This is a genomic window from Hydrogenophaga intermedia (assembly GCF_000723405.1).
GTDB lineage: Bacteria > Pseudomonadota > Gammaproteobacteria > Burkholderiales > Burkholderiaceae_C > Hydrogenophaga > Hydrogenophaga intermedia.
Genome location: NZ_CCAE010000009.1, coordinates 1 through 110,734, shown reverse-complemented (window position 1 = coordinate 110,734; position 110,734 = coordinate 1). Strand labels below are relative to the sequence as shown.

At 69.7% G+C, this 110,734-nt stretch carries 112 protein-coding genes and 1 pseudogene (1 of these 113 cut by a window edge); 50 read left to right on the top strand and 63 right to left on the bottom strand.

Translation table 11 applies throughout. From position 1 onward, the window contains the following. A protein-coding gene (locus tag BN948_RS08270; protein ID WP_009517054.1) for a hypothetical protein crosses the window boundary here: on the top strand, positions 1 to 361 show its 3' portion. Its footprint begins 428 nt before the window's first position; 361 of the gene's 789 nt are visible here — the last part of the coding sequence; its start codon lies beyond the left edge, outside the window; its stop codon occupies positions 359 to 361. Positions 362 to 364: 3 nt separating this feature from the next. Here BN948_RS08270 and BN948_RS08265 read toward each other — a convergent pair whose 3' ends face one another. From BN948_RS08265 to BN948_RS08255, 3 genes are all read right to left on the bottom strand, one after another. Beyond that, positions 365 to 1,489, bottom strand: coding sequence for a YbdK family carboxylate-amine ligase (locus BN948_RS08265; RefSeq protein ID WP_009517053.1), 1,125 nt, complete (start codon positions 1,487 to 1,489; stop codon positions 365 to 367). Positions 1,490 to 1,500: 11 nt separating this feature from the next. Then, a complete protein-coding gene (locus tag BN948_RS08260) occupies positions 1,501 to 2,691 on the bottom strand; it encodes a cation:proton antiporter (protein WP_009517052.1) in 1,191 nt (396 codons plus the stop codon). Between the two features lie 132 nt (positions 2,692 to 2,823). Continuing rightward, entirely contained in the window at positions 2,824 to 3,708 is an 885-nt protein-coding gene (locus tag BN948_RS08255; RefSeq protein WP_009517051.1) for a class I SAM-dependent methyltransferase, read from the bottom strand. A gap of 47 nt (positions 3,709 to 3,755) precedes the next feature. Between BN948_RS08255 and BN948_RS08250 the strand changes: the two genes are divergently transcribed. The 3 genes from BN948_RS08250 (at position 3,756) to BN948_RS08240 (ending at position 5,876) form a co-directional block, all read left to right on the top strand. Beyond that, positions 3,756 to 4,790 (top strand): serine/threonine protein kinase, encoded by a 1,035-nt coding sequence (locus tag BN948_RS08250; RefSeq protein ID WP_009517050.1) that lies wholly within the window; start codon positions 3,756 to 3,758, stop codon positions 4,788 to 4,790. A gap of 148 nt (positions 4,791 to 4,938) precedes the next feature. Continuing rightward, positions 4,939 to 5,391, top strand: a complete 453-nt coding sequence (locus tag BN948_RS08245) for a MarR family winged helix-turn-helix transcriptional regulator (RefSeq protein WP_009517049.1) — start codon at positions 4,939 to 4,941, stop codon at positions 5,389 to 5,391. A gap of 56 nt (positions 5,392 to 5,447) precedes the next feature. Next, entirely contained in the window at positions 5,448 to 5,876 is a 429-nt protein-coding gene (locus BN948_RS08240; RefSeq protein ID WP_009517048.1) for an organic hydroperoxide resistance protein, read from the top strand. A 78-nt stretch (positions 5,877 to 5,954) separates the two neighbouring features. Here BN948_RS08240 and BN948_RS08235 read toward each other — a convergent pair. The 6 genes and pseudogenes from BN948_RS08235 to BN948_RS08210 all read right to left on the bottom strand — a co-directional run. Continuing rightward, positions 5,955 to 6,266, bottom strand: a pseudogene (locus BN948_RS08235) (hypothetical protein); the annotation flags it as partial. Positions 6,267 to 6,343: 77 nt separating this feature from the next. Continuing rightward, positions 6,344 to 8,206, bottom strand: coding sequence for a molecular chaperone HtpG (gene htpG / locus BN948_RS08230; protein ID WP_009517001.1), 1,863 nt, complete (start codon positions 8,204 to 8,206; stop codon positions 6,344 to 6,346). A gap of 106 nt (positions 8,207 to 8,312) precedes the next feature. Continuing rightward, positions 8,313 to 9,554 (bottom strand): esterase/lipase family protein, encoded by a 1,242-nt coding sequence (locus tag BN948_RS08225; protein ID WP_009517000.1) that lies wholly within the window; start codon positions 9,552 to 9,554, stop codon positions 8,313 to 8,315. Positions 9,555 to 9,614: 60 nt separating this feature from the next. Next, on the bottom strand, positions 9,615 to 10,403 hold the full coding sequence (locus tag BN948_RS26100) for a pseudouridine synthase (RefSeq protein ID WP_236953872.1): 789 nt from the start codon (positions 10,401 to 10,403) through the stop codon (positions 9,615 to 9,617). A gap of 505 nt (positions 10,404 to 10,908) precedes the next feature. Next, positions 10,909 to 11,307, bottom strand: coding sequence for a hypothetical protein (locus tag BN948_RS08215; RefSeq protein ID WP_138819837.1), 399 nt, complete (start codon positions 11,305 to 11,307; stop codon positions 10,909 to 10,911). A 111-nt stretch (positions 11,308 to 11,418) separates the two neighbouring features. After that, positions 11,419 to 12,135, bottom strand: coding sequence for a Crp/Fnr family transcriptional regulator (locus BN948_RS08210; protein WP_009516997.1), 717 nt, complete (start codon positions 12,133 to 12,135; stop codon positions 11,419 to 11,421). A gap of 138 nt (positions 12,136 to 12,273) precedes the next feature. On the opposite strand from BN948_RS08210, the gene BN948_RS08205 reads away from it, so the two are divergent. The 9 genes from BN948_RS08205 (at position 12,274) to BN948_RS08165 (ending at position 22,964) form a co-directional block, all read left to right on the top strand. After that, positions 12,274 to 14,220, top strand: a complete 1,947-nt coding sequence (locus tag BN948_RS08205; protein ID WP_009516996.1) for an AMP-dependent synthetase/ligase — start codon at positions 12,274 to 12,276, stop codon at positions 14,218 to 14,220. Further along, positions 14,217 to 15,014: an ABC transporter ATP-binding protein gene (locus BN948_RS08200; RefSeq protein WP_009516994.1), complete on the top strand. Its 798-nt coding sequence runs from the start codon at positions 14,217 to 14,219 to the stop codon at positions 15,012 to 15,014. Before BN948_RS08205 ends, BN948_RS08200 begins: the two co-directional genes overlap by 4 nt. Before the next feature lie 9 nt (positions 15,015 to 15,023). After that, positions 15,024 to 15,953 carry a branched-chain amino acid ABC transporter permease gene (locus BN948_RS08195; protein WP_009516993.1) on the top strand — a complete coding sequence of 310 codons (930 nt, stop codon included), beginning with the start codon at positions 15,024 to 15,026 and terminating at the stop codon, positions 15,951 to 15,953. 11 nt (positions 15,954 to 15,964) lie between these two features. Beyond that, on the top strand, positions 15,965 to 17,041 hold the full coding sequence (locus BN948_RS08190; protein WP_009516992.1) for a branched-chain amino acid ABC transporter permease: 1,077 nt from the start codon (positions 15,965 to 15,967) through the stop codon (positions 17,039 to 17,041). Between the two features lie 55 nt (positions 17,042 to 17,096). Further along, positions 17,097 to 18,428, top strand: a complete 1,332-nt coding sequence (locus BN948_RS08185) for an ABC transporter substrate-binding protein (RefSeq protein ID WP_009516991.1) — start codon at positions 17,097 to 17,099, stop codon at positions 18,426 to 18,428. 83 nt (positions 18,429 to 18,511) lie between these two features. Further along, positions 18,512 to 19,324: an ABC transporter ATP-binding protein gene (locus tag BN948_RS08180; protein WP_009516990.1), complete on the top strand. Its 813-nt coding sequence runs from the start codon at positions 18,512 to 18,514 to the stop codon at positions 19,322 to 19,324. Beyond that, positions 19,324 to 20,580, top strand: a complete 1,257-nt coding sequence (locus BN948_RS08175) for a phenylacetate--CoA ligase family protein (protein ID WP_009516989.1) — start codon at positions 19,324 to 19,326, stop codon at positions 20,578 to 20,580. The genes BN948_RS08180 and BN948_RS08175 overlap by 1 nt, the downstream gene beginning before the upstream one ends. Before the next feature lie 177 nt (positions 20,581 to 20,757). Beyond that, positions 20,758 to 21,744, top strand: a complete 987-nt coding sequence (locus BN948_RS08170) for a tripartite tricarboxylate transporter substrate-binding protein (RefSeq protein ID WP_009516988.1) — start codon at positions 20,758 to 20,760, stop codon at positions 21,742 to 21,744. Between the two features lie 227 nt (positions 21,745 to 21,971). Beyond that, positions 21,972 to 22,964 (top strand): Bug family tripartite tricarboxylate transporter substrate binding protein, encoded by a 993-nt coding sequence (locus tag BN948_RS08165; protein WP_009516987.1) that lies wholly within the window; start codon positions 21,972 to 21,974, stop codon positions 22,962 to 22,964. 111 nt (positions 22,965 to 23,075) lie between these two features. On the opposite strand, the gene BN948_RS08160 is transcribed toward BN948_RS08165, so the two are convergent. Beyond that, positions 23,076 to 23,402 carry a DUF1840 domain-containing protein gene (locus BN948_RS08160; protein WP_009516986.1) on the bottom strand — a complete coding sequence of 109 codons (327 nt, stop codon included), beginning with the start codon at positions 23,400 to 23,402 and terminating at the stop codon, positions 23,076 to 23,078. Positions 23,403 to 23,538: 136 nt separating this feature from the next. Between BN948_RS08160 and BN948_RS08155 the strand changes: the two genes are divergently transcribed. From BN948_RS08155 to BN948_RS08130, 6 genes are read left to right on the top strand one after another with little or no spacing between them, the layout of a single operon-like run. Then, positions 23,539 to 25,902 (top strand): bifunctional salicylyl-CoA 5-hydroxylase/oxidoreductase, encoded by a 2,364-nt coding sequence (locus BN948_RS08155; protein ID WP_009516985.1) that lies wholly within the window; start codon positions 23,539 to 23,541, stop codon positions 25,900 to 25,902. A 14-nt stretch (positions 25,903 to 25,916) separates the two neighbouring features. After that, the gene (locus BN948_RS08150) at positions 25,917 to 26,405 is read left to right on the top strand and encodes a MarR family winged helix-turn-helix transcriptional regulator (protein ID WP_035621143.1); all 489 of its coding nucleotides are present in this window, start codon (positions 25,917 to 25,919) and stop codon (positions 26,403 to 26,405) included. Next, the gene (locus tag BN948_RS08145; RefSeq protein ID WP_009516983.1) at positions 26,402 to 27,253 is read left to right on the top strand and encodes an enoyl-CoA hydratase family protein; all 852 of its coding nucleotides are present in this window, start codon (positions 26,402 to 26,404) and stop codon (positions 27,251 to 27,253) included. Before BN948_RS08150 ends, BN948_RS08145 begins: the two co-directional genes overlap by 4 nt. Before the next feature lie 31 nt (positions 27,254 to 27,284). Further along, positions 27,285 to 28,457, top strand: coding sequence for an acyl-CoA dehydrogenase family protein (locus tag BN948_RS08140; RefSeq protein WP_035621141.1), 1,173 nt, complete (start codon positions 27,285 to 27,287; stop codon positions 28,455 to 28,457). Further along, positions 28,454 to 30,073 (top strand): AMP-binding protein, encoded by a 1,620-nt coding sequence (locus BN948_RS08135; protein ID WP_035621096.1) that lies wholly within the window; start codon positions 28,454 to 28,456, stop codon positions 30,071 to 30,073. The genes BN948_RS08140 and BN948_RS08135 overlap by 4 nt, the downstream gene beginning before the upstream one ends. 4 nt (positions 30,074 to 30,077) lie before the next feature. Continuing rightward, positions 30,078 to 30,491 (top strand): RidA family protein, encoded by a 414-nt coding sequence (locus BN948_RS08130; protein ID WP_009516980.1) that lies wholly within the window; start codon positions 30,078 to 30,080, stop codon positions 30,489 to 30,491. A gap of 15 nt (positions 30,492 to 30,506) precedes the next feature. On the opposite strand, the gene BN948_RS25560 is transcribed toward BN948_RS08130, so the two are convergent. The 3 genes from BN948_RS25560 to BN948_RS08115 all read right to left on the bottom strand — a co-directional run bounded on the left by BN948_RS25560 (position 30,507) and on the right by BN948_RS08115 (position 35,808). Beyond that, the gene (locus BN948_RS25560; protein WP_009516979.1) at positions 30,507 to 31,679 is read right to left on the bottom strand and encodes a sensor histidine kinase; all 1,173 of its coding nucleotides are present in this window, start codon (positions 31,677 to 31,679) and stop codon (positions 30,507 to 30,509) included. Positions 31,680 to 31,800: 121 nt separating this feature from the next. Continuing rightward, positions 31,801 to 32,964, bottom strand: a complete 1,164-nt coding sequence (locus tag BN948_RS08120) for an ABC transporter substrate-binding protein (protein WP_009516978.1) — start codon at positions 32,962 to 32,964, stop codon at positions 31,801 to 31,803. Between the two features lie 708 nt (positions 32,965 to 33,672). Then, complete coding sequence (locus BN948_RS08115; protein ID WP_009518062.1) at positions 33,673 to 35,808, bottom strand: TonB-dependent receptor family protein; 2,136 nt, start codon at positions 35,806 to 35,808, stop codon at positions 33,673 to 33,675. Between the two features lie 125 nt (positions 35,809 to 35,933). Between BN948_RS08115 and BN948_RS08110 the strand changes: the two genes are divergently transcribed. Beyond that, a complete protein-coding gene (locus BN948_RS08110) occupies positions 35,934 to 36,866 on the top strand; it encodes an aldo/keto reductase (RefSeq protein ID WP_236953873.1) in 933 nt (310 codons plus the stop codon). A 45-nt stretch (positions 36,867 to 36,911) separates the two neighbouring features. Continuing rightward, positions 36,912 to 37,571 (top strand): hypothetical protein, encoded by a 660-nt coding sequence (locus BN948_RS08105; protein ID WP_009518064.1) that lies wholly within the window; start codon positions 36,912 to 36,914, stop codon positions 37,569 to 37,571. Here the strand turns inward: BN948_RS08105 and BN948_RS27240 are convergent. Together BN948_RS27240 and BN948_RS27235 are read right to left on the bottom strand one after the other, a co-directional pair. Next, positions 37,555 to 38,238, bottom strand: coding sequence for a lamin tail domain-containing protein (locus tag BN948_RS27240; RefSeq protein ID WP_009518065.1), 684 nt, complete (start codon positions 38,236 to 38,238; stop codon positions 37,555 to 37,557). The two genes, BN948_RS08105 and BN948_RS27240, sit on opposite strands and share 17 nt — an antisense overlap. Before the next feature lie 39 nt (positions 38,239 to 38,277). Next, on the bottom strand, positions 38,278 to 39,174 hold the full coding sequence (locus BN948_RS27235) for an SdiA-regulated domain-containing protein (protein ID WP_035621093.1): 897 nt from the start codon (positions 39,172 to 39,174) through the stop codon (positions 38,278 to 38,280). Between the two features lie 125 nt (positions 39,175 to 39,299). Here BN948_RS27235 and thiD point away from each other — a divergent pair, with 125 nt between their 5' ends. Together thiD and BN948_RS08085 are read left to right on the top strand one after the other, a co-directional pair. Further along, positions 39,300 to 40,106, top strand: coding sequence for a bifunctional hydroxymethylpyrimidine kinase/phosphomethylpyrimidine kinase (thiD, locus tag BN948_RS08090; protein WP_009518067.1), 807 nt, complete (start codon positions 39,300 to 39,302; stop codon positions 40,104 to 40,106). Positions 40,107 to 40,190: 84 nt separating this feature from the next. Then, the gene (locus BN948_RS08085; protein WP_009518069.1) at positions 40,191 to 40,691 is read left to right on the top strand and encodes a Dps family protein; all 501 of its coding nucleotides are present in this window, start codon (positions 40,191 to 40,193) and stop codon (positions 40,689 to 40,691) included. Positions 40,692 to 40,727: 36 nt separating this feature from the next. Here the strand turns inward: BN948_RS08085 and BN948_RS08080 are convergent, their stop codons facing one another. Beyond that, the gene (locus BN948_RS08080; RefSeq protein WP_009518070.1) at positions 40,728 to 41,420 is read right to left on the bottom strand and encodes a DMT family transporter; all 693 of its coding nucleotides are present in this window, start codon (positions 41,418 to 41,420) and stop codon (positions 40,728 to 40,730) included. A gap of 21 nt (positions 41,421 to 41,441) precedes the next feature. Further along, complete coding sequence (locus tag BN948_RS26095) at positions 41,442 to 41,633, bottom strand: hypothetical protein (RefSeq protein ID WP_009518071.1); 192 nt, start codon at positions 41,631 to 41,633, stop codon at positions 41,442 to 41,444. A 78-nt stretch (positions 41,634 to 41,711) separates the two neighbouring features. Between BN948_RS26095 and BN948_RS08075 the strand changes: the two genes are divergently transcribed. From BN948_RS08075 to BN948_RS27465, 15 genes are all read left to right on the top strand, one after another. Next, the gene (locus BN948_RS08075) at positions 41,712 to 42,575 is read left to right on the top strand and encodes a LysR family transcriptional regulator (RefSeq protein WP_009518072.1); all 864 of its coding nucleotides are present in this window, start codon (positions 41,712 to 41,714) and stop codon (positions 42,573 to 42,575) included. Positions 42,576 to 42,615: 40 nt separating this feature from the next. Then, positions 42,616 to 44,589, top strand: coding sequence for a metallophosphoesterase family protein (locus BN948_RS08070; RefSeq protein WP_009518073.1), 1,974 nt, complete (start codon positions 42,616 to 42,618; stop codon positions 44,587 to 44,589). 94 nt (positions 44,590 to 44,683) lie between these two features. Next, on the top strand, positions 44,684 to 45,040 hold the full coding sequence (locus BN948_RS08065) for a hypothetical protein (protein WP_009518074.1): 357 nt from the start codon (positions 44,684 to 44,686) through the stop codon (positions 45,038 to 45,040). Between the two features lie 114 nt (positions 45,041 to 45,154). Continuing rightward, entirely contained in the window at positions 45,155 to 45,907 is a 753-nt protein-coding gene (locus tag BN948_RS08060) for a hypothetical protein (protein ID WP_009518075.1), read from the top strand. A gap of 137 nt (positions 45,908 to 46,044) precedes the next feature. After that, positions 46,045 to 46,722 carry a hypothetical protein gene (locus BN948_RS08055; RefSeq protein ID WP_009518076.1) on the top strand — a complete coding sequence of 226 codons (678 nt, stop codon included), beginning with the start codon at positions 46,045 to 46,047 and terminating at the stop codon, positions 46,720 to 46,722. 26 nt (positions 46,723 to 46,748) lie between these two features. Next, complete coding sequence (locus BN948_RS08050) at positions 46,749 to 47,378, top strand: hypothetical protein (protein ID WP_009518077.1); 630 nt, start codon at positions 46,749 to 46,751, stop codon at positions 47,376 to 47,378. 299 nt (positions 47,379 to 47,677) lie between these two features. Next, positions 47,678 to 47,986 carry a flagellar hook-basal body complex protein FliE gene (gene fliE, locus BN948_RS08045; protein WP_009518078.1) on the top strand — a complete coding sequence of 103 codons (309 nt, stop codon included), beginning with the start codon at positions 47,678 to 47,680 and terminating at the stop codon, positions 47,984 to 47,986. Between the two features lie 7 nt (positions 47,987 to 47,993). Continuing rightward, entirely contained in the window at positions 47,994 to 48,872 is an 879-nt protein-coding gene (locus BN948_RS08040; RefSeq protein WP_009518079.1) for a FliM/FliN family flagellar motor switch protein, read from the top strand. 2 nt (positions 48,873 to 48,874) lie between these two features. Further along, a complete protein-coding gene (locus BN948_RS08035) occupies positions 48,875 to 49,273 on the top strand; it encodes a FliM/FliN family flagellar motor switch protein (protein ID WP_009518080.1) in 399 nt (132 codons plus the stop codon). Beyond that, on the top strand, positions 49,270 to 50,094 hold the full coding sequence (gene fliP / locus BN948_RS08030; RefSeq protein ID WP_009518081.1) for a flagellar type III secretion system pore protein FliP: 825 nt from the start codon (positions 49,270 to 49,272) through the stop codon (positions 50,092 to 50,094). The genes BN948_RS08035 and fliP overlap by 4 nt, the downstream gene beginning before the upstream one ends. A 12-nt stretch (positions 50,095 to 50,106) precedes the next feature. After that, complete coding sequence (gene fliQ, locus BN948_RS08025; RefSeq protein ID WP_009518082.1) at positions 50,107 to 50,376, top strand: flagellar biosynthesis protein FliQ; 270 nt, start codon at positions 50,107 to 50,109, stop codon at positions 50,374 to 50,376. Between the two features lie 10 nt (positions 50,377 to 50,386). Further along, a complete protein-coding gene (gene fliR / locus BN948_RS08020) occupies positions 50,387 to 51,157 on the top strand; it encodes a flagellar biosynthetic protein FliR (protein ID WP_009518083.1) in 771 nt (256 codons plus the stop codon). 4 nt (positions 51,158 to 51,161) lie between these two features. Continuing rightward, complete coding sequence (gene flhB, locus BN948_RS08015; protein ID WP_009518084.1) at positions 51,162 to 52,301, top strand: flagellar type III secretion system protein FlhB; 1,140 nt, start codon at positions 51,162 to 51,164, stop codon at positions 52,299 to 52,301. Then, positions 52,298 to 54,385, top strand: coding sequence for a flagellar biosynthesis protein FlhA (locus BN948_RS08010; protein WP_009518085.1), 2,088 nt, complete (start codon positions 52,298 to 52,300; stop codon positions 54,383 to 54,385). The genes flhB and BN948_RS08010 overlap by 4 nt, the downstream gene beginning before the upstream one ends. A 43-nt stretch (positions 54,386 to 54,428) precedes the next feature. Then, entirely contained in the window at positions 54,429 to 55,973 is a 1,545-nt protein-coding gene (locus BN948_RS27465) for a methyl-accepting chemotaxis protein (RefSeq protein ID WP_035621087.1), read from the top strand. 331 nt (positions 55,974 to 56,304) lie between these two features. On the opposite strand, the gene BN948_RS08000 is transcribed toward BN948_RS27465, so the two are convergent. The 14 genes from BN948_RS08000 to flgB form a co-directional block, all read right to left on the bottom strand. After that, entirely contained in the window at positions 56,305 to 57,306 is a 1,002-nt protein-coding gene (locus BN948_RS08000) for a hypothetical protein (RefSeq protein ID WP_009518087.1), read from the bottom strand. 119 nt (positions 57,307 to 57,425) lie between these two features. Then, entirely contained in the window at positions 57,426 to 58,319 is an 894-nt protein-coding gene (locus BN948_RS07995) for a flagellin N-terminal helical domain-containing protein (protein WP_009518088.1), read from the bottom strand. A 124-nt stretch (positions 58,320 to 58,443) separates the two neighbouring features. Further along, entirely contained in the window at positions 58,444 to 59,517 is a 1,074-nt protein-coding gene (locus BN948_RS07990) for a hypothetical protein (protein WP_009518089.1), read from the bottom strand. Between the two features lie 31 nt (positions 59,518 to 59,548). Continuing rightward, on the bottom strand, positions 59,549 to 60,460 hold the full coding sequence (gene flgL, locus BN948_RS07985) for a flagellar hook-associated protein FlgL (protein WP_009518090.1): 912 nt from the start codon (positions 60,458 to 60,460) through the stop codon (positions 59,549 to 59,551). 22 nt (positions 60,461 to 60,482) lie between these two features. Continuing rightward, positions 60,483 to 61,856, bottom strand: coding sequence for a flagellar hook-associated protein FlgK (gene flgK / locus BN948_RS07980; RefSeq protein ID WP_009518091.1), 1,374 nt, complete (start codon positions 61,854 to 61,856; stop codon positions 60,483 to 60,485). Next, entirely contained in the window at positions 61,853 to 62,257 is a 405-nt protein-coding gene (locus tag BN948_RS07975; protein WP_009518092.1) for a rod-binding protein, read from the bottom strand. The genes flgK and BN948_RS07975 overlap by 4 nt, the downstream gene beginning before the upstream one ends. Positions 62,258 to 62,260: 3 nt before the next feature. Further along, complete coding sequence (locus BN948_RS07970; protein WP_009518093.1) at positions 62,261 to 63,409, bottom strand: flagellar basal body P-ring protein FlgI; 1,149 nt, start codon at positions 63,407 to 63,409, stop codon at positions 62,261 to 62,263. Positions 63,410 to 63,422: 13 nt separating this feature from the next. After that, positions 63,423 to 64,088 (bottom strand): flagellar basal body L-ring protein FlgH, encoded by a 666-nt coding sequence (gene flgH / locus BN948_RS07965; RefSeq protein ID WP_009518094.1) that lies wholly within the window; start codon positions 64,086 to 64,088, stop codon positions 63,423 to 63,425. After that, positions 64,088 to 64,876 carry a flagellar basal-body rod protein FlgG gene (gene flgG, locus BN948_RS07960; RefSeq protein ID WP_009518095.1) on the bottom strand — a complete coding sequence of 263 codons (789 nt, stop codon included), beginning with the start codon at positions 64,874 to 64,876 and terminating at the stop codon, positions 64,088 to 64,090. The genes flgH and flgG overlap by 1 nt, the downstream gene beginning before the upstream one ends. A 43-nt stretch (positions 64,877 to 64,919) precedes the next feature. Further along, complete coding sequence (gene flgF / locus BN948_RS07955; protein WP_009518097.1) at positions 64,920 to 65,651, bottom strand: flagellar basal-body rod protein FlgF; 732 nt, start codon at positions 65,649 to 65,651, stop codon at positions 64,920 to 64,922. A gap of 115 nt (positions 65,652 to 65,766) precedes the next feature. After that, positions 65,767 to 66,960, bottom strand: a complete 1,194-nt coding sequence (locus BN948_RS07950) for a flagellar hook protein FlgE (RefSeq protein WP_009518099.1) — start codon at positions 66,958 to 66,960, stop codon at positions 65,767 to 65,769. 21 nt (positions 66,961 to 66,981) lie between these two features. Beyond that, entirely contained in the window at positions 66,982 to 67,659 is a 678-nt protein-coding gene (locus BN948_RS07945) for a flagellar hook capping FlgD N-terminal domain-containing protein (protein ID WP_009518100.1), read from the bottom strand. A 2-nt stretch (positions 67,660 to 67,661) separates the two neighbouring features. Then, positions 67,662 to 68,072, bottom strand: coding sequence for a flagellar basal body rod protein FlgC (gene flgC, locus BN948_RS07940; RefSeq protein WP_009518101.1), 411 nt, complete (start codon positions 68,070 to 68,072; stop codon positions 67,662 to 67,664). Positions 68,073 to 68,074: 2 nt separating this feature from the next. After that, positions 68,075 to 68,440: a flagellar basal body rod protein FlgB gene (gene flgB, locus BN948_RS07935; RefSeq protein WP_009518102.1), complete on the bottom strand. Its 366-nt coding sequence runs from the start codon at positions 68,438 to 68,440 to the stop codon at positions 68,075 to 68,077. On the opposite strand from flgB, the gene flgA reads away from it, so the two are divergent. Further along, a complete protein-coding gene (flgA, locus tag BN948_RS07930; RefSeq protein WP_158515847.1) occupies positions 68,439 to 69,128 on the top strand; it encodes a flagellar basal body P-ring formation chaperone FlgA in 690 nt (229 codons plus the stop codon). The two genes, flgB and flgA, sit on opposite strands and share 2 nt — an antisense overlap. A 4-nt stretch (positions 69,129 to 69,132) precedes the next feature. Here flgA and flgJ read toward each other — a convergent pair whose 3' ends face one another. The 16 genes from flgJ to fliF form a co-directional block, all read right to left on the bottom strand. Then, positions 69,133 to 69,879 carry a flagellar assembly peptidoglycan hydrolase FlgJ gene (gene flgJ / locus BN948_RS07925; RefSeq protein ID WP_009518105.1) on the bottom strand — a complete coding sequence of 249 codons (747 nt, stop codon included), beginning with the start codon at positions 69,877 to 69,879 and terminating at the stop codon, positions 69,133 to 69,135. Continuing rightward, entirely contained in the window at positions 69,866 to 70,294 is a 429-nt protein-coding gene (gene flgN / locus BN948_RS07920) for a flagellar export chaperone FlgN (RefSeq protein ID WP_009518106.1), read from the bottom strand. Before flgN ends, flgJ begins: the two co-directional genes overlap by 14 nt. After that, complete coding sequence (locus tag BN948_RS07915; protein WP_009518107.1) at positions 70,291 to 70,560, bottom strand: flagellar biosynthesis anti-sigma factor FlgM; 270 nt, start codon at positions 70,558 to 70,560, stop codon at positions 70,291 to 70,293. The genes flgN and BN948_RS07915 overlap by 4 nt, the downstream gene beginning before the upstream one ends. A 44-nt stretch (positions 70,561 to 70,604) precedes the next feature. Continuing rightward, on the bottom strand, positions 70,605 to 71,621 hold the full coding sequence (locus BN948_RS07910; protein WP_009518108.1) for a flagellar motor protein MotB: 1,017 nt from the start codon (positions 71,619 to 71,621) through the stop codon (positions 70,605 to 70,607). Beyond that, positions 71,614 to 72,486: a flagellar motor stator protein MotA gene (motA, locus tag BN948_RS07905; protein WP_009518109.1), complete on the bottom strand. Its 873-nt coding sequence runs from the start codon at positions 72,484 to 72,486 to the stop codon at positions 71,614 to 71,616. Before motA ends, BN948_RS07910 begins: the two co-directional genes overlap by 8 nt. A gap of 19 nt (positions 72,487 to 72,505) precedes the next feature. Further along, on the bottom strand, positions 72,506 to 73,219 hold the full coding sequence (locus BN948_RS07900) for a FliA/WhiG family RNA polymerase sigma factor (protein WP_009518110.1): 714 nt from the start codon (positions 73,217 to 73,219) through the stop codon (positions 72,506 to 72,508). A 4-nt stretch (positions 73,220 to 73,223) separates the two neighbouring features. Continuing rightward, positions 73,224 to 73,676 carry a flagellar basal body-associated FliL family protein gene (locus BN948_RS07895; protein WP_009518111.1) on the bottom strand — a complete coding sequence of 151 codons (453 nt, stop codon included), beginning with the start codon at positions 73,674 to 73,676 and terminating at the stop codon, positions 73,224 to 73,226. 26 nt (positions 73,677 to 73,702) lie between these two features. Beyond that, positions 73,703 to 74,773 (bottom strand): flagellar hook-length control protein FliK, encoded by a 1,071-nt coding sequence (locus BN948_RS25555; RefSeq protein ID WP_009518112.1) that lies wholly within the window; start codon positions 74,771 to 74,773, stop codon positions 73,703 to 73,705. Continuing rightward, positions 74,770 to 75,084 (bottom strand): hypothetical protein, encoded by a 315-nt coding sequence (locus BN948_RS07885; protein WP_009518113.1) that lies wholly within the window; start codon positions 75,082 to 75,084, stop codon positions 74,770 to 74,772. The genes BN948_RS25555 and BN948_RS07885 overlap by 4 nt, the downstream gene beginning before the upstream one ends. Next, positions 75,071 to 75,457 (bottom strand): flagellar export chaperone FliS, encoded by a 387-nt coding sequence (gene fliS, locus BN948_RS07880; RefSeq protein WP_009518114.1) that lies wholly within the window; start codon positions 75,455 to 75,457, stop codon positions 75,071 to 75,073. The genes BN948_RS07885 and fliS overlap by 14 nt, the downstream gene beginning before the upstream one ends. A gap of 19 nt (positions 75,458 to 75,476) precedes the next feature. After that, the gene (fliD, locus tag BN948_RS07875) at positions 75,477 to 76,829 is read right to left on the bottom strand and encodes a flagellar filament capping protein FliD (protein WP_009518115.1); all 1,353 of its coding nucleotides are present in this window, start codon (positions 76,827 to 76,829) and stop codon (positions 75,477 to 75,479) included. Positions 76,830 to 76,925: 96 nt separating this feature from the next. Further along, positions 76,926 to 77,360: a flagellar export protein FliJ gene (gene fliJ / locus BN948_RS07870; RefSeq protein WP_009518116.1), complete on the bottom strand. Its 435-nt coding sequence runs from the start codon at positions 77,358 to 77,360 to the stop codon at positions 76,926 to 76,928. Continuing rightward, positions 77,357 to 78,664 carry a flagellar protein export ATPase FliI gene (fliI, locus tag BN948_RS07865; protein ID WP_035621082.1) on the bottom strand — a complete coding sequence of 436 codons (1,308 nt, stop codon included), beginning with the start codon at positions 78,662 to 78,664 and terminating at the stop codon, positions 77,357 to 77,359. Before fliI ends, fliJ begins: the two co-directional genes overlap by 4 nt. Beyond that, the gene (gene fliH / locus BN948_RS07860; RefSeq protein WP_009518118.1) at positions 78,661 to 79,428 is read right to left on the bottom strand and encodes a flagellar assembly protein FliH; all 768 of its coding nucleotides are present in this window, start codon (positions 79,426 to 79,428) and stop codon (positions 78,661 to 78,663) included. Before fliH ends, fliI begins: the two co-directional genes overlap by 4 nt. Further along, the gene (locus BN948_RS07855) at positions 79,425 to 80,450 is read right to left on the bottom strand and encodes a FliG C-terminal domain-containing protein (protein WP_009518119.1); all 1,026 of its coding nucleotides are present in this window, start codon (positions 80,448 to 80,450) and stop codon (positions 79,425 to 79,427) included. Before BN948_RS07855 ends, fliH begins: the two co-directional genes overlap by 4 nt. Next, positions 80,431 to 82,119 carry a flagellar basal-body MS-ring/collar protein FliF gene (fliF, locus tag BN948_RS07850; RefSeq protein WP_009518120.1) on the bottom strand — a complete coding sequence of 563 codons (1,689 nt, stop codon included), beginning with the start codon at positions 82,117 to 82,119 and terminating at the stop codon, positions 80,431 to 80,433. Before fliF ends, BN948_RS07855 begins: the two co-directional genes overlap by 20 nt. 321 nt (positions 82,120 to 82,440) lie before the next feature. Between fliF and BN948_RS07845 the strand changes: the two genes are divergently transcribed. Beyond that, positions 82,441 to 82,767, top strand: a complete 327-nt coding sequence (locus tag BN948_RS07845) for a hypothetical protein (RefSeq protein WP_009518121.1) — start codon at positions 82,441 to 82,443, stop codon at positions 82,765 to 82,767. A gap of 31 nt (positions 82,768 to 82,798) precedes the next feature. On the opposite strand, the gene BN948_RS25550 is transcribed toward BN948_RS07845, so the two are convergent. From BN948_RS25550 to BN948_RS07825, 4 genes are all read right to left on the bottom strand, one after another. Next, positions 82,799 to 83,371, bottom strand: coding sequence for a Fic family protein (locus tag BN948_RS25550; RefSeq protein ID WP_158515848.1), 573 nt, complete (start codon positions 83,369 to 83,371; stop codon positions 82,799 to 82,801). A 75-nt stretch (positions 83,372 to 83,446) separates the two neighbouring features. Next, complete coding sequence (locus tag BN948_RS07835; RefSeq protein ID WP_035621078.1) at positions 83,447 to 83,842, bottom strand: type II toxin-antitoxin system HicB family antitoxin; 396 nt, start codon at positions 83,840 to 83,842, stop codon at positions 83,447 to 83,449. A 91-nt stretch (positions 83,843 to 83,933) separates the two neighbouring features. Then, complete coding sequence (locus BN948_RS07830) at positions 83,934 to 84,599, bottom strand: helix-turn-helix transcriptional regulator (protein WP_009518125.1); 666 nt, start codon at positions 84,597 to 84,599, stop codon at positions 83,934 to 83,936. Positions 84,600 to 84,660: 61 nt separating this feature from the next. Continuing rightward, positions 84,661 to 85,581, bottom strand: a complete 921-nt coding sequence (locus BN948_RS07825; protein WP_138819845.1) for a response regulator — start codon at positions 85,579 to 85,581, stop codon at positions 84,661 to 84,663. Positions 85,582 to 85,747: 166 nt separating this feature from the next. Here BN948_RS07825 and BN948_RS07820 point away from each other — a divergent pair, with 166 nt between their 5' ends. From BN948_RS07820 to BN948_RS27460, 3 genes are all read left to right on the top strand, one after another. Further along, positions 85,748 to 86,989, top strand: coding sequence for a sensor histidine kinase (locus tag BN948_RS07820; RefSeq protein WP_158515849.1), 1,242 nt, complete (start codon positions 85,748 to 85,750; stop codon positions 86,987 to 86,989). A gap of 110 nt (positions 86,990 to 87,099) precedes the next feature. Beyond that, positions 87,100 to 88,362: a sensor histidine kinase gene (locus BN948_RS07815; RefSeq protein WP_158515850.1), complete on the top strand. Its 1,263-nt coding sequence runs from the start codon at positions 87,100 to 87,102 to the stop codon at positions 88,360 to 88,362. Positions 88,363 to 88,557: 195 nt separating this feature from the next. Further along, positions 88,558 to 90,336 carry a methyl-accepting chemotaxis protein gene (locus BN948_RS27460; protein ID WP_138819847.1) on the top strand — a complete coding sequence of 593 codons (1,779 nt, stop codon included), beginning with the start codon at positions 88,558 to 88,560 and terminating at the stop codon, positions 90,334 to 90,336. Positions 90,337 to 90,340: 4 nt separating this feature from the next. On the opposite strand, the gene BN948_RS07805 is transcribed toward BN948_RS27460, so the two are convergent. Next, positions 90,341 to 92,110, bottom strand: coding sequence for a monovalent cation:proton antiporter-2 (CPA2) family protein (locus BN948_RS07805; RefSeq protein WP_009518133.1), 1,770 nt, complete (start codon positions 92,108 to 92,110; stop codon positions 90,341 to 90,343). 12 nt (positions 92,111 to 92,122) lie between these two features. After that, positions 92,123 to 93,028, bottom strand: coding sequence for a LysR family transcriptional regulator (locus BN948_RS07800; protein ID WP_009518134.1), 906 nt, complete (start codon positions 93,026 to 93,028; stop codon positions 92,123 to 92,125). Positions 93,029 to 93,157: 129 nt separating this feature from the next. On the opposite strand from BN948_RS07800, the gene BN948_RS07795 reads away from it, so the two are divergent. The 4 genes from BN948_RS07795 to BN948_RS07780 are packed head-to-tail and all read left to right on the top strand — an operon-like array spanning position 93,158 to position 96,914. Next, positions 93,158 to 94,135 (top strand): Bug family tripartite tricarboxylate transporter substrate binding protein, encoded by a 978-nt coding sequence (locus BN948_RS07795; RefSeq protein ID WP_035621073.1) that lies wholly within the window; start codon positions 93,158 to 93,160, stop codon positions 94,133 to 94,135. Next, positions 94,132 to 95,055 (top strand): NAD(P)-dependent oxidoreductase, encoded by a 924-nt coding sequence (locus tag BN948_RS07790; protein WP_009518136.1) that lies wholly within the window; start codon positions 94,132 to 94,134, stop codon positions 95,053 to 95,055. Before BN948_RS07795 ends, BN948_RS07790 begins: the two co-directional genes overlap by 4 nt. Next, the gene (locus BN948_RS07785) at positions 95,052 to 96,242 is read left to right on the top strand and encodes an alpha-hydroxy acid oxidase (RefSeq protein ID WP_009518137.1); all 1,191 of its coding nucleotides are present in this window, start codon (positions 95,052 to 95,054) and stop codon (positions 96,240 to 96,242) included. Before BN948_RS07790 ends, BN948_RS07785 begins: the two co-directional genes overlap by 4 nt. A 3-nt stretch (positions 96,243 to 96,245) precedes the next feature. After that, entirely contained in the window at positions 96,246 to 96,914 is a 669-nt protein-coding gene (locus BN948_RS07780; RefSeq protein ID WP_009518138.1) for an RraA family protein, read from the top strand. A gap of 111 nt (positions 96,915 to 97,025) precedes the next feature. Here the strand turns inward: BN948_RS07780 and BN948_RS07775 are convergent, their stop codons facing one another. Genes BN948_RS07775 through BN948_RS07750 form a run of 6 tightly spaced genes read right to left on the bottom strand, consistent with a single transcriptional unit; the run spans position 97,026 to position 103,930 of the window. Continuing rightward, complete coding sequence (locus BN948_RS07775; RefSeq protein ID WP_009518139.1) at positions 97,026 to 98,162, bottom strand: Gfo/Idh/MocA family protein; 1,137 nt, start codon at positions 98,160 to 98,162, stop codon at positions 97,026 to 97,028. Further along, positions 98,159 to 99,217, bottom strand: coding sequence for a sugar phosphate isomerase/epimerase family protein (locus BN948_RS07770; protein ID WP_009518140.1), 1,059 nt, complete (start codon positions 99,215 to 99,217; stop codon positions 98,159 to 98,161). The genes BN948_RS07775 and BN948_RS07770 overlap by 4 nt, the downstream gene beginning before the upstream one ends. Positions 99,218 to 99,238: 21 nt before the next feature. Beyond that, entirely contained in the window at positions 99,239 to 100,201 is a 963-nt protein-coding gene (locus tag BN948_RS07765; RefSeq protein WP_009518141.1) for a substrate-binding domain-containing protein, read from the bottom strand. Positions 100,202 to 100,258: 57 nt separating this feature from the next. Beyond that, positions 100,259 to 101,263: an ABC transporter permease gene (locus tag BN948_RS07760; RefSeq protein WP_009518142.1), complete on the bottom strand. Its 1,005-nt coding sequence runs from the start codon at positions 101,261 to 101,263 to the stop codon at positions 100,259 to 100,261. After that, entirely contained in the window at positions 101,244 to 102,737 is a 1,494-nt protein-coding gene (locus tag BN948_RS07755; RefSeq protein WP_009518143.1) for a sugar ABC transporter ATP-binding protein, read from the bottom strand. Before BN948_RS07755 ends, BN948_RS07760 begins: the two co-directional genes overlap by 20 nt. Further along, complete coding sequence (locus BN948_RS07750) at positions 102,734 to 103,930, bottom strand: ROK family transcriptional regulator (RefSeq protein WP_009518144.1); 1,197 nt, start codon at positions 103,928 to 103,930, stop codon at positions 102,734 to 102,736. The genes BN948_RS07755 and BN948_RS07750 overlap by 4 nt, the downstream gene beginning before the upstream one ends. A gap of 164 nt (positions 103,931 to 104,094) precedes the next feature. On the opposite strand from BN948_RS07750, the gene BN948_RS07745 reads away from it, so the two are divergent. Next, on the top strand, positions 104,095 to 104,430 hold the full coding sequence (locus BN948_RS07745; protein ID WP_009518145.1) for a thioredoxin domain-containing protein: 336 nt from the start codon (positions 104,095 to 104,097) through the stop codon (positions 104,428 to 104,430). Positions 104,431 to 104,658: 228 nt separating this feature from the next. On the opposite strand, the gene BN948_RS07740 is transcribed toward BN948_RS07745, so the two are convergent. Beyond that, positions 104,659 to 106,062 (bottom strand): aminotransferase-like domain-containing protein, encoded by a 1,404-nt coding sequence (locus BN948_RS07740; RefSeq protein ID WP_009518146.1) that lies wholly within the window; start codon positions 106,060 to 106,062, stop codon positions 104,659 to 104,661. 88 nt (positions 106,063 to 106,150) lie between these two features. Here BN948_RS07740 and BN948_RS07735 point away from each other — a divergent pair, with 88 nt between their 5' ends. Further along, entirely contained in the window at positions 106,151 to 106,873 is a 723-nt protein-coding gene (locus tag BN948_RS07735; RefSeq protein WP_009518147.1) for a c-type cytochrome, read from the top strand. Further along, positions 106,870 to 108,132, top strand: coding sequence for a c-type cytochrome (locus BN948_RS07730; protein ID WP_009518148.1), 1,263 nt, complete (start codon positions 106,870 to 106,872; stop codon positions 108,130 to 108,132). The genes BN948_RS07735 and BN948_RS07730 overlap by 4 nt, the downstream gene beginning before the upstream one ends. On the opposite strand, the gene BN948_RS07725 is transcribed toward BN948_RS07730, so the two are convergent. From BN948_RS07725 to BN948_RS07715, 3 genes are read right to left on the bottom strand one after another with little or no spacing between them, the layout of a single operon-like run. Further along, a complete protein-coding gene (locus BN948_RS07725) occupies positions 108,063 to 108,707 on the bottom strand; it encodes a hypothetical protein (protein ID WP_009518150.1) in 645 nt (214 codons plus the stop codon). The two genes, BN948_RS07730 and BN948_RS07725, sit on opposite strands and share 70 nt — an antisense overlap. A 59-nt stretch (positions 108,708 to 108,766) precedes the next feature. Beyond that, on the bottom strand, positions 108,767 to 109,636 hold the full coding sequence (locus BN948_RS07720) for a hypothetical protein (RefSeq protein WP_009518151.1): 870 nt from the start codon (positions 109,634 to 109,636) through the stop codon (positions 108,767 to 108,769). Between the two features lie 5 nt (positions 109,637 to 109,641). Then, positions 109,642 to 110,601 (bottom strand): hypothetical protein, encoded by a 960-nt coding sequence (locus BN948_RS07715; protein ID WP_009518152.1) that lies wholly within the window; start codon positions 110,599 to 110,601, stop codon positions 109,642 to 109,644. Between the last annotated feature and the right edge of the window lie 133 nt (positions 110,602 to 110,734).

Here is a 110,734-nt window from a genome sequence, read left to right as displayed (position 1 = left end):
ATACGACCCAAGCTATGACGTCGTTGTGCCTTTGTCCGGCGTGGCCACGACCTACGAGGCCGATCTCTACGCCGATGGTTACAAGGACAGCTTCGAAGTGAGCGTCGCTTCGGATGGCACCGTTGCATTGGCCAGCGTCACGCCCGGTTTCGAGCACTGCACGGGCAGCGGCCGACTGCAGCCCCAAGGCAGCACGGCCATCTTCGCGACCCGGCTCGACTTCACGGGTGCCGGATGCCTGCTGCCCGACGGCGTCACCATCGAAGGCGTTGCCCAGTACGACGGCGTGCTGCGCAAGCTCATCGCCTTCGGCATGGACCGCGACGCCAGCGTGGCCCTGCTGATGGACGCCAACCGCTGATCTTCACGGCCCGTGCCGCAGCGCTTCCACGCTGGCGCGCACCACTGCCTCCACGCTGCGGCTTTCCTTGAAGCGGTTGCGCAGGAAGCTGGCGTGGTTGCCCGCGTGGGCGGCCGTGCGCTCGATCTCGTCGAGCGCCCCCAGACTGTTGAGCGCCAGCGCGTGCGGCGTGAGCTCGCGCAGCGTGGCCAGCACGTCTTCGCGGATGCTGATCTGCTCGCGCGTCTTGGGGTTGACCATCATCCCGTCCAGGCCGAAGCGGCAGGCCTGGAAGCGGTTGTAGGTGTAGACGAGGTAGTCGTCTTCCTCGGGCGGGGGCTCGTTGCGCTCCAGCAGGTGGCGGCACAGCGCCTGCAGGTAGCAGGCCAGCGCGGCCGCGCGCTCCACCGTCAGCGGCGTGTCGCACACACGCAGCTCGATGGTGCCGTACTCGGGCTTGGGCCGGATGTCCCAGTAGAAGTCCTTCATGGACTTGACCACGCCCGTGCTTTCCATCTTGGTGAAGTACACGTTGGCGAACTCGTCCCACTTGAGCACGAAGGGCGCGCGCCCGCTCAAGGGGAAGGCGAATACCGAGTTCAGGCGCGCCGAGTCGAACAGCGTGTCCACGCCCTGCGAGAACGGCGAGGACGCGGACAGCGCGATGAAGTGCGGCACGTAGCGGTTGAGCGAGTGCAGCAGGAACAGGGCCTCGTCGGGTGAGGCGCAGCCAATGTGCACGTGCTGGCCGAACACGGTGAACTGCTTGGCCAGGTAACCGTACAGCCCCGAGAGCTGGTGAAAGCGCGGCTTGGAGAAGATGCGCTGCTCGAACCAGCGCTGGAAGGGGTGGGTGCCGCCGCCCGCGAGTTCGATGTTGAGGCGATCGCCCGCCGACACCAGCGTGTCGCGGATCTGTTGCAGTTGCAGCAACAGCGGCCCGTGCTCCGTGTGGATGCCGGTGGCGATCTCGATCATGCTCTGCGTCATCTCGGGCGTGACGACGCCTGGGAAGGGCTTGCGCGCGAGAAGGTCGAGCAGGTCGTTGGCGCTGCTGGAGAGGTCATGGTCGTAGCTGTTGACGAGCTGCAGCTCCAGCTCCACGCCCATGGTCAGCGAGTCGGACGCCTTGAAGGTTTCCAATGGCATGCGCGGGCTCCTTATTCCTTGGTCACGTGGGTCTCGTGCGCGGCCATCAGCGCGCGCTGCGTGACGACAGGGCCCAGCAGTTCCTGCAGCAGCATCATTCCGGCCATGGCCGCGAGCACCTGCACCGCGGGCTCGAAACCGTACAGGCGGGTTTCCTCGATCAGCAGGATGGCGAAGGCCGACATGGGCGTGAGCGCCAGGCCCGTGAGCAGGCCCTTGCGTTCGGAAATGCCCGACAGGCGCGCCGCGGCCACGTTGCAGACCACCTTGCTGGCCGTGCGGATCAGGATGAGGACGATGCCCATGAGAAAGGTGGTGGGAACGTCCGTCCAGGTGAGCAGCGAGGCGATGTACACGAACAGGAACACGGACAGCAGGTCGCCCGCGGTGCCGAAGTCGCGCTGGGCGCTGGTGAGGTGCACGCGCCGCTCACGCGCGACGATACCGAAGGTCAGTGCGGCCAGCAGCGGCGAGAGCTTCAGGCCGTAGGCTGCGGTGGTCAGCAGGATGACGGCCAGCGCAAACACCACGGTCACGCCGTCCTCATGCGCAATGCGCAGTCGCAGCAGCCAGGGCACCGCAAAGCCCAACACCGCCCCCACGGCAATCGACGTGCCCACCACGTGGATGCTGCCGAAAGCCGCGAGCGCGAAGTCGCCCGAGGTCGACAGCGTCCAGTAGCCCACCACGAGCTTGAGCGTGAGCACGGCCATGAAGCAGTTGATCGCGCTCAGGTGCAGCACGCGTTCCGTGGCCTGGCCGGAACTGCGCAGCTCGTGCGCCACCCGCAGCACGCCCGCGGGCGAGGCCGCCATGGACACCGCGGCGATCATCAGCCGCTGATCGGTGGGCAGCGTGAACCAGCCCGTGGCCCAGTACACCACGCCGAAGGTCACCAGCGACTCGATGACACCCAGCAACAGCACCCAGTAGTTGTGGCGGAACCAGCGCAGGTTGATGCGGTAGCCCAGCTCGAACAGCACCAGCGCCAGCGCCACGTTGGCCAGGAACGGCAGCCCCGCGATGTCGGGTGTGAGGCCGGGCAGGTTGATCAGGCTGGCCAGCAGGCCCACGGCCACGTAGCTCGTCACGCGGGGCAGGTGCCAGCGCTCGCTGAGCATCTCCGCCAGGAACCAGGCCAGCAGCAGCACCAGGGGCCAGGCGATGGCCTGCAACAGAAAGGCGATGTCGGTTGGAATCACGAAAGGACTCTCCTCGGTGACACCGTCGGATCGGTGGCCGGCAAGGCCGGCTGTCGTCGGGTGTCGTAACCCCGGGCGGGGCCATCGGTTCATCGGAGTGGCGGCCCGTGGGGCCGCCGCGAATCGCGACCCTCAGGCCGCGAAGCGGGTCTGCATCGCTTGCAGGCCGAACTGATCAAGCACCTGCAGCAGTCGCTGGCGGGCGCGTTCGCGCTGGCCGTGGCGATCGTCGGCCATTCTACGGGCCAGAATAAGCTCGTTTTTCATGGAATGCTCCCATCCGACGAGCTCTGTAACGGTCACGTCGTAACCACTCGCTTCCAGGCGCAGGCAGCGCAGCACGTTGGTGATCTGGCTGCCGAACTCGCGCGTGTGCAGCGGGTGCCGCCACAGCTCGGCCAGCGGTGTCTGCTTGAGCGCAAAGGCCTTGTGCTGGCGCATCACGCCGGCCACCTCGGCCTGGCAGCAGGGCACCAGCACCACATGGCGCGCCCCGCGCGCCAACGCGAAATCGATGGCGTCATCGGTGGCTGTGTCGCAGGCGTGCAGCGCCGTCACCACGTCGATGCGCTCGGGCAGGTCGGCGTGTTGCATGGCCTGCTGCACCGTGGCCGCCAGGAAGCGCATGCGCTCGAAACCCAGGCGCTGCGCGAGCGCCTGAGATCGTTCCACGAGCTCGGCGCGTGCCTCCACGCCGATGACACTGCCCTGCCCGCGCGGCTTGAGCACCAGGTCGTACAGGATGAATCCCAGGTAGGACTTGCCCGCGCCGTGGTCGGCCAGCACCACGTCGCCCGTGTCGGCCAGCACCTGCGCGAGCAGCGGCTCGATGAACTGCACCAGGTGATAGACCTGCTTGAGCTTGCGCCGCGTGTCCTGGTTCAGGCGCCCTTCGCGGGTGAGGATGTGCAGTTCCTTGAGCAGCTCGATCGACTGGTCCGCGCGCAGCTCGGGCAGTTGCGCGTGAAGGTCTTGCGCGGGTTTGGGTCGCGTGGCGGATCGGGAAGCGGAGGGCATGCGGCGATGATAGGTGAGCGCCACCCGCGGGCACCGGACAATCGCGCATGACCATGCCGACCCCGCACCCCTTCGACGCCCTCACCCCCGACGCCGTGCTCGACGCGCTCGACACCATCGGCCTGCGCGGCGACGGCCGCCTGACCACGCTCAACAGCTTCGAGAACCGCGTCTACCAGGCGCACCTGGAGCAGCCGGTGGAAGGGCACGAGGTGGTGGTGCTCAAGTTCTATCGCCCGGGTCGCTGGAGCGACGCGCAGATCGCCGAGGAACACGCCTTCGCGGCCGAGCTGGCTGCGGCCGAGGTACCGGCGGTGGCGCCGCTGGCCATCGACGGCGCCACCCTGCACCACCACGCCGGCTTCACCTGGGGCGCGTGGCCCCGGCGCGGCGGGCGGCGGCCCGAGCTCGATGACGTCGAGGTGCTCGAATGGATCGGCCGCTTCCTTGCGCGGCTGCACACCGTGGGCGCGGCGCGCCCCTTCACGCACCGGCCGGCGCTCGACGCCACCGCCTTCGCGCGCGAACCGCGCGACTGGCTGCTGGAGCACGAAGCCATCGCCCCCGAGGTGCGGCGTGAATGGTGCAGCGCGCTCGACGAGGCGCTGACGCTGATCGAGGCCCACCCCGTGCTGCGCACCGGTGGTGACAGCGACCCCGAAGGCATCGCCCGCCTGCGGCTGCACGGCGACTGCCACCCCGGCAACGTGCTCTGGACGCCCGAGGGCCTGCCCGGCGCGGGCCCGCACTTCGTGGACCTGGACGACGCCCGCATGGGCCCGGCCGTGCAGGACCTGTGGATGCTGCTGTCGGGCGAGCGCCGCCAGCAGACCCTGCAACTGTCCGCCTTGCTCGACGGCTACGAGCAGTTCCGCCCCTTCGACCGGCGCGAGCTCGCGCTCATCGAGCCCCTGCGCACGCTGCGCCTGGTGCACTACAACGCCTGGATCGCGCGCCGCTGGGACGACCCGGCCTTCCCGATCAACTTCCCCTGGTTCGGCGGGCGCGACCACTGGCGCGGCCAGGTCGACCTGCTGCGCGAGCAGATCGAGGCCATGCAGCGGGATCCCCTGATCGCCTGAAGCGCAAACCCTCCGGGGTTTGCGCAGAAGCGCTCTTCTAAGCTCGGCCGCGCCGCGCGCCCCACGGGCACCGAAAGCCCCTGCCTCGGCAGTTGTCTTTCGTCCTATTCAATTGCACACAATTTAATGTCGCATCACACTTCCCGCCATGGCATCGACGCCCACCCCATCTTCCAGCGACCTGCTCAAGCTCGACAACCAGTTGTGTTTCGCGCTGTACTCGGCATCGCTGGCCATGACCAAGCTCTACAAGCCCTGGCTCGACGAGCTGGGCCTGACCTACCCGCAATACCTCGCCATGCTCGCCCTGTGGGAAGAGGACGGTCTCACCGTCTCGGCGCTGGGTGAACGCCTGCACCTCGATTCCGGCACGCTCACGCCACTTCTCAAACGCCTGGAAACCATCGGCTTCGTGACCCGCCTGCGCGACGTGCAGGACGAGCGTCGCGTGCTGGTGCGGCTCACCGTCGCCGGCCGCCGACTCAAGACCCGGGCGGCCCGCATCCCCTCATGCGTGCTGCAAGCCACGCAGTGCACCTTGCAGGAAGCCATCGCCCTCACGCAAGACGTGAGGCGACTGCGCGACCGGCTCAGCGCCTGATCCCTTTCCCGTCCGTTCCACCCGCTGTCACCAGCAACCAACCAGGAGAAACCACCATGCCCACCACGCTCGACAAAGTCGTCTACACCGCCCGCGCTCACACCACCGGTGGCCGCGAAGGCACCTCCCGTTCCGACGACGGCCTGCTCGACGTCAAGCTCACCCCGCCCAAGGCCATGGGCGGCGCCGGCACCGCCACCAACCCCGAACAGCTCTTCGCCTCGGGCTATTCCGCCTGTTTCATGGGCGCCATGAAGCACGTGGCGGGCATGAAGAAGATCGCCGTGCCGGCCGACGCCGCCATCGACGCCGAGGTCGACATCGGCCCGATCCCGCAGGGCTTCGGCATCGCCGTGCGCATGACCATCCACCTGCCCGGCATGGACCGCGCCGTGGCCGAAGACCTGGTGAACACCGCGCACCAGGTGTGCCCATACTCCAACGCCACGCGCGGCAACATCCCCGTGACGCTCACCGTCGCCTGATCGCCTCACGCGGCATGAAAAAAACCCGCCAGCTCTCGGCGGGTTTTTTGTTCGAGCACAAGAAAGCGCTCAGCGATTCGGCTTGTTCGGGTCGTAGATGGTGGTGCCTGTGCCCACGCCAACCCCGGCGCGCACCCCGCTGTTGCCGATTTCGGTGCTGGTGCCGACACCCACACCCGCGTTCACACGGCCGCCCTGGTCCACGCCAACGCCCACGCCCACCGGGCCAACACCCGTGCCCACGCCCAGGCTCACACCGTGGTTGCTGGCGCCCACGCCGATGGACACCGGGCCCACCGGGATGCCGAAGCCCACGCCGACGCTTGCACAGCCCCCGAGCAGGGTGGCGAGGGTTAGGGCGGCGAGCGACTGGGGAAGGCGGGGCGTCATGGCAGGCTTTCGATCGGAAGACATCCGATTGTGAGCCGCCCGCGACCCCGAAAGTGCCCCGCGCGGGTGACCATTTGTCACACCAGCAGGGCGTTGACGCGGCGCACGTAGGCCGCCGGATCTTCCGGCAAGCCGCCCTCGGCCAGCAAGGCCTGGTCGAACAGCACGTGGGCCAGGTCCTCGAAGCGCTCGCTGCCGTCGAGCTTCTTCACCAGCGGATGGCTGGCGTTTACCTCCAGGATGGGCTTGACTTCGGGCGCCTGCTGGCCCGCCTGCTTGAGCAGGCGCGCCAATTGCATGGAATAGTCGCCGTCCTCCACCACCAGGCAGGCCGGGGAATCGACCAGGCGCGAGGTCGCGCGCACATCCTTCACCTTGTCCTTGAGCGCCTCTTTCAACCGCTCCAGCATGGGCTTGAAGCCCTCGGCGGCGGCCTCTGCAGCCTTCTTCTCGGCCTCGTCCTGCAGGTCGCCCAGGTCCACCGCGCCCTTGGCCACGCTTTGCAGCGGCGTGCCGTCGAACTCGGGCAGGAAGGACAGCGCCCACTCGTCCACGCGGTCGGCCATCAGCAGCACCTCGATGCCCTTCTGGCGGAACACTTCCAGTTGCGGGCTGTTGCGCGCGGCGGCAAGGGTGTCGGCGGTGATGTAGTAGATGGCCTTCTGGCCTTCCTTCATGCGCGTCTTGTAGTCGGCCAGTGAAGTGGGCTCGGCCTGCGTGCTGCTGGCAAAGCGCAGCAGCTTGGCGAGCTTGTCGCGGTTGGCGAAGTCCTCGCCCAGGCCTTCCTTGAGCACGGCGCCGAATTCAGCGTAGAAGGCGGCGTACTTCTCGCCGTCCTTGCTCAGCTCGTCGAGCATGGCCAGCACGCGGCGGGTGTTGCCCTCGCGGATGGCCTTCACATCGCGGCTCTCCTGCAGCAGCTCGCGGCTCACGTTGAGCGGCAGGTCGCTGGAATCGACCACGCCTTTCACCCAGCGCAGGTAGGCGGGCATGAGGGCCTCGGCCTCGTCCATGATGAAGACGCGCCGCACGTAGAGCTTGATGCCGGCCTTGCGGTCGCGGTTCCACAGGTCCTGCGGGGCCTTGGCCGGGATGTACAGGAGCTGCGTGTACTCGGTGCTGCCTTCCACGCGGTTGTGACTCCAGCTCAGCGGGGCCTCGGTGTCGTAGCTCAGGTTCTTGTAGAACTCGGCGTACTGCTTGTCCGTGATGTCCTTCTTGGGCCGCGCCCACAGCGCGTTGGCCGAGTTGATGGTGGTCCACTCGTCCTTGAGCCGGTACTCGCTCTTCTCGGCATCCCACTCCTCTTCCTGCATGCGGATGGGCAGGCTGATGTGGTCGCTGTACTTGCCGACGATGGACTTGAGCTTCCAGTGGTTGAGGTACTCGGTCTTGTCTTCGCGCAGGTGCAGGATGACGCTGGTACCGCGCGCGGGGCGCTCGATGGCCTCGACCTCGAAGTCGCCGCTGCCCCCGCTGGTCCAGCGCACGCCTTCACTGGCCGGGAGGCCCGCGCGGCGGCTTTCCACCACGATCTTGTCGGCAACGATGAAGCCCGAGTAGAAGCCCACGCCGAATTGGCCGATGAGCTGGGCGTCGGACTTCTGGTCGCCTGTGAGCCTGCTCATGAAGTCGCGCGTGCCGCTCTTGGCGATGGTGCCCAGGTGGTCGATGGCCTCCTGCGCGCTCATGCCGATGCCGTTGTCGGTGATGGTGATGGTGCGCGCGTCCTTGTCGAAGGCGATGCGCACCTCCAGCTCCGGCGCGTCTTCGTACAGGGCCGCGTTGTTCAGCGCCTCGAAGCGCAGCTTGTCGCAAGCATCGGACGCGTTGGACACCAGCTCGCGCAGGAAGATGTCGGGGTTGGAGTAGAGGGCGTGCGTGACGAGGTGCAGCAGCTGGGCCACCTCGGCCTGGAAGGAATGGGTCTGTTTGCTCATGACTGGGAATGATGAGGGACAACGGGGGGCCCGCGCCGGCGGCACCGGCCGGGCACACAAGCCGCGGCAAACCTGGGGGCGGCGCCCGGCATTTCAAGCCCCCGGTTCAGCTGGCCGATGCTGGCGGCGCGGCGGACAGCCATTGTTTCAGCTGCTCGGCTACCACCGGGCTGGACAACAGGTCCAGGTGTCCCGTGCGGTGCACCACGCGCAGGCTGCCGCGCGCAAACACCAGGCGGCGCGCGGGATCGTCGTGCTCGCCCAGGGCACTGCGCAGCGGCACCAGGCCATCGCCGACCAGGCGCTCGGCCAGCAGGCCACGGCGCGGCGCCAGGCAGGCCGCCACGCCAAAGCAGGCCACCCCCGCGGGCAGGGGAAGCGGCGCATCGGGGCGTCCCTCGTCCGGGTGCCGCAAGTGGCCATGACGCAGATCGGTGATGCCGGCGCTGCGCAGTCGGCCCAGCCGCGCCAGCGGGGCCGAGTACGGCGACGAGGCAAGCAACAGATCGGCACCATGCCCCGCGCGCTCGAGCGGCGCGCCGTGGTGTGGCGTACCCAGAAACACCAGGTGCTTCACCAGCGCGGGCCAGCGGTGTGACGCGCGGCGTCCCTCATGCACCGCGCTGCGCGCCAGAAGCCCGCCCATGCTGTGACCCACGATCGTGATGCTCTGCAGAGGCCCCGGCCAGTACTTCACCAGGCGCTCCAGCCTCTGCGCCAGCTCGCGGCCGTTGGCCGCGATGCGCAGGCCGCTGTTGTAGCGCAGGCGCACGGGCGTGGCCTGTAGCGCCTCGGCCAGCGCATCCGTGTGGTCGTGCCCGTTGCGCCGCCACTGCGTGTCGTTCATGCACAGGCCGTGCACCATCAACAGGAGATGGGGACTGCACGCCCCCAGGGCTTCCTGGAAGCGAGCGGCCCGGCCCAACGGCAGCACACGCTCGGCCCGGCGCATTTCCATGGGTTGCGCCAGCGCGTTGCCCATCGCCGCCAGGCGGTCGCCGAGCACGCCATTGAGCGCCGCCACCACGGCCTCGCGCGCGGGCGAATCCTCGGCGCCGGCCCGCGCGGGATCGTCCAACAGAGGCAGCACGGCCTGTAGCACGGCGTCGAGGCCGACGCCCAGGCCATGCGCGGTGCCGCGGATGGCGCCGTACACGCGCCCGGTCAGGCCCCCGGTGCGCTCGGGCGCATCGCCCGCCGCCAGGCCGATGCGCCTGCGCACGGCCTGGTGCACCCCCTCGGTGATGCCGATGACGCCCAGCGTGGCCTGTGTGGCCAGTTGCGCGGCGGCGCGGAGGTCCGCCGTTCGCAGGTGCCGCCGGGGTGGATCGCGTGGGGAATCGGCCATGGGCCGATTGTGGTCAGACACCGCCCTGTCCCACGACGGTCAGACCGGCGGCGCCAGGCGTCAGAACGTTTCGCCGGGCAACAGGTAGCGCCACTGCCCCTGCGGCAGCTTGCCCAACAGCACGTTGCCGATGCGCACGCGCTTCAGGCCGACCACGTGCAGGCCCACCGCTTCGCACATGCGGCGGATCTGGCGCTTCTTGCCCTCGGTGAGCACGAAGCGCAGTTGCTCGGGGTTGAGCCAGTCCACCTGCGCGGGCTTGAGCGGCTGGTCATCCAGCGAGAGCCCGTGGCGCAGCCGCGCCAGGCATTCGGCCGGCACCACGGCCTGCACGCCCTGCTCCACCACGCCCGGCCCCTGAGGGCCGTTGGGCGCCCACACCACGCGCACCAGGTATTCCTTCTCCACGCCGCTGTCCTCGCCGATCAGGGCGCGCGCCACGCGGCCGTCCTGCGTGAGCACGAGCAGGCCGGTGGAGTCGATGTCCAGGCGGCCGGCGGGCGCCAGGCCCTTGAACTGCGCCGGCGTGAAGCGGCGCGGGCTGAGGTCGTCTTTCCAGCGATTGCCCGGCTGCAGCAGCACCACCGCGGCTTCGTGGCCGTCCTCGGGCTGGCCGCTCACATAGCCCACGGGCTTGTGCAGCAGGAAGGTGGCGCGTTCGTCCTGCGCACTCGTGGCCTGGGGCAACACCTTGATCTGCGCGTCGGGAAGGACCGGCTGGCCCATGTGGGCCACCTGGCCGTCCACCAGCACCCACCCACGCGCGATCCATTCGTCCGCCTCGCGGCGCGAGCACAGACCCAGCTCGGCCAGGCGTTTGTTCAGGCGAATGCCCTCTCTCGGGGCCAATGCCTCCGCGGCCGCCACTGGCGCCGGCGCGCGCGGCGTTGGCGCGCGCTGCGAGGGTGGATGCTGGGAGGGTGGACGCTTTGATGGCGGTCGAGGCGCCTGCGGGCGCTGCGCTGGTGCACTGGACGAGGGTGGGCGCCGCGACGAGGAGCGAGGTGCAGGCGCGGGCGCCGACGGGCGTGGCGGACGCGGTGCCGCGTTCGTATCGGCTGCTGCTGCCTGGGGCGCTCGGGCGCTCGCCGCAGGCTGCACAGGCAGTTCGGGGCGATCGGCCGAGCTCAGGGGTCGGGCGCGCGCCGGGCCGCGCGGTCGCACGGGTGGGCGGCGCGGGACGCGCGGGTCGGTGGGCGGCTTGGGCGCCGCGGGCTTGAGGCTGAGTGTGCGTTTGTCGGGATCGGATGCCATGGCCTGATTGTCCGCTGTCCCGCGACGCGAAGCCGCCCCGAAGGGCGGCTTGGTGGAAGAACAGGTGATGCGAGGGCGTCGATCAGCCCTTGCTCCTGGTTCAGCCCTTGCCTTTGGCGGCCTTGATGGCGCGGTCGTGTTCGGCCTTCGCGTCGGCCTTGCACACCTTCTGGGCGTCGCCGGCCTGGTCTTCGCATTTCTCCTTGGCCACGTCGTATGCCGTGTCAGCCTTCGCTTCCTGGACCTTGCGGGCATTGCTGGCCGTGGGCTTGTACTGGTTCTCCAGTTCCGCCTTTTCAACGCGCTCCTTGCCTTTGGCTTCCTCCTGGCACACGTCCTTGGCGTTGTCCTTCATCGCGTCGCACGCCTTCTTCGCGTTCTTGTAGTTCATCTCGATGCGCTCCTCGGCCGCATCGTGTTCCGCCTTGGTCATGCTCTGGGCCATGGTGAAGGCAGACGCGGCGCACAAGGCGATGGCGGTGGTTGCTTTGATGGTCATGTTCATGGAAATCCTCCGAAGGGGTTGCGAGGCTTTCCATTCTTCCCGGCGCACGGCCATTTCACGTAGGAGTGGCGGCAGGCTGCGTGTAGGAGGACGGCGCAGCGCCGATCAGTCCAGCTCGCCCGCGCGCAGCGCCTGCAGGTCCAGCACCCGCAGCCCCCCATACTCGATGCGGATCCACCCCCTGGCCTGCAGGGTGCGCAAGGCTTCGTTCACGCGCTGGCGAGACAGGCCCACCAGGTAGGCCAGCTCCTGCTGCGTGATGCGCAGGATGCCCCCCACGTTGGGCGAGAGCAGCGGATGGAACAGGGCCGCCAGATTGCGCGCCACGCGCAGGTCGGGGCTGGTGAGGCGGTCCACCTCGCGCGCGGCGATGAACTGGCCCAGGCGCTCGTTGAGCTGATGCATGACAAATCGGTTGAAGCCGATCGAGTGATCCAGCAGCCAGTCGAAGGTGTCCACGGGCAGGCCCGCGATGAGGCTGCGGCGCAAGGCCTGGATGTTGTAGCGGTACTGCTCGTGCTTGAGCACCGTGCCTTCGCCGAACCAGCCGCCCGGCGCCACGCCGGTGAAGGTGATGGCCGGGCCGCTGGAGTCGTCGTTGGTCATTTTCAGCAGGCCATCGACCAGGCCGAACCAGAAGGTCACCGGACGACCGAAGCGACACACGTAGTCACCCGCCTCGGCCTCGCCCACCTGCAAGGCATCCAGCGCACGTTCGCGGGCCTCGCCCACCAGCGCGGGCAGCCAGGGAATGCCGTCGAGTTCGGCATCGGTGGGGCGACGGGCGCGCTCGCGAATGGCGCTGCGGCGGGCGACGAACATGGGGAAAGTCCTAGCAGGGTTGACCCGCAATTGTCGTCACACAGACAACATGACGTCAAACTCAGGCCTACCATGCGCCCCATGCACCGATCCCTGCTTCCCGCTGTGCGGGGCGCGGCGGACCACAGGAGACAAGGCATGCAGACCACCTTTCCGCGTTTGCTGCGGGACCACGCCAAGCAGCGGCCCCGGGCCCCCGCGATGCGGGAGAAAGCCTATGGCATCTGGCAGACCACGAGTTGGGGCGAGATGCTGTCGCTGGTGCGCGCGTTGGCCTGCGGCCTGCATGAGGCGGGCCTGCGGCGCGGCGAGCACCTCGTGGTGATCGGCGCCAACCGACCGCGCCTCTATGCCACCATGCTTGCCGCGCAATCGCTGGGCGCCATCGCGGTGCCGCTGTACCAGGACGCCGTGGCCGGCGAATGCGTCTTCCCCATCAACAACGCCGAGGTCCGGCTGTGCGTGGTGGAAGACCAGGAGCAGGTCGACAAGATGCTGGAGATCCGCGCCCAGTGCCCGCAGCTCACACGCATCTGGTACGACGACCCGCGCGGCCTTCGCAACTACGACCAGCCCGGCCTGCAGAGCATGGACATGCTGGCCGAGGCGGGGCGCGCCTTCGAACGCGCCCACCCCGGCTTCTTCGACGCCGAGGTGGACGCCGGCAGCCCCGAGGACGTGGCCGCCATGTTTTTCACCAGCGGCACCACCGGCAACCCCAAGGGCGTGGTGCACCTGCACCGCACCCTGCTCGACCGCGCCAACGCTGGCGCGCGCTTCGACAAGCTGGGTCCGCACGACGAGGTACTGGCCTACCTGCCGCCGGCCTGGGTCGGCCAGAACATCTTCTCGTACGCCCAGTGGCTGGTCACCGGCTACGTGGTCAACTGCCCCGAGAGCAGCGGCACCGTCAGCATCGACATGAAGGAAGTGGGCCCCACCTACTACTTCGCGCCCCCGCGCGTGTTCGAGAGCCTGCTCACCAGCGTGATGATCCGCATGGAAGACGCGGGCGCCTTCAAGCGCCGCATGTTCCACGCCTTCATGGATCTGGCGCGCCGCGTGGGCCCCGATCTCATGGACGGCAAGCCCGTGGGCGCGCTCGACCGGCTCAAGTACCGCCTGGGCGACTGGCTCGTCTACGGCCCGCTGCGCAACAACCTCGGCATGAGCCGCGTGCGCGTGGCCTACACCGCCGGCGAGGCCATCGGCCCCGACCTCTTCAGCTTCTACCGCAGCATCGGCGTCAACCTGAAGCAGCTCTACGGCTCCACCGAAACGGCGGTGTTCGTCTGCCTGCAGCCCGACAACGAGGCGCGCGCCGACACCGTGGGCGTGCCCTGCGAGGGCGTGGAGATCAAGCTCAGCGACACGGGCGAAATCCTCGTGCGCTCGCGCGGCCTGCTCAAGGAGTACTACAAGAACCCGCAGGCCACGGCCGAGGTGCTGGACGCCGAGGGCTGGTACCACACCAGCGACGCCGGCTTCATCGACGCCAGCGGGCACCTGAAGATCATCGACCGCGTCAAGGACGTGGGGCGCCTGAAGGGCGGCGCGCACGACGGCGCCATGTTCGCGCCCAAGTACGTGGAGAACAAGCTCAAGTTCTTCTCGCACATCAAGGAAGTGGTGGCCTTCGGCGACGGGCGCGACCGCGTGTGCGTCATGCTCAACATCGACTTCGACGCCGTGGGCAACTGGGCCGAGCGCCGCAACCTGCCCTATGCCGGCTACACCGACCTGGCCGGCAAGCCCGAGGTGTACGAACTCATGCAGGGCTGCGTCGAGCAGGTCAACGCCGACCTCAGCCGCGACGAGCGCCTGGCCGGCAGCCAGATCAGCCGCTTCCTCGTCCTGCACAAGGAGCTGGACGCCGACGACGGCGAGCTCACGCGCACCAACAAGGTCCGCCGCGGTTTCATCGGTGAGAAATACGGCGTGCTGGTGGACGCCCTGTACGCGGACAAGCGCGAGCAGTTCATCGAAACGCAAGTGAAGTTCGAGGATGGGCGCACGGGCTCGGTCAGCGCGACGCTTCAGATCCGAGACGCGAAGACCTTCGTCCCTGTGAAAGCGGCCGCATGAACGAAAAGAAGATCGGCGAGGTCATCCTCGACGTCAGAAACATCAGCCTGCGCTTCGGCGGCGTCAAGGCGCTCACCGACATCAGCTTCGACGTGCGCGAGCACGAGGTGCGCGCCATCATCGGCCCCAATGGCGCTGGCAAGAGCTCCATGCTCAACTGCATCAATGGCGTGTACCAGCCGCAGGAAGGCTCGATCAGCTTTCGCGGCCAGACGTTCAAGCACATGAACAGCCGCCAGGTGGCCGAGATGGGCATCGCGCGCACCTTTCAGAACCTGGCGCTCTTCAAGGGCATGAGCGTGATCGACAACCTCATGACCGGGCGCAACCTTCGGGTGAAGAGCGGGCTGCTGGCGCAGGCGTTTCGCAACCCCTTCGGCATCGGCAACGCGCAGAAGGAAGAAGAGCAGCACCGCGAATTCGTCGAACACATCATCGATTTCCTGGAGATCCAGGCCCACCGCAAGACGCCCGTGGGCACCCTGCCCTACGGCCTGCAAAAGCGCGTGGACCTGGGCCGCGCGCTGGCCATGGAGCCGCAGGTGCTGCTGCTGGACGAGCCCATGGCGGGCATGAACCTGGAAGAGAAGCAGGACATGAGCCGCTTCATCCTGGACGTCAACGACGAGTTCGGCACCACCATCGTGCTCATCGAGCACGACATGGGCGTGGTGATGGACATCTCGGACCGCGTGGTCGTGCTCGACTACGGCAAGAAGATCGGCGACGGCACGCCCGAGGACGTGCGCGGCAACGAGGAGGTCATCAGCGCCTACCTCGGCACCAGTCATTGAGGCGGCAACATGGCGTTCTTTCTTGAAACCCTGCTCGGCGGCCTGATGGCCGGCATGCTGTATTCCCTGGTGGCGCTGGGCTTCGTGCTCATCTTCAAGGCCTCGGGCGTCTTCAACTTCGCGCAGGGCGCCATGGTGCTTTTCGCGGCGCTGGCCATGGCGCGCTTCTCCGAATGGGTGCCCCAGTGGATCGGCATCGAAAGCCTGGTCCTGGCCAACGTGATCGCCTTCGTGCTCGCCGGCGCGCTCATGTGGGTGGTGGCCTGGCTGATCGAGCGCCTGGTGCTGCGCCACCTCGTCAACCAGGAGGGCGTGACCCTGCTGATGGCCACCCTGGGCATCACCTACTTTCTCGACGGCCTGGGCCAGACCCTCTTCGGCTCCAACATCTACGCCATCAACGTGGGCATGCCCAAAGACCCGGTGTTCCTGCTGGAAAGCACCTTCCCCGGCGGCGTGCTGGTGAACCTGGAGGACGTGTACGCCGCCTGCATCGCGGCGCTGCTGGTGGCCGCGCTGTCGCTGTTCTTCCAGAAGACCAGCACCGGGCGCGCGTTGCGCGCGGTGGCCGACGACCACCAGGCCGCGCAGTCGATCGGCATTCCGCTCAACCGCATCTGGGTGATCGTGTGGTTCGTGGCCGGCGTCACCGCGCTGGTGGCCGGGATCATCTGGGGCTCCAAGCTGGGCGTGCAGTTCTCGCTCACCACCCTGGCGCTGCGCGCATTGCCGGTGGTGATCCTGGGCGGGCTCACCTCGGTGCCCGGCGCCATCATCGGCGGGCTGATCATCGGTGTGGGCGAAAAGCTCTCGGAGGTCTACCTCGGGCCCTTCGTGGGTGGGGGCATCGAGATCTGGTTCGCCTACGTGCTCGCGCTGGTGTTCCTGCTGTTCCGGCCGCAGGGTCTGTTCGGCGAAAAAATTATCGACCGCGTGTGAGGCACTGACTTATGTTCTACAGAGAAAACGGTCAGTTCAAGACCTCCTACCGCGCCGATCAGCAGATCTTCGCGATCGCGCAGGACCGCTGGCTCGTGCTCGCGCTCATTGCCGCCGCCTTCATCGTGGTGCCGATGCTGGCCAGCGACTACATGATGCGCGCCATCCTGATCCCGTTCCTGATCATGTCGCTGGCCGCGCTGGGCGTGAACATCCTCGTGGGCTACTGTGGCCAGATCTCGCTGGGTTCGGGCGCCTTCATGGCGGTGGGCGCCTACATGGCCTACAACTTCTTCGTGCGCATCCCTGGCATGCCGCTGGTGCCCGCGCTGCTGCTGGGGGGCCTGTGCGCCACGGTGTTCGGCGTGCTGTTCGGCCTGCCGAGCCTTCGCGTGAAAGGCCTGTACCTGGCGGTGGCGACGCTGGCCGCGCAGTTTTTCGCCGACTGGATGTTCCTGCGCGTGAAGTGGTTCGTGAACGACTCGCCATCGGGCTCGGTGTCGGTCAACAACCTGCAGGTCTTCGGCCTGCCGATCGAGAGCGCGGTCAGCAAGTACCTCTTCTGTCTGGCGGTGCTGGTCGTGCTGGCGCTGCTGGCCAAGAATCTGGTGCGCTCGGCCATTGGCCGGGAATGGATGGCCATCCGCGACATGGACGTGGCCGCCGCCGTCATCGGCATCCGCCCCATGTACGCCAAGCTCAGCGCCTTCGCGGTGTCCAGCTTCATCATCGGCGTGGCCGGTGGCCTGTGGGCCTTCGTGTACCTCGGCGCCTGGGAGCCGGCGGCCTTTGGCGTGGACCTGTCCTTCCGCCTGCTCTTCATGGTGATCATCGGCGGCCTGGGCTCCATCATGGGCGCCTTCTTCGGTGCGGGCTTCATCGTGGTGCTGCCCATCGTGCTCAACCAGGCACTGCCCGAACTGGCCAGCCTGTTCGGCATGAGCATGACCACGGCGACGGTCTCGCACGTCGAACTGATGATCTTCGGCGGCCTCATCGTCTGGTTCCTGATCGTCGAGCCGCACGGGCTGGCGAAGCTGTGGTCCATCGGCAAGCAGAAGCTGCGGCTGTGGCCCTTCCCTCACTGATCCCCGCATTCCCCGTTTTTCCGCCCGCGTCAACTTCAATCACAGGAGACAAACCATGAAGCTTCGCCATCTGGTCCTTGCCGTCGCCGCGCTGGCGACCGGCGCCACCTCGCTGGTCGCCACCAGCGCCTTCGCTCAAGCGAAGGAGCAGTTCTTCCCGCTCCTGTCGTACCGCACGGGACCGTATGCGCCCAACGGCACGCCCTGGGCCAACGGCAAGCAGGACTACCTCAAGCTCATCAACGCGCGCGACGGCGGTGTCAACGGCGTCAAGCTGACCTTCGAGGAGTGTGAGACCGGCTACGCCACCGACCGCGGCGTGGAATGCTACGAGCGACTGAAGAGCCGCCCGGGCGTGAGCCTCTTCGACCCGCAGGCCACCGGCATCACCTTCGCGCTGACCGAGAAGGTCACCACCGACAAGATCCCGCTGATCACATTGGGCTATGGCCTGTCGGTCTCGCAGGACGGCAACGCCTTCAAGTGGAACTTCCCGCTGATGGGCAGCTACTGGACGGGCGCCGACATCCTGATCCAGCACATCGGCGCCAAGGAAGGCGGCCTGGACAAGCTCAAGGGCAAGAAGATCGCGCTGGTCTACCACGACTCACCTTTCGGCAAGGAACCCATTCCGCTGCTGCAGGAACGTCAGCGCATGCACGGCTTCGACTTGCAACTGATCCCCGTGACCGCACCCGGCGTGGAACAGAAGGCCGCCTGGCTGCAGGTGCGCCAGAGCCGCCCCGACTACGTGCTGCTGTGGGGCTGGGGCGTGATGAACTCCACCGCGCTGAAGGAGGCCCAGGCCACCGGCTACCCGCGCGAGAAGATGTACGGCGTGTGGTGGGCCGGTGCCGAACCCGACGTCAAGGACGTGGGTGCCGGTGCCAAGGGCTACAACGCGCTCGCGCTCAACACCTCGGGTCAGCAGCCCAAGGTGATCCAGGACATCCTCAAGCACGTGCACGACAAAGGCCAGGGCACGGGTCCCAAGGACGAAGTGGGCTCGGTTCTGTACACGCGCGGCGTGATCATCCAGATGCTGGGCGTGGAGGCCGTGCGCCGCGCGCAGGAGCGCTTCGGCAAGGGCAAGGTGATGACGGGCGAGCAGGTGCGCTGGGGCCTGGAGAACCTGGCGCTGGACCAGAAGAAGCTGGACTCGCTGGGCTTCGCCGGCGTCATGCGCCCGCTGTCCACCTCTTGCAACGACCACATGGGATCGACCTGGGCGCGCGTGCACACCTGGGACGGCGCCAAGTGGAACTTCAGCTCCGACTTCCTGCAGGCCGATGAACAGATCATCAAGCCGATGGTGAAAGCCGGTGCCGACAAGTACCTGGCCGACAAGAAGATGACCCGCCGAGCCGCCGCCGACTGCGGCAGCTGACCCCCTGAGCGCCGCGCTTCCTGCGCGGCGCCATTCTCAAGGGCGGCTCGTCCGCTCTTGCGAATGGTCTTCAAGGAAACACCATGAGCACCGACTCACCCATCGTCCTCAACGTCAACGGCATCGAGGTCATCTACAACCACGTGATCCTGGTGCTCAAGGGCGTGTCGCTCACCGTGCGCCAAGGGCAGATCGCGGCCATCCTGGGCGGCAACGGCGCCGGCAAGACGACCACACTGCGCGCCGTCTCCAACCTGCTCAAGGGCGAGCGCGGCGAGGTCACCAAGGGCAGCATCGAGCTGCGCGGCGAGCGCATCGAGAACCTCTCACCGGCCGATCTGGTGCAGCGTGGCGTGGTGCAGGTGATGGAGGGGCGCCACTGCTTCGCGCACCTGACCATCGAAGAGAACCTGATGACGGGCTCCTACACACGCAAGGACAAGGCCGAGGTGGCGCGCAACCTGGAGAAGGTCTACACCTACTTCCCGCGCCTGAAGACGCGGCGCACCAGCCAGGCCGCCTACACCAGCGGCGGCGAGCAGCAGATGTGCGCCATCGGCCGCGCGCTGATGGCCAACCCCAGCGTGGTGCTGCTGGACGAGCCCAGCATGGGCCTGGCGCCGCAGATCGTGGAAGAGGTTTTCGAGATCGTGAAAGACCTCAACCACAAGGAAGGCGTGACCGTGCTGCTGGCCGAGCAGAACACCAACATGGCGCTGCGCTACGCGGACTACGGCTACATCATGGAGAGCGGTCGCATCGTGATGGACGGGCCTGCGGCCGATCTGCGCAACAACGAAGACGTCAAGGAGTTCTACCTGGGCATGGGTGGCGGCGAGCGCAAGAGCTTCAAGGACGTGAAAAGCTACAAGCGGAGGAAACGGTGGCTGGCCTGATGAACGAATGCTTCGATGCGCTGGAGACGCGCGCGCCGGACCAGCGCGAGGCCGAGCAGATGGCCGCGCTGGTCAAGCAGGTAGCGCACGCGCAGAACCACAGCGCGGCCTTCGCCGAGATCCTCAAAGGCGTGAACGCCGCGGCCATCAACAGCCGTGCCGCGCTCGCGCAATTGCCGGTCACGCGCAAGAGCAGCCTGCTGGAGCGTCAGCGCGCCCAGGTCGCGCGCGACCCCTTCGGCGGTTTCAGCACCCTGGTTCGCGGACCCGGCATGTCGCGCCTCTACGCCTCGCCCGGCCCCATCTACGAACCCGAAGCCGCCACGCGCGACTACTGGCGTACCGGCCGCGCCTTGTACGCGGCGGGCTTTCGTGCCGGCGAACTGGTGCACAACGCATTCAGCTACCACATGACGCCTGGCGCCTTCATCCTCGAATCGGGCGCGCACGCGGTGGGCTGCACCGTGTTCCCGGCCGGCACGGGCCAGACCGAGCAGCAACTGCAGGCCATGGCCGAGCTGCGGCCCGAGGCCTACACCGGCACGCCCAGCTTCCTGCGCATCCTGATCGAGAAGGCGGCTGAAACCGGCGTCGACCTGTCGTCGCTGAAAAAAGCGGTGGTGGGGGGCGAAGCCTGCCCGCCCAGCCTCACGGCCTGGTTCGCCGAACGCGGCGTCGCCGTGTACCAGACCTACGCCACCGCCGACCTGGGCCTGGTGGCCTACGAGACCGCCGCGCGCGAAGGCCTGGTGGTGGAAGAACAGGTGATCGTGGAGATCGTTCGCCCCGGCACCGGCGACCCGGTGGCCGAGGGCGAGGTCGGCGAGCTGGTGGTCACGTCCCTCAACCCGGCGTACCCGCTGATCCGCTTCGGCACCGGCGACCTGTCGGCGGTGCTGCCCGGCGCCTGCCCCACGGGCCGCACGGCGCCGCGCATCAAGGGCTGGATGGGCCGCGCCGACCAGACCACCAAGGTGCGCGGCATGTTCGTGCACCCCTCGCAGGTGGCCGACATCGCGCGCCGCTTCCCCCAGATCCGCAAGGCCCGCCTGGTGGTCAGCGGCGAAATGGCCAGCGACGAGATGTGCCTGCGCGTGGAGGCCGAGCCCGGCGGCGATGCCCCCGAAGCGCTGCGCGAACACATCGCCGCCGCCGTGCGCGATGTGACCAAGTTGCGCGGCGACGTGGAGCTGGTGGCGCCCGGCAGCCTGCCCAACGACGGCAAGGTGATCGAGGACGCGCGCAGCTACCGTTGAGCCCCGGCGAGTGACCCGGCACGGCATCCCGGCGTGCCGTGCCGCACTGCGCCGCGCGCCGCTCCTCCAGGCTGGGGTTTGTCCGGGTGGCCCCCTACGTATTTCCCGCGATTCCGGCCCCCGCAGCCGGCAATAGCATGCGCGGGTCCGTCCCGCAACCTCCCTCTGGAGACAACCATGAAACAGCTCGTCACCCTGGCCCTGGGCGCCACCCTGGCGGCAGGTGCTTTCGCACAGGCCTTCCCCAGCAAGCCCGTCACCTTCGTGGTGCCCTTCGCCGCCGGCGGCCCCACCGACCTGGTGGCGCGCCAGCTCGCCGAGGCCATGCGCAAGCCCCTGGGCGACAACGCCAACATCGTGGTGGAAAACACCGCCGGCGCCGGCGGCACCATCGCCGCCACGCGCGTGGCGCGCGCGCCCAAGGACGGCTACACCTTGCTGGTCTGGCACATCGGCATGGCCGCCACCGACAGCCTGTACAAGAAGAAGCAATTCAACGCACTGGAAGACTTCGAGTACCTCGGCGCCATCAACGACGTGCCCATGACCCTGCTGGGCTCCAACAAGCTCAACGCCAACACCTACCGCGACTTCGAGGCCTACATCCGCGCCAACGGCGGCAAGCTCAACATGGCACACGCCGGCCTGGGCTCGGCTTCGCACATCTGCGGCCTGATGTGGCAGCACGCGATGAAGCTCGACAAGTCCATGACCACGATCGCCTACCGCGGCACCGGCCCGGCCATGAACGACCTCATCGGCGGCCAGGTGGACGTGATGTGCGACCAGACCACCAACACCACGGCGCAGATCGAAGGCGGCCGTGTGAAGGCCTTCGCCGTGACCACGGCCAAGCCGCTGAGCAACCACCCGGTGCTCAAGCACTATCCCTCGCTGCAGGAAATGGGCCTCAAGGACTTCAACCTCACCATCTGGCACGGCATGTACGCCCCCAAGGGCACGCCGCCCGACGTGCTGAAGAAGCTCAACGACGCCCTCAAGGTCGCGCTGAAGGACCCCAAGTTCATCAAGAGCCAGGAAGAGCTGGGCGCCATCGTCGTGACCGACAACCGCGTCACGCCCGAAGGCCACAAGAAGTTCGTGGCCAACGAGATCGCCAAGCTGAAGGTGGTGGTGGACGCTGCCGGCCAATACGCCGACTGACGGGGAACACCCCCCGCGGCGCTTCGCGCCACCCCCCTCAAGGGGGGCGACACCTGCGGCCCGGCAAAGCCGGTTCCGCGGTGTCTCTGGATGGGGGGGACCCGTGCACGCAGCGCGGGTGTCTCTGGGCTGACACCTGCGCTCGCCAGGTAGTAGTCCTCCGGTTGACTCCTCGGGCAGCGCCGATAGGCTGACGGTCACCAACCGTTCAAGCAGGAGACAACCACATGCGCATCAACCGCCGATCCCTCGCCGTCGCCCTCGCCGCCGCCCTCGTGGTGCCCGCCACCGCGCTGGCGCAGGGCGCTTGGCCCAGCAAACCCGTGCGCATCGTCGTGCCCTTCGCCCCCGGCGGCACCACCGATATCCTGGCCCGCACCATCGCGCCCGAACTGAGCAAGGCCTTCGGCCAGAGCTTCGTGGTGGAGAACCGCGGCGGAGCCGGCGGCAACATCGGCGCCGAGGTGGTGGCCAAGTCACCCAACGATGGCTACACCCTGCTCATGGGCACCGTGGGCACGCACGGCATCAACAAGTCGCTCTACAGCAAGCTGCCCTACGACCCGCAGAAGGACTTCGCGCCCGTGACCCTGGTGGCCGGCGTGCCCAACGTCATGGTGATGAGCAGCAAGCGCGCCCAGGAGCTCGGCGTCAACAGCGTGGCGGACTTCATCCGCGTGGCCAAGTCGCAGCCGGGGCGCCTGAACATGGCCTCCAGCGGCAACGGTACCTCCATCCACCTGGCGGGCGAGCTGTTCAAGTCGCGCACCGGCATCTTCATGACACACATCCCCTACCGCGGCTCCGGCCCGGCCATGACGGACCTGCTCGCGGGCAACATGGACGTGATGTTCGACAACCTGCCCTCGGCCATGCCCCACATCCAGGCCGGCAACCTCAAGGCCTTCGCCGTCACCAGCGCCGTGCGCTCGGCCGCGCTGCCCGACGTTCCCACCGTGGCAGAGGCCGGCAAGCTGCCCGGCTTCGAGGCCAGTTCCTGGTTCGGCCTGCTGGCGCCCGCCGGCACGCCGCCCGACATCGTGAGCCGTGTGCAACAGGAAACCGCGAAGGCGCTGAACACACCGGCGGTGAAAGAGCGCCTGCTGGCCCAGGGCGCGATTCCCAGCGGCAACACGCCCGCGGAATTCGCCGCGCTGATCGACGCAGAGATCAAGAAGTGGGGCGCCGTCGTGAAGGCCTCCGGCGCGAAAGTGGACTGACACCGCCCCGCTTTTAAGGCACCCGCGGAACTGGCTTCGCCAGGCCGCAGGGTGCGCCCCCATCGCGCAGCAGAGGGGGGAGCGGCGAAGCCGCGCGGGGGGTGCCTCGCTCTACACTCCCCAGGTCATCTCCACGCCCGCCTTCTGCGCGCGCTGCAGCATCTCGATGAAGGGCGTGCTGCGCATGCGAAGGCTCACGCTCTCGAAGGTGGGCGCGGGCTCACCCCTGGCCTCGGCCTCGTCGCGCAGGCGCTTGTGCTCGGCCTCCTCGCTCAGCACGGCCGCGCGGATCGCGTCGATCGCGCGGGGCATGTCATCGGGCAGCAGCACCCCTGGGCTCTCCGGATCCTTGCCCAGGATTTCCAGCAGGCGCTTGCCGTGCGCCGGCAACATGACGAGGTCCCCGGTCTCCCGGGACTTGAAGCGGTACACACTCATACAGGCTCTCAAACGACTGAGCGTCGGACATTACTCCCTTGACTGCGGGCACGCCAGTTCATCGGTGTAACACGTCGCGACGAGACGAGGGTTTACCCGGTTGCCGGCCATTGTTTCAGGTCTAAACTAATTAGACATGAAAACGTCCCTGCAACGCATCCTGTGCATCGGTGGTGGCCCGGCCGGCTTGTACTTCGCGCTGCTGATGAAGCGGCGCCAGCCCTCGCTGGAGATCACCGTCGTCGAGCGCAACCGCCCTTTCGACACCTTCGGCTGGGGCGTGGTGCTGTCCGACCAGACCCTGGGCAACCTGCGCGCGGCCGATCCGGAGACGGCGCAGGAGATCGGCGACGCCTTCAACCACTGGGACGACATCGAAGTCTTCTACAAGGGCCGCAGCGTGCGCAGCGGCGGCCACGGCTTCTGCGGCATCGGGCGCAAGCGGCTGCTCAACGTGCTGCAGGCGCGCTGCCAGACGCTCGGCGTGAACCTGGTGTTCGAGACCGACGTCACCGACGACCAGGCCCTGGCCGCGCAGTACACCGCCGACCTTGTGATCGCCAGCGACGGCCTCAACAGCCGCGTGCGCACACGCTACGCCAGCACCTTCGAGCCCGACATCGACACGCGCCAATGCCGCTTCGTCTGGCTGGGCACGAAGAAGACCTTCGACGCCTTCACCTTCGCCTTCGTCCAGACCGAACATGGCTGGTTCCAGGCGCACGCCTACCAGTTCGACGCCGACACCTCCACCTTCATCGTGGAGACGCCTGAGCACGTGTGGCAGGCGCACGGCATCGACCAGATGAGCCAGGAAGACGCCATCGCCTTCTGCGAAAAGCTCTTCGCTCCTTACCTCGACGGCCACCGCCTCATCAGCAACGCCTCGCACCTGCGCGGATCGGCCATCTGGATCCGTTTCCCCCGCGTGATCTGCAAGACCTGGGTGCATACCCAGGACATCGCCGGCCGCCGCGTCCCCATCGTACTCATGGGCGACGCCGCGCACACCGCCCACTTCTCCATCGGCAGCGGCACCAAGCTCGCGCTGGAAGACGCCATCGACCTGGCCACCGAGTTCGAACGCCACCCCGAAGCCGACGTGGCCACCGTGCTGCAGGCCTACGAAGCACGGCGCAGCGTGGAGGTGCTCAAGATCCAGAACGCCGCGCGCAACTCCACCGAATGGTTCGAGCATGTGGACCGCTACACGGCCATGGAGATCGAGCAGTTCGCCTACTCGCTGCTCACGCGCAGCCAGCGCATCAGCCACGAGAACCTGCGCCTGCGCGATGCGAAGTGGCTCGAGGGCTATGAAAACTGGCTAGGCCAGCGCGCAGGTCAGGCAGCCGCGAAGCACCCCACCCCACCCATGCTGCTGCCGCTGAAAGTGCGCAGCGTCGAACTCAAGAACCGCATCGTGGTCTCGCCCATGGCGCAGTACAAGGCGGTAGACGGTGTGGTGGGCGACTGGCACTTCGTGCACCTGGGCGCGCGCGCCGCGGGCGGCGCGGCACTGGTGATGGTGGAGATGACCAGCCCCACGCCTGAGGGCCGCATCACCCCCGGCTGCCCCGGGCTGTGGAACGACGAGCAGCAACGCGCGTTCGAGCGCATCGTGCGCTTCGCCCATGAGCAGGGCAACGGCGCGAAGATCGGCATCCAGCTCGGCCACAGTGGGGCCAAGGGCTCCACGCAGCTCGGTTGGGATCAGATCGACGAGCCCCTGCCCGCCGGCAACTGGCCGCTGCTCTCGGCCAGCGCCGTGGCCTACGGCGAGCAGAACCAGGTGCCGCGCGCCATGACCCGCGCCGACATGGACGCCATGACGGCCGCCTTCCTCGCCTCCACGCAGCGCGCCGCCGCCGCCGGCTTCGACTGGCTGGAGCTGCACTGCGCGCACGGCTACCTGCTCTCGGCCTTCATCAGCCCGCTCACCAACCAGCGCACCGACGAGTACGGCGGCTCGCTGGAGAACCGCTGCCGCTACCCGCTGGAAGTCTTCAAGGCCATGCGCGCCGCCTGGCCCGCTGACAAGCCCATGAGCGTGCGCATCTCCGCGCACGACTGGACGCCCGGCGGCACCACGCCGGACGACGCGGTGGCCATCGCGCGCCTGTTCAAGGCCGCGGGCTGCGACGTGATCGACGTGTCCTCCGGCCAGACCACGCGCCAGGCGAAGCCGGTGTATGGCCGCATGTACCAGACGCCCTTTGCCGATCGCGTGCGCAACGAGGTGGACATCCTCACCATCGCCGTGGGCGCCATCAGCGAGGCCGACCACGCCAACAGCATCATCGCCGCGGGCCGCGCCGACCTGTGCGCCGTGGCCCGGCCACACCTGGCCAACCCGGCCTGGACCTTGCACGAAGCCGCCAGGCTGCAGACGCGCGCCATCGACTGGCCCGCGCCCTACCTCAGCGGGCGCGACCAGCTCTACCGCGAGATCGCCCGTCAACAAGCGATGACGGCCAAAGAGGAAGAGGAGGCAGCCAAATGAACGACATCGAAATCCTGGACCTCGAGGCGCGCGCGCACAGCGAGCACGCGCACGAGTTGCGCCTGTGGCTGCGCCTGCTCACCTGCTCGCAACTCATCGAGAAGCGCGTGCGCGCCGGCCTGCGCGAGCACTTCGACACCACCTTGCCGCGCTTCGACCTCATGGCGCAACTGGAGCGCCACCCCGAGGGCCTGAAGATGAAGGAGCTGTCGCACCGGCTCATGGTCACCGGCGGCAACGTCACCGGCATCACCGACCAGCTGGTGGCCGAGGGCCTGGTGGAGCGCACGGGTGTGGAGGGCGACCGGCGCGCCTTCCGCGTGCGCCTGACCGACCCTGGCCGCCGCGCCTTCACGCAGATGGCCGAGCAGCACGAGCACTGGATCGTGGAGGCCTTCGAGGGCCTGTCACCGCGCGACCTGGAGCAGCTCTACAAACTGCTCGGCAAAGTGAAGCAGCACCAGCTCGACCTCAACCAGCGCCTGACGGACGCCAGCGAATGAAACACCCCATCCCCGACCACAACCCCATGCGCGGCCAGTACGCGCCGGCCCCGGCCTCGCCCAGGCACTTCGCCCTGTCCATCACGAACGGCGTGGCCACCGTCACGCTCAACCGGCCGGACCGCAAGAACCCGCTGACCTTCGACTCCTACGCCGAGTTGCGCGACTGGTTCAACGGCCTGCAGCGCGCCACCGACGTGAAGGCCGTGGTGCTCACCGGCGCCGGCGGCAACTTCTGCTCGGGCGGCGACGTGCACGAGATCATCGGCCCGCTCACCACCATGACCATGCCCGAGCTGCTGGCCTTCACGCGCATGACGGGCGCGCTGGTGGCCGCCATGCGCGCCTGCCCGCAGCCCATCGTGGCTGCCATCGATGGGGTGTGCGCGGGCGCCGGCGCCATGATGGCGCTGGCGTCCGACCTGCGCCTGGGCACGCCGCGCACCAGCACCGCCTTCCTGTTCACGCGTGTGGGCCTGGCCGGCGCCGACATGGGCGCCTGCGCGCTGCTGCCGCGCGTCATCGGCCAGGGGCGCGCGAGCGAGCTGCTGTTCACTGGCCGTTCCATGAAAGCCGACGAAGGCCTGGCCTGGGGCTTCTTCAACGCGCTGCACGAACCGGATGCGCTGCCCGAGGCGGCGCTCAAACTCGCCGCCTCGCTCGCCGAAGGCCCCACCTTCGCGCACGGCATGACCAAGACCATGCTGCACCAGGAATGGGCCATGACGCTGGACCAGGCCATCGAAGCCGAGGCGCAAGCCCAGGCGATCTGCATGCAGACGCAGGACTTCCGGCGTGCCTACGAGGCTTTCGCCGCCAAGCAACGCCCGGCCTTCGAAGGAGACTGAGCCCATGGTGGCTTTTGATCGTCCCCACGGCATGACCCCGCCGCAAGCGCAGTGGGAACTGCCCTTCTTCAACCAGCACCACCACACGCTCGCACTCGGTCTGGCCGACTGGGCTGGCGCGCAACGGGTCGATGAGTCCGACGACCGCCGCGCCTGCCGCGAGTGGGTTCACAAGCTCGGTGAGGCCGGCTGGTTGCGCTACTGCGTGCCCGCCGCGCACGGTGGCGCGCTCGACAAGCTCGACTCGCGCGCGCTCGTCATCCTGCGCGAGACGCTCGCTTTCCACTCGCCGCTTGCCGACTTCGCCTTCGCCATGCAGGGCCTGGGCAGCGGCAGCATCACGCTCGGCGGCAGCGACGCGCAACGCGAACAGCGCCTGCGCGCGGTGGCCAACGGCGCGCAGATCGCCGCCTTCGCGCTCAGCGAGCCCGAGGCCGGCTCCGACGTCGCGGGCATGAAGACCAGCGCGCGCCAGGCCGACGGCGGCTGGGTACTCGACGGCAGCAAGACCTGGATCAGCAACGGCGGCCTGGCGGATTTCTACGTGGTATTCGCCAAGACCACGCCCGACGCGGGCGCGCGCGGCATCAGCGCCTTCGTGGTGCCGGCCGACGCACCGGGCCTGGACACCTCCGAGCACATCGACGTGATGGCCCCGCACCCACTGGCCACGCTGAAGTTCACGAACTGCCGCGTCGGTGCCGACGCGCTGGTGGGCACGGTGGATGGCGGCTTCAAGCTGGCCATGCAGACGCTGGACATCTTCCGCGCCTCGGTGGCCGCCGCCGCGCTGGGCATGGCGCGCCGCGCCTTCGCCGAGGCGGTGGCCCATGCGAGGCAACGCAAGATGTTCGGCCAGCACCTGGCCGACTTTCAACTCACCCAGGCCCGACTGGGCGAGATGAGTGCGCTCATCGACGCCGCCGCGATGCTCACCTACCGCGCCGCGTGGATGCGCGACGAAAGCCCCACGCAGGGCGCCGGCACGCCCGCCTATACGGCGGCAGCCGCCGCCGCCAAGCTCACGGCCACGGAGAACGCGCAGCGCGTGATCGACATGGCCGTGCAGATGTTCGGCGGACGCGGCGTGCGCGTGGGCGAGGTGGTGGAACACCTCTACCGCGACATCCGCTCGCTGCGCATCTACGAAGGCGCAAGCGAAGTGCAGCTCCTCATCCTTGGCAAAGCCGCGCTGAAAACATGACCTCTGCCCAGACCGACCGCTTCGTGCACGACCGCCTGCCGCCCCACGAACAGTGGCCCGAGCTGCGCTTCGACACGCCCGAACTCAAGGCCATTCCCGCGCAGGTGAACCTGGTGCAGGCCCTGTTCGATCGCGCCTCGTCCAACGGCCACGCCGATCGCCCCTTCCTGCGCAGCGACGCGCGCACGCTGAGCTACGCGCAAGCACGCGAGCAGGTCAACCGCATCACCAACCTGCTGGTGCGCGAGCATGGCTTGGTGCCCGGCAACCGCGTGCTGCTGCGCGGCGGCAACTCGGTGGCGATGGCCCTGGCCTGGCTGGCCGTGGTGCAGGCGGGGCTGGTGGTGGTGGCGACCATGCCGCTGCTGCGCGCCAAGGAACTCAAGGGCATCATCGACAAGTCGCAGCCGGCGCTGCTGCTGTGCGACGCCAAGCTCACCGCCGAGCTGGAGGCCTGCGGCAGCGCCCTGCCGATGTTGCGCTTCAACACCGACGGCGCCGACAGCCTGGAGGCGCTGGCCGCCAAGCAGCCCGAGCAGGCCACGCCCTGCCCCACCGCGGGCGACGACATCGCGCTGCTGGCCTTCACCTCCGGCACCACGGGTGTGCCCAAGGCCGCTGTGCACACGCACCGCGACGTGCTGGCCGCCTGTGAGTGCTGGCCGCGCCACGTGCTGCGCGCCACGCCCGACGACATCGTGGTCGGATCGCCGCCGCTGGCCTTCACCTTCGGCCTGGGCGGGCTGCTCATCTTCCCGATGTGGGCCGGCTCATCGATCTACTTCCCCTCGATCGCCTACACGCCCGAGGCCATGGTCAAGCTCATCGCCGAGAAGGGCGCGACCATCTGCTACACCGCGCCAACGTTCTATCGGCAGATGGCCCCCTTCGCGCAGCAGCACGGCATCGGTCAACTGCGCATCTGCGTGAGCGCGGGCGAGGGTCTGCCCGACGCCACGCGCCAATTGTGGAAGCAGGCCAGCGGCATCGAGATGCTCGACGGCATCGGCGCCACGGAGATGTTCCACATCTTCGTCTCGGCCGCGCCCGAGGCCGTGCGGCGCGGCGCCATCGGCACCGTGGTGCCGGGCTACACCGCGCGCATCGTGAACGACGAAGGCCAGCCCGTGCCCGACGGCGAGATCGGCCGCCTCGCGGTGATCGGCCCCACGGGCTGCCGCTACCTCGATGAACCGCGCCAGGCGCAGTACGTGCAGGGCGGCTGGAACTTCCCCGGCGACGCCTTCCGGCGCGACGCGGACGGCTACTACTTCTACCAGGCGCGCACCGACGACATGATCATCACCGCCGGCTACAACGTGGCGGGGCCGGAGGGCGAATCCTCCCTGCTGGCCCACCCCGCCGTGGCCGAGTGCGGCGTGGTCGGCCGCCACGACGACGAGCGCGGCCAGGTGATCGTGGCCTACGTGGTGCTCAAGCCCGGCCACACCGGCGACGCGGCCCTGGTCAAGGCGCTGCAGGACCACGCCAAGGCCAGCATGGCGCCCTACAAGTACCCGCGCGAGGTGCTGTTCGTGGAGCGCCTGCCGCGCACCGAAACCGGCAAGCTGCAACGCTTCGCCCTTCGACAACAAGTTTCCCGAGACAAGGCCTGACACCATGCTGCAACACCTCCACCCCGACGGCTGGATACCTGCCAAGGGCTACGCCAACGGCATCGCCGCGCGCGGCACGCAGGTCTTCGTCGGCGGCCAGATCGGCTGGAACGGCCAGCAGCAGTTCGAGAGCGACGACTTCATCGCGCAGACGCGCCAGGCCCTGCAGAACGTGCACGACGTGCTGCGCTGCGCGGGCGCCGGCCCCGAGCACATGGTGCGCATGACCTGGTACATCCTCGACCGAGACGAGTACAACGCGCGCCTGCGCGAGCTCGGCGAGGCCTACCGCGCGGTGATGGGCAAGCACTTCCCCGCCATGACCTGCGTGGAGGTTCGCCGGCTGGTGGAAGCGCGCGCGAAGGTGGAGATCGAGGTGACAGCGGTGCTGCCGGACGCACCGTCCCCGCTCGGCTGAGCGGCGCGGACACCCTCAGGCGGCGCCGCTCGCCAGGTCGCCCGGCAGCGTGAAGTTCATGCGGCAGCCCTGGCCGGGCGAGGACTCGCAGCGTATGGCGCCGCCGTGGCGCTCGATGATGCGGCGCGTGAGTGCCAGGCCCGTGCCCAGTCCCTCGAACTCCAGAGGGTGATGCTGTCGGTGGAACAGCATGAAGAGCTTGTCCGAAGCGCGCCGGTCGAACCCCACACCGTTGTCGTGGACGTGGATCACGCGCACGCCGTCGGCGCCGTCGCGCCAGCCCACTTCGATCACCGGGCGCTCAAGGCCGCGCGTGAACTTCAAGGCGTTGTCCAGCAAGTGGGAGAAGGCCTGGGCGAGCAGCCTGGGGTCGCCGCGCACGCCGGGCCATCGGCCGTCGATGCGCCAGTCGACCGTGGGCGCGTGCGCGTGGTGGCCCAGGTGGCCGAGCACGCCACGCACCAGAGGACCCAGGGGCACGAACTGCACGTCCAGCGGCATGCGCGACAGCCGAGCGAAGTCGAGCACCGCGTCGATCACTCCCTTCATGCTGTCGACGGCGCCCTGGGCCGACTGCGTGTACTCGGCCTGCAAGGGGTCGTTCGCCGTCGCGACGTGCTCGCGCATCAGGCGCAGGTAGCCCCTGGCGTGGCGCAGCGGCACGCGCAGGTCGTGCGACAGGATCTGTGTGAAGGCGTCGATGTCGCGCATGGCCATGGCGTTCGATCGGGTGCGCGTCTCCAGTTGCGCCTGCAGGCCTTCGCCGTGGGTGTACGGCACCAGTGCCTCCCGGTCCTGCCAGCGCGACAGATCGAGCACCATGGTGTCGAAGCCGAGGTACAGGCCACTCGGGTCGATCAGGGGCATGCCCATGAGCAGCGCCGAGAAGCGCTCGCCGGTGTGGCGGCACAGCGCCAGCCTCAGCTCGCGCATCTCGCCGGTCCGGCGCATGCCTTCCATGAACGCATCGATTTCGCCCGCGCGTGTGTCGTGTCCGCAGAGGCGCAGAAAACGCACCAGCGGCGTCATGGCGTGGGTGCGGCCGTCGAACCAGGCGCATGCCGTGGCGTTGGCACTGTGCACCAGCCCATCCGCGGTGACCAGCAGCAGCGCGCAGGGGAGACGATCACCGGGGGGCAATGGCCACTCGGCCACCGGCAGCGCGGAGAGCAGGGATCGGTTCGACACGGCAGGCAATCATTGAGCGAAACGCGCCCTTGCGCGTGTTCATTGCATGATGCATGCGTTCACCCGCACGGTGCCAGCCCTGGCACCGTACCCCCCTGTCAGGTTTGTCAGGTCGGACCGCTCAGGTGCGCACGCGACCGTCGCCCGTGAGCATCGACAGCTCAGAGAAACGTGAGGCCACGTGGTTGTCGGCACCGAGCGAGATGCTGAAGCCACCGAAGCTGGTGTCGCCGATGGCCTCGAGACCGTTCACCAGCGAGTCCGTGTTGAGGCGCCCGGGCGTGCGGCGCGCGCCCTCGGCGAACAGCCGCGCGGCGAGGAATCCTTCGAGGCTGGAGTAGTTGGGCTGCACCTTGTTGCCGCCTCGCGCGATCGCGTCGAGGAACTCGCGCGTGACGGGTCGCGTGGTGGAGAACGGGTTGGGCACCACCTGCGAGATGGCCACGCCCGCGCCGTCCTTGCCGAGCGCGTCGGCCAGCGCCTGCGTGCCGACGAAGGACACATTGAAGAAGGTGCCACCGAAGCCGGCCTTGCGCGCCTCGCGGACGAAGGCCGCGCAAGAGGCGTAGGCGCTGATCTGCACCACGGCCTGCGGCTTGGCCGCGACGATGGTGGACACGGCCTTGGCGACGTCCACCGAGTTGCGCTCCACCGTGGCGGTGGCCTTGGGCTTGAGCTTGCGCTGCTCCAGTGCGAGCGTCACGCCGTCCAGGCCGGCCTTGCCGTACGAGTCGTTCTGGTGGAACACGGCGATGTCGTTGAGCCCCAGGCTGGTGAGCTGGCGCACGATCAGCGCGGTCTCGTCGTTGTACGAGGCGCGCAGATGAAAGACCAGGCGATTGAACGGCTGGCGCAAGCCCATGGCGCCGGTGAAGGGTGCGATGAAAGGGGTACCGTCCTTGATGGCCAGCGGCAGCGCCGCCAGGCTGGTGGGTGTGCCGATGTAGCCGAACAGCGCGGTGCAGCCGCGCGAGAGCAACTGGCGCGTGTTCTCGGCGCAGCGGTCGGGCTCGTAGCCGTCGTCGAGCTTGACGATCTCGATGCGCTGGCCACCCACGCCGCCCTGCTGGTTGAGCTGATCGAAATAGAGCTGTGCGCCCGCGTTGAACTGGATGCCCAGTTGCGCGGCCGGCCCGCTGAACGCGGCCGACTGGCCGAGCACGATGCGGTTGCTCTGCGCCAGCAGGGCCGGCGCGGCCAGGCTGGCGGCACCACCGATGGCGCTGGCGGCGAAGGCGCGGCGGGTCAGGCCCGTCGCGAGGGTGTGGCGGGGCGTGGGGCGCATCGGGCTGGACCTCCTGGGATCGGGCTGCAAGCAGGACAAGCGGATACCCCATGACGGTATCCAGACGTTGCGCATGCTACCGATCGTTCGGGTCAACGCCGCTACGCTTGCCTGCCCAGGACCACCGTTGATCGCGAGGGCGCGGATACCGGTCCCTGGTTGGCGCGTCAGGGGCGGGCACAGGGCCGTGGCGGCTTCACTGCGGTGGTCCTCGCTTCGCGAGGACTGCCCTGCGATGCTCGCGCGGGCGGCCAGGCGGCATAACTCACTGCGCGCGCTGGCCGCCCGCACTGCGCTTCTCGGCACCGCACAGGCGCCGCCACGGCCCTGTGCCCGCCTCTGACGAGTGACACCACGGAGGGCCAGACAAACAATCGGACTTCCCTTCTCGCGTGCTAACCAGCTCCGCTGGCCGAGGGCCCGGGGTACGGTGCGGCGGGCGCCTGTGCGCTGGCGAGGAGCGCAGGGTGAGTGGCCCGCGCGCGCAGCGCGCCTCGTGAACTGATTGGCGGCATCTGTCTGAACGGAGCGCGCGAAGCGCGCGCAGTGAGTTATGCCGCCGGGGCCGCTCACCCGAGCACCGCAGCGAACCCCTCGCGCAGCGAGGGGCAGCGCAGTGAAGCCCGCCGCACCGTACCCCGGGCCCTCGGCCCGCCCACCCGCTGCACCTGAAGCTGACGAAGCACCTGCACCACCCGAAGCGCCCCCCTAGAACCGCCGCGTCAGCTCGATCCCCGCCGACAGCGAACGCCCCGCGCCCGGCTCGAAGAAGCGGCCATTGCCCTCGTTGACGATGACCGAGCCCGCGTGGCGGCGGTCCGTCAGGTTGTCCAGGCGCACGAACTGCCGCCAGGTCCAGGGGCCCGTGCTTTGCTCGAAGCGCGCGCCCAGCGCGAACAGCGTGTACGCCTCGGCCGCGTCGGTGTTCAAGTCGTTCACCTGAACGCGCCCGCTGCGCCGCGCCTCCAGCGTGAACACGCCGCCCACGGTGGCGGCCCAGCGCGGTGTCCAGGCCAACTGCGCGAAGAACTGCTGCGCGGGCAGGCCGGGCATGCGCTGGCCGGCGGGAATGGGCGTGGGCGCGTTCACGTTGGGGCACAGCGTCGCGGTGCAGGTGAGGAAGCCGTCGCGGTAGCGCGCGCTCATGGCGGTGTAGGCGCTGGTCAAGGCGAACTCGCCGAAGGCCCACTCGCCCGCGAGTTCCAGGCCCTGGCGTTCGGTGCGGCCCGCGTTCTGGAAGGTGGAGCGCCCGCCGGTGTTGTTCTGCACCACGATCTCATCTCGCGTGCGGATGTCGAACAGCGTGGCGTTCCACAGGCCCGCGCCGTGGCGCCCGCGCAGGCCGATCTCGGCGCTGGTGCTGCGCGCGGCGTTGAGCTCGGTGTTGAGCCCCGCGCCACCACCACTGCGGTAAGCGGCCTCATTGAGCGTGGGTGTTTCCAGCCCGCGCCCCACGCTGCCGAAGGCCTGCAGGTTCGGCGCGATGCGCCAGCGCGCGCCCACCACCGGCAGCGTGCCGCTGTAGCGCGCGCTGCCGCTGTCGTCGCCGTTGGCCAGAAAGCGGTCGCTCGATTCGAAGCGTGTGCGTACGCGGCGCACACCGCCTTCCAGCGTCCAGTCCTCGCGCGTCCAGGCGGCGCGCAGGTACGGGTCCAGCGTGTCGGCGCGGTTGGTCTCGTCGCGCCGCAACGGCCCTTGCACACCCAGCGCGGTGCCCACGAAGTTGTTGTAGCCGCGGCGGGCGTCGTTCTGGCGGTCCATCGCCAGGCCCGCGCTCAGGTCAAGCTCGCCGCCCTGCCATTCGCGCTGCAGGCGCCAGCGCGCGTTGAAGCCCCAGTAGTCGCGGTCCAGGTCGATCACGCCGCCCGAGCTGCCCGGCGCGGCCTGCGCACCGGTGGGGATGGACTGGAACTGCACCACGCGCCGTTGTCCCGCGTAGCCCATCAGCTCCACGTTGTGGCCGCCACCGATCGCCTGCTCCCACGCGATCCCGGCCTGCGTCTGCGACACCGACTTGCGCGTATTGAAGTTGATCGCCGCCGCGTCGGTCTGTGTGGGGTCGGCGTCGAACTGCGCGCGCGTCAACCCCAGCGGGTCGAGCGAGAAGGCGCTCTGGCGGTTGAACACGAGCGTGGTGCGCCCACCGTCGTGCGCGCGCGAAAGTCTGGCGTTGGCCGTGCTGCGGTGCGCGGCCGACTGCGGGCGCTGGCCATCGGTCTCGAAGCGGCCGACGTCCAGCGCGTACGACCAGCCCGGTGCCTCGGCCGTGCCGGTCTGCCCGAGCACTTGCGTGGACAGGCGCCACAGGCCGTCGGGCCCGACGGCCAGGCCGGTGCGCCATTCGCCGGGGCGCGCACCGTCTTCGGTGTAGAGCAGGATCGCGCCGCCGCTGGAGGCGCCATAGAGCGCGGCGAACGGCCCACGCACCACCTCGATGCGGTCGGCGCTGCCGAGGGGGAAGTTGGCCGCCTGGCCCGAGCCGTCGGGCGCACTGGCGGGGATGCCGTCCACGAACAGGCGCACACCGCGCACGCCAAATGTGGCGCGCGAGCCGTAGCCGCGAATGGACACCTGCAGGTCCTGCGCGTAGTTCTCGCGTTGGCGGATCACCAGGCCCGGCACGCGGCCCAGGCCCTCGGACAGGTTGATCTGCAACTGCCCCTCGCGCAGCTCGCTGCCGTCGACCACGTCCACGCTGGCGCTGCCCAGCCAGCGCTGGGCCGCATCGGCGCTGCCGCGGATGACCACGGGCGCGAGCGCACCGCCCTCGGGGGGCCGGTTCTGGGCATGGACAGCGGTGGCGGCGAGCGCGCCGATGAGGGGCAGGTGGGCGGCAAATCTCATGGGTCTCCTCGGGTTCTGTGGGCTGGCAGCGTGCGCGCGCTGGCCGGGCCATTGTGGGAGGGATATTTCCCACGCCGGACGGATCCATGCAATAACCAACCCCGGTGCACGCCATGCGTACTGAAATGGAACAACCGAACCGCCTCCCCTCAGGCCTGCGGCGGCGCACCATGCTCGGCCTGGGCCTGGCGCCATTCGCCGTGCCGCCGGCAGGGGCGCAAGCGGCGCCCGAACCGCCGCAGCGCCGCATCGCCAGCACGGGCGAGACCATCCCCGCCATCGGCCTGGGCAGCTGGATCACCTTCAACGTCGGCAACGACCCGCGCGCCCGCGCGCAGTGCGCCGAGGTGGTGCGCGCCTTCTTCGCCGACGGCGGTCGCCTGATCGACAGCTCGCCCATGTACGGCTCCTCGCAACCCGTGATCGGGCAGGCGCTGGCCTCGCTGGGCACGCCGGCGGCACTGTTCTCGGCCGAGAAGGTCTGGACCGGCAGCGCCGCGCGCGGCCCGGCGCAGATCGAACAATCACGCGCGCACTGGGGCGTGCCGCGCTTCGACCTGCTGCAGGTGCACAACCTGCTGGCCTGGGAGGAGCACCTGCCGATGCTGCAGCGCATGAAGGCCGAGGGCCGCTTGCGATACGTCGGCATCACCACGTCCGAGGGCCGGCACCACGACGAGCTGGAGCGCCTCCTGCGCACGCAGACGCTCGACTTCGTGCAGCTCACTTACAACCCGCTGGACCGCGAGGCCGAGCAGCGCCTGCTGCCGCTGGCGCGGGAGCGCGGCGTGGCCGTGATCGTGAACCGCACCTTCCGCGAAGGCCAGCTCACGCGCGCGCTGGCGCGCCACCCCGTGCCCGGCTGGGCCGCGGAGGTGGGCGCCACGAGCTGGGCCCAGCTCATCCTGAAGTTCGTGCTGGCCCACCCGGCCGTGACCTGCGCCATTCCCGCCACGCGGCAGGTGGCGCACGTGCGCGAAAACCTGGCCGCCGCGCGCGGGCCGCTGCCCGACGCGGCGCAGCGCGAGCGCATCGCGCGCGCGATCGGCGCACTGTGAGGACCGGCCGATGAGCACCGCAGTGCGCCGCACGGAGGTGTCCCCGTGACCGAGTGGTTGAGCTACCGCCCTTCCGATTTCCTGATGTTCGCGCCCGACACCTACTGGCGCCTGTTCGAGCTGCACAACGCCGCCTGGTGGCCGCTGGGGCTGCTGGCCAACGTGCTGGTGCTGGCCCTGGCGCTCGCGTTGTGGCAGGGACACGAACACGCCGCGCGGCCGGGCATGGCGCTGATGGCCGCACTGAGCGCGCTGGTGGCCTGGGGCTTCGTGTGGCGGCTGTACGTGCCCATCAACTGGGGCGCGCAGGCGCTGGCGGGGCTGTACGTACTGGCGGCGCTGGGCTGGCTGATGCTGAACGGAACGGCCGGCCGGGGACGGCGCTCGCGCGCGGGCACCTTGTTGCTGCTCATGGCGTCCCTGTCGTGGCCGTTGCTGGCACCGGCGGACGCCCGGCCCATCGTGCAGGCCGAGTTCATCGGCCTGGCGCCCGACCCCACGGCGGTGGCGGGCCTGGGCCTGCTGCTGCACGTGCGGCCGGGCTCACGCACCGGCCGCGGGCTGTGGTGGGCGCTGCTGGTGCTGGGCGTGCTGGTCTGCCTGATCAGCGCCGCCACACTGGGCACGATGGACCAGGCCCAGGCCTTCGCGCCGCTCGCGGCGGCGGCGATCGCGCTGGGCGCGGCGATCAGGCGGCGGTCGTAGCGGCCAGCCCGGCCTTGCGGCGTCGGCGCACCAGGCCGGCCACAGCGCCCAGGCCGGCCAGCAGCATGGCGTAGCTCTCCGGCTCGGGCACGGGGCTCGCGAACGAGGTGCGGCCGGGGCTGCCGATGTCGCCCAGGCTGCTGGCCCAGGAGCCTTCGATGTCGCCCACCGACGAGAACACCCACTGCGACACGTCGTTCGCGCCCAGCGCGTCGGCGCTGGTGGCGCGGCCACTGATGCCGCGCGTGCGCGGGTTCTCGCCATAGGTGAGGCGGTCCACCAGGTTGCCGGCGCCGTCGAAGAGGTTGATCTCGTCGCCATTGCCCAGGTTGTTGGTGTACGGGCCCCACACCTTGACGCTGGCGTCCAGGCCCCAGGCGTCGCGGAAGGCGGTGGCGTTCATCTCGGTGATGATCACCGACTCGCCCGGTGCCACGATGCCGAAGGCCGACAACGGGAAGGTGCCCGAGAGGCGCGAGTCGTCGTCGAAGCTCCAGCCGCTGAAGTCCACGTCGGTGGGGCCCAGGTTGGTGAACTCGATGAATTCCCGGTTGGTGCTGCCAGCGCCCTGGTACATCCATTCGGTGATGACGACACCGCTGGTGGCGGCGAACGAGCTGCAGGCGGCGAAGGCGGCCACGGCGAAGGCGGCGAGTTGCTTTTTCATGTTCAGGCTCCGGTGGGTAGAAGTGACGAAGAACGGGGGTCAGGCGTTGCGGCGGCGACGGCGCGCGACGCCGGCGACGGCGGCCAGGCCGGCCAGCAACATCGCGTAGGTCTCGGGCTCGGGCACCGGGGCGGTGAGGATGTAGACGAAGGGCGATTCGTCGGTGATGAAGATCGTGCCGTCGGCGGCGATGGTCACGCCCTCGGCGATGCCGCTGATGGTGGTGAAGGCGAATGAGCTGAGCACCTGGCCGGTGCGCGTCACCTCCAGCAGCCGCTGCGACTCCTGGCTGTAGATCAGCAGGTTGTCGGCGAAGCTGGCGCCGGTGAAGCCGCTGAGCACCTGCACGTCCGACAGGTCGGCCACGCCGAGGTTGGGCGTGAACAGGTTGCTCATGGTGTGGGTGCCGTTGGCGAAGTTGATGCCGCCGACCTGCACGCCTTGCGGATTCTTCTCTTTCACCGTCACGAACTGGCCGCTGGCACGATCGAACGAAATGCCTTCGATGCCTTCATTGCCCACGGTGCCGCCCAGCGACACGCTCTGCAGCGAGCCGCGCGAGGCGTTGCCACCCGACTGGTAGCTCAGCTTGTAGACGTCCTGGATGCGCTCTTCGGCGATGACGAATTCGCCATTGCCGATGTAGGTGAGGCCCTCGGTGTCGTCGAAGCCGCTGAGGCTCATGCTGCCGATCACCGTGCCGTCGCGCGCGACTTCGGTGATGGTGTCGCCTTCGTCGCCCACCACGAACAGGGTGTTGGTGTCCCAGTTCCAGGTGATGGCCGAGGACTCGGAGGCCGTGCCGGGCAGCGCGAAGCTGGAGGTCAGCGTGTAGCGCGACAAGTCCAGGGCCTGGGCTTGCGCGGCCACGGGGGCAAGGGAGGCACTCAGGAGCGCGATGGCCGCCGCCACACGCTGGAACGAAAAGGAGGGCATGGTCTGGGTCTCTCTGTTGTGTCCGGGAAAGTTCCCCGGTCGATTCTGGAAACCGAACATGAACAGATGAAACAATCGAGGCCTTCACGAATGGTCCCATCGGACCATGGGCCGGAACTCCCGACATGACCCTGCATCCCCCCCGCGTCCTCAGCATCGCAGGCAGCGACTCCGGCGGCGGCGCCGGCATCCAGGCCGACCTCAAGACCATGGCCGCGCTGGGCTGCTACGGCATGACCGCCATCACCGCCATCACGGCGCAGAACACGCAAGGCGTGCGCGCCATCCAGGGCCTGCCCGCGGCCCTGCTGGAACAGCAGATCGACGCCGTGGTCGAGGACATCGGCGTGGACGCGGTGAAGATCGGCATGCTGCACGACCCCGACGTGGTGCGCACCGTGGCCCGCGCCATCGACCGCCACCGCTTGCAGCGCGTGGTGCTCGACCCGGTGATGGTGGCCACCAGTGGCGACCGCCTGATCGCCCAGGAGACCGTGGCCGTGCTGGTGGCCGAGCTGTTTCCGCGCGTCACGGTGATCACGCCCAATCTCGACGAGGCCGGCTGGTTCGTGGGCCATGCCATCACCACGGCCGACGCGCTGGAGGGCGCCGCGCGTGCGCTGCGCACCCTGGGCGCGCGCGGCGTGCTGCTCAAGGGCGGCCACCTCAGTGGTCCGGTGCTCACCGACCTGCTGCTCGACGACGCGGGCGTGGCGCGCTGGGACGGCGACCGCATCGACACCCCCAACACCCACGGCACGGGCTGCACCCTGTCCAGCGCCATCGCCTGCGGCCTGGCGCGCGGCCTGGCCCTGGTCGATGCCGTGGCGCAGGCGCGCGACTACGTGCGCGCCGCGCTGCAGGCCTCGGCGCAGTGGCGCCTGGGCCGCGGCCATGGCCCGCTTGACCATGGCTGGGCGCAGCGGGGCTGAGCCGCGCTTGACCCCCGTCAAGCCTGCGGCATGCGGGCGGCGATAAGCTATGGCGGTCGTTCACCCCTTCAGGAGCCCGCATCCATGAGCAAGAAGACCACCAAACCCGTCATGGCCGTGAACATCGGCATCAGCGAAAAAGACCGCGCCGCCATCGCCAAGGGCCTGAGCCACCTGCTGGCCGACACCTACACCCTCTACCTCACCACGCACAACTTCCACTGGAACGTGACGGGCCCCATGTTCAACAGCCTGCACGCCATGTTCATGCAGCAGTACACCGAGCTGTGGAACGCGGTCGACCCGATCGCCGAGCGCATCCGCTCGCTCGGCCACGTGGCGCCCGGCAGCTACGCCGAGTTCGCCAAGCTCAGCTCCCTGCCCGACGCGCCGGCCACGCCGCCCAAGGCGCTGGAGATGGTGGCCATCCTGGCCAAGGGCCACGAGGGCGCGGCCCGCACCGCGCGCGCCATGTTCGACCTGGTCGACAAGGCCAGCGACGAACCCACCGCCGACGTGCTGGTGCAGCGCCTCACGGTGCACGAGCAGACGGCGTGGATGCTGCGCTCGCTGCTGGAGGAGTGAAGCAAACGATCCGCCGCCGGGCCGCTCCGAGGCGGATCAGCCCACTCGGGGGGCAGCGACCCGTGCAACGGCGGAGCGTGGGGGCCTGGCTCCCCACCACAGCGCCAGGCCCATGAGGCCGACGCCCAGCCATTGCCCCGGCGCGAGCCAGCGCCCGTAGACCAGCGCGTCACACACCAGCGTGGCGCCGGGGTAGACGAATTGCAGCAGCGCCGTTCGCGACGTGCTCAACCGCGCCATGCCGCCGTAGATGAGCACATAGGCCAGCCCCGTGTGCACCACGCCCAGCGCGGCCAGCCAACCCCAGGCCGGCCCCCACGCGGGCCAGCCCGCCACCAGCACCCAGGGCCACAGAGCCAGCGCGCCCACCGCGCATTGCCACCAGGCCAGGGCCAGCGGCGGCACCGGCGTTCGCGCGCGCAGCAGCACGCCCACCACCGTCTGCCCCACCACGGCCACCAGGCACAGGCCCACGCCCAGCATCGACACCACCGCGCCGGCTCCGCCCACCAGGCCCGTGGCCAATGAGAGGCCCAGCAAGGCCAGCAGCGCGGCGGCGATGCGCGCGCGCGGCAGCGGCTCGCCGAGCCACCAGGCGCCAGCCAGCATCAGGCACAGCGGTTGCACGTGAAAGACCACGGTGGCCAGCCCCACCGACAAGCGCTGGATGGCCGCGAAGAAGACGACCCAGCTCAGCACCACCAGCGCGGCCGCCACCACCACGCGCACCGCCGTGCCGGCCGGCAGGCGTCACAGCGGCGCGCGACGCGCCGCCCAGGCCCACAACGTGAGCGCCAGCAGCCCGAAGGCGCAGCGGAACCACGCGGCCGAGGCGGGGTCACTGCCCGATTCCAGCAGGAACACGCCCAAGGTGCCCAGGATCAGGCCGCCCAGGGCCATGCGCCAGGCGGCCAGGCGTTCGTTGCGAGCGTCTTGGTCCATGCCCGCACTGTCAGCGCCGCCGATGGTTTCGAGAAGCGGATAATTCGCATGCCTCTCATTCGATAATCGGATTCATTGATGCGCGCCGACGACCTGCAGATCGACTGGCTCAAATGTTTCGTCGCCGTGGTCGACGCGGGCTCGCTGTCGGCCGCCGCGCCCGAGGTGAGCCGCTCGCAGTCGGCGGTGAGCATGCAGTTGCAGAAGCTGGAGCGCGCGGTGGGCACACCGCTGCTGCTGCGCGGGCCGCGCCGGCTGGAACTCACGCCCGACGGCCAGGCCCTGCTGGGCTACGCGCGCCGCCTGCTCGACCTGCACGCCGAAGCGCAAGCGGCCATGAAGCCGGACACCCTGCTCGGCCGGGTGCACCTGGGCGTGCCCGACGACTACGCCGCGCGCTACCTCACGCCCGTGCTCAAGCGCTTCGCCGCGCGCCACGCGTCGGTGGAGATCGAACTCGATTGCGAGCAATCGACGCGGCTGATCCCGCGCGTGGCGCGCGGCGAGCTCGACCTGGCCCTGGTCTCGCGCGACCACGCGCAGCGCGGCACGCTGTTGTTCCACGAGCCGCTGGTGTGGGTGGGCTCGCCGCAGTTCGACGTCTGGCGCCGCGACCCGCTGCCCATCGCCGTGTACGAAGACGCCAGCCTCGCGCGCAAGCACGCTCTGACCACGCTGTCGTTGCAGGGCCGCCGACACCGGGTCGTCTATCACAGCTCAAGCCTGGCGGGGCAGCTCGCGGCGGTGGAAAGCGGCCTGGCGGTGGCCGTGCTCACGCAATGCAGCGCGCCGGCGCACCTGCAGGTGCTGGGGGCCGAGCACGGCCTGGGGCCACTGGCGCCCATGGCCGTGGCGGCCTACCGCAGCCGCGCGTCGCGCGGATCGCCGGCGGTGGACGAGTTGCACCGCGTGCTGGTGCAGACCTTGAGGCAAGCCGCCTGACCGCCATTCGCTTCACATAAGCCCGCCACAATGCCAAGGAATGACCGAAGCTTCGCCTGACCATCTGCCTCCCGTGCTCGCGGGCCCCGTTCTTCGCCGTGTGCAGGCCCGCCGCATCGCCTGGTGGCTGGCCTGCAGCCACACCCTCACGCAACTGCGCGTGACCTTGCTGCCCGATGGCGGCGAGCCCACCACCCACACCCCCACCGTGCACACGCTGCGCGCGGGCGATCACCTCGCCATCCTGCTGGTCGAGCTCGAACTCGACAGGGATCTCGACCCCGGCCACTGGATCGGCTACCGCTTCGACCTCGCCCAAGCCGACGGCACCTGGACCCCGCTCGACGACCCCGCGCTCTGCTACCCCGGCCGGGACACGCCCGGCCTACGCTTCGCACCCACGGTGCGCGCGCTGCTGCACGGCTCCTGCCGCAAGCCGCACCATGCCGATGGCGGAGATGGCCTGGCGCGCGCCGATGCACACATCGAGCAACTGCTCGGCGACGCCACCAGCCATGACCTCCCATGGCCTTCCGCCCTCGTGCTCAGCGGCGACCAGGTCTATTGCGACGACGTCGCCGGCCCCATGCTGCGTGCCATCCACGGCCTCATGCAGCGCCTGGGCCTGCGCGAGGAAGTCATCGCCGGGGCCGACGGCAGCGAGGTGCGCTGCACCAGTGACTTGCTCGCCCACCCCGACACGTACTACCGGCGCGAGCAGTTGCTGCCGCGCACGCCCAAAAGCGAGCGCCTCATCGACCTCGTGTTCGAAGGCGTGAAGAAGCCCATCTTCACCACCGACAACGCGCACAACCACCTCATCACCCTGGGCGAGGTGCTGGCCATGTACCTGCTGGTCTGGTCGCCCCTGCCCTGGCAGGGCCTGGACCTGTCGCCCCCGCCCGGCCTGAGCGAGGAGAACGCCCGGCGCTACGCGCGCGAGGCCCGCGCCATCGACAACTTCCGCCAGGGCCTGGGCGCCGTGCGGCGCGTGCTCGCGCACCTGCCCGCGGCCATGGTCTTCGACGACCACGACGTCACCGACGACTGGAACCTCAGCCGCGAATGGGAAGACGTGGCCTATGGCCATCCCTTCTCGCGCCGCGTCATCGGCAACGCACTGGTCGCCTACCTGCTCAACCAGGGCTGGGGCAACCGGCCCGAGGCCTTTGGTGGCGGCGCCCTGCTCGATGCCGTGCAGGCCGCGCTCGACGAGCCCGGCGGCGAGGCGCACGACGCCCTCATCGAACGCCTGCTGCACTGGCGCGACTGGCATTACGTGTGGCCCACCACGCCGCCGCTGATGGTGCTGGACAGCCGCACCCACCGCTGGCGCTCCGACCGCTCGCCGCGCCGCCCCTCCGGCCTGATGGACTGGGAAGCGCTGACCGACCTGCAGCAGGCCCTGCGCGGCCACCCCGCCGTGCTGCTGGTGGCCTCCGCGCCCATCTTCGGCGTCAAGCTCATCGAAACCGTGCAGCGGGTCTTCAGCTTCTTCGGTCACCCACTGCTGGTGGACGCCGAGAACTGGATGTCGCACCCCGGCGCCGCCAGCGCCATGCTCAACATCTTCCGCCACCCGAAAACGCCACAGACCTTCGTGGTGCTCTCGGGCGACGTGCACTACTCCTTCGTCTACGACGTGGAGCTTCGCCCACGCGGTCGACGCCAGTCGCCCCTGGCGGATCCCGCGCCGAGCCCGCACATCTGGCAGATCTGCAGCAGCGGCCTGCGCAACAGCTTCCCCGACGGCCTGCTCGATAAGCTCGACCACCTCAACCGCTGGCTGTTCTCGCCGCGCTCGCCGCTCAACCGCTTCACGCGTCGCCGCCACATGAAAGTCACGCCGCGCAAACCCGAGGGCACACCACACGGCCGGCGCCTGCTCAATGGCGCCGGCATCGGCCTGGTGCACTTCGACGAACGCGGCGCACCGGTGCGCATCCGGCAACTGCTGTGCGACGGCCGCGATGTCGACTTCGTGCCACGCGAGTCGGAAGCGCGCGAGGATTGATCCTCCGTGGCGCCGCTCCGCCGATCCGCCGAACACGCCCCGTGATCCCCTTCACGGGACACCTTGCGCCCACTGCGCTAAGGTCGGTGGCTCCATGGAAAACGCCTTCGACAAGCTCGTCGCCGTCTGCGAGCGCATGCGCCACCTCACCGGCACACTGGAGACCATCCGCAACCTGCTGATGGCCGACGTGATGACGAGCAGCGACGACACCCGCGCCGCCATGGGCGACACCCAGGAAACCGCGCGCGGCCTGTTCATCCACGCCATGGGCCTGCGCCAGCGCGCCGGCACCGACCTCGAATCCACCGTGCAGCTCATCGCCGCCGACACCGCTCCCGAGCACTCGGCCCAGCGCCAGGAATGGCTGCTGCTGTGCCGCGACCTCGCCGGCACCCTGCAGGGCATCGACGGCGTGCTCACCGAGCTCGAACAACACTTCCGCCGCTGAACACGTGCACGATTCGCCGTTTTGGTGAATAATGGTTCGCATGTGTGCATATTCGCGAATTGCAAAACTGAGCGAGCGACCCGCCTTTGCCGGTCATCGCCCGGGGAGGCGGCCGTGCACGACGGACTGAACGACCCCGCCCGCGCGCTGGCCTGGGCCGCCGAGGTGCTGCGCCCGCCGCGCGTGGCGCCCGAGCGCATCGCGCTGCACCTGAGCACCCGCCCGCACGACGCCAGCGGCGAGGTGGTGGAGGGCCGCGGGCTGCCCGATGCCGACGCGCCGCGCGAGGCGCGCCAAACGGTGCTGCGCCTGTACGCGGACGCCGTGCTCTTCTTGGTGGTGGAACTGCGCGCAGAACCCTCGCGGCGCCTGCCGGGCCGGGTGCAGCTGTCGCTGCCCGACCTCGACGCGCACGGCGCGGCCACGCTCAGCAACGCCGCCTGGGTGGTGGCGCGCCGCGCCATCGCCCACCACGGCCAGCTCTGCGGCACGGTGGTGCCCGCAGCCGGTGAGGCCGGCGGCGAGGCCCGACCGCTGGAGCCCGGTGGCCCCACCATCCAGCTCGACCTGCAGCGCCTGCTGGCCTTCGAGGAACTGGGCGCGCGCATCGAGCAGGCCGCCGCCACGGGCGACCCGCAGGAACTGCACTGGCGCTACGAACGCAGCCGCCTGCAGGACGTGTTCCGCCGCTACCCCTGCCCACCCGACCTGTTCGAGCAACTCTGGACCGCGTACCGATCCTTCGTCGACGGGCTCGGCCCGGTGGCCAGCTTCGAGCAGTTCTACACCGCGCGCATGTGCGCCGGCGGCTTCCTCGAAATGCGCGCCAACAGCGCCTTCGGCCTGCTCGAGCCCCTGCGCGCCTGAGCGGCGCACCGCCCGTCCGACAGCGGCGGCCAACGAGGGTCGGCGCTCACTAACTCACTTTGTTGAAGCTAAACTCCGCAAAGTGTGAAATACCAACGACACCCCCGGCGGCATCCCTTGCCCCGGCCACAAGAGACATGAACGCCAGCACCCTCAAACGACCAATGGTCGATCTGTCCAAGCCGCGCTCGCAGCGGCCCATGATGGGGCTGGACATCGAGGAATGGCGCGGCGAGCACAACCTCTCCAAGTACGACGCGCAGTACGCGCTGGGGTTTCGCAACTCCAACCACTACAACAAGATGTGCGCCCTGCCCCTGCTGCCCGAGGCGCTGGAGCTGCTCATCCGCCTGTACGAGGAGGTGCCGCGCGAGCGCGGCTGGGCGCGCTACTCCATCAAGGAGCTGTTCCACCTGATGTACGACCCGGCGCTGGAGCCCTTCGTCGGCACCGAGCTGGAAACCTGGGCGCGGGTGGACCTGGGCACGCGCTTCGCCAAGATCTTCGGCCGCTCCTCGGCGCGGCAATACCAGTGGCTGTCCGACGACCGCCGGCGCAACGACACCGACCTGCCCGCCTACGCGGTGATCGAGTGCATCCTGAGCAAGCTCAAGCAGGTGGACGACCCGCGAGAGGTGCTCGAGCGCGTGGCGAAGAAGGTGTGGGCCATGCGCGGCGTGGACCTCGACGTGGAGTTCCGCGTGCCCACGCCCGACTTCCCGCCCACGCGTGAGAAGACCGGGCGCAAGCCCGGCGTGAAATCGAAGAAGCCCGCCGCCGCGCCCGCGCGCAAGGCCACGGACCGCAAGGCCTGAGCGCAGCGCAGGAACAGGAGCACGCCATGGTGGCCAAGCAACGCGACATGATCCAGCTGTCCTTCCTGGCGCACACGCGCGACGTGCCGGAGCGCATCCGCCTGCGCGACTGCAGCCTGGGTTTCGCGGGCCACAACGCGGAGCTGTCCACCGGGCTCATCACCGGTGTGTATGGCGGCAGCGCCAAGCAGGCGGCGCTGGTGGCCGCGTCGCGGTGGACGCAGGAGCACCAGCGTGCGGCGGGGCTCAACCGCGTGCTGATGGTCGACCTGAACTACCGGGTGGACAACTTTCACCTGACGCGCGAGCAGGCGCGCCGGGACACGGTGGCGGAAACCGGCTGGATCCACTTCGACCGCATCGGCGCCGCGCTGCGAGACGAGCTGCGCGACCAGTGGGTGGAGTGGATCGTGCGCGACACGGGCACGCGGCGGGCCTCGGTGGCCGACGAGTCGCTGGTGAACCTGGCGCTGAAGTACCCCGACTGCGTGGCCAAGACCTTCCAGCACGAGAAGGCGGTGCGCTGCATCGTGCACCCGGTGAACCCGGCCATCGACCCCTCCATCGTGCTGTGGGCAGCCACTCTGCGGTACGACAAGACGCGGTTCGAGGACGCCAGCGTGCGCTTTCTGCCGCACATCCAGATCCAGCTCTGAGGGGCGCCTTGCTGGTTTCTCGTTGAGACCTCGCGCTAACGGCTGGCGTGGGCCGGAGAACGGGCACACATACCAGCGGCCCGCGCGAAGCAGAGGCCAGAAAGGCGGCGCATCCAGAACCGTCCACCCCAAGCCGCACCCCCGACACCGTCAGGCCCTCCCGCCCCACCGCTCATCCCGCCAACGCCGATCGCGTCCGGCGAGTCACTTGACGCGTCACCCATCCATATTACGATTCGCGACAGTACCTTTCCACAAATCACAAAACAACCCACCCGGGAGCACCCTTGAACCCGTCGATGCTTTCCTCCATCCACGCCAGCCTGCAGCAGATGCAGACGGCGCAGGCCCAGCTCGCCGACGTGCTGCCCTCGGGCGCGGCGCAGGGCCCGTCCTTCACACAACACGTGGGCGGCCTGCTGCGCGCCGCCGACGACAAGGGCCACGCCGCGCAGGCCGCCGTCAGCGCCGTGGAGAGCGGCCGCAGCGACGACCTGGTCGGCGCCATGCTCAAGAGCCAGGAAGCCAGCCTGAACTTCAACATGATGATGCAGGTGCGCAACAAGGTCGTGGGCGCCTTCGACGAGCTCATGAAGCTGCCGATCTGAGGCACCGATGGCCCACACGCCGCACATCCTTCCGCCCGCCGCGGGCGCGCGCCTCACCGCGCTCGACCCCTGCGAACTCGGCCGGCCCATCCACGCACTGGACTCGCTGTTCCAGCTCACGCAACAGGACCTGGACCACGCCCTGGCCGCCGCCTTCCCTGGCCGCGTCGGCGCGCCGGTGCGCCTGGGCGGCGTGTCGCACGGCCGCACCAACCCCATCGAGACCACGCTGCGCTGGGCCACGCACCGCAGCGGCGGCGGCCGCAGTGCCTTCGCCATCGAGCGCTCGGCGCTCACCGCGCTGCTGGCGCGCCGCTACGGCTCCACCGACTGGGAACTGGGCGCGCGATGCGTGCCGCCGCTGGAAACCGCCACCGAGCAGCGCCTGGCCGCGCAGCTCGGCCAGTTGCTGAGCCAGGCGCTGATGCGCCGCATCGGCGGCCCTATCGACGGCGGTGCCGACGGCGAGGCACCCACACTCGCGTTTGAGCAAAGCCTCCCGCTCACACGCTGCCCCATCAGCGGTCCCACGATGTTCCTGTGGGCGCAGGTGCTCGCGGGCTCGGCGCCGCTGGGCCTGCTGGTGTTCGCGCTCGACAGCGACACCCTGGCCACCGCGCTGCGCCAGCTGGCGCCCGCGCGCCGCCAGTCCGCCGTGCGTGCCAGCGACAGCGCCAGCCTGCGCCGCGCGCTGCCGCTGCGCCTGGACGTGCGCCTGGCCCAGAAAACCTTGCCCCTGGGCGAGCTGCTCGGCCTCAAGCCGGGCGACGTTCTCCCCATCTCGCTCGACACCGCCACCGTGCGCGTGCAGGACAACCCCGTGCTCAAGGCCCTGGTGGTCGAGAACAAGGGCCGCCTGTGCCTGACCAACCTGCAGGAAGTCTGACCATGTCCATCGACCCCTCCACCCTCGACGCCCTCGCCACCGCGCCCGGCACCGACGACGCCTTCGCCGCCGTGATGCAGGAGATGGCCAGCGCCAGCCAGGCCGAAACCGCCGCACCGGCCGCCGCGCCCGCTGCACCCACGCTGGGCCTGGGCCGCCTCATGCGCCGCATCCCCGTCACGCTCACGCTGGAACTCGGCTCGGCCAAGGTCTCGCTGGAAGACGTGGCCCACCTGCGCCCCGACAGCGTGGTCGAACTCGACGTGCTGGCCGGCGAGCCGCTCAGCATGAAGATCAACGGCGTGGCCATCGGCAAGGCCGAGGTGGTCGTCAGCGGTGAGAACTACGGGCTCAAGGTGATCGAGGTCAGCGACCTGGACCTGGACAGCTTCACGCCATGAGCTTCGCCACCCGCCCGCGCGGCGCGGCGCGGCTGGCCGTCGCGGCCGGCGCCGGCCTCGCCCTCGCCGCCCTCGCCTGGCCCGAGGGCGCGTTCGCGCAGGCGGCCAACAGCGCGGGCGCGGCCGCGGGTGCAAACGCGGGCGGTGGCCTGCAGATCTTCAGCAGCACCACCACCGGCAACACCACCGACTACACGGTCAAGACGCAGATCCTGATCATCATGACCCTGCTGGGCCTGCTGCCCGCCATGGTCCTGATGATGACCAGCTTCACGCGCTTCATCATCGTGCTATCGCTGCTGCGCCAGGCCCTGGGCCTGCAGCAGGGCCTGCCGGCGCGCGTGCTCACCGGCATCGCGCTCATCCTCACCATGCTGGTCATGCGCCCGGTGGGCGACCGCATCTGGAACGAAGCCATGCTGCCCTACGACCAGGGCAGCATCGGTTTGCAAGAGGCGCTGAACCGCGCCGAGGTACCGCTCTCGCGCTTCATGCTCGCGCAGACCAGCCAGGCTTCGCTCAAGCAGATCGCCACGCTCTCGGGCGCGCCCGAGGTGAGCGACCCGGCGCAGCACCCCTTCACCGTCAAGCTCGCCGCCTTCGTGCTCAGCGAGCTCAAGACGGCCTTCATGATCGGCTGCATGCTCTTCATTCCCTTCCTGGTCATCGACCTGGTGGTGTCGTCGGTGCTGATGGCCATGGGCATGATGATGCTGTCGCCGCTGGTGATCTCGCTGCCGCTCAAGCTCCTGCTGTTCGTGCTGGTGGACGGCTGGACCCTCACCGTGAACACGCTGGTCACCAGCGTGCGCGCCATCTAGCGAGGCCCCGCGATGACCCCCGAGATCGCCGTCGAACTGGTGGCCGAATGCCTCAAGCTGGTGGTGCTGATCGTCACCATGCTCATCACGCCCAGCCTCATCGTGGGCGTGCTGGTCAGCCTGTTCCAGGCCGCCACGCAGATCAATGAGCAGACGCTGAGCTTCCTGCCGCGCCTGCTGGTCACGCTGGCGTCGATCATCGTCATGGGCACCTGGCTCACCAGCAAGCTCATGGACTACGCGCGCGCCATCTTCGAACGCGCGGCGCAACTGGCCCTGTGAGCCCGGCGCCATGGAACCCGTCTTCGGCCAGATGCTCGCCACCCTCATGGCGCTGTGGTGGCCCTTCGTTCGGGTGCTGGCCATCCTCAGCTTCATGCCCGTCATCGGCGAGAACATGGTGCCCGTCACCGTGCGCGTGCTGCTGGCGCTGACGCTGGCGGTGGTGCTGCTGCCCATCGCCGCGCCGCCCACGCCCATCTCGCCGTTCTCGCTGCTGGGCGTCGTCACCACCATCGAGCAGGTGGCCATCGGGCTCATCATCGGCATCGGCTTCCAGATGATCATGGCCGTGTTCGCGCTGCTGGGCTACATGGCCTCCAGCCAGATGGGCCTGGCCATGGCGCAGATGAACGATCCCATGAGCGGCGCCTCGTCCGACGTGGTGAGCGCGCTCATTTACATCCTCACCATCCTCATCTTCTTCGCCGTGGACGGCCACCTGGTGTTCAGCGGCGTCATGGGCTCGAGTTTTCGTGCCTGGCCGGTGGGCGCGGGCATTCCCGAACAGGCCCTCACCGTGCTGCCGCTGCAGGTGGGCTGGGTGTTCTCGGCCGCTCTGCTGCTGTCGCTGCCGGTGATCTTCTCGGCCCTGGTGGTGCAGATCGGCTTCGGCTTCCTCAACCGCGTGGCGCCCACCTTCAACCTGTTCTCGCTGGGCTTCTCGCTCATCATCGTCTTCGGCCTGTTCATGCTCGGCGGCATGTTGCAGCTCATCCCGCAGCAATACGTGAACCTCACCACGCGGGTGCTCGAGATGCTCGAGCGCCTGATGCGAGGCTGATCCAATGGCGCAGGACCAGACCGGCGACAAGACCGAAGCCGCCACACCGCAGAAGCTGCGCAAGGCGCGCGAGCAGGGGCAGGTGGCGCGCTCGAAAGACCTGGCCACCGCCGTGGGCCTGGTGGTGTGCCTGCAGGCCATCATCCTGCTCGCACCCGGCTACCTGGCCGACTTCCGCCGCCTCTTCACCCTGGGCTTCGTGGTGGCCGAGGGCGACGGCGCGCTGGACAACCTGTTCTCGCACGCCTTCGTGCCGGTGATGCTGCTGCTGGCCAAGATGCTGCTGCCGCTGTTCATCGTGCCGCTGTGCGTGCTGCTGGCCTCGCTGTTCCCCGGCGGCTGGCTGCTGAGCACCGAGAACCTGGTCCCCAAGCTGGAACGGCTCAACCCGATGAACTACTTCCAGCGCATCACCAAGGCCAAGCACCTGGCCGAGTTCGCCACCACCGCGCTCAAGGCCTTCACGCTGTTCGGCGTCCTGTACTACGTCATGAACGCCAGCATCAAGGGCTTCCTGCGCGTGACCGCGCTGCCGCTGGGCGAGGCGCTGCCCCAGGCCCTGTCGCTGGCGCAGGGCGCGGTGTTCGCGCTGGTGTCGGTGTTCGTGCTCTATGCGCTCATCGACGTGCCGATCCAGCGCCTGGTCTACCTGCGCGAGCAGCGCATGAGCAAGCGCGACATCAAGGAAGAGCACAAGACCACCGAAGGCCGGCCCGAGGTGAAGGCGCGCATCCGCCAGATCCAGCAGCAGATCGCGCGGCGCGGCGTGCGCAAGACCGTGCCCACCGCCGACGTGGTCATCGTCAACCCCGAGCACTACGCCGTGGCCATCAAGTACGACACGCACAAGGCCGACGCGCCCTACGTGATCGCCAAGGGCCTGGACGAGATGGCGCTGTACATCCGCCGCATCGCCGAGGAGGCCGGCGTGGAGGTGCTGCGCGTGCCACCGCTGGCGCGCGCCGTCTACAACACCAGCCAGGTGCGCCAGCAGATTCCCGCCACGCTGTACCAGGCCGTGGCCGTGGTGCTGCGCCACGTGCTCGCGCTCAAGGCCTTCCGCCAGGGCCAGCGCCGCAGCGAACCTCACCTGCCCCATGACCTCGACGTGCCCGCCCACCTGAGCGGCGCCGGACCGACATGAACCCCATGAACTCGCTGTTGAACGACCTGAAGAAGCTGCGCGTGGCCGCGCCGCTGCTGCTCATGGCCCTGCTGGGCATGATCATCCTGCCGCTGCCGCCGCTGCTGCTGGACGTGCTGTTCACCTTCAACATCGTGCTGGCGATGATCGTGCTGCTGGTGGCGGTGAACGTGCGCCGCCCGCTCGACTTCTCGCTCTTCCCCACGGTCATCCTGGGCGCCACGCTGCTGCGCCTGATGCTCAACGTGGCCTCCACGCGCGTGGTGCTGCTCAAGGGCAACGAAGGCACCGACGCCGCGGGCTCGGTGATCGAGGCCTTCGGCCATGTGGTGATCGGCGGCAACTTCGTTGTCGGCATCGTGGTGTTCGTCATCCTGATGATCATCAACTTCCTGGTGGTCACCAAGGGCGCCGAGCGCATCTCCGAAGTGTCGGCCCGCTTCACGCTGGACGCCCTGCCCGGCAAGCAGATGGCGATCGACGCCGACCTCAACGCCGGCCTCATCAACCAGGAAGGCGCGCAGGCGCGCCGCAAGGAAGTGGCCGGCGAGGCCGACTTCTACGGCGCCATGGACGGCGCCTCCAAGTTCGTCAAGGGCGATGCCATCGCGGGCATCCTGATCCTCATCCTCAACATGGTCGGCGGCGTGCTCATCGGCGCGCTCATGCACGACCTGAGCCTGGGCGAGTCCTTCAAGCTCTACGCCCTGCTCACCATCGGCGACGGCCTGGCCGCGCAGATCCCCGCGCTGCTGCTGTCGGCCGCGGCCGCCATCATCGTCACGCGCGTCAGCGACGCGGGCGACATCGAGAAGCAGATGGGCCAGCAGCTGCTGGCCTCGCCGAATGTGCTGTACGGCGTGGCCGGGCTGCTCATCGTCCTGGGCCTGGTGCCCGGCATGCCCACGCTGATGTTCCTGGCTTTTGCGGGCGTGCTGGGCTACGCGGCCTGGCGCCTGGGCCAGCGCCAGGCCGTGGCGCCGCCGGCAGCACCCGATGCGCTGCAGGCCGCACTGGTGACCGAGGCCGCACCCGACATCGACTGGAAGAGCCTGCCCGTGGTGGACCCGCTGGCCGTGGCCGTGGGCTACAAGCTCGTGGGCCTGGTGGACCCGGCCCAGGGCGCCGTGCTCACCAAGCGCCTGAAGGGCGTGCGCCAGACCCTCAGCGAATCGCTGGGCATCGTGCTGCCGCCCATTCGCACGCGCGACGAGCTGGGTTTGAAGCCCACGCACTACCAGGTGCTGCTGCACGGCAGCGTGGTCGCCTCGGCCGAGATCTTTCCCGACCGGCTCATGGCCATTCCCTCGCCGCAGGTGTATGGCGAGATCGACGGCATCCCCGGCGCCGACCCCTCCTTCCAGATGCCGGTGGTGTGGATCGAGGCCGCGCACAAGGCGCACGCCCTGGGCATGGGCTACCAGGTGGTGGACGTACCCACCGTCATCGCCACCCACGTGACCAAGCTCGTGCGCGAGAACCTGCCCGAGCTGTTCCAGCACGAGGACGTGCCCGCCCTGCTGGAGCGCTGCGCCGCGCAAGCGCCCAAGCTCGCCGCCGCGCTGGAGAAGGCCTTCAGCCCGAGCCTGCTGCTCAAGGTGCTGCGCACCCTGCTGCAGGAAGGCGTGTCCCTGAAAGACGTGGTGCCCCTGGCCACCACCCTGCTGGAGAACGCCGAGATCACCAAGGACCCGATCCTGCTGGCCGCCGAGGCGCGTCTGACCCTGCGCCGCCAGATCGTGGCCCAGGCCTGCGGCCAGGTCGGCGAGGTCAAGGCCTTCAGCCTGGGCAACCAGTTGGAGGACCTGCTGATGCGTGCGCTGAGCCAGGCCACGCAGACCGGCAAGGCCGCGTTGGACAACTTCCCCATCGAACCCAACCTGCTGACCCAACTGCAGTCGCACCTGCCCATGGCGCGCGAGCAGATGAAGCAGATGGCCGCGGCGCCCGTGCTGATGGTGCTGCCGCAGCTGCGCCCCGTGATGGCCCGCTACGCGCGCCTGTTTGCGCCCGGCTTGAACGTTCTTTCTTACAACGAGATGCCCGACAGCCGCAGCGTGGTGGTGGTGGGCTCAATTGGTTGAGTCCGCAACCGATATACACCTGTTCCAACCCGGAGTCTTACGAATGTTCAAGAACCTCAACATCGGCCCCCGCCTCACGATCGGCTTTGCCATCGTGCTGGCCCTGCTGGTCGGCACCACCGCATTGGCCTGGATGGGCCTGAGCTCCGCGCTGCGCGCCACCGAGGACATCGTCTCGGTGCAGCAACGCCTCAACATGACCCAGGAATGGGCCGCCCAGACCACGCTGAACGTGAACCGCGTCATGGCCCAGGCCATGTCGCGCAACGACCCGCGCGTGGTCGACCACTTCACGCCGCTGATGGCCCAGTCCGCCAAGGACGTGTCCGCGCTGCAGAAGGAGCTGGAGACCCGCATCGTCAGCGAACAGGGCAAGGCCCTGCTCGCCAGCATCGGCGAGAAGCGCGACGCCTACCTCGCGGTGCGCAAGCGCTTCTTCGACGCGCTTCAGATGGAAGACTACGGCGGCGCGCAAGACATCCTGAACAAGGAACTGGCCCCCGCCGCCGAGGCCTACAGTGCCGAGCAGCAGAAGATGATCACCGGCCAGCGAGGCCTGATGGAGCAGACCGCCATCGCCTCCCGCACCGCGGTCACGCGCCAGATCACCCTGCTGATGGCGCTGGCCGCCATCGCCGTTGCCATCGCCGCCTTCGTGGCCTGGGCCATCACCCGCTCCGTCACCGAGCCCCTGAAGGAGGCCCTGAGCGCCACCGACGCCGTGGCCGAAGGCGACCTGACCCGCGAGGTGCGCGTGGACCGCCAGGACGAACTGGGCCGCCTGCTCGGCGGCCTGGCCCGCATGCGCGAATCGCTGGTGAAGACCGTGGGCCAGGTGCGTTCGGCCACCGACAGCATCAACACCGCCTCCGCCGAGATCGCCACCGGCAACCAGGACCTCTCCGGCCGCACCGAGCAGACCGCCAGCAACCTGCAGGAAACGGCGGCCAGCATGGAGCAGCTCACCAGCACCGTGCGCCAGAGCGCCGACGCCGCGCGCCAGGCGAATCAACTGGCCGCTAGCGCCGCCGAAATCGCCCAGCGCGGTGGTGCGGTGGTCTCGCAGGTGGTCAGCACCATGGACGAGATCAACCAGAGCTCGCGCAAGATCAACGACATCATCGGCGTCATCGACGGCATTGCTTTCCAGACCAACATCCTGGCGCTCAACGCCGCGGTGGAAGCGGCGCGCGCGGGTGAACAGGGCCGCGGCTTCGCCGTGGTGGCCGGCGAGGTGCGCAACCTGGCGCAGCGCAGCGCCGAAGCGGCCAAGGAAATCAAGGGCCTCATCGGCGCCAGCGTCGACAAGGTCGAGGCAGGCAGCCAGCTGGTGGCCAACGCGGGCGAGACCATGACGCAGATCGTGGGTTCGGTGCAGCGCGTGACCGACATCATGGGCGAGATCTCGGCCGCCGCCGGCGAGCAGAGCGACGGCATCGGCCAGGTGAACACCGCCGTGAGCCACCTGGACCAGATGACCCAGCAGAACGCCGCGCTGGTGGAGCAAAGCACCGCGGCCGCGCAAAGCCTGCGCGAGCAGGCGACGCGCCTGGCGGAGGTGGTGCAGGTGTTCCGGCTGCGGGCTTGAGGTTCAGCGTTCGTGTGACCGCACAGCCACAAAATACCCCTATCCGGTTTGTCACCCATTCGATGAACTTCGCGTGACGTGATTGCCTGCATCGGACGCCAAGGACGCGCAAGCGACCGCCTCGGCCACAGTGGAACGTTCCCGGGGGTCCCCCCGGGGCGGTGCGGCAAACGCCTTCACCAGCCATGCACCGGGCTGGTGAAAACCCGCGAAATGGCGGTACCCACCGGGGTTTAATACGGTCGCCTGTCAACCTTGACAGGGATTGAAAAAAAAGATGTTCTCCCGCGTTTCGCGGGCTGCTTCAACGCCGGTCGACGCGGCGATTGGCCTAGCCTTCGGCCGTCTCCGCCGGCCCCATGCCCACCGGCCAGATGCGCATGAGCGCGGTGGTGAATTCCGCGCCCAGTTGCAGCAGCGCCGACGACACCGGCCCGGGCCGGTAGCCCATGCCGCCCGCCGGCAAGGCGGTGAGCGGCGAGCCCAGTTGCACCACCGCCGGCACCGCGCCCGCGCGGGCCATGGCGGCCACGATGTCGGGCAGCACCACGCGCAGCAACTCCAGGTGCTCGCGCTGGCGCGGCAGCACGGCCATGGCCAAGCGCGATGGGCGCCAGCACAGTTGCAGGAGCACCTGCCCGCCGCCGGGCAGGCTCAGTTCCAGCTCCAGGCCGGCCTCGGTCTGCGGCGGCGCGGGGCTGGCGGGTTGTTCGCGCGCCCACTGGCGGCGCGCGGCCACACGCAGGGCCACGGCCAGGCTGCCCAGTGAATAGAGGTGAAACACCCAGTGCGGTAGCGCCTCGGGCGCGGCGCGCACGGTGGCGGCCTCGCCGCCCGATGGCGCCAGGGGCAAACGCGCCGGGCCTTCCATCAGGGCCAGGCTGCGCAGGCCCAGCTCCATGTGCCGCGACGAGAGGATGGCGCGCCACGCGGCCGCGAGTTCGGCCGCCGGGGGCAGGCGCCACTGGTGCAGGCGCTGCGCGGCCTGGTCGGGGCGCATGGCGGCCACGTCCTCGGGTTGCGCGGCGGTGTCCGCGCGTGCGGGCGTGGGCGGGCGCAGCACCCATTCCAGTTCGAGCGCGGGTTCGGTGGCGCGCACCTGCATCCACAGCATGTCGCCCACGCGCAGGTTGCGCGACCAGCCGGCACCATCGGCCAGGCGCCAGCGGCGGCCCTGCTCTTCGCTGAGCAGCACGCCGTCGCCGTCGTGGCCGTCGAAGCGCATGCGCAGGCGCTGGCCCACCTCGGGCTGCGCGGGGCGCACGGGCGCATCCGGCATGCGGGCACCGAGGGCGCTGAGGGCGGAGGCGGCGGGGACGCGCTCGAGTTGCATGGGTCAGGCCGGAAAGAAGGAGCGGTGTGCCGCCGCTCCGCGAATTCGATGAAAAAAAGGCCAGCCGGGTCGCGGCTGGCCTTGCTGCTGTCGGGCCGCGAGGGCGGCCCGGTGTGCGATTACTGCACCAGCGCCATGACCAGCTGCGACATGCTGCTGCTGGAGCGCAGCATCGAGGTGCTGGCCTGCATGAGCATCTGGTTCTTGGTCATGTTGGCGGTTTCGCTGGCGTAGTCCACGTCCATGATGCGGCCCTTGGACTGCTCGGTCTGCATGCGCATGTTGCCGAGGTTGTTGTAGACGCTTTCCAGGCGGTTGCTGGCGGCACCCATCTGGGCGCGCACGGCGCCGATGGTGTCGAGCGAGTCGCCGATGGTGTCGATGATGGTGTTGGCGGCGGCCGAGGTGGCGATCTCGGTGCCCGGGGCGGCCGGGTCGGCGCCGGCGGCGTAGGAGGCGGCCAGGCCGTCCAGGGCCGTGGTCAGGTCGCCCAGGGCGGTGGAGATGTCCACTTCCATCGTCTCGTCGGTGGACGCGCCGATCTGGAAGGTCACGGCGGCGGAGAGCTTGCCGTTCGTGCCGTCGGTGGTGGTGCCGTCGGAGAACGAACGCTCACCGGCGAAGGCCGTGTTCTTGATGATGTTGCCGAGTTCTTCGCCGAGCTGGTCGTATTCGGCTTGCAGGGCGTCGCGGTCTTCCTGGGTGGAGCTGCCGTTGGCGGCTTCGGTGGCCAGGTCTTTCATGCGCGTCAGGATGTTGGTCATCTCTTTCAGGCCGCCTTCGGCGGTCTGCATCATCGAGATGCCGTTCTGGGTGTTGCGCATGGCCACCGTGATGCCGCGCGATTGCGCGTTCATGCGGGTGGCGATCTGCAGGCCGGCCGCGTCGTCCATGGCGGAGTTGATGCGGAAGCCGGTACCCAGACGGGTCAGCGAACTGCTCAGGGCTTTCTGGACGCCACCGAGGGCGTTCTGGGTGCTCAGCGAAGCGGCGTTGGTGTGCAGACTCAGCATGGTGGATCTCTCCTGTGGGCTGTTGGTCGGGTCCGTCGGGTATCGACGTCCTCCCCCTTACTGGGCGACCGGTTCGCGAAGAACCTTAAGCGCGAAACCCGAAAAGTTTTCGGGCGGCGCGCGATCAGCCCAGCAGCGAACGCACGCGCTCGCGGCTGATGCCGGCCACCGTGGGCGCCACGGCTTCGTAGCGCGCGAAGCCGGCCTCGCGCAGGCGCAGCGCAAAGCCTTCGGCCAGGTGCTGTGCGCGTTCGGGCGTGGTCTTCACCGTGCCCTGGGCGTGGCCGGCGTGTTGCAGGCCCTGGTGCTGTTCGATGAGCACGGCCTGTGCGCGCTGCTGCGCGCCCGTCACGGCGGCGATGCCCACCGTGACACGGCCCAGGGCCTCGCGCAGCGAGGCGGGCTCGCTGCCCGGCGCGTCGAACACGGCGTCACCCAGGGCCGATGGCAACGCGGGCGTGCGCACGGCTTGCGCCTGGCCGTCGGGGAAGCGGCGGCCTTCGCCCTTGATGAGCACGCGGTCGTGAAAGCGCGGCCACTCGGCCTCGGGCACGCTGAACACGGGCTCGCCCGCGTCGTCGGCGCGCACGCGCAGGCCCACGGGCGCGAGCGCCTGGTCGAGCCGGCGCAGGTTGGCCGCGGCGCCGAGTTCGGGGTCGAGGGTGGCGGTGAGCGGCGCGGGCGCGTTGCCGGTGACAACGGTGAGCACCTCGCGCGAGCCGCTGGTGAGCGCGTGGCGCGACAGGCCGCGGATGTGGAAGTCCTGCCGCGCCTGGCCGGGTTCGCCGATGCGCAGTTGCGCGTCCAGCGCGCCGGCGGTGGCGCGCGCGCGCTGCGACCAGGTGGCCTTGAGGCCGGCGCGCAGCGCGTCGGCGGCGGGCGCGCTGACAGTGGCCTGTTCGGGGTCGGCGCCGAGCTGGGCGGTGTACTGCTGGCGCAGCGCCTGCAGGCCCTGTTGCAGCCGGTCGAGGAAGACGCCCGCGAGTTGCGCACCGGCCACGCCGCTCTGGCGCGAGAGGTCGAAGTCCTTCAGGCCGCGCGTGAGCGCGGGGCGTGCGGGTGCGGCGCGCGCCGTGGCGGCGTCGGCAACGCCAGCGGCCGCGCGGGGCGCGGCCGGGGCGGCGCCCGGGTTCACGCCGCGGGCTTCGGCATCGACACGGTGGGGCGGTGAGCCCGGCAGGGAAGGAACGATCTGCATGCGGGCGTTCGGGGGGTGCTCTTGCCCTGGCTCAGATCACGTCGAACAACGAGAACGCGGTGATCTTGGCGTAGGCCTTCTGCGTGGCCTGCAGCGAGGTGTTGTAGGCCTGCAGCTTGACCGTGGCGTCGCCGTAGTCGAGCTGGCCGAGCGTGAGCGCGGCCTGGCGGTTGGAGAGGCTGATGTTGGCGTGCGCGCCGTCCAGGTTGTCCAGCAGGGCCTGCTGGCCACCCAGGCGCGCGATGCGCTCGCCCACGCGGTTGAAGCTGTCGTTCACCAGGTCGGTGGTGGCCACCAGGCGCGCGCGAACGGCCGGGTCGCTCATGTTCACGCCCGGGGTGTTCATGTCGACGACGGTGAGGTCGAGCTGGTTGAGCAGCGCGGCCACGTCGTCGAGCGAGGTGTTGGCCGGCTGGGTCACGCCCTCGCCCACCACCACCTGCTGCTGCAGCGTGTTGCCGGTGAAGGTGTAGCGCGCGCCGGGCGCGGCGGCGGGGTCGAAGGTGATGGTGGGCGAGAGGCTGGCCGTGCCGGAGAACAGGTAGCGGCCTTCCTGGTCGCGCGTGTTGGCGAAGGCCAGCACGCTGTCGCGCAAGGATTCGAGCGAGCCCGCCACGGCGTTCAGGTCGGCGCTGCTGTTGGAGCCGTCGGCCGCGAACAGCAGCAGGTCCTGCAGCTGCAGCATGTCGTTGCTGATGCTGTCGAGGATGGACTCGCTCTGGCGCAGGCGCGACATGAGGCCACCCACGTTGTCGCGGTACTGCGTGAGCGCGGCCTCCTCGCGGTCCAGGCGCGCCAGGCGCACGCTGGAGATCGGGTCGTCGGACGGCAGCAGCACGCGCTGGCCGTAGGCCATCTGCGTGAGCACCTTCTCCACGCGCGCAGTGGCGGCCTGCAGCGAGGTGCTCATGGTGATGTGGAACTGGTTGCTGGCGATGCGCATGGCGTGGGCTCCGGTGGATCGATCAGCGCAGCGACCCGATGACCGCGTCGAACAGTTCGCCCGCGACCTGGATCACCTTCATGTTGGCGGTGTACATCTGCTGGTACTGCACCAGGTTGATGGCCTCTTCGTCGGTGTTGACGCTGCTGGTGGAGGCCCAGCTCTGCTGCGCCTGGTCGCGCACCGTGGTGGCGGTGGTGAACGAGGCCTGCGACTGCTGGCTGCGGATGCCGATGCCGCCGAGCAATTGCGTGTACACGTCGCCCATGCGCACCGTGCCCAGGCCGGCGATGGGCACCGACTGGTTCTGCAGGCCGATGATCGCGAGCAGGTTATCGCTGTTGCCGGCCTGCAGCGGGTCGCTGGAGAAGGCCAGTTCATCCCCGGTAGCGCCCGGGCGCACCGAGAGCAGGCCGTCGGCGCCGTTGAAGACGAACAGGTCCACGCCGGGGCTGCCGTCGGGCGCGAAGCCCAGCGCGAGCTGGCCGTTCACGCGCGTGGCGAGTTCTTCGGCGAGCGAGGCGACGGAGCCAATGGTGGGCATCAGCACACCGTCCTCGAACTCGTAGAGTCCGCCAAGCTGGCCGCTCAGGCCGTCGGTGCGAACCTTGAAGGACTCCTTGGCGAACTGAACCTCCACGGTCTGCGAGCCGTCGAGCTGGTTCACCATCTCCATGCGGCCCGCCACGGCGCCCACCACCAGCGGCACGCCCGAGGTGAGCGACACGCTGCGCGAGCCATCGGGCTGATCCACCACGGACAGGCCCGCCAGTTTGGCGAGTTCGTCGATGCGCAGGTCGCGCTCGTCGATAAGCCCCGAAGGGTTGATGTTGAGCGACTCGGCCGCAGTGATCTCGCCGTTGAGTTTGGCGATCTGCTCGGACAGGCTGTTGATCTGCGTGACCATGGCACCGCGCTGTTGGCCAATGGACAGCCGCTGGTTCACCAGCACCTGATTGAGGCCGTTGAAGCGCTGCGCGAGCGCCTCGGCCTCGGTGATGATCTGCTGGCGCAGCGGCGCGGAGTTCGGGTCCACGCTGGCCGCGTTGAGCGCGCCGAAGAAGGCGTCGAGGCCCTTGTTGAGGCTGGAGCCCTCGCCCGACATGACCTGCTCGATCTGCTTGAGGTAGGGCTGCGCGGTCTCGAAGCGGCCCAGCTCGGACGCGGCGGCCCAGAGCTGCAGGCTCTTGTAGCCATCGCTGAAGCGGATGAGCGAGGGCACCTGCACGCCGTTGCCGCTGCCGGCGGCGCCGGCGGCCGTGGGGCCCACCGCGCCGAACAGCGGGCCCTGGCGCGTGAAGCCCGGCGTCATCGCGTTGGCGATGTTGTGGCTGGTGGTGTTGAGCGCGGCTTGCGCGGCCATCGCGCCGCTCAGGGCGATCTGCTGGATCTTCATGGTGTCGGGGCCTGTTCAAGCGGGTCGGCGGGCGAAGCGCCCGCGCCTTCACCTGTCAGGGCGACCGGATCGGGCCCGGACTTAAGCGCGGTGGCCACCAGCGGTGCGGCGGTCGGCATGAGCTGGCGCAGGATCACGTCGGCGATGCCGAAGGCGCGCTGGCGGGCCATGGTGTCGGCGACCTGCGTGTCGGCGATGTCGAGCATGTCCTGGTGGATGCGGTCCTTGAACGGGCTGTCCTCGCCCGCCAGCGCCTGCGTGCCCTGGCGCATCTGCCTGAGCATCTGGCCGACGAAGAAGGCCTCGAATTTGATCGCGGCCTGCTCGACGCGCGCGCGCTGCACGGCCTCGTCTGGCGCGGCGCTGGCGCCCAGTCGGGTGTTGGTGACGGGCAGGTCCATGGCTCAGATCACGATCAATTCGCCATCGATGGCGCCGGCCTGGTCCAGCGCCTGCAGGATCGCCATCAGGTCGTCCGGCGACGCGCCGGTGCTGTTGATGGTGTCGACGATGTCCTGCAGCTTGCTGCCCGCGGCCCAGTTGAACATGCGACCTCGGTCCTGCTCGGCCACCACGCTGGACTGCGGCAGCACCACCGTCTCGCCACGGCCGAAGGGCGCGGGCTGGCTGGCCACGGGCTGCTCGCCGATGATGACCTTGAGGTTGCCGTGCGCCACGGCAGCCGGGCGCACGCGCACGCCGTCGGCGATGACGACCGTGCCTGTGCGCGAGTTGAAGACCACGCGCGGCAGCTCCTGCCCCACCTGCACGCCCAGCCGCTGCAGCTCGGCCACGAAGGCCACGCGCTGGGTGGGGTTGGCGGGGGCCACCACGTCCACGCTGGTGGCGTCGCGCGTGGTGGCGATCTCGCCGTAGCGGCCGTTGATGGTGCGCACGATGTTGGTGGCCGTCTGGAAGTGCGGGCGGCGCAGGCTGAGCGTGACGGTCTCGCGCGTGTCGAAGTCGGTGGGGATCTCGCGCTCCACCGTGGCGCCGCTGGGCACGCGGCCGGCGGTGGGCGTGTTCACGGTGACGCTGGAGCCGCTCTGGCCCTGGGCCGAGAAGCCGCCCACCACCACGTTGCCCTGTGCGAGCGCGTAGACCTCGCCATCGGCGGCCAGCAGCGGCGTGAGCAGCAGCACCCCGCCGCGCAGGCTCTTGGCGTCGCCCATGGAGGACACGGTGACGTCGATGGTCTGGCCCCGGCGGTAGCCAGGCGGGAAGGTGGCGCTCACCATCACGGTGGCCACGTTCTTCAGGCGCGGGTCGCCGCGCTCGGGCAGTGTCACGCCGAACTGGCGCAGCATGTTGGACACCGACTGGCCCTGGAACTTGATCTGGCTGCTGTCGCCCGAACCCTGCAGGCCCACCACCAGGCCATAGCCGATGAGCTGGTTCTCGCGCATGCCTTCGATCTGCACGAGGTTGCCCAGCGGCGTGGTGCGCACGGGCGGGGCAGCCGCCCCGGCCTTTTGCGCAAAGACCGGGGCCGCGATCAGGCAAAGGGCCATCAGCAAGCCACCGAGGCAGGGGCGGAGGGGGCGGGTGTTCATGCTCGTGGCCCGATCAGAAAGGCATCCAGGGGCTGTTGAAGAAGCGCGTGAGCCAGCCCGGGGTGTTGGCGTCGGCCAGCGTGCCGCTGCCCGAGTACGCGATGCGCGCGTTGGCGATGCGCTGCGAGGACACACGGTTGGCGGCGTCCACGTCCTGCCCGCGCACGTAGCCGCTCAGGCGGATGAATTCTTCGCCCTGGTTGAGCCACAGGCTCTTCTCGCCGGCGATGCGCAGCAGGCCGTTGGGCAGCACCTCCACCACCACGGCGGTGATGGCGCCGCTGAGCGCGTTCTGCTGCGTGCTGCTGGCGTTGCCGTCGAAGGCGCGGTCGGCGCTCAGGCCGATGGGGGGCGTGATGTCGTCGCCGTCGATGGTCAGCGGGCTGATGCCCAGGCTGCTGCCCTTGTCGATCTGCGTGCCGGTGCGCTTGCTGGCCTGCGTGGTCTCCGACAGGATGACGGTGATCACGTCACCCACGCGGCGCGCGCGCGTGTCGGCCACCAGGGTCCAGGGCGAGGCGGGCGTGAACACGCCGCCCGATCGGGCCCGCGCGGTCGGCACCTGCACCACGGGCGCGGGGTCGTCGGCCAGGGCCGGCGCGCGCGGTGGCACCACGGCCGCGCAGCCCGCCAGCCAGGCGGCGGCCAGCAGCACGAGGGGAGCGAGTGCCGCGCGCATCAGCGCACCGCCTGCGCCAGGTTCTGCAGCATGCCGTCGGCCGCGCTCAGCACCTTGGTGCTCATCTCGTAGGTGCGCTGCGCGGTGATCATGTCCACCATTTCTTCCACCACCTGCACGTTGGAGCCTTCCAGCGCGCCCTGCTTGATGGCGCCCAGCGCCTCTTCGCCGGCGATGCCTTCGGTGGGCACGCCGCTGGCGGTGGTCTCCTGGTAGAGGTTGTCGCCCAGGGCCAGCAGGCCGGCGGGGTTGATGAAGCCGGCGAGCGTGATCTGGCCCACCTCTTGCGGGGCGGTGTCGCCGGCCACGCCCACGCTGACGGTGCCGTTCTCGCCGATGGTGATGGACTTGGCGTTGGCCGGCAGCGTGATGTCGGGCACCAGCGGGTAGCCCTGCGCCGTCATGAGGCGGCCCTCGGGGCTGCGCTGCAGCTGGCCCGCGCGGGTGTAGGCGGTCTCGCCGCTGGGCAGTTCCACCTGCAGGAAGCCTTGACCCTGAATGGCGATGTCCAGCGGCTGGCCCGTGGTCTGCAGGCTGCCGGTGGTGAACACCTTCTGCGTGCCGGCCACGCGCACGCCGTTGCCGAGCTGCACGCCCACGGGCGTGTTCATGCCCTCGGCCTGCGCGGCGCCGGGCTGGCGCTCCACTTGATAGAACAGGTCTTCGAAGACGACGCGGTCGCGCTTGAAGCCGGTGGTGTTGACGTTGGCCAGGTTGTTGGCGATGGCCTGGAGCTTGGCGTCCTGCGCCTGCACGCCGGTCTTGGCGGTCCACATGGCTGCGTTCATGGTCGGTTCCTCGTGTGCGTGATGGGGGAAAAGTCAGAACGGCTCAGCCGCGCACCAGGCGGTCGCCCGCCTGGGCCATGCGCTCGGCGGCGCCGTAGAGCTTCATCTGGATCTCGAAGTCGCGGCTGGTGGCCATGGTCGCCACCATCTCCTCGACGGCGGAGACGTTGCTGCCTTCCAGGTAGCCGGCCTTGAGCTGCACGGTCTCGTCCATGGGCAGTTGCGCCACCCGCGGGTCGCGCGGCACCAGCAGGCCGGCCTCGTTCTTCACCAGCGCGCCCGCTTCGGGCTTCACCAGTTTCAGGCGGTCCACCGGCTGCATCTCGGCCTGGCCAGGCGCCTGCACGGACACCGTGCCGTCGGCGCCGATCTGCACCGCCGTGTATGGCGGCAGCACGATGGGACCGCCCTCGCCGAGCAGGGCGCGGCCGTTCACCGTGAGCGTGCCCTCGGCGTCGATGGCGATGCTGCCGGCGCGCGTGTAGGCCTCACCACCCGCGTTCTGAACCGTGAAGTAGCCGTCACCGGTGACGGCCACGTCCAGGTCGCGGCCGGTCTGGCGGATGGCGCCGGCGCGTTCGCTGATGCCGTTGGCGCTGAGCTCGCTCATGTGGCGCGCGTCGTAGCCGTAGCCCGGCGTGCGCATCGCGGTGGCGAAGCTCTTGTCCGCGCGAAAGCCCGGCGTGTCGGCGTTGGCCAGGTTGTTGGCGCGCACCTGCTGCTCGCGCAGCGAGCGCTCGGCGCCGCTCATGACGGTGTAGATCAATGCATCCATTCAAGTCCTCCTGATGCGCAAGGGTCGGCCCCAGGGACACCGCGGAACCGGCTTTGCCGGGCCGCAGGTGTCGCCCCCTCGAGGGGGTCGCGCGAAGCGCGGCGGGGGTGTTTCACTAGATGGCTTGCATCAAGGACTGCATGATCTGGTTCTGCGTCTGGAACACCTTGGTGTTGGCCTGGTAGTTGCGCTGCGAGGTCATCAGGCTCACCAGCTCGGAGGTCATCTCCACGTTGGACTGTTCCAGCGCGCCGGCCACCAGCGAGCCCGCCTGGCCCACGCCCGGCGCGTCGTACAGCGGTTCGCCGCTGGCGTTGGTGATGGTCCAGCTCGTGTCGCTCACGTTGGCCAGCGCGTCTTCGTTGGGGAAGTTGGCCAGGGCCACGGTGCCGATGCGCTGGCGTTCGCCGTTGCTGTACTGCGCGAGCACCGCGCCGTCCTCGTCGATGCTCACCGACAGGAAGGCGCCCGAGGAGTTGCCGTCGGCGTCGTTCACCGTGGTGGTGGTCTGGCCCGCGTACTGCGTCGTGCCGGTGTAGTTCACGTTCAGGGTGATCGGGTCCACCGTGGCGGGCAGGGGCAGTGCCTTGGCCACGGGGCCGGCGGGCAGCGTCAGGCGGCCGTCGGTGCCGAACTGCAGCACGGTCTCGGTGCCGGCGGCCATGGGCGCGCCGTCGAAGCCGTAGTGCACCGTCACCTCGTTCGGGCCGCTGCGCACGAAGTACTGCGTGAGCGTGTGCTGCGAGCCCAGCGAGTCGTACACCACCGAGACGTTCGAGCCGTTGTAGCTCAGCGGCTCGGCCGGGTCGAAGGGCACCACGGTGGGCGTGGTCCAGTCGCCGGAGAGGTTGGCCACGTAGTCCAGGCGCGAGCTGGCCACGGCCGGCAGTTGCTCCTTGCTCACCTGGATGTCGCCCATGGGGCCCATCACGTCGGTGCCGGGCACCACGCCGTAGCCCTGCAGGCGGCGGCCGAAGCTGTCGGTGACGTAGCCCTCGCGGTCGGCCTGGAAGATGCCCACGCGCGTGAACAGGGTCTGGCCCGAAGGCTCCTTCACCGCGAAGAAGCCCTTGCCCTTGATGGCCACGTCCATGCCGCGGCCGGTGTTGAGCGTGCCACCGCCGATGCCGATCGACTGGGTGCGCGAGGACGCCTCCACGCCCATGGGCGAGGTGTCGGCGTACATGGACGCGAAGTTGGTGCGGCTGGACTTGAAGCCGTAGGTGCCCGCGTTGGCGATGTTGTTCGAAATGGTCTCGAGTTCGGCGTTGATGGCCTTCACCCCGGAAAGTGCGATTTCCATGCTCATGCTGCGTTCCTTCTTGAATCGTTAACCGTTGGAGGAAGAAGCGGTCTCGCGACCGAAGAAGCCGGTGACGTCGGCCGGGGTGACTTCGCCGATGCCGGTGACCTTCATCTGCACGCCACCCGTGGGCGAGAGGCGGATGCCGGTGAGCACGCCACGCACGTCGATGCCCGGGGGCGTGATGCCCTCGCCCGCGTCCACGGCGATCGTGTATTTCCCGTCGGGCAGGCCCAGCGCGGCCGGGTCCACCGTGAAGTCCACCGGCCCGGCCGAGCGCGGGCCCAGCTCGACGCGGTGCTTGTTGCCGTCGGCCCCGGTGAGCACCACGGCGGCGGTCTGGGTGGAGGCGTCGAGCACGAAGGATCCAGAAACTGGCTTCCCTTCGATACTCACTTGCGAAGTGCGAACGGCAACGGTGTTGCCGACCTGGCCGCCCAGGCTCAGCACCTGCATGCTGTCGAGCATGGCGGCGGTGCCGTTGTTCTGGCTCACCAGGGTCTGCAGCGCCTCGGTCTGCGACAGCGTGGCGAGCTGCGAGACGAACTCGCTCGGGTCCTTGGGTTCCAGCGGGTCCTGGTTGCGCACCTGCGCCACCAGCAGGCGGATGAACATGTCCTGCGGCACCGACATGCCGTTCTGGGCCACGCCGTCGCCCGAGGCGCCGGTGCCCGCACCGGTGGTGTTCATGGTGGTGTCGATCATGCTCAAGCCTCCCCGAGCCGCAGCACGGCCATCTGCATCTGGCGGGTGCGGGTGAGCACCTCCACGCTGGTTTCGAAGGCGCGCGAGGCGGACATCATGTCGGTCATCTCGGCCACCGGGTTCACGTTGGAATAGAACACGTCGCCGTCGGCGTTGGCCAGCGGGTGCTCGGGCTCGTGCACTTTGCGGACGGGCTCGTCGCTTTCCACCACGTCGAGCACCTGCACCTGCGAGCCGGCGCCCGTGCCCTCGTCCATCAGGGCGGCGAAGACCGGCTTGCGCGCCCGGTAGACGCCGTCTTCGGAGCCGGCGGCGGACTGGGCGTTGGCCAGGTTGCTGGCGATGGTGTTCAGGCGCACGGTCTGGGCGTTCATGCCCGAGCCGGCGATGGCGGCGATGCTGTCGAAGGCCATGCTCACTGCCCCTGGATGGCCTGCGCAAGGCCCTTGAGTTTCATTTGCAGAAAGGTCAGGCTGGTCTGGAAGCCCGTGGCGTTCTGCGCGAAGGCGGCCTGCTCCACGCCCAGCTCCACCGTGTTGGCGTCGCCCGAGGGGTGGTGCGGCACGCGGTACATCAGCGTGTCACCGTCGAGCTCGAGCCCGAGGCCTTCGTCGCGGCTGGCCAGAGCGGACTCGTAGCGCGCGCTGAAGTCGATGTCGCGCGCCTGATAACCCGGCGTGTTCACATGGGCCAGATTGGCTGCGATGATCTCGGCGCGCTGCCCGCGCAGCTTCAATGCCTGCGCGTGGCCGCTGATGACCTGTCCGAAGTCGATTGCCATGAGCCTTCCTTTCTCTTTGCTGTTGTTCGCGTCGCTGGTGGCTTCACCACTAATTGCATTCTGCGCCAACAATGATCCGCGAATTTTAAAAACCGTCGAATCGCACTGGCGTGAACACGCCGACGTGCGGGGCTGGAGCGACACCCGAGTGGAGGTGGACGTGGTGTCGGCGCCGGAAAACGAACCAAAGTGTGACAAGCCGCCCGAGGTGGTGGTGGTCGAGGCGCGAACGCCCCGGCGCATGAAGCTGGAGCTGCGCTGCGGCGACGTGTGGCGCGAGACGGTGATCGCCCGCGCGACGCTGAGCGCGCGGGTGCTGGTGGCGGCGCAGGACATCGAGGCCGGCGCCACGCTGTCCGACAAGAACCTGCGGCTGGAGGAGCGCGAACTGGGCACCACGCCCGAGGCCATCGGCCGGCTGGACCTGATCGAGGGCTTCACGCCCCGGCGCAAGCTGCGCGAGGGCACGCTGCTGCAGGCCAGGCTGTTGCACGAGCCGGTGCTGGTGCGGCGCGGCCAGCCGGTGCGCATCGTCGCGCGCCATGGCAAGGCCATCGCGGTGGAGACCGCCGGCGAAAGCCTGGGCAACGGCAAGCGAGGCGACACGGTGCGCGTGCGCAACGCGGCGTCGGGCCGCACGATCGAGGCGCGCGTGACCGGCCCGGACGAGGTCGAACCGCTGAACTGAGGCCTCATCGCGCGCCCTGGATCTGCCGCGCCACGGCGGTGAGCTTGTCGGCGTAGGCGGGGTCGGTGGCGTAGCCGCCGCGCGCCAGGGCCGTGGCGAAGGCGCGGGCGTCGCCACCCACGTGCAGGGCATCCTGGTAGCGCGGGCTGTTGCGCAGCAGGCTGGCGTAGTCGCCGAAGGCCTGGTCCAGGTTGTCGTAGTGGCGGAAGGACTGCGTGGTCTTCTGCGCTTGCCCACCCTCGTATTCGGTGGTGAGCGCCTCGGTGGCCGCGCCGCGCCAGGCGCCACCCGCCTTGATGCCGAACAGGTTGTGCGTGCTGCGGCCGTCGGCCGCCGTCAGCGGGCGCTGGCCCCAGCCCGATTCGAGGGCCGCGTGCGCCGCCACGAGTTCGGGCGCCACGCCCAGGCGCTCGGCGGCGCGCTGCGCCATGGGCGCGATGCGGTCGAGGAAGGCGCGTTGATCCTCGCGGCTCGCGCCCTCGAAGGGCGCCACCGCGTCCGCGCGTGGCGTGGCCGGCGAAGCCGCTTGGCCCGAGGCCTGCTGCGCGCGCCGCCACGCGGCCTGCGGCGACAGGCCACCCAGCGGGTTCATGGCGGCGCCGCTGCCGCTTTCGATGAAGCGCTGCACCTCTTGCCGCACCGAGCCCATGAGCGCGCCGAAGCCGCCCACGGGCCCACCCGCGGCGGCGCGCACCGGCAGCGGCGGTGGCGCGAACGCGCCGGACGTGGAGGGAAAGTCAGGCAGGCGCATAGGTGCCCTGGCCGTCGTTGCTGAGCACGCGGGCCATGATTTCCTGCTGGCCCACCACCAGCTCGCAGTTGCGCACGTTCAGGCGCTTGCACTCGCCCACCAGGGTCTGCAGCTCGCGCATCTGCTCGCGCAGCAGGTCGGCGGCCTTGGCGGTCAGGCGCAAGGCCAGCGCCTCGTGCGCGTCGCGTGTGGCGCCGCCGGTGAGGCGCAACACGCGCTGCTGGCGCTCGCTGCACAACGTGTCCAGCCGCTCGGTGAGCACGGTGATGCGCTCGGCGGCCACCCGCACGCGTTCGCTGTCGTGCCGCACCGCGGCCTCGAAGTGGGCCTCCAGCAGATCGCGCATGCGCGCGAAGCCGTCGCGCTCCTGGCGCAGGCCGTCGAGCAAGGTCAGTGCTTCGGCGGCGGAGATCATCGGCCGTCCCCGTGGTAGCGCTGGATCAGCGCGGCGAGCTTGCCGGCGTCGAACTTCAGTTCGCCGCGCTGGTAGGCCTCGCGCAGTTGCGCCACGCGGGCCTCGTCGATCTCGGGCATCTCGCGCAAGGCGTCCATGGCCGGACCCAGCACGCCGGACTGCAGCGCGGCCGGAGCCGCCTCGCCCGTCGCGGCGGCGTCGGGGGCGGCCTGCGGGGCGCGCACCGGCACCAGGGGGCTTGTACCCGCGGGGGAATTCACTCTCATTCGATCGCCTCGTGTGCTTCGTGTCTGCATGTTGCGCTCCCGGATCAGCGCGTGAGGGTGGGCTCGGCCGACGGCGCGAGCGCGCGGTCGAAGCCGGGCAACTGGCGGCCCGCCGCCACCACCGACTCGCGCAGCGCGGCCAGCACGTCGCGCGCGGGTGTTTCGGCCTGCAGGCCAGGCAGCAGGGGCTCGGCCTGCGTGGGGCGGCCGAACATCGCCGTCATGGCCTGTGCCTGGTCCAGGGTCAGCACCATCACCTCGATGCGGCGGTTGACGCTGGCCAGCGGTTGGTCGGGCAGCACCGGCGCGCGCTCGGCCATGCCCACCACCTGCAGCACCGATTCGTCGGGCATGCCCCCGCGCAGCAGGTGCGAACGCGCCGCGCCCGCGCGCTCGGTGGAGAGGCGCGCGTTGGATTGGCCGAACGGGTCCTTGCTCGCGTAGGGCGAGGCGTCGGTGTGGCCGACGATGAGGATGGGGTTCTGGATCTTCGCCAGCAGCGGGCCCATGCGGTGCAGCATGTCCGCGAAGCGCGCGCTGGGCACGGCGCTGCCGAGCTGGAACATGCCTTCCTTGTCGGTGTCGTGCAGCATGATGCGCAGCCCGTGCGGCGTGACGAAGGTCTGCAGGTTGGCGCTCAGCCCGGCCTCCAGGCTCAGGCGGGCCAGCAGCGCGGCCAGCTCGGCCATCTGCTCGGGCGTGTCGTAGCGCGCGCGCAGCGGGGTGGGGTTCAAGAGGCCCGGCACGGTGCGGATGGCGTCGGGGCCTTCGCCCTCGCCCTTGCGCGGCATGGGCTTGCGGTCGATCAGGCTGCCGCGCGGGCCGCCCTCGGCCGGGATCTTGGCGCCCGAGATTTCCGCCATCACCGCGCCACCGCCGCTTTCCAGCGCGCGCGTCGCCTCTTCCTTGTCGCGCGCGGCCAGCACCCACAGCACCAGGAACAGGCACATGAGGGCGAGCGTGAAGTCGGCGAAGGCCACCTTCCAGCTGCCGCCATGGTCCTCTTCCTCGTGGCGGCGCGAGACGCGCTTGACGATGGTTCCGTGTTCTGCCTTAGACACTCGGGCTCTCCTCGAGCTGGTTCACCCAGGTCTCCAGCTGCGCGAAGCTGGGCTTGATGTTGATCTGGATGAGGCGACGGCCCGCGTCGATGGACACGAGCTCGGGCTTGCCCGAGAGGTGCGACACCAGCACCACCTTCACGGCTTCCATGTCGCTCATCTCTTCCTTGACGATCTGCTTCATCATGTTGCTGATCGGGTCGAGCACCGCGTAGCACAGGAAGATGCCGATGAAGGTACCCACCATCGCGGCGGCCACCTTGGTGGAGATCTCGCCCGCGCTGGCCCCATCGGCCACCGAGTTCATGGCCATCACGATGCCCAGCACCGCCGCGATGATGCCGAAGCCCGGCATGGCCTCGGCCACCTTGTGCAGCGACTTGGAGGGTTGCGTCAGCTCCTCGTGGATCGCTTCCAGCTCCTGCTCCAGCACGCCTTCCATTTCGTGCGCCGTGATCTTGCCCATGGCCATGACGCGGAAGTTGTCGACGATGAAGTGCATGAGCTTGGGCTCGTCCAGCACCATGGGGTAGCGCTGGAACAGCGGGCTCTTGTGCGGCTCTTCCACGTGCGCGTCGAGCGCCTTGAGGCCGTTCTTGGCGGTCTGCAGCAGCTCGTACATCAGCAGCATGAGCTGGCGCTGGTACTCCTCGCCGCGCTTGCGGCGCGACACCAGCTTGCGCACCTGCACGCCCATCTCGGCCAGCACGTGGCGCGGGTTGCCGATGACGATGGCGCCAGCGGCGGCGCCGCCGATGATGAGCAGTTCGACCGGTTGCCAGACCACGCCCATGTCGCCGCCGTGCAGCAGGAAGCCACCGAAGACACAGAGAAAAACGATGATGACGCCGAGGAAGAACTGCATGGTGACGGCCTGTGGTGATTTATTCGGGTGACATCGCGCCGCGCATCTTCTGCAGCGCGCTCTTGTTGATCTGGCAGACGCGGGCCTCGGTGAGGCCCATGACGGCGCCGATTTCCTTGAGGCTCAACTCCGCCTCGTAATAGAGCTGCACCACGTGCTGCTCCTTCTCGTTCAGGCAAGCCAGGGCCTGCTCCAGCGCGCGCCGCTGCATCAGCTCGGCCTCGGGCGTGCGCGCGGCCGAGGGCGTGAGCGCCAGTTCCTCGACCAGCTCGTCGAAGCTGGCCATGGTCTCGGCATTGATGTGCTGTTCGTGGGCGAGGTAGTCCTCGGCGCTCACGCCCAGGTGCTGCATCACCTCGGCCTCGGACGGCTCGTGGCCCAGGCGGCGCGTGAGTTCGCGGATGGCGTCGCGCAGGCGGTTGCCTTCCTGGCGCACGGTGCGCGGGCGCCAGTCCTGGCGGCGCAGTTCGTCGAGGATGGCGCCGCGGATGCGCTGCGCGGCGTAGCCGGGGAAACGTTCATCGGGCTCGCCGTAGCGGCGCAGGGCCTCCAGCAGGCCCATCAGGCCGATCTGCAGCATGTCGTCGCGGTCCATGGCACCGCCCGCCTGCGAGGCGAGCTGGGCCACCGCGCGGCGCACCAGCGGCGTGTGCTCGACGAGGCGGCGCTGCTCCAGCGCGGCGGAGGTCTCCGCCGCGGCCAGGCTGCTCATCTCACCGTAGCCGCTGTGCATGGTGTCACTCGATGACGAGACGGCCAACCATCACCTCGGCGAACGGCGCCTCGCGCGATTCGCGGCTGAAGCTCTCGCCGTAGGCCTTCTGCAGGAAGTCGGTGAGCTCGGGGATGCTGAGCATGCTGGCGCGCTCCAGCGTGAGCTCGGACAGCGCAGCCACGGCCAGGCTGCGCAGCTTGGGCAGTTGCTGCTTGGCCATGGCCTCTTCCTTCACCGGCGTCTTGAACACCAGGTCCACCGCCATGTAGTTGCTCAGCGGGCCACCTTCGCGCGCGCGCAGCATGACGATGACCTTGTCGAGCGAGACGTAGCGGTACTCGCGCGTGTCGATCTCGGGCGCGGCCTGCTCGGTCGCCGGCTTGTTGCCCATGAAGTGCCAGGCCGCGAAGCCGCTGCCGGCGCCCAGCAGGACGAAGGCGCCGGCGGCGAGGGATATCCAGAGTTTCTTGCTCATGTCGGTGGCTCGTTGAAGCGTTGGGGTCAGGCCAGCGTGAAGCGGCGCGACGGGTCGTGTTCGCCGCGCAGGGCCTGGCCGGGGTCGGCCTCGTCGCGGCCGGTCTGACCCTGGCGCTGCTGGCCGCGCGCGTCGGCCTGCGCGCCGCCGTCGTGGGGCTGCACCTGCACCTGCACGCTCTGGCCCTGGCGCTGGCCCAGTTCCTGGCGCAGTCCGTCGCCCATGTGCTGCAGTTGCCGCGCCACTTCGGGGCTGGAGGCCGTGAGTTGCACCTGCAGTTGCGCGCCCTCCTGGCGCACCACGATCTCGATGCGGCCGAGCGCGGGCGGGTCCAGGCGAATGCGCGCCTGGTCGATGCCCTGCGTGGACTGCCACTGCACGCGATCGCCGAGCGCCTGGGCGAGCGGGCGCTGCCAGAGTTCGCTGCGTTGGGCGTCCAGGCGCACGACGGGGTCGCTGGCGGACGAGGCGGAAGAACCCGGATTGGCGTTGAGTACGGTCGCGAAGCCGTCCAGCGACACGCCGGCCTCGCGCGCGGGGCGCGGCACCATGGCGGCGGACAAGGCCTCGGCCGGGAGCGCGCGCGCGGCGGCATCGGCGGACGCGCGCTGCCGGGCGTTGTCCGGCGCGGGAGCGGGGTCCGCGCCAGCGACGCCGTCCGCGACCGGCGCGGCGACGGCGGGCACCGAGGCCGAGCGGACCTGGGCCGTGTCCGGGGCGCTCGCCGGCGCGGCGGACACGTGGCCGATGGGTGAGGGCGTGGCGATGTCGGCCCCGGCCTCGGCCGGCGCGCCCTCGGGCGCCGCTTCGCGTGCGGCGGCGCCCAGCAGGCGCGAGAAGGGTTGCGTGAACGGCAGCGCGGGCGCCTGCTGCGAGTCCAGCGCCATCAGCCAGGGCGCGATCGCGGCATCCGCCGCTTCCGGGGTGTCGGCGGACTCGGCGTCCTCTGCGGGCGCTTGGCCCAGCATCAAGGAGAACAAGGGGTGCGCGGCGTCGCTCGCGCCGGGCGCCAACACCGCGTCGGCCACGGGCGTGACGGAAGTGGTGATGGAGGCGGTGGTGGGGGCGGCGGCGTGCAGGGCCAGGGTGGCGTTCATCTCGGGTCTCCCAGGAGTTCGGCGGCGGCGTAGGCGTCGCGCCCCCCGCGGTGCGCGCACAGGTCGCGCAACTGCGCCTGCGCCGCGTCGTGTTCGCGCTGCACCAGGGCCAGCGCGCGCTGGTGCGCCCGCTGCAGCAGGCCGATGGCGGCGCGCTCGCTCGCGCCCTGCGCACCCGCGGCGGCGATGCCGCGCAGCAGCGCGCCAACCTCAAGGTCCAGCGCGGCCAGCGCGCGCACGTCACCGGCCTGGGTGCGCTCGTGCAGGCGCCCGGCCAGGTCGATCAGGCGGGTGCGTTCATCCGTTGGCATCGCGCACCCCCTCCCAGCCTTCGCGCACGGTGCCGAGCAGGCGCACGGCCTCGTCGAGCAGCGCCACGTCCATGCGGATGCCCGCTTCGTGGATGCGGCGCGCGCAGTAGTCGTACAGCTCGGCGAGCTGTTCCACCACCTCGCTGGCCGAGTCGGTGTCCAGCGCGCTGGACAGGCCATTGAGCATGGCGACGCTGCGGTTCAGGCTGTTGGCCTTGGCCTCGAAGCGCGCGTGTTCGATGTGCGCCCGCGCGCGGGCCAGCTCGTCGAGCAGCCCGTTCATCAGGATCAGCACCAGCTCCAGCGGTGAGGCCTTCGCCGTCTGCGCGCCCAGGTCAACGGCCTGGTAGCTCTGGTATGCGTCGTAGCTCAATGGGGTCCTCTTGCGTGTGTCAGGCGCCGAGCTGGCTGAACAGCCCGGAGGTCTGGTTCATCTGGCCCAGCACGGTCTGCAACTGGCTGAACTGCAGCAGGTAGCGCTGGTAGTTCACGTCGAAGGTCTCGTCCAGGCGCTCCTGGCGCTGGGTCAGGCCTTTCTGCTGGACCTGCACGTTGTCCAGGCGCCGGGCGAGCTGGCCCGTGCCGGACTTCGTCCAGCTGTCCAAATGGTCGGCCACCGCGCCGAACACGCCCGAGCGCTTGCCCAGCGCGGACGAGCCGAACACGGTGTCCAGTGCCTCGGGGTTGGCGGCCAGGGTTTTGTTCAGGCGCGTGGTGTCCAGTGTGAGCTGGCCCTGGCGATCGCTGCTGATGCCGAGGTCGCTGATGCGCAGGCCGCCGAAGTCCTGGCGGATCAGGTCGTTGAGGCGGTTGCGCAGGTTGCGCACGCCCGCATCGGTGGAGAAGGCGCCGCGCGAGGCGGCGTCCTCACTGGTCTTGGTGAGGTTGTTGAGTTCGTTCTGCAGCGCGTTGTAGGCGTTGACGAACTTGCGCACGCTCTCTTCGGTGCCGGCCTTGTCGGCGGCCACGTCGAGCTGGATCGGCGCGTCGCCCGCGGTCTGGGCCTTGGTGAAGCTCACGTCCACGCCCGCGATGCCGGTGTAGCTGTTGCTGCCCTGCTCGACACGCAGACCACTGCCCTGGTCGCCCAGCCAGAACACCGCGTTGCGCGCGGCGGCCAGTTCCGTGGGTGCGCCGCCCAGCGCGGTCTTGAGCGCGCTGTCGGGAAGGCCCGAGGCGTCGAGCGTGATCGCACCGTCGGCACCGCTCAGGCCCGAGGACAGGATGAGCTGCGAACCGGAGGCGGTGTTGGCCACCTGCGCGGTCACCTTGCCTTCGTTGCCGGGGGACTGGTTGATGGCGCGCGCGATTTCGGTGGCGCTGAGGTTGCCATCGCCGTCCTGGTCGGCGGCGAGCAGGTTGACGTTGAACGACGAGCCGTCGGCGCGCTGCACCACCAAGGGGCCGCCCAGGGCCACGGGCACGGCCGGCAAGTCGGCGAAGGCCACCTGGTGCGTGGAGGCCAGTTGTTCGACGAAGAAGCTGTACGAGCCGGGCTGCGCGCTCGCGCTGGCCGAGGCGGTGGCCCCGGTGCCGGTGAGCGTGGCGGCGTTCTTCTTCAGGCCGCCGGTGGCGCCGGCCAGGCCGCTCACGGCGGTGTTGAAGTTGGAGAGCGCCGAGCGCAGCTTTTCCAGGCCGGCCTGCGTGGCCTTGGCCAGTTGCGACTCGCGGTCGATCTGCTGCTGCGGGCCTTGCACCATCAGCGTGGCCAGTTGGGTGGCGGTCGTGGTCGGGTCGAAGTCCATGGTGTTACTCCAGAGGGGTCAGGCGGTCACGGACGCCGCCTCCGAAGTGCAAGGCGACCGTGGCGCGGCTTTTCTGAAGCGGGGCGCGGGACTTTTTCACGAGCGCCCCCTCAGCCACACGGTCTGGGCGATGTCGTCGGTGCGTTTTCGCTCGGCCACGTGAAGCGCGCGCTCACCTTCTTCCAGGCGGCGTTCGTGCAGTTGCGCCACCGCCTCGCGGCGGCGGAAGGCCTCGTGCAGCGCCAGGCGGGTCTGGTCCATTTGCGATTCGTGCTGGGCCAGGGCCGTGCGGTGGCGGTCGGCCAGGTCGAGCACGCTGAGCTTGTAGGCGCCCAGGTTGGCGGCCAGCGTGGGCGAGAGCGCGCCGGTGGCGCCGGCCTGGTCCATCAGATCGCCCAACTGGGAAATGCTGGTGACGAAGCGCTGGCGCGTGCGTTCCTGCTCGGCCAGCACGGCGCCCACGCGCTCTTGCTCGCGCTCGCGCAGTTGCACCACCTGTTGCAGGGCGCTCGGCCCGTTGGGGACGCTCATTCAACGATCTCCTTCAGGCGCTGCAGGCAATCGCCCATCGGCGCGGATTCCTTGGTGCCCTGGTGCAGGAAGGCCTCGATGCGCGGCCACAGCGCCACGGCGCGGTCGCTCAGCGGGTCGGCGCCCTGCACGTAGGCGCCCAGGGGCAGCAACTCGCGCACCTGCTGGTAGCGCGCCAGCAGGGCCTTCACTTCGCGCGCGATGCGCTGCTGGTCGGCGTCGGTCACCAGGCTCATGCAGCGGCTGATGGATTGGCCGACGTCGATGGCCGGGTAGTGCCCGCGCTCGGCCAGCGCGCGCGAGAGCACGATGTGCCCGTCCAGGATGGCGCGCGCGGTGTCCACCACCGGGTCCTGTTGGTCGTCGCCTTCGGCGAGCACGGTGTAGATGGCGCTCATGGAGCCGTCGCCGCTGCCGTTGCCGGCGCTTTCCACCAGTTGCGGCAGCGCGCTGAACACGGACGGTGGATAGCCGCGCGTGGCCGGCGGCTCGCCGAGCGAGAGCGCCACCTCGCGCTGCGCCATGGCGTAGCGCGTGAGCGAATCCACCAGCAGCAGCACATGGCGCCCCTGGTCGCGGTAGTGCGCGGCGATGGTGTGGCACAGCTCGGTGGCGCGCAGGCGCATCAGGGGCGACTCGTCGGCCGGCGCCACCACCACCACGGCGCGGCGCAGACCTTCTTCGCCAAGCGAGAGGTCGATGAACTCGCGCACCTCGCGGCTGCGCTCGCCGATCAGGCCGACGACGATGACGTCGGCCACGGTCTGGCGCGTGATCAGGCCCAGCAACACGCTCTTGCCCACGCCGGAGCCGGCCATCAGGCCCACGCGCTGGCCGCGGCCCAGGGTCAGCAGGCCGTTGATGGCGCGCACGCCGACGTCGATGACGCCCTCGACCGGGCGCTTGCGCAGCGGGTCCACCCAGGGCGGCGCGCTGGGCAGCAGGTGCTCGCCGGTGAGGCGGCCGCGCCCGTCCATTGGCTCGCCCAGGCCGTTGCCCACGCGGCCCAGCCAGGCGTCGCCGATGAGGATGTTGCCGGTGGCCGGCAGCGGCAGCACGCGCGCGCCGGCGGCCAGGCCTTCGGTGCGCTTGAAGGCCATGAGCTGCGCGGCCTCGTCCTTGAAGCCCACCACCTGGGCCTCGATGTCCGCGCCCAGCGCCGATTCGATGCGGCAGCGCTGGCCCACGTGCAGGCGCACGCCGCGCACCTGCAGCAGCGGGCCGGTGGCGCTGACCAGGCGGCCCGTGGGTGTCGAGACCGACACCTGGGGCACGGCGATGCGGCGCAGCTGCTCGGCGATCACGCGGCGGCCTCGGTCACGGTGGCGGCGATGGCCGATGCATCGACTGGAGAGGCGAAGCCGTGAGACCCATCGCCCGGCGCGTTCGCAGGCTCTTCCGCGCCGAGCAACTGCGCGGCCACCTGGCCCATGCAAGCCTGCAGGCGCTGGCGGCAACCGGCGTCGGCCTCGAAACCGGCCACCTGCACGCGGCACTCGCCGGCTTGCAGCGCGGGGTCGGCGATGAGGTTCCAGTCGCGCGTGTTCGCGCCCTCGATGGCCTGGATCGCGCGCAGGTCCTCGTTGTTCAGGAAGACCTCCACCGCGCTCACGGCGGGGGGCATGCTCTGCAAGGTCTCTTCCACCAGCTTCAGAATCTGCGTGGGGTTGAGCGTGAGCTCGGCGCGGATTACCTGGCGCGCCACGCGCTCCACCAGTTCCACCATCTCGCGGCGCAGCGCGGCCTGGTAGTCGGTCTGCACCTGGCGCAGCGCGTCGATGGCGGCCTGCATGGGCGCGGCCACGCGCTCCCAGCGCGCGAGGATCTGCGCCTCGCCCTCGGCGCGGCCCTCGGCCACGCCGCGCTCGCGGCCTTGCGTTTCGCCCACGGCGCGACCTTCGATCAGGCCCTTGTCGAAACCTTCCTCGTAACCGCGCTCGGCGCCACGCGAGTAGCCGTCGGCCAGCGCGGCCTGCAGGGCCTCGGGCGTGCCTTGGGCGGACAGGGCCTCGGCGATCTCGCGATCTGCCAGCGGCGGAAAGCGGTAGGTGCGGAAAGCCGTGCTCATTCCACCGTCGCCTCTGCGTAGAGCTGCACCGCGATCGTGCCGGCATCGGCCAGTGCCTTCACCTCGCGCATGATGGTGGCGCGCGCCTCTTCCACGCGGCGCGCGGCCACCGGGCCGGTGCGGCGGATCGCGTCCTGGAAGGTCTTGACCTGGCGCTGCGGCATGCAGGCCATGAGGGCGCGGCGCACGTCGCTGTCGCCGCCCTTGAGCGCGATGGCCCACTCGTCCATGGGCACCACCTCGAGGATGCGCAGCAGCACTTCCTCGCTCTGGCGCGAGAGGATGAAGAAGTCGTACATGCTGCGCTCGATCTGGCCGGCCACGGTGGCGTCGCGCTCGCGCAGTTGCTCCACCATGCGGGCCTTGTCGCCGGGCAGGCGGTTGAGGATGTCGGCCGCGTGCTTGACGCCTTCGATGGTGGCGCTCTGCGTCTCCAGGCTCTGCAGGCAGGCGTCGGCCAGCACCTCCACCTCCTGCAGCAGGCGGTGTTCCACGTGGCCCAGTTGCGCCACGCGCACGATGAGCTCGTCGCGCCCGTCCTCGGGCAGGCTGGCGATGACCTCGCTGGCCATGGCCGGCGGCAGGAAAGCCAGGAACACGGCCTGCATGTGCACGTGTTCCTGCGCGATGCGGTCGGCCACCCAGCGCGGCGAGGCCCACTGCAGGCGCGCCATCTTGGGGCGGATGGCGTCGCCGTAGATGCGCGTGAGCACGCTGCTGCTGATGCTGCTGCCCAGCGCGAGGTCGAGCGAGTTCTTCAGGAAGGTGCGCGAGGCGCCGTGCAGGCCGCTCTGCTCGCGGTAGTCGTCGAAGAAGCGCTGCAGCGCGCCGCGCGCGGCGTCGACCTTGATGCCGCTCATGGCCGACATGGCCTGCGTCACCAGCAGCAACTCCTCGCGCCCCAGGCAGCGCAGCACGGCGGCGGCGGGCTCCTCGCCCATGCTCAGCAGCACGATGGCGGCCTGATCGACGGTGGACATGGCGGGCGCTTCGGCGCCGGACTCAGGCAGGCTGGTGGCCATTTTTCTGCACCCATTGTTTGACGACCTCGGCCACGCGCTCGGGCTCCTTGGTCGCGAGATCCCTCAGGTGATCGACGAGCACGTCCACCGGCGAACCCGGCGGCGGCAGGTTGTAGTTCTCCAGCAGCGAGCCCATGGAGTCGCGCTTGTTCTGGTCTCTGGCGGGCTGCGGCAGCGCGGCCACGGCGCCGGCGGGCAGCGCCCCGGCCACCACGGCGGCGCCCTCGCCGTCGCGCGGGCCCAGTGCCACCAGCTCGGAGGTGCCCACCTCGCGCGGCGGCGCGGCGGCGCGCGTGAAGCGGCGGATCAGCGGGCGCGCGATCAGCAGGTAGGCCAGCAGCGCGCCGACGGCGCTCAGCGCCCAGCCGGTCATGGTGAAGATGGATTGCGGCTCGGCGTACCAGGCCACGGCCGCGGGCGGCGTGGGGAAAGCCATGGCCGAGACCACGAGCTGATCACCGCGCGCGGTGTCGATGCCCAGGCCGCCGCGCAGCACCTGCTCCATGCGCGCGATCTCGGCCGGCGCCCAGGCGGTGGCGCCGGCGGGCGCCGCGGCGTTGTTCAGCACCACGGCCACGCTGATCTTCTTCACCTGGCCGCGCGCGCGTTCGATGGTGGTGACGCTGCGGTCGTAGGCGTACTGGCGCGTGGCGGCGCTGCGCTCGGCGGTGCCGGGCTTGTCTTCCTCGTCCGGCGGCGGGTTGGCCGGGCGGTTGCTCAGCGAGCCGGGAATGCCCAGGGCCTGCGGCTGGCGGTTCATTTCCTCGCGCGAGGCTTCGCTGGTGATGCGCGGGTCGCCCTCGTAGCGCTCCTGCGTTTCCTTCACGTTGTCCTGGTGCAGCTCGACGGAGGCGCTGACGTTGTAGTTGTTCACGCCCAGCACGGGCTGCAGCAACTGGTGGGCGTTGCGCAGCAGCGCTTCCTGCGCCTTGCGCTGCGCCTCGTTCGCGAAGCCGGCGGAGTCCAGGCCGGCCTTGATGTCGACGCGGCTGGAGAGCAGCCGCCCGGCCTGGTCCACCACCGTCACACGGTCGGCCGCCAGGTTGGACACGCTGCCCGAGACGAGCTTGATGATGGAGGCGATCTGCTCGGCCTCGAGCTCGCGGCCGGGGTGCAGGTGCACCACCACGGAGGCCGAGCTGGCCTCGGTGGCGTTGAGCACGAAGGTGGAGGAGCGCGCGATCGACAGGTGCACGCGCGCGCTCTTGACCGGCTCCAGCGCGGTGATGCTCTGCACCAGCTCGCCCTCCAGGCCACGGCGAAAGCGCACGTCCTGCACGAACTGCGTCACGCCCAGCGGGTCGCTCTTGTCCATGAGCTCCAGGCCGTCGGGCAGGCGGGCCACCACGCCGCGCGCGGCCAGCAGCATGCGCGCGCGGCCCAGGTTCGACTCGGACACCAGCACCTGACCCGTGTCGGGGTGCAGGCGGTAGGCGATGCCTTCGGCGTCCAGCACGGACATCATGTCGGCCGATGGCACGTTCTCGCGCGCGCCGAACACCGGCCGGTAGTTCGACTGGTTCTGCCAGACGAACATCATGACCAGCGCGGTGAGCGCGATCGCCAGGAACACGACCGGCAACAGCTTGGACACCGCCTCGGAACGCAGGGCCGAGGCGATGGACGAGGGCTGAGGCAGCCGTTGCAGAAAAGGTGTGAGTGCGCTCATTCGTTTTTCACTTTGTGTTTGTAACGATACGCGAAGTTGATTTGCGATGTCATGTCAGCGTGTGGATGAATCGGGGGCAGATCGCCGCACGGTTCCAGATCGGTGATGAGCGGCACAAGCGCGCTTGACAGGAACCGAAAAGGTTTATTCAGGGCGTTGCACGCGGGGGAAACACGGTCTTGTGCGCCTGCAGCGTGAACAAATGCGCATCCGGTGATGCTTCTTCCCTTGCCCTGTCAAAAGTGCCAGGGTCAGTGGTGAAGGGCCCTCAAGAAGGCACCGACAACCGGGACAGACCCTCCGCCCTTTAGGACGTGACCCATGTACCTGGACCTCGATATGACCACCCTGCCCTCCACCCACGGCATGCGCCCCGCGTCGCTCGGCATCCCGCCCATCGAGACCCTGGAGATGCTCCAGCGCCTGGAGGCCGAGGTGGCGATGAGCAACCTGAACGAAATGCGCCTGATCGAGCAGCAGCACCCGCACTGGTTCGACATGTACGAGGAGTTCCAGGTGGAGCACTGCACCGGTGAAGAGCTGCAGGCCCTGCTGGCCAGCGCGCCGAACGCCTACGCCAAGGGCCTGGTGACGGGCGCGCTGAAGGTGCGGCTGGAGATGGCGGCGGCGTCGGGCCGGCCGTTCTGATCGATCGTCCGGGCCCCGCCGGCCCGAGCCTTCAGGAGCGGCCAGCCGCCGCTTCGATCTCCGACAGGATGCACAGCACCATCACGTCGTGTCGACCGTGCATGGACGCGCGAGCGGCCAGTTCATACAAGCCCTCGGGCCGCGGCCGGGGACTGAGCACCGGCTCGATGCCATAACGCATCAACACCCAGTTGGCGAGCAACCTCGCCATGCGTCCGTTGCCATTGCCGAAGGGGTGGATGCGCACCCATTCGCCGTGCAGCGTCCCCGCCAGTTCGCACACAGCGCGCAGTTCGTCCCGCGTGAAGCGCGCGGGTGCCTTCGAACCGATCGCCTCGTCCAGCACCGCCACCGTGATGGCCACCCTTTCCAGCAGGGCACCGACCTCGCCGAGCACCCGGTCTGGTGCCACGCCCTCGTGGATGCCGATGGTGACGGTGACGTGCGCCAACCGCGGTGGCCCTCGAAAGGCCCCCTTGAGATCGCTCTCGCTCACACCCACATCGGCCGCCTCGGGCACCGACAGGCCCTTCATCATGTCCGCATGCCAGCCCTTGATGTCGGCCGCGTTCAGTGCATGGCGCGCCTCAGCGTGCCGGCGCATGGCTTTGAAGATCCGCTTGAGATTGGCACGCAGTTCAGGGCTGTCCGCGTCCCAATGGGGGCCGGCAGCCATGCCTCAGCCAGCGGCCATGAGGGAACGCACGCGCGCGGCCAGCCCCTTGTCGCTCATGGACTTGGCCCGCGCATCGGTCGACCGTTGACCCAGACGCCCCTGCGCGGGATCGGCGTCGCCCAGTGTGGCTTCCGCCTCCACCAGGCGGGCGATAGCTGCGTCGAAATCGCCACCCTTGGGCCGTGCCCGCAGGGCCTTCAAGGCACGTTCCAGCCGCTGCTCCAACACGTCGCGCCGGTGCTGCACGTAATGGCGCATGCCCGCCTCCACCACCTGGTTGAAGCTGGCGTGTTCCAGTTCGCCCAGCGCGGCGAGTTCGGCGTGCAGCGCGGGCTCCAGCCGGACCGTGGTCACCACCCGTTCGCTGGCCGCCTGCGGCTTGGCCGTTCGTGAACCCATTCTGGCCATGGCATCACCTCCGTGCGAGTCATAAAGTGATGTCATTATGAAGAATTTGACATCAGTTGACCAGCCTCGGCGCCGGCCGCCCTCACAGCCCGCACATGAGGTGTGCGCGGTACACGGCCTGCGAGCCGTTGGCCGCGCGCATTTTTCGTTTGGCGTTCTCCACGTGCAGGCGGAAGGTGCGCTCGGTGTAGCCGAAGCGCTCCTGCGCCTCCGCGCCCTTGAGGCCTTCGGCCACGGCCTGCAGCACCTCGCGCTCGCGCGGGGTGAGCGGGCAAACCGCCGCGCGCAGCGCTTCGCGCCAGGCGGGCCAGTCGCGCAGCAGATCCAGCGTGGCCGCGCCCAGGTGTTCTTCGCGCACGTGGGTGCTGGTGGAGAACAGCCAGAACTCGCAGCAGGCCTCGCCCAGCACGGGGACACGCACCACCAGCACCTGCTGGTAGCCCAGGCCGCCGAGGCGGCGCGCACCCTCCTCGCCCAGGGCCTCGATCGGCAGCAGGGCCACGGCCTGATCGCGCGGCGGCGTGGCGCGCTCGATCCAGTCGGCGTGCGCCTGCAGCGGCGGGCTGCTCAGCGCCTGCACCAGGCGCGCGCCGGCCGCGCCGAACGGGTCGGGCCGCACGAAGGCCACGCCCGAGAACCCGCGCTCGCGCACGCGCGCGACGAGCGCGTCCATCAGGGGCTCTAAGGCATCGAGCGGCCCACCCAGGTCGTCCAGGCCGGCGAAGCCCGAGGGGGCGCTTGCGCTCATTGGACAGCCCTTCATGCTGCGCACTGCGGGGACGAGCGGCTTGGGAACAGCCCGGCGCCGCTCACGCAGCCGCCCCCCCGGGCAGCGTGCGCCACGACACCGTGCCGGGCCAGTCGAACACGAACTCGGCGGCCAGCACGCCCTCGGCCTCGCTCAGCGTCTCGACCGGCGCGACGGCGGGCGCAATGCCATCGAGTTGAGACACGAGCTCCACGTTGGGCAGGGCCTCGCCCGCGCGCACGCTGGCCATGCCCGGCGCGTCCCAGCCGAACTCGGCCAGCGACTCGCCCAGTTCGCGAAGGCCCTCGCGCGTCTCGATCTGGATCCAGCTCAGCCGGCCGTCGCTGCGCAGGCCCAGCACACCGAAGGGTTCGCCGAGCACGAGGTACTCGTCCACGCGGCCACGGCCGAGGATCACCATCAGTGCGTTGGACACATCGGCCGATTCGAGCGCCGCGAAGCGCTCGCGCCGCATCTGCATGGCCAGTTGACGGCCGCGCTCCGCCGAGTTGTGCAGAAACTGGTCTTGCAGCGCGCGGCGCAGATTGAAGCCCAGGTTGCGCGTCTGCTTGGGCAGGAAGGACTCGATGGCGCCCTGGTTGAAGGCCTTGACCGCCAGGTCGGCGTCGGCCGCGCCGGTGAGCAGGATGCGGCGCAGGCCGAAATGGCCGTGGCGTTCGCAGAGGGACACGCCGTCTTCGGCCGGCATCACCTGGTCGGTGACCAGCACCGAGAAGATGGCGTGCCGCCCGGGCCAGGCGAAGTAGTCGAGCGCCGCGGGCAGCGGCGATTCGGCGCCCACGATGCGCGCGAGCATCTGCTGCTCGCGCCGCAACAGATCCTCCTGCTCGGCGTAGAGGCGGTCCAGATCACCCGGGTGGTGCAGAAACTCGCAGCGCCGCACCGAGGCGACGGCGTCGACCATGGCGTCCAGGAACGACGGGTCGTCGTCGATGAAGGAGATGCGCGAGGACGCTCTCATGCAGGGAAACAACATGCCGGGCCTACTTCAGGAAGTGGAGGACCGCGGCGCGCGCGGTCCGGACCATCGGAGCATATCGGCACTTGGCGCACGAACTTGAGACCCGCGCATGACCGATTTATTTCACGCTTCGAACCCCGCTGCGCTCCCTAGAATGCGCCCCGTTGTGCGACACCGATTCCTCGTACGGGCGCTCGCCCTCCTTCGTCAACCCATCGAACCGCTGCGGCACCTCTCGCGTGCGCGGCTGGTGGCGCTGAGCCTCGTCCTGTTCGTCGGCCACCTGGCCTTCCATGGCTTCTGGAGCCAGCTCGCACCACAGCCCTTCGAGAGCCCGCTGGCGCGCGCGCTGGCCGCGATCGGCGCGCTGCCGCTGCTGTGGTGGACGCCCGCGCAAGTGACCCGCCACCGCGCCATCCGGATCTACCTGCTGGTCTACCTGACCTACACCGGCCCCTTCTTCTTCCAGTGGTTCTATCTGATGAACCACGGCAACGCGGTGTGGATGACCAGCACCGCGCTGATGTGCTTCCTCGTCTACCAGGTGCTCGACTGGCGCGTGGCCACCGCCACCTTGCTGGTGGGCACCATCGCCGCGCGCGCCTTCGTCTCGATGACCGAGCCGCAACTGGCCTTGCCCCCGTGGCGCGCGACCGAGGGCAACCTCACCTTCTACTTCGCCTGGCTCTCGGCGCTCACGCTGGCGCTGTCATCGGCCAGCCACCGGCTGCAGCGCCTCAATGCCACCCTGCTGCCCATGGGCGTGATGGCGCACGAACTGCGCACGCCACTGGCCAGCGCCGCGCTGATCAACGACCACCTGCGCGACGCCGAACCCGCCGACGTGCCACGCCTGGCCGATCGCCTGGAGGGGCTGCTGCGCGCCATCAACCACCAGATCGATTCGCAGATCGTCAACGCGCAGCTGCTCGACATCCTGCCCGGCCACGAGACGCTCGACGCCGCCCGGCTCGTGCACAACGCGATCGAGTCCTACCCCTTCCTGAGCGAGCGCGAGCGCCAGGCCGTGAGCGTGTACACGCGCGGCGACTTCCACTTCATGGGCAACGAGCGCCTGTTCATCCAGGTGATCCACAACATGGTGAAGAACTCGGTGTACGCGCTGCGCCGCACCCAGGCCGCGTTCGAGCGCGGGGACATCGAGATCGAGGTGGACACCGGCGCGGCGCGCGGCACCATCCGCGTGCGCGACAAAGGCCCGGGCGTGCCCGATCACGTGCGCCGCTTCATCTTCGAGCCCTTCTTCAGCACGCAGACCACGCACAGCAGCGGCCTGGGCCTGGCCTTCTGCCGCGAGACCGTGGAGGCCAACCGCGGGCAACTGCGCTTCGAGCGCGTGGCCAGCGGCTCGTCCTTCGTGATCGACCTGCCCGTGGCGATGCGCTGAACGGGCGGCGCATCCATCCGGGTTTCCCCACAGCCGGCCTGAGGGCTTCCCCGCTGGCGGGGACACGGGGGAGCCTTAGCATGCGGCCACATCTGTTCACGCGGCTCGCCATGCCCCCCCTCTCCTCGCCTTCTTCGCTGCCCACGCCGCTTCAGACCCTCCTACAGCTTCCGCGCGAACCCGTGCTGCACCTGTCGCGCGCACGGTTGGTCGCCCTTGGCCTGATCTACTTCATCGTGCACCTCTCGGCCTGGGCTGTGTACACCTTCGTCGCGCCGCAGCCTTTCGACAGCTTCGCGCTGCGCCTTGTCGCCGCGCTGGGCGCCGTGCCCCTGTTCCTGCTCGACCCCGATGACGTGGCCGAGCGACCCACGGCCCGCGCCTACGTGCTGCTGTACCTGGCCCTGGCCGGGCCGGTGGTGCAGGCCGGCCTGTACCTGCTCAACGGCGGTACCGACCCGCGCGTGCTGGCCCTGTGCCTGGTGGCGCTGCTGATGTACGTGATCACCGACTGGCGCTACGCCACCGCCATGCTGCTCCTGGCCTTCGGCGGTGCCGGACTGCTCGGCGCCGCCACGGGCCTGCTGCCACCCGCCCTCGCGGGTGAACACGGCTTCATGATCGGCCTGTCCTGGTTGTGCGGCTTGCTGCTGGGCGTGTCCTCGGCGCAGCAGGACCGCCAGCGCCTGCAGGCCACCATGAATGCCCTGGGCGTGATGGCGCACGAACTGCGCACGCCGCTGGCGAGCGTCGGCCTGCTGGTGGAAACCTTGCGCGCCAACGAAGAGTCGGCCACGGCGCGCCGCTCGGGCCAGCGGCTGGAGCAGCTGGTGCGCAACCTGCACCAGCAGATCGATTCGCAGATCGTGAACGCGCAGTTGCTGGTGCTGCGCCGGGGCGAGGAGCGCATCGCGGCGCGCGAGATGATCCAGGAGGCGATCGACAGCTTTCCTTTCCGCACCGACAGCGAGCGGCGCGCGGTGGTCTTGGAGCCCGGCCCCGAGTTCCACTTCCGCGGCACGCGGCGCCTGTTCACGCAGGTGGTGCACAACCTGCTGCGCAACGCGCTGGTGGCGCTGCGCCAACAGAAGGGCGCGCCAGCGCCGGGCGACATCTCGCTCGTCACGGCCGTGCAAGGCGGGCGGGGCGTGGTGGAGATCCGCGACCGCGGCCCGGGCATTCCGCGCCAACTGCGGCGCAGCGTGTTCCGGCCCTTTGTCAGCACCGCGGACACGCACAGCAACGGCCTGGGCCTGGCCTTCTGCAAGAACACGGTGCGCGTGCACAAGGGCCGCCTGACGCTGGACTCCAGCGACTCGGGTACCACTTTCGCACTCTCGCTGCCGCTGGACGGCGCTGCGCGCGGCGATTGAGTCCGCGCCGCCCGGCCGGCGCGCGCACCCGCTCGGGAACTGGGCGGGTTTCACCCGTCTTATCGAATCAAGTTTTCCCGGCACACGGCCGATAGTGGCGGCGACAGCCCGGGTCTTCTGGCAGGCCGCGGGCGCCTGATATCGCCCACGCCTGATTCGTCGCACCCCCGCTTCACCATGAATTTCCTTCGCAACATGTCCGTCGGCACCAAGCTCTGGACCGGCGTCGCCCTCATCATCCTGGCCCTGCTGGGCACCATCGCCAGCGCCGGCTTGCGCTCTGCCCGCATGGGTGAAGCCTCCGAGCGCACCCTCACCCTGCTGTCGGAGAAGACGGCCCTGGCCGTCGAGTGGGCCGGTGTCACCGAAACCACGACCACGCGGGTTCAGGCGTCCACGTTGTCCAGCGACCCCAACATCAGCGCGCTGTACAAGGACCTGATACCCGCCGGCTCGGCCCGCATCTCGGAACTGCAGAAGGCGCTGGACGCCATGCCCAAGACCGAGGCCGAAATCGCCGCCCTGGCGCGCATCGCCGAATTGCGCACCACCGTGCTTGCCTCGCTGGGCAAGGCCACCAAGCTCAAGGCCGCCGAGGACTACGCCGGCGCCGCGCAAGAGATCAGCACCAACTTCAACGGCGCCGTCACGCCGTACCTCAATGCCGTGCAGGACTTCGGCCGCATGCAGAAGAAGGTCCTGATGGACGCGCAGGCGGAACAGGCCAAGGAGCGCGCGGCCAACATCACGGTCGCCGCCGCGCAACTGGGCCTGCTGATCGTGGCCATTGCCGTGGGCGCCTTCTTCCTGATCCGCAACATCCGCCAGCCCCTGAACGAGACCATGGCCTTCGCCGAGCGCATGGCTGCGGGCGACCTGACGGCCACCCTGAACAACGACCGCGGCGACGAATTCGGCGCCATGACCCGCGCCCTGGGCACCATGCGCGACCGCCTGGTCAGCGTGGTGGCCGACGTCAAGCGCGGCACCGAGAACATCACGGTGGCGGCCAAGGAAATTTCCACCGGCAACAACGACCTGTCGTCGCGCACCGAACAGACCGCCAGCAACCTGCAGCAGACCGCAGCCTCGATGGAGCAGATGTCGGGGGCGATCAAGCAGTCGGCCGACTCGGCCCGCGTGGCCAACCAGCTCGCCGACGTGGCGGGCCAGAGCGCGCAAAAGGGCGGCTCGGTGGTGAACCAGGTCGTCTCGACCATGGAAGAGATCAACCAGGCCTCGCGCAAGATCAACGACATCATCGGCGTCATCGACGGCATCGCCTTTCAGACCAACATCCTGGCGCTCAACGCGGCTGTGGAAGCGGCGCGCGCGGGTGAACAGGGCCGCGGCTTCGCGGTGGTGGCCGGCGAGGTGCGCAACCTCGCACAGCGCAGCGCGCAGGCCGCGAAAGAGATCAAGGGCCTCATCGGCGCCAGCGTGGACAAGGTGACCGTGGGCACCGAGCTGGTGAACCAGGCCGGCCAGACCATGAGCGAGATCGTCGAGAACGTGGTGCGCGTGCGCGACATCATCGGCGAAATCGCCAGCGCCTCGGGCGAGCAGGCCGAGGGCGTCAACCAGATCAACGCCGCTGTCTCCAACCTGGACCAGATGACGCAGCAAAACGCTGCGCTGGTGGAAGAAAGCGCCGCCGCCGCGTCGAGCATGAACGACCAGGCCGCGCGGCTGGCGGAGGTGGTGCGCATCTTCCGCCTGGACGGTGGCGCGGCCTCGGCCAGCATCGCCGCGCTGACGGCGGGTGAACTTCAGCAGCGGCGCGAGCCGAAGCTGGAGGTGGCGCCCAAGCCCGCGCCGGTGGCGAAGCCCGTCGCGGCGGCGAAGCCAGCCGCACCGACCGCCAGGCCCGTGGCCATGCCCGCCAAGGCCGCCGCACCCGCCAAGGCCGCCACGCCGGTGCCGAGCGCCAAGGCCAGCGCCGACGACGCCATCGGCGAGTGGGAGTCGTTCTGACCGGCTAGTGCGCCTGGGTCCCGTTGCGGCCGCGCAGATTTCCCAGAATCATCGGCCGACCCGCCACCAGCCCGCCGCCGTCGAGTTCCATCTGGAAGCGCTCGGCGTCGCGGCGGCGGATGTCCGCCTCGATGGCCTCGGCCGCCGCCGGTTCCGTGCCCAGCGCGAGCATGGCCTCGCGGCCCATCACCATCGCAGACTCGAACGTCTCGCGCACCTGCAGGTCCACGCCGGCCTTCACCAGCGCGGCCGCGTGCTCGCGGTCGAAGGAGCGCGCAATGACGCGCACGTGCGGGAAGGCGTGCTTGCACTGCTGCACGATCTGCGTGGCGGCGCTGGGCTCGTCCACGCACACCAGGATGACCTTGGCCTTGTCGGCGCCCGCCGCGTGCAGGATGTCCAGGCGCGTGCCGTCGCCGTAGTACACCTTGAAGCCGAAGTGCTCGGCCTCGCGCGCGAGCTGCGGGTCGGCGTCGATGATGGTGATCTCGGCGCCCAGCAGCAGCAGGTTCTGGCTGGCGATCTGGCCCACGCGGCCCAGGCCGATGATGAGCACCGCACCGGTCTGGTGGTCGGGCACGGGCGCGCCTGCCGTCGAAGGTGACACGCGCGGTGCCCAGCGCTGCAGCGCCAGCACGGCCAGCGGCGTGAGCGCCATCGACAGCACCACGATGGCCGTCATGTTGGCGTTGACCACCGGGTCGATCACGCGGCCCGCGAGCGCGGCCGCGAACAGCACGAAGGCGAACTCGCCGCCCTGCGCCATCAGCACCGCGCGGTCCAATGCGTCCTCGTGCGGGCTGTGGGTGAGGCGCGCCACGACGTAGATGCCCAGCGCCTTCACCACCATCAGCGAGAGCACACCGGCCACGATGAGCGCCCAGTGCTGCGCCACGGCCGACAGGTCCAGCGACATGCCCACGCCGAGGAAGAACAGGCCCAGCAGCAGGCCGCGGAAGGGTTCGATGTCGGCTTCGAGCTGGTGGCGGAAGGTGGATTCCGACAGCAGCACCCCCGCGAGGAAGGCGCCCATGGCCATGGACAGGCCACCCAGTTGCATGAGCAGGGCCGCGCCCAGCACCACCAGCAGGGCCGCGGCGGTCATCACCTCGCGCGCGTGGGCGTTGGCCAGCACGCGGAACAGCGGGTTGAGCAGCCACACGCCGACGGCGACCAGCAGGGCGATGGAGCCCGCGCCGATGCCGATCGATGCCCAGCGGGAGGCCCCGGCGGCGGCGGCCGCCGCGTCGGGAGACAGGAAGGCCACTATTGCCAGCAGCGGCACGATGAGCAGGTCCTCGAACAGCAGGACGGAGACGATCTTCTGCCCGCGCGGCGTGGCGATGTCCCCGCGCTCACCCAGCAGTTGCATGACGATGGCGGTGGACGTGAGCACGAAGCCCATGGCGCTGATGAAGGACACCGCCCAGGAAAAACCGAAGGCCACGCCCACCAGCGTGAGCAGGGCCCCGCACACCAGCACCTGCAGGCTGCCCAGGCCGAAGATGGCGCGCCGCAGCGCCCACAGGTGCGAGGGCTGCATCTCCAGGCCGATGACGAAGAGGAACATGACCACGCCGAGCTCGGCGGTATGGATGATGGTCTGCGGGTCGCTGAACCAGCCCAGGCCGAAGGGGCCGATGGCCAGGCCCGCCGCCAGGTAGCCCAGCACCGAACCCAGGCCGATGCGTTTGAACAGCGGCACGGCCACCACGGCCGCGCCGAGCAACATGACCACGGGGATGAGTTCGGAACTGCCGGATTCAGCGGCCATGGCCGGTCTCCTTCAAGCGCCCCACAAGGGGCAGGGTTTGTCGAAATCCACCGTCTCGCCCACCAGCCCGCGCAGGTGCGTGAGCAGGCTGCGGTGATCGTCGCGACGGGTCTGGAAGGTGTACTGCAATTCGGGCAGTGCCTGATCGCCGCGCAGCTCCACCACCGCGCCCCGGGCCTTCATGCGGCGCAGCCAGCCGCGCGGGTACAGGCCGATGCCCACGCCCGAGGCGATGAGGCTGGCGATGGCCGAGAGGTTGTTGCACACCAGGCGGCGCGGCGCCTGCAGGCCGTTGAGGGCGAGCCAGTGCTCCAGCATGCGCGTGGGCCCGGCCGCGCTGGGCTGGGTGATGAGCGCGTGGCGCTCCAGCAGCGCCGCATCCACCGTGCGCTGGCGGCCCACCAGCGCGGGCGAGGCGGCCCAGCAGAAGCGCACGTGGGCGATGGCCTCGCTGGCGATGGCGCCGCGCGTGGAGTGACCCGCCACCACGGCGAAATCGAGCTCGCCGCTTTCCAGGCGCTGCTCCAGCGCCGAGCCGAGGTCCACACAGGGCTCCAGGCGCAGCTCGGGGTAGCGCTCGGCGGCGTGCGCCACCAGGTCCGGTAGCCAGGTAAGGGCCGCGAGTTCGCCGACGCCGAAGCGGCAGTGCCCGCGCACGCCGCCGCCGGCCGCGAGCTGGGCGCGCATGTCTTCCGACAGTTCGAGCATGCGCCGCGCCAGCGGCAGCAACTGCTCGCCGGCCTCGGTGATGGCGGCGCGGTGGCCGCTGCGGTTGAACAGCGCGGTGCGCAGTTGCGCCTCGAGCTCGCCGATGCGCTTGGACAGGGTGGACTGCGAGATGTGCAGGCGCTGCGCGGCGACGAGGAAGCTCGCTGCCGTGGCGGCCCAGTAGAAGGCTTCGAGCTGCTTGAGCGTCATACTTTCAGAAAAGCGAACAAGAGCGATCGAAATATATCGCTTTTCATCCACAAGGCACTTTTCCAGAATGCGCCCCGAGCCAACCCGAGCGGGTGCCACGCGCACCCCCACAACAGAAGGAGACAGCGCATGAGTTCCGATTCCCATGGCCTGACACGCCGCCACCTGGTGGGCGCCGCCGGCGCGGCGCTGGGCCTGTCCGCCCTGCCCCTGGCCGCGCGCGCCCAGGCCTGGCAGCCCACGCAACCCATCACCATCCTCGTGGGCTTCGCGCCCGGCGGCTCGGCCGACCAGATCGCGCGCCAGCTCTCCTACGCGGCCAAGGACATCATCCCCGTGCCGGTGGTGGTGAACAACCGCGTGGGCGCGGCCGGCGCCATCGCCGCGCAGGCCACGGCCGACGCCAAGCCCGATGGCTACACCGTGTTCGTGGGCGGCGGCAGCGAGACCACCTCGGTCGGCCACTTCCGCCCGCTCAACTACGACTCGCGCAGCTCGTTCACGCCCGTCATCAAGGTCTCGCGCGCGCCCAGCATCCTGGCCGTGCGCGCCGACTCGCCCTTCGCCGACATGAAGGCCCTCATCGCCGAGGCGAAGAAGGGCGCGGAGAAGGTGTCCTACGGCTCCACCGGCGAAGGCGGCATCTTCCACGCCACCGGCATCGTGTTCGAGAAGACCGCCGGCCTGAAGCTGCTGCACGTGCCCTACCGAGGCGCGGCCGATTCCATGACCGCGCTGCTCGCGGGCCAGGTGGACAGCGCTTTCGGCGCCTATGAAGAAATGAAACCCATGATCGACGCGGGCCGCGTGCGACCGCTGGCGCTGTTCTCGCGCGCGCGCCTGCCGGCCCTGCCCAACGTGCCCACCATGACGGAACTGGGCGTGCCCGTGGCACTGGACAACATGAAGGGCCTGATGGCGCCCGCGAACCTGCCAGAGCCGATCAAGCGCTACCTGCACGACGCCTTCCACAAGGCCATGCAGACGCCGGGCTGGAAGGACTACGTCGCCAAGTCCGGCCTGACGCAGGACTACGCCGACGGCGCGGCCTTCCAGGCCGAAATCGTCTCGGCGGTGGACCTCATCGGCAAGGCCATCGGCAAATGAGTCGCGCGCCCGGTTCCTCTCTTGGCTTCATCGGCCTGGGCGCCATGGGCGCCGGCATGGCCGGCTGCCTGCTGCGCCAGGGCTACCCGCTCAAGGTCTTCGCGCGCGAGGCGCACGCCGTGCAGGCCCTGGTGGACCAGGGCGCGGTCGCGGGCACGTCCTCGGCCGATGTGGGCCGGGGCAGTGCCATCGTGTTCCTGAGCCTGCCCGACGACGCGGTGGTGCGCGAGGTGCTGTTCGGCGACGACGGCCTGGTGCACGGCCTGGCGGCGGGCAGCACCGTGGTCGACACCAGCACCGTCGCCGCCGCGTCGGCGCGCGAGTTCGCGGGCGCACTCGCGGCGCGCGGCATTGCCTTCGTCGACGCGCCCGTGAGCGGTGGCCAGCAGGGCGCGGCCGATGGCGTGCTGAGCTGCATGGTGGGCGGCGAGACCGCCGCCGTGGACGCCTGCCGCGAGGCCCTGGGCGCCTTCTGCAAGAGCGTGCTGCACGTGGGCGGCGTGGGCGCGGGCCAGGTGGTGAAGGCCTGCAACCAGGTGGCCGTGGCCGGCGCGCTGCTGGGCGTGGCCGACGCCATCGCCCTGGCGCAGGCCGAGGGCGTGGACCTGGCGCAGATGCGCGAGGCCCTGCTGGGCGGTGCCGCGCGCAGCTTCTCGCTGGAAAAACACGCGCCGCGCATCGCGGCGAAACAGTTCACGCCGGGCTTTCGCGCGGTGCTGATGCGCAAGGACCTGCGCCTGGCGCTGCAGGGCGCGCAAGGCACCGGTACCGTGCTGCCCACGGCCGCGCTGGCCGAGCAACTGCTCGACGCCCTGTGCGAGAGCGGCCGCGCCGACTGGGACTGGGCCGCGCTCGCGCTGCAGGTGCAGGCGCTCTCCGGCAAAGCCTTGCCCGAGCACCGCGAGTCCTCCGCCTCATGAACCCGATCGACGACGCGCCAGCCCCCCCCCGGTGGCTGCAGCGCGTGCTATGCCTCGACGATTTCGAAACCGAAGCGCGCCGCCACCTGCCGCGCCCCGTGTTCGGCTACGTGGCCGGCGCTGCCGAGACCAACCAGTCCTTCCGCGCCAACCGCGCGTCCTTCCAGGCCTGGGAGATGGTGCCGCGCGTGCTGGTGGACATCACGCCGCGCGACCTGGGCGTGGATCTGTTCGGCCGCCGCTGGGCCACGCCCTTCGGCGTCGCGCCCATGGGCCTGGCCGCGCTCTCGGCCTACCGTGGCGACCTCGTCATCGCCCAGGCCGCGCGGCGCGAGAACATTCCCTTCGTGCTCAGCGGCTCCTCGCTGATCCGGCTGGAAGAGGTGATCGCGGTGAACCCCGACGCCTGGTTCCAGGCCTACCTGCCGGGCGATGACGACGGCATCCTCGCGCTGCTGGACCGCGTGAAGGCGGCGGGCTTTCGCACGCTCGTGATCACGCTGGACACGCCCGCCGCCGCCAACCGCGAAAGCAACCTGCGCGCGGGCTTCACCATTCCCGTGCGGCCCGGCCCGCGCCTGGCCTGGCAGGGCATCACGCACCCGCGCTGGCTGTTCGGCACCTTCCTGCGCACGCTGGTGCAACACGGCATGCCGCACTTCGAGAACAGCTACGCCACGCGCGGCGCGCCCATCCTCTCACCCAACGTCGAACGCAACCTGTCCGACCGCGGCCACCTCAACTGGCGGCACCTGCAGATGATCCGCCGCGTGTGGGGTGGCGAGATCGTGGTGAAGGGCGTGCTCGATCCGCGCGATGCGCGGCGCGCGGCCGACGAGGGCATCAACGGCGTCATCGTGAGCAACCACGGCGGGCGCCAGCTCGACGGTGCCGCCGCGCCGCTGGCGGTGCTGCCGCGCATCGTCGAGGCCTGCCCCGACATTCCCGTGATGCTGGACAGCGGCGTGCGCCGCGGCAGCGACGTGCTCAAGGCCCTGGCCCTGGGCGCGCGCTTCGTCTTCGTCGGCCGCCCCTTCGCTTTCGCGGCCGCCGTGGCCGGTGAGGCCGGCGCGCTGCGCGCCATCGACCTGCTGCGCTCGGAGGTGTCCCGCAACATGGCCCTGATGGGCGTGCTGCGGCCCGACGAGCTGGACCCCAGCCACCTGATTCCCGCCCAAGGACACTGAACCATGCTCGGACTGCGCATCCTCCCCCTCACCCACCGCGTCGCGCCCGACCTCGTCGAGGCCTTTCGCGGCGTGCCCGTCGCCAACGTGAGCGACTGCATGACCCGCATGACCGCGGCCGGCGCGCGCCTGCGCCCGCTGAGCCGCGAGACGCGCCTGTCCGCGCCCGCCATCACCGTGAAGACACGGCCGGGCGACAACCTCATGATCCACAAGGCGCTGGAGATCGCGCGGCCGGGCGACGTGATCGTGGTGGACGGCGGGGGCGACCTCAGCAACGCACTGATCGGTGAGCTGATGACGACCTACGCCATCCAGCGCGGCATCGCCGGCTTCGTCATCAACGGCGCGATCCGCGACCTCGACGTGATCGGCGCGGGCGCCCTGCCCGTGTTCGCGGCGGGCGTGACGCACCGCGGCCCCTACAAGGACGGTCCGGGCGAGATCAACGTGCCCATCGCCATCGATGGCATGGTGATCCACCCGGGCGACCTGGTCATCGGCGACGCCGATGGCGTGCTGTGCGTGCCGCGGGACGAGGCGGCGGGCGTGCTGGAGGCCGCGCAGAAGAAGTCACAGGCCGAGCAGGTGACGCTGCGGCAGATCGCCGAGGGCCGGCTCGACACGGCCTGGATCGATCAGACGCTGGCGCGCATCGGGTTCAAGGCTTGAACATCTTCGGCTTGAAGGCGCCACAGACCATTGATATTGCTACGGTTTCCGCACAAACCGCAAAAATCGGAACATGTGCGGAAATCCCCGTTCCGCAGGGCCGCCCCACCCCTACAGCCGCACCCAGCGCATGCCCTCGCGGTGGCTGCGCAGCACGGCCTCGATGAAGGCCATGCCTTGCAGGCCATCGTCCAGCCCCGGCAGCGCCACGCCCGGCTCACCACGCCAGGCGCGCGCGAAATCACGGTAGAGCTGGGCAAAGGCCTCGAGATAGCCCTCGGGGTGGCCCGAGGGAATGCGGTGCGGTGTGGCGGTTGAGCCCGCTTGCGCGGGCACGCCACGGTACAGGCACTGCGAGGGCTGCCCCGGCCGCGTGAGCCACAGCTCCTCCGGCTTCTCCTGGTCGAACTGCAGCGAACCGGTGCTGCCGTACACGCGCAGCCGCAGGCCGTTGCGGCTGCCGCTGGCCACCTGGCTGGCCCACAGCATGCCGCGCGCGCCGCCTTCGTAGCGCAGCATCACCTGCACGTGGTCATCCAGCGCGCGGCCGGGGATGAAGGTGCTGAGTTCCGCCGCGAGTTCCTGCAGGCGCAGGCCGCTCACGTAGCCGGCCAGGTGGTAGGCGTGGGTGCCGATGTCGCCCAGCGCGCCGGCCGGGCCGGCCTGCGCCGGGTCGTTGCGCCACGCGGCCTGTTTGTTGCCCTGCTGTTCGATGGGCTCGCCCAGCCAGTCCTGCACGTACTCCACCTGCACGATGCGGATGTCGCCGATGGCGCCGTCGGCCACGAGTTCTCGCGCCTGGCGCACCATGGGGTAGCCGCTGTAGGTGTGCGTCAGCAGGAACAGCACACCGCGCTCGCGCACGCGCTGGGCCAGGGCCTCGGCCTCGGCGAGCGAGGTGGCGAGCGGCTTGTCGCAGATGACATGAATGCCCTGCTCCACGAAGGCGCGCGCCACCGGCACGTGCAGGTGGTTGGGCGTGACGATGGCGACCACGTCGATGCCGTCGGCGCGCTGCGCTTCGGTGCGCGCCATCTCGGCGTAGTCGGTGTAACTGCGATCGGGCGCGATGTGCAGCGCGGCGGCACTGGCGTGCGCGCGCTCGGGCGTGGACGAGAGCGCGCCGGCCACGAGTTCGAACTGGTCGTCGAGGCGCGCCGCGATGCGGTGCGCGGCGCCGATGAAGCTGCCCTCGCCACCGCCGACCATGCCCAGGCGGATGCGCCGTGTGCTGCGCTCGTCGCTCATCGGTTCAGGCCCAGCAAGGTGGACAGGGTCTTCTGGTCGCCCGCGCTCGCGGCGAAGTCGTCGAAAGCGCGGTCGGCCACGCGGATGATGTGCTCGCGAATGAAGGTGGCGCCTTCGCGCGCACCGTCCTCGGGGTGCTTGAGGCAGCACTCCCACTCGAGCACGGCCCAGCCCGGGTAGTCGTACTGGGCCATCTTCGAGAAGATGGCCTTGAAGTCCACCTGCCCATCGCCCAGCGAACGGAAGCGGCCCGCGCGGTCGATCCAGTTCGAGAAGCTGCCGTACACGCCCTGTTTGCCGTTGGGCCGGAACTCGGCGTCCTTCACATGGAAGGCGCGGATGCGCTCGTGGTAGTGGTCGATGAAGGCCAGGTAGTCGAGTTGCTGCAGCACGAAGTGGCTCGGGTCGTACAGGATGTTGGCGCGCGGGTGCTGGCCCACGGCGTCGAGGAAGCGCTCGAAGGTGACGCCGTCGTGCAGGTCCTCGCCGGGGTGCAGCTCGTAGCAGACGTCCACGCCCGCGTCGTCGAAGGCGTCGAGCACGGGGCGCCAGCGCTTGGCGAGTTCTTCGAAAGCCGCATCCACCAGACCGGGCGGGCGCTGCGGCCATGGGTAGAGATAGGGCCAGGCCAGCGCGCCCGAGAAGGACACGTGGGCCTTGAGGCCGAGCCGCTTCGAGGCCTTGGCCGCGAGCAGCAGTTGGTCGTGCGCCCACTGCGTGCGCGCGGCGGGGTTGCCGCGCACCTCGGGCGCCGCGAAGGCGTCGAACTGCAGGTCGTAGGCGGGGTGCACGCAGAGCAACTGGCCCTGCAGGTGGGTGGAGAGTTCGGTGACCTGCAGGCCGTGCGCGGCGAGCTGGCCCTTCAATTCGTCGCAGTACGCGTCGCTCTCGGCGGCGCGCTTGAGGTCGAAGATGGCCGCGTCGCTGGTGGGCATCTGCACCCCCTGGTAGCCCAGCGAAGCGGCCCAGCCGGCCAGGCCCTCCAGCGTGTTGAAGGGCGCGGCCGCGCCGATGAACTGGGCCAGGAAGATCCCGGGGCCTTGAATCGTTTTCATGCGGGTCCTCCTGGCGCGCGTTCAGAACGGCGAGTCGGGGAAGTAGAAGTCCTTGGCGTTCTGCTTGGTGATGAGCACCGAGGGCACGATGGTCGAGGCCGGCAGCTTCTCGCCCTTCTTGCGCGCCAGCGCGGTCATCTTGATGGCCTCGTAGAGGAACTTGGGCGAGTAGGACACGTTGGCCTGGATCAGCGGGTTGCTGCCGTCCATGAGGGTCTTCACCATCGACTTGGCGCCGGCGCCGCCGAAAACGATCTTGATGTCCTTGCGCTTGGCCTGCTCGATGGCGCGCAACACGCCGAAGGCCATGTCGTCGTCGGCGGCCCACACGGCGTCGATCTCCTTGAAGCGCGTGAGGAAGTCCTGCATCACCTTGAAGGCGTCGTCGCGGTTCCAGTTGCCGTGCTTGGCGTCGAGGATCTTGATGCCCGGGTGGTTCTTCATCACCGCGGTGAAGGCGTCCATGCGCTCGTTGTCGATGGTGGTGGGGATGCCGCGCAGCGCGACGATGTTGCCCTTGCCATTGAGGAACTTGGCCAGGTACTCGGCCGGCACCTTGCCGAAGGCGGTGTTGTCGCCGGAGACGTAGGCGTCTTGCGCACTGGTGTCGGTGAGGCCGCGGTCGACCACCGTGACGTACACGCCTTTGGCCTTCACCTGTTGCACCGGGCGCGTGAGCGCGGCGGATTCGAAGGGCAGGATGACGAGCGAATCGATCTTGGTGGCTGTGACCAGGTCTTGCAACTGGTTGGCCTGTTCGGGCGCGCCGCTGGCGGTCTTGATGGTGACCTTGATGGCCGGGTCTTTTTCGAGCTCCTTCTTGGCCTCGTTGGCCCAGTACACCAGGCCGGCGGCAAAGCTGTGGGTGGCGGCCGGGATGGCCACGCCCAGGTTCACCTTGTTCTGGGCCTGCGCCAGCAGCGGGCTGGCCAGGCCGATGGCGGCCACGGCGGCCAGCGCGTGCAGACGGATGCGGTTCTTCATGCTTGTCTCCTTGAGGGTGGTGGTGGTGACAGAAAAAGCAGGGCCTTGTTGCTAGCCCTAGGGACGCCGCCGCTGCATGAATGCGACGGCGATGATCACGAAGCCCTGCACCGCCGCGTTGAGGTACACGCTGATGATGCTGGTGAGGTTGAGGATGTTGCTGATGACCGAGAGCAGGATGGCGCCGATGACGGTGCCGCCGATGCTGCCGGCGCCGCCGCGCAAGGCCGTGCCACCCACGATGACGGCGGCGATGGCCTCCAGCTCCCACAGCAGGCCGGTGGTGGGCGAGGCCGAGCCCAGGCGCGGCACATAGAGCAGCGTGGCGATGCCCACGCACACGCCGAGCAGGGTGTAGGTGAGCACCTTGGTGCGGTCCACGTCCACCGCCGCGTAGCGCGCCACCTGCTCGTTGGAGCCGATGGCCTGCACGTAGCGGCCATAGGCGGTGCGGTTGAGCAGCAGCGCGCCGCCGATGGCCACGAGCGCGAAGACCCACACGGGGATGGGAACACCCAGCAGGCTGCCGTAGTAGACCGGGCCGTAGGCGTCGGCCAGATCGTTGTCGAGCGCGAGCGCGCCGCCGTCGGCGAAGTAGGTGAGGTAGGCGCGAAAAATGCCGAGCGTGCCCAGCGTGACGATGAAGGGCTCGATGCGCCCGCGCGTGATGAGCAGGCCGTGCGCCAGGCCAAACAGCGCGCCCAGCAGCACCGCAGTGGCCATGCCCACCACCACCAGTGCCACCGGCGGCCAGCCCAGCGGCACCAGCTTGTTCATCAACAGGATGGTGACGCCCGCGATGAGCGCGGCCATGGAGCCCACCGACAGGTCGATGCCGCCGGAGATGATGACGAAGCACATGCCCACGGCGATGATGCCAATGAAGGCCGTGCGCGTGAGCACGTTCAGTGCGTTGGGCAGGGTGGCGAATTCGCTGTTGAGCCAGGTGCCCACGACACACAGCAACACCAGGCCCAACAGCGGACCGAAGGACGGCAGGCGCCAGCGCGGCGACGCGGACGGTGGCGCGGCGGCGATGGGTTCAGTGCGTTCCGGTGGCATGGGCGATCAACTCCTGTTCGTTGAGGTGCTCGGCCGACAGCGTGGCCTGCAGGCGGCCCGCACGCATGACCGCCACGCGGTGGCACAGGCCGATGAGTTCCATGAGTTCGGACGAGATCACCACCACCGCGCGGCCCTCGTCGGCCAGGCGGCGGATGAGCGCGTAGATCTCGCGCTTGGCGCCGATGTCCACGCCGCGCGTGGGCTCGTCCAGCACCACCACGCGCGGGCCGGGGTGCAGCACCTTGGCCAGCGCCAGCTTCTGCTGGTTGCCGCCCGAGAGCGAGCCGGCGGGCACAGTGAGCGAGCCGGTGCGGATGCCGAAATCGCGCACGGCCTGCTCCAGCGCAGCGGCCTCGCTCGCGGGTTTGAGCCAGGGGTTCGCGTGGCGCTGCAGCGCCATGAGGGTGAGGTTCTCGCGCAGGCCGAAGCGCACGTGCAGGCCACGGCCCTTGCGGTCTTCGCTGAGGTAGGTGAGGCCGGCGTCGGCCGCCTCGCGCGGCGAGCGCGGACGCACCGCGCGGCCATCGATTTCCACCGCGCGCGCCGAGCGCTCGCGCAGGCCCAGCAGGCCCTCGAACAGTTCCGTGCGCCCCGCGCCCACCAGGCCCGCGAAGCCGAAGACCTCGCCCGCGCGCACCTCGAAGCTCACGTCCTCGGCCCAGCCCGGGACGCACAGGCCCTGCACCGAGAGCAGCACGGGCGCGTCGGCCGACACGGCGTGGCGCGGCGGGTAGAGGTCGGCCAGTTCGCGGCCCACCATCAGGTTAGCCATCTGCGCGCGCGTGATCGCGGCGGTGGGTTCGCGCGCCACGACGCGGCCATCGCGCATCACCACCACCTCGTCGGTCACGCGCTCCACCTCGTCGAGCTTGTGCGAGATGAAGACGACGGTGACGCCCTCGGCCTTGAGGCGCGCCATGAGCTCGAAAAGGCGACCGGTCTCGCTCGGCGTGAGCGTGGCGGTGGGCTCGTCCATGATGAGCACGCGCGCATGGCGCGACAGGGCCTTGGCGATCTCCACCAGTTGGCGCTCGGCCACGATGAGGTCGCGTACGCGCGTGTCGGGGTTCACCTTGTGCAGGCCCACCTCGTCGAGCACGGTGCGGGCGGTGGCGCGCATGGCGGTGTCGTCCAGCCACCAGCCGCGCCGCTTCTCGTGGCCCAGGAAGATGTTCTGCGCGACGGTGAGGTCCTCGGCCAGGTTGAACTCCTGGTGGATGAGCACGATGCCCTCGGCCTCGGCGGCGCGCGGGCCATCGAAGCGCACCAGGCGGGCGTTGACGAGCACGTCACCCTCGCTCGGCGCCTCGTAGCCGGCCAGGATCTTCATCAGCGTGGACTTGCCCGCGCCGTTCTCTCCCAGCAGGCCGACAATGCGGCCGGGCTCGAAAGCCAGGTCGACGCCGTGCAGCACCTGCACCGGGCCGAAGCGCTTGACGATGCCGTGCAGCTCGACGCGCACGCCGTTCATTCCACCTCCATCCGCCGCAGGCTTTCCTGCATGGCCAGCACGCCCGCGCCGATGAGCCCGGCGCGCTCGCCCAGCGGCGTGTACTGGATCTCCAGGTGCCGCGTGGAGAGCGCGAGCGAGCGGTGGTACACGCTTTGGCGCACGGCGGCCAGGAACAGCGGGCCCACGCGCGTGATGCCGCCGCCGATGAACACATGCGAGGGGTTGAAGAAGTTCACCACCGACGCGAGCATCTGCCCCACGTAGGCACCGGCGCGCTGCATCACCTGGTTGGCCGCCATGTCGCCCGCGCGGCTGGCCTCGGCCACGTCTTGCAGGCGCAGCGGGCCGCGCTCGGCGATGAGGCGCGCGAGCAGCGGGCTTTGCCCGGCCTCGGCCGCCTCGGTGGCCATGCGCGCAATGGCGGGGCCGGCGGCCATGGCCTCCACGCAGCCCAGGTTGCCGCAGTGGCAACGAGGGCCGTCGGGCACCACGCAGATGTGGCCCACGTCGCCCGCCGAGCCGTTGGCGCCGCGATAGACCTGCCCGTGGCAGACCACGCCGCAGCCGATGCCGGTGCCCACCTTCACCACCAGGAAGTTCTGCAGGCTGCGCTGCATGCGCCAGAGCTCGCCCAGCGCCATCACGTTGACGTCGTTGTCCACGAAGACGGGCGCGGCGAAGTCGGTGGCGATGTCGTCGCGGATGGAATAGGCGTCCCACTGCGGCATGAGCGGCGGGTTCACGAGTTGGCCGGTGTCGAAGTCCACCGGGCCGGGCAGGCCGATGCCGATGGCGATGACCTGGCGCGGCAACACGCCGCACTGCGCGAGCAGCTCGCGCATGAGCGCGCGGATGCGCGCGAGCACGGGCACGGGGCCATCGCGCACATCGGCGGGTTCGCTGTGGTGGGCGAGCACGCTGAGGTCGGGGCTGAGGATGCCGACTTCCAGGCCGGTGGCGCCGACGGCCACGCCGATGAGCACGCCCAGGCTGCGGCTCAGGCGCAGGGTTTCGGCGCGGCGCCCACCGGTGCTGGCGAGTTCGCCGGTGGGCTCCAGCAGGCCCTGTTCCAGCAGCTCGGCCACGGCGGCGTTGGCGCGGCTCTTGGAAAACGAGGATGCCGCGGCGAGCGCGTCGCGCGAGATCCCGCTCGCCCAGAACACGTGGTCGAGCAGCGTCTTTTCGCCGTTCTTGAGGCCTTTCCAGCTCACGTCTTGTCTCCTCTGCCGACGCCCGAGGAAGCCCGGGCGCGACATTGCGGTGGATGCTAGTGGGTCGAATTCGGCCCGGAAAGTCCGAACTTTGACCAAAACAAGGCCAAAGCGGGGTCAAGCCCGTGCGGGTATCGGGTCGATCGGATACTCGTGGTCTGCCCATGGACTCCAGCCACACCCCCTCCTTGCCCCCGGACGTGTCGGTCGTGGTGCTCTGCGCCGAGTGGTGCACGCAGTGCCGCGCCTTCCGCGAGGTGGCCGACAGCCTGCCCGCCGAGTCGCTGCGCTGGGTGGACATCGAGGACGAGGGGCTGGACGCGGACGAGTTGGAGATCACCGCGTTTCCGAGCGTGGCGATCCTGCGACCGGCGGGGGTGCTGCGTTACCTGGGGCCGGTGCGGGCGGACCTTGAGGGGTTTCTGGCGGCGGTGGGGCAACTGCACCGGTTGCCGGAGCGGGCGGTGCCGGAGACGCTTCGGGGTGTGCTGTCTCCTTGAGACTTCTGGCGAAGACCTCGCGAGGATCGGGCGCCAGGGCGCTCTGTTCCGCGAATGTCCCCCGGGCGGCTGCGCCGCCCTCCTCCTTTATTTCGCTACACAGAGCGCCCTGTCACCCGATCCGCCCACCCAGTGGCGCACCAACAGGTGTTGGCGGGCCTGGGCCTATGCGGCCCGAGGACACTGGGTGGCCTCGGGCCACCACCAACCCAGCAGCCCAACAAAACCTCACCCCACCAACCGCCCCAGCGTCTTCAATGCCGCGTCCAGTTGTTCCATCCGTGGATGCCCCACGTTCAAGCGCACGTGGTGGTGAAAGCGCCGGTCGGCCGAGAACAGCGGCCCCGGCGCCAGGCTGATGTGCCGCGCCAGCGCCGCCTGCTGCAAGGCCATGGCGTCCACCGATTCGGGCAGCTCCACCCACAAGAAATACCCACCCTCCGGCCGCGTGACGCGCGTGCCCTCGGGAAAGTGCTTCTCGATACCGCGCAGCGCGCGCTGCTGGCGCGCCGCCAATGCCGTGCGCAGTTGCCGCAGGTGCTTGTCGAACGCGCCGTGCTGCAGAAAATGCAGCACCGCCTGCTGCGCCGGAACCGACACACCCAGCGTACTCATGAACTTGAGCCGGTTCACCTGCGGCGCGAAACGCCCCGCCGACACCCAGCCCACCCGATACCCCGGCGCCAGCGATTTGGAGAACGAGCTGCAGTGCATCACGCCACCGCGCCGGTCCCAGGCCTTGGCCGGCAGCGGGCGCTGCGCGCCGAAGTACAGCTCGGCGTACACGTCGTCCTCGATCAGCGGCACCTCGTGGCGCGCCAGCAGCTCCACCATGGCCCGCTTGGCGTTCTCGGGCATGAGCGCGCCCAGCGGGTTCTGAAAGTTGGGCATGAACCAGCAGGCCTTCACCGGGTGGCGCTGCAGCACCTCGGCCAGCGAGTCGACCTGCACGCCGGTGCGCGGGTGCGTGGCCACCTCCACCGCCTTGAGCCGCAGCCGCTCCAGCGTCTGCAGGCAGCCGTAGAACGCGGGCGATTCGATGGCCACCACGTCGCCGGGCTGCGTCACCGCCTGCAGGCCGAGCGTGAGCGCCTCCATGGCGCCACTGGTGATGACGACCTCGTCCACGCCGATGTTCACGCCCTGCGCCACACCGCGCAGGGCGATCTGGCGGCGCAGCTCGGCGTTGCCGGGCGTGAGGTCTTCGAGCAGTTGGCGCGGGTCGAGCCGGCGCATGGCCGCGCCCATGCCGCGCGCCAGCCGGTCCAGCGGGAACAGCTCGGGCGAGGGAAAGGCCGAGCCCAGCGGCGCGACCTGGCGGTCGCGCACCGAGCCGAGCACGGCCTGCACCACGTCGTGGATGGCGACCTCGTGCGAACCCCGGACGGGGGTGGCACCACGCGGTTCCTCGCGCGGCGCGGGAACGGCTTTGACGAAGTAGCCGGCGCGCGGGCGCGCCTCGACCAGGCCGCGCGCTTCGAGGCGGTAGTAGGCCTCGAACACCGTGGCCGGGCTCAGGCCGCGGCTGGCCACGGTGTCGCGCACCGAGGGCAGGCGGTCACCGACGGCCAGGGTGCCGCTGGCGATGAGGGCCTCGATGTCGTTGGCGAGCGCTTCGTACTTGATGGTCACGGGTGATGGAACAAGGGCCGCTGATTCGGCTGATCCGGTCGATTTGAACGCAATCTGCCCCTACCGCCGGCCACCGGCCTGGCGCACAGTGCTGGGTGTGAGATTCCCAAGCCTTCCCCACCTGCTGCTGGCCGCCGCGCTCGCGCTGCCCGCCCTCGCCGCTCAGGCGGCCGACCCCTTGCCCACGGACCCGATGGCCCGCCGCATGCTGGCCTGCGTGGCCTGCCACGGCCAGGACGGCCGCGCCACCAACCAGGGCTACTTCCCGCGCATCGCGGGCAAGCCCGCGGGCTACCTCTACAACCAGCTCCTGCACTTCCGGGACGGCCGGCGCATCAACGCCACGATGACCCACCTGGTCGAGCACATGTCCGACGCCTACCTGCGCGACATCGCCGGCTACTTCGCGGGGCTGGACCTGCCCTACCCCGCGCCGCAGACCACGGGCGCGCCGCCGGAGGTGCTGGCGCGCGGCGAACAACTGGTGCGCGTGGGCGATGCGGCGCTGGGCGTGCCGGCCTGCGCCGCGTGCCACGGGGCGGCCATGACGGGCATCCAGCCCGCCATGCCCGGCCTGCTGGGCCTGCCGCGCGACTACCTGCTGGGCCAGTTCGGCGCCTGGCGCAACGGCCTGCGCAAGGCCAGCGCGCCCGACTGCATGGGCGAGATCGCCCGCCGCCTGAGCCCGCAAGACGTGAGCGCGATGGCGGTGTGGCTGTCGTCGCAGCCGGTCACGGGTGGGCCCGCGCCCGCCAGCGCCGCGCCCGATCCCTGGCCGATGCGCTGCGGCAGTGCGGAGGTGCTGAAATGACTCGGCGCACCCCCCTCATCGCCGCCGCACTGCTGCTGGGCCTGGTGGCCGCAGCGGCCGTGTGGGTGCGGCACGCCACCCAGCTGGTGCCCGTGGAGCCCGGCCCGAACGTGAAGCACACCGCCGAACTCGTGGAACGCGGGGCGTACCTGGCGCGAGCAGGCAACTGTGCGGCCTGCCACACGGAACGCGGCGGCGCGGCCTACGCAGGCGGCAAGGGCATCGACACGCCCTTCGGTACGGTGTACGCGTCCAACCTCACGCCCGACGCCGAGACCGGCATCGGCCGCTGGACCGCGGACGACTTCTGGCGCGCGCTGCACCACGGCCAGTCGCGCGACGGGCGCCTGCTCTACCCCGCCTTCCCCTACCCCGACTACGCCCGCGTGACGCGCGATGACAGCGACGCGCTGCACGCCTTCCTGATGAGCCTGCCGCCCGTGCGCGAGCCCAACCGCACGCACACCCTGCGCTTTCCCTACGACACACAGGCCGCGCTGGTGGCCTGGCGCACCCTGTTCTTCTCGCCCGAGCCGTACCGCCCGGACACCACGCAGCCGGCCGAATGGAACCGTGGCGCCTACCTGACGCTGGGCCTGGGCCACTGCATGGCCTGCCACGCGCCACGCAACGCCTTGGGCGCCACCGCGAACGAGCCCGACTTCAGCGGCGGCCAGATCCCCATGCAAGGCTGGTACGCGCCCTCTCTGGCCTCGCCGAAGGAGGCCGGCGTGCAGGACTGGCCGCTGGACGAGGTGGTGCGCCTGCTGCGCGACGGCCACGGCGAGCGCGGCGCGACGATGGGGCCGATGGCCGAGGTGGTGGCGGGCAGCACCAGCCACCTGAACGAAGCCGACCTGCGCGCGATGGGGCTGTACCTGCAGTCGCTGCCCGTGGTGGAGCCGCCTGCGCCCGACACCGAGACCGCCGAGCCTCAGGCGCTGGCGCTGGGCCAGCGCCTGTACGCGGCCAAGTGCGCGCAGTGCCACGGCGAGAACGGCGTCAGCAGCGAGCCCGAATTCCCCTCGCTGGCGGGACACCGCACGGTGACCATGGCCTCGAGCGCGAACCTGGTGCGCGTGATCATCGGCGGCGGCTTCCCACCCACCACAGCCGGCAACCCCGCCCCCTTCGGCATGCCGCCGTTCGGGCAGGAGCTGTCGGACGCTGAGATCGCGGCGCTGGCGAGCTACGTGCGCGGCGCCTGGGGCCACATGGCCTCGCGCGTGCTGCCGCTGGAAGTGCAGAAGATCCGCTGATCCCCGGTGCAGCGCGATTCGCGCAGGAAGCGCGGCAGGTCCCAGCCCGCACCCAGCAGCACCATGCGCGTGTGGAAGTCCTCCAGGGTCGCCGTGTCGACCTCGGTGCCCAGCCAGTGCAGGGCCTTGTCGCGCAGCGAGACGAAGCCCAGCGGGTGCCGGCGCGCCAGCGCGCGCCACAGCGCGTGCGCGCCGGGCGACTGGCGCGGCCCGCTGATGAGGCAGAGGCCAGCGTCCAGCGCCCAGCCGTAGACTGCGCTGGCCACGCCGCGCCGCCGGTAGGCCGGTGCGTAGCGCGAGTGCGGGCCGCGCAGCACGCGGTCGGCGCGCCGGTCGAGTTCGATCAGGCGGTTGAACACGGTGAAGCCGGCGAGGCGGTCCAGTGTGGTGTCCTGCACGTAGACGTAGTGCTCGCCGTCAGCCTCGCGGTGGCGCAGCACCAGGCCGGGCAGTCCCGAAGACAGCGTGGCACAGCGGTGCAAGGCGTCGCCCGGCGTGCGCAGCCGCCGCTGCAGGCGGCGCAGGTCGGCATCCACGGCCTCGGCGGGCAGTTCCACGTCGATGCGCAGTTCCATGGGGGTGCGATTCCAGGGCGGCCACAGGGAGCCCGTTGGAGCGACGAGCGCAGACACGCTCAGGCCTCCATGACCGGTTCGACCCAGCAACCGCTCAGGAGATCGGCGGGTCGCGCCGACGCGCTCACGCGCGCGCTGCTGGCCCAGTCCTCACGCTGTACGCACAGGCCGGCGTACACGCCGTAGCCGGCGCCAGCGGTGATCTCGCCCCCGGCGCTCAGGCTTTCGCCGGCGCGGATCGCGCCGCGCGCGGTGATGGGGCCACCGGCCCTGATGCCCCAGCCAGCGTCGAGGTGCGCGCCGCAATCGATCGTGCCGTCCACCAGCACGCCGTCAACGGCGCGCACGCTGGCGCCGGTGCGCAAGGTGTCGCGCACACGCAGGCTGCGGCCCACGCGCACCTCGCCATCCACCACCAGCACGCCGCCCACGCTGGCCTGCGCGCCCACGTCCAGATCGCGGCGGCACACCAACTCGCGCGCGCAGCGCAACTGGCCACCCACGCGTACCGCGCCGTCCGCCGTCACCGACGTGGCCTGCAGATCGCCACCGGCGTCGATGGACACGGCCTCGATGGCGCCGCCGGCCACGATGGCCTCGCCCGCCACCACGTCGCGCCCGGCCCGGATGGCGCCCCCCGCGCGAATGCCGCGGCCCGCGCGCACGAGGGTGCCGGCGTCGATGTCGCCGCGCACCTCGATCGCGCCCGCGAACACGATGGCCTCGCACGAGAGCGAGTCGAGCCGCAGCACGGCATGCGTGGGGCCGAACTGCGCGAGCAGCCAGCAGGCGTCCTCCACGCGGCCATCGGCCACCAGAGCGTCGAGCACCGGCTGGTAGTCGTTGCCTTGTGGGTGGTGGCGCAGGAACCAGCGAAAGCCGTCCGCGCAGGGGTTCTTGGCCTTCACGAAGCCTTTGGAGAGTTCCATCGCGCTCACCCCCGCCAACCGATCGCCCGCGCGATCCACGACCACCAAGGCCCACGCGGCAGCGGCACCACCAGCGCGTCGGCGCCTTGCGCCGCGAAGGCTTGCACGCGCGTGCGCGCGGCGCCCAGCGACCAGGGCCGCCAGCGGTGGCCGATCAGCACCAGCCCGGGCCGCACGGCCTGCACGTGCTGGTGCATGCGCTCGTTGACGTCGCCCATCAGCACAGCGAACGCCATGTCGCAGCCGGCCGCGCGCAGGGGTGCGGACACCACGTCCAGCGCCTGGAAGGCCTGCACGCGCAACTGGCGGAACACGTGGTCGAACACCGTCATCTCGACGGCGTCGCGCACGTCGGGCGGCGGTGCCGTGGTCTGCAGTACATGCACCAGTTGCACGGTGCGCCCCTGGGCGAACACGCGCGCCCAGTGCATCAGCTCACGCTCCACCGGCGTGGTGCGGGCGAAGCAAGACAGCAGGGTGGCATCGGGCTCGTCCGCGCCGTGCACCACCCACAGCGGTCCCTGGCCCTCGCGCAGCAGCACCGACAGGAGGTCGGGGCCCAGGCGCGGGCGTTCGGGCCGTTCGTTGGCGTCCAACAGGCAGGTAAGGCTGGCCGCGCGGGACAGGCGCAGGAGTTCGCGGCGCCCGCGAACCTCGTGCGCGACCACCTCCACGTCGATGGCGTGCTGGCGGCGCACGAAGCGCGCGCGCTGCGCCAGCCGCGCCAGCGGATTCACCAGCCCCGTGGGACGCTCGCCCGCGTAGTACGCGAGCCGCACGCCCGCGCCCATGGCCTTGGCAATGCGCGCCACCTTGCCGAGGTGGTCGCCGGTCAACGCCGACAGCGTGGTCAACACCAGCAGCCACGGCGGCGCGGGGGGATCGTGCGCTCGTGTGTACGCAGGCGAGCTGCTTGACTCGCGCAGGGGTACACCGTCCCAGGCGATGAGAGAGGAAAATTTCATGACAGTGCTCCACCGCACGCCGCGATCCGCAGCGCACGAAACGGCCGAACCCAAAGGGGGTCTCCTCGTTTTCAGTGCAATAAGTGACGGTACGAAAAGCTAGCACTGGCGCGGAGGTGGTGTTGGTAGATCG

Bases quoted from the DNA above. Each gene is read 5' to 3' on its own strand.
- BN948_RS08240 (WP_009517048.1), top strand. From the start codon at position 5,448: ATGCCCACCACGCTCGACAAAGTCGTCTACACCGCCCGCGCTCACACC.
- BN948_RS08085 (WP_009518069.1), top strand. From the start codon at position 40,191: ATGAGCAAGAAGACCACCAAACCCGTCATGGCCGTGAACATCGGCATC.
- BN948_RS07895 (WP_009518111.1), bottom strand. From the start codon at position 73,676: ATGAGCAAGAAACTCTGGATATCCCTCGCCGCCGGCGCCTTCGTCCTG.
- BN948_RS08160 (WP_009516986.1), bottom strand. From the start codon at position 23,402: ATGAGTGTGTACCGCTTCAAGTCCCGGGAGACCGGGGACCTCGTCATG.
- BN948_RS26095 (WP_009518071.1), bottom strand. From the start codon at position 41,633: ATGGACCAAGACGCTCGCAACGAACGCCTGGCCGCCTGGCGCATGGCC.
- BN948_RS07990 (WP_009518089.1), bottom strand. From the start codon at position 59,517: ATGCAGATCGTTCCTTCCCTGCCGGGCTCACCGCCCCACCGTGTCGAT.
- BN948_RS08110 (WP_236953873.1), top strand. From the start codon at position 35,934: ATGGAACAACCGAACCGCCTCCCCTCAGGCCTGCGGCGGCGCACCATG.
- BN948_RS07950 (WP_009518099.1), bottom strand. From the start codon at position 66,960: ATGAGCATGGAAATCGCACTTTCCGGGGTGAAGGCCATCAACGCCGAA.
- BN948_RS08210 (WP_009516997.1), bottom strand. From the start codon at position 12,135: ATGTTCGTCGCCCGCCGCAGCGCCATTCGCGAGCGCGCCCGTCGCCCC.
- BN948_RS08065 (WP_009518074.1), top strand. From the start codon at position 44,684: ATGGAAAACGCCTTCGACAAGCTCGTCGCCGTCTGCGAGCGCATGCGC.
- BN948_RS08120 (WP_009516978.1), bottom strand. From the start codon at position 32,964: ATGCGCCCCACGCCCCGCCACACCCTCGCGACGGGCCTGACCCGCCGC.
- BN948_RS07845 (WP_009518121.1), top strand. From the start codon at position 82,441: ATGTACCTGGACCTCGATATGACCACCCTGCCCTCCACCCACGGCATG.
- BN948_RS07790 (WP_009518136.1), top strand. From the start codon at position 94,132: ATGAGTCGCGCGCCCGGTTCCTCTCTTGGCTTCATCGGCCTGGGCGCC.
- BN948_RS07855 (WP_009518119.1), bottom strand. From the start codon at position 80,450: ATGGCCACCAGCCTGCCTGAGTCCGGCGCCGAAGCGCCCGCCATGTCC.
- flgA (WP_158515847.1), top strand. From the start codon at position 68,439: ATGAGCCTTCCTTTCTCTTTGCTGTTGTTCGCGTCGCTGGTGGCTTCA.
- BN948_RS08055 (WP_009518076.1), top strand. From the start codon at position 46,045: ATGAACGCCAGCACCCTCAAACGACCAATGGTCGATCTGTCCAAGCCG.
- BN948_RS07900 (WP_009518110.1), bottom strand. From the start codon at position 73,219: ATGCACAGCGGCTACGGTGAGATGAGCAGCCTGGCCGCGGCGGAGACC.
- BN948_RS27235 (WP_035621093.1), bottom strand. From the start codon at position 39,174: ATGCCCTCCTTTTCGTTCCAGCGTGTGGCGGCGGCCATCGCGCTCCTG.
- BN948_RS07765 (WP_009518141.1), bottom strand. From the start codon at position 100,201: ATGAAGAACCGCATCCGTCTGCACGCGCTGGCCGCCGTGGCCGCCATC.
- BN948_RS08130 (WP_009516980.1), top strand. From the start codon at position 30,078: ATGCTGCAACACCTCCACCCCGACGGCTGGATACCTGCCAAGGGCTAC.
- BN948_RS07775 (WP_009518139.1), bottom strand. From the start codon at position 98,162: ATGAGCGACGAGCGCAGCACACGGCGCATCCGCCTGGGCATGGTCGGC.
- fliP (WP_009518081.1), top strand. From the start codon at position 49,270: ATGAGCTTCGCCACCCGCCCGCGCGGCGCGGCGCGGCTGGCCGTCGCG.
- BN948_RS08265 (WP_009517053.1), bottom strand. From the start codon at position 1,489: ATGCCATTGGAAACCTTCAAGGCGTCCGACTCGCTGACCATGGGCGTG.
- BN948_RS07795 (WP_035621073.1), top strand. From the start codon at position 93,158: ATGAGTTCCGATTCCCATGGCCTGACACGCCGCCACCTGGTGGGCGCC.
- BN948_RS07830 (WP_009518125.1), bottom strand. From the start codon at position 84,599: ATGAGCGCAAGCGCCCCCTCGGGCTTCGCCGGCCTGGACGACCTGGGT.
- BN948_RS08050 (WP_009518077.1), top strand. From the start codon at position 46,749: ATGGTGGCCAAGCAACGCGACATGATCCAGCTGTCCTTCCTGGCGCAC.
- BN948_RS08190 (WP_009516992.1), top strand. From the start codon at position 15,965: ATGTTCTACAGAGAAAACGGTCAGTTCAAGACCTCCTACCGCGCCGAT.
- BN948_RS08075 (WP_009518072.1), top strand. From the start codon at position 41,712: ATGCGCGCCGACGACCTGCAGATCGACTGGCTCAAATGTTTCGTCGCC.
- BN948_RS07760 (WP_009518142.1), bottom strand. From the start codon at position 101,263: ATGCCACCGGAACGCACTGAACCCATCGCCGCCGCGCCACCGTCCGCG.
- BN948_RS08035 (WP_009518080.1), top strand. From the start codon at position 48,875: ATGTCCATCGACCCCTCCACCCTCGACGCCCTCGCCACCGCGCCCGGC.
- BN948_RS08010 (WP_009518085.1), top strand. From the start codon at position 52,298: ATGAACCCCATGAACTCGCTGTTGAACGACCTGAAGAAGCTGCGCGTG.
- BN948_RS08245 (WP_009517049.1), top strand. From the start codon at position 4,939: ATGGCATCGACGCCCACCCCATCTTCCAGCGACCTGCTCAAGCTCGAC.
- BN948_RS25555 (WP_009518112.1), bottom strand. From the start codon at position 74,773: ATGAACGCCACCCTGGCCCTGCACGCCGCCGCCCCCACCACCGCCTCC.
- BN948_RS07730 (WP_009518148.1), top strand. From the start codon at position 106,870: ATGACTCGGCGCACCCCCCTCATCGCCGCCGCACTGCTGCTGGGCCTG.
- BN948_RS08115 (WP_009518062.1), bottom strand. From the start codon at position 35,808: ATGAGATTTGCCGCCCACCTGCCCCTCATCGGCGCGCTCGCCGCCACC.
- BN948_RS07785 (WP_009518137.1), top strand. From the start codon at position 95,052: ATGAACCCGATCGACGACGCGCCAGCCCCCCCCCGGTGGCTGCAGCGC.
- BN948_RS07835 (WP_035621078.1), bottom strand. From the start codon at position 83,842: ATGGGTTCACGAACGGCCAAGCCGCAGGCGGCCAGCGAACGGGTGGTG.
- BN948_RS08170 (WP_009516988.1), top strand. From the start codon at position 20,758: ATGAAACAGCTCGTCACCCTGGCCCTGGGCGCCACCCTGGCGGCAGGT.
- BN948_RS08215 (WP_138819837.1), bottom strand. From the start codon at position 11,307: ATGACCATCAAAGCAACCACCGCCATCGCCTTGTGCGCCGCGTCTGCC.
- BN948_RS07715 (WP_009518152.1), bottom strand. From the start codon at position 110,601: ATGAAATTTTCCTCTCTCATCGCCTGGGACGGTGTACCCCTGCGCGAG.
- BN948_RS08135 (WP_035621096.1), top strand. From the start codon at position 28,454: ATGACCTCTGCCCAGACCGACCGCTTCGTGCACGACCGCCTGCCGCCC.
- fliR (WP_009518083.1), top strand. From the start codon at position 50,387: ATGGAACCCGTCTTCGGCCAGATGCTCGCCACCCTCATGGCGCTGTGG.
- BN948_RS08250 (WP_009517050.1), top strand. From the start codon at position 3,756: ATGACCATGCCGACCCCGCACCCCTTCGACGCCCTCACCCCCGACGCC.
- htpG (WP_009517001.1), bottom strand. From the start codon at position 8,206: ATGAGCAAACAGACCCATTCCTTCCAGGCCGAGGTGGCCCAGCTGCTG.
- BN948_RS27240 (WP_009518065.1), bottom strand. From the start codon at position 38,238: ATGAAAAAGCAACTCGCCGCCTTCGCCGTGGCCGCCTTCGCCGCCTGC.
- flgN (WP_009518106.1), bottom strand. From the start codon at position 70,294: ATGATCTCCGCCGCCGAAGCACTGACCTTGCTCGACGGCCTGCGCCAG.
- BN948_RS07945 (WP_009518100.1), bottom strand. From the start codon at position 67,659: ATGATCGACACCACCATGAACACCACCGGTGCGGGCACCGGCGCCTCG.
- flhB (WP_009518084.1), top strand. From the start codon at position 51,162: ATGGCGCAGGACCAGACCGGCGACAAGACCGAAGCCGCCACACCGCAG.
- BN948_RS08205 (WP_009516996.1), top strand. From the start codon at position 12,274: ATGCAGACCACCTTTCCGCGTTTGCTGCGGGACCACGCCAAGCAGCGG.
- fliQ (WP_009518082.1), top strand. From the start codon at position 50,107: ATGACCCCCGAGATCGCCGTCGAACTGGTGGCCGAATGCCTCAAGCTG.
- BN948_RS08070 (WP_009518073.1), top strand. From the start codon at position 42,616: ATGACCGAAGCTTCGCCTGACCATCTGCCTCCCGTGCTCGCGGGCCCC.
- BN948_RS07885 (WP_009518113.1), bottom strand. From the start codon at position 75,084: ATGCCAACGGATGAACGCACCCGCCTGATCGACCTGGCCGGGCGCCTG.
- BN948_RS08200 (WP_009516994.1), top strand. From the start codon at position 14,217: ATGAACGAAAAGAAGATCGGCGAGGTCATCCTCGACGTCAGAAACATC.
- BN948_RS08255 (WP_009517051.1), bottom strand. From the start codon at position 3,708: ATGCCCTCCGCTTCCCGATCCGCCACGCGACCCAAACCCGCGCAAGAC.
- BN948_RS27460 (WP_138819847.1), top strand. From the start codon at position 88,558: ATGTCCGTCGGCACCAAGCTCTGGACCGGCGTCGCCCTCATCATCCTG.
- BN948_RS25550 (WP_158515848.1), bottom strand. From the start codon at position 83,371: ATGCGCCGGCACGCTGAGGCGCGCCATGCACTGAACGCGGCCGACATC.
- BN948_RS08195 (WP_009516993.1), top strand. From the start codon at position 15,024: ATGGCGTTCTTTCTTGAAACCCTGCTCGGCGGCCTGATGGCCGGCATG.
- BN948_RS27465 (WP_035621087.1), top strand. From the start codon at position 54,429: ATGTTCAAGAACCTCAACATCGGCCCCCGCCTCACGATCGGCTTTGCC.
- BN948_RS07825 (WP_138819845.1), bottom strand. From the start codon at position 85,581: ATGAGAGCGTCCTCGCGCATCTCCTTCATCGACGACGACCCGTCGTTC.
- BN948_RS07995 (WP_009518088.1), bottom strand. From the start codon at position 58,319: ATGCTGAGTCTGCACACCAACGCCGCTTCGCTGAGCACCCAGAACGCC.
- BN948_RS08175 (WP_009516989.1), top strand. From the start codon at position 19,324: ATGAACGAATGCTTCGATGCGCTGGAGACGCGCGCGCCGGACCAGCGC.
- BN948_RS08155 (WP_009516985.1), top strand. From the start codon at position 23,539: ATGAAAACGTCCCTGCAACGCATCCTGTGCATCGGTGGTGGCCCGGCC.
- BN948_RS07780 (WP_009518138.1), top strand. From the start codon at position 96,246: ATGCTCGGACTGCGCATCCTCCCCCTCACCCACCGCGTCGCGCCCGAC.
- flgC (WP_009518101.1), bottom strand. From the start codon at position 68,072: ATGGCCTTCGACAGCATCGCCGCCATCGCCGGCTCGGGCATGAACGCC.
- BN948_RS08145 (WP_009516983.1), top strand. From the start codon at position 26,402: ATGAAACACCCCATCCCCGACCACAACCCCATGCGCGGCCAGTACGCG.
- flgH (WP_009518094.1), bottom strand. From the start codon at position 64,088: ATGCGCGCGGCACTCGCTCCCCTCGTGCTGCTGGCCGCCGCCTGGCTG.
- fliD (WP_009518115.1), bottom strand. From the start codon at position 76,829: ATGGACTTCGACCCGACCACGACCGCCACCCAACTGGCCACGCTGATG.
- fliH (WP_009518118.1), bottom strand. From the start codon at position 79,428: ATGAGCACGGCTTTCCGCACCTACCGCTTTCCGCCGCTGGCAGATCGC.
- flgG (WP_009518095.1), bottom strand. From the start codon at position 64,876: ATGAACGCAGCCATGTGGACCGCCAAGACCGGCGTGCAGGCGCAGGAC.
- BN948_RS07975 (WP_009518092.1), bottom strand. From the start codon at position 62,257: ATGGACCTGCCCGTCACCAACACCCGACTGGGCGCCAGCGCCGCGCCA.
- thiD (WP_009518067.1), top strand. From the start codon at position 39,300: ATGACCCTGCATCCCCCCCGCGTCCTCAGCATCGCAGGCAGCGACTCC.
- BN948_RS07815 (WP_158515850.1), top strand. From the start codon at position 87,100: ATGCCCCCCCTCTCCTCGCCTTCTTCGCTGCCCACGCCGCTTCAGACC.
- BN948_RS07745 (WP_009518145.1), top strand. From the start codon at position 104,095: ATGGACTCCAGCCACACCCCCTCCTTGCCCCCGGACGTGTCGGTCGTG.
- BN948_RS07770 (WP_009518140.1), bottom strand. From the start codon at position 99,217: ATGAAAACGATTCAAGGCCCCGGGATCTTCCTGGCCCAGTTCATCGGC.
- BN948_RS08000 (WP_009518087.1), bottom strand. From the start codon at position 57,306: ATGCAACTCGAGCGCGTCCCCGCCGCCTCCGCCCTCAGCGCCCTCGGT.
- fliF (WP_009518120.1), bottom strand. From the start codon at position 82,119: ATGAGCGCACTCACACCTTTTCTGCAACGGCTGCCTCAGCCCTCGTCC.
- BN948_RS07725 (WP_009518150.1), bottom strand. From the start codon at position 108,707: ATGGAACTGCGCATCGACGTGGAACTGCCCGCCGAGGCCGTGGATGCC.
- flgJ (WP_009518105.1), bottom strand. From the start codon at position 69,879: ATGCGCCTGCCTGACTTTCCCTCCACGTCCGGCGCGTTCGCGCCACCG.
- BN948_RS07915 (WP_009518107.1), bottom strand. From the start codon at position 70,560: ATGAGAGTGAATTCCCCCGCGGGTACAAGCCCCCTGGTGCCGGTGCGC.
- BN948_RS07970 (WP_009518093.1), bottom strand. From the start codon at position 63,409: ATGAACACCCGCCCCCTCCGCCCCTGCCTCGGTGGCTTGCTGATGGCC.
- fliJ (WP_009518116.1), bottom strand. From the start codon at position 77,360: ATGAGCGTCCCCAACGGGCCGAGCGCCCTGCAACAGGTGGTGCAACTG.
- BN948_RS08140 (WP_035621141.1), top strand. From the start codon at position 27,285: ATGACCCCGCCGCAAGCGCAGTGGGAACTGCCCTTCTTCAACCAGCAC.
- flgK (WP_009518091.1), bottom strand. From the start codon at position 61,856: ATGAAGATCCAGCAGATCGCCCTGAGCGGCGCGATGGCCGCGCAAGCC.
- fliE (WP_009518078.1), top strand. From the start codon at position 47,678: ATGCTTTCCTCCATCCACGCCAGCCTGCAGCAGATGCAGACGGCGCAG.
- BN948_RS07755 (WP_009518143.1), bottom strand. From the start codon at position 102,737: ATGAACGGCGTGCGCGTCGAGCTGCACGGCATCGTCAAGCGCTTCGGC.
- BN948_RS07805 (WP_009518133.1), bottom strand. From the start codon at position 92,110: ATGGCCGCTGAATCCGGCAGTTCCGAACTCATCCCCGTGGTCATGTTG.
- flgB (WP_009518102.1), bottom strand. From the start codon at position 68,440: ATGGCAATCGACTTCGGACAGGTCATCAGCGGCCACGCGCAGGCATTG.
- motA (WP_009518109.1), bottom strand. From the start codon at position 72,486: ATGCAGTTCTTCCTCGGCGTCATCATCGTTTTTCTCTGTGTCTTCGGT.
- BN948_RS08165 (WP_009516987.1), top strand. From the start codon at position 21,972: ATGCGCATCAACCGCCGATCCCTCGCCGTCGCCCTCGCCGCCGCCCTC.
- BN948_RS07720 (WP_009518151.1), bottom strand. From the start codon at position 109,636: ATGGAACTCTCCAAAGGCTTCGTGAAGGCCAAGAACCCCTGCGCGGAC.
- BN948_RS07800 (WP_009518134.1), bottom strand. From the start codon at position 93,028: ATGACGCTCAAGCAGCTCGAAGCCTTCTACTGGGCCGCCACGGCAGCG.
- flgF (WP_009518097.1), bottom strand. From the start codon at position 65,651: ATGGATGCATTGATCTACACCGTCATGAGCGGCGCCGAGCGCTCGCTG.
- BN948_RS08225 (WP_009517000.1), bottom strand. From the start codon at position 9,554: ATGGCCGATTCCCCACGCGATCCACCCCGGCGGCACCTGCGAACGGCG.
- BN948_RS08180 (WP_009516990.1), top strand. From the start codon at position 18,512: ATGAGCACCGACTCACCCATCGTCCTCAACGTCAACGGCATCGAGGTC.
- flgL (WP_009518090.1), bottom strand. From the start codon at position 60,460: ATGCGCATCGCCAGCAACCAGTTCCACATCACCATGAGCACCTCGCTG.
- BN948_RS08040 (WP_009518079.1), top strand. From the start codon at position 47,994: ATGGCCCACACGCCGCACATCCTTCCGCCCGCCGCGGGCGCGCGCCTC.
- BN948_RS08185 (WP_009516991.1), top strand. From the start codon at position 17,097: ATGAAGCTTCGCCATCTGGTCCTTGCCGTCGCCGCGCTGGCGACCGGC.